The organism is Flavobacterium sp. CF108, from assembly GCF_900129795.1.
Classification (GTDB): domain Bacteria; phylum Bacteroidota; class Bacteroidia; order Flavobacteriales; family Flavobacteriaceae; genus Flavobacterium.
In genome coordinates this window covers 230,687-346,029 of record NZ_FQWW01000002.1, presented here as the reverse complement: position 1 = coordinate 346,029, position 115,343 = coordinate 230,687, and the positions used below count along the sequence as shown (strand labels likewise).

The window sequence follows — 115,343 nt, the reverse complement described above, 5'->3', positions numbered from 1 at the left end:
AATTTTAACTCTACATTTGTAGAGTGTTATCTATATTTGTAGAGTCAAAAATAAATATGAAAAATCTTCTCTTCTTGTTCTTTTGCGGACTAATGTTTTTGAGTTGTAAAAGCAAACCAATTAATCAGAAAATTGATAAGAAAAAAGAGGGTGTTTGGATAGATAATTATTCGCAAGACGGAACGAATTATAAATCGTATGAATACTATAAAAGTGATCAGCCGGTAAAAAAGTGGAAAACTTATATTAATGGAAAAGTTTACAAAACAGAGAAGTATAAAAATGGAATTTGTATTGTAAAAACTTACTACGAAAACGGAAAACTAGAATCAAAAGGGAAAACTAAACTAGAAACTAATTTAACTGAAACACATTGGTTTTATTTCGGAAAATGGAAATTCTATTCGGATAAAGGAAAGTTAAAAGGAATCAGAAACTATGAGAAAGGGGAATTGATTTCAGAACAAAATATAGAAAAAACTAACAACTTAGAACCTTAAAAAATGCAATTATCAAACTCAGAAGAACAATTAATGGAACATCTTTGGAAGCTTGAAAAAGCTTTTATGAAAGATTTACTCGAAGCGTATCCTGAACCAAAACCGGCAACAACTACTGTTGCAACGCTTTTGAAACGAATGATCGATAAGAAATTTGTTGCTTACAACGAATTTGGAAATTCGAGAGAATATTATCCGCTGGTAAAGAAAACGGCTTATTTCTCAAAACACGTAAACGGCTTAATAAGCAATTTTTTTAATAATTCGGCTTCACAATTTGCTTCTTTTTTTACGACAGAAACCAATTTATCGGCTTCGGAATTAGAAGATCTTAGAAAAATAATAGATTCAGAAATTCAAAAAAAGAAAAAATGATAGACTTTTTTATAAAATCGACGATTGCTTTAGGCGTTTTTCTGGTTTTTTATCATTTGATATTAGAGCGCGAGAAAATGCATCAGTTTAATAGGTTCTTTTTGATTTTTTCAATTGTAATTTCGTTAGTGATTCCATTTATTTCAATTGAAATTGTTAGAGAAATTCCACTGAATGTAAAGAATCAAATCAGTTTTGATCCGGCGACAATTACTAAATTTCAAAATGAAGAAAAAATCGATTATAAATTGATTTTCTTATGGAGTGCATATGGATTAGTTACGCTTTTATTAGCGGCTAGATTTGGTAGAAATGTTTGGGTAATTATGTCTAAATCCAAGAGTAATACAACAATAAACTTCAAGAATTCGAAATTGGTTCTGGTTGATGAAAAAATCCTTCCACATACTTTTTTAAATTACATTTTTGTTAATTCTGCGGATTACAAAAACCGAAAGATTGAGGAAGAATTGTATACGCACGAATTAGTTCATGTTACACAAAAACATACTGTTGATATTTTGTTTGTCGAGGTTTTAAAAACAATTTTCTGGTTTAATCCACTCTTTATATTTTATAAAAAAGCAATTCAGTTAAATCACGAATTTCTTGCCGATCAGCAAATAGTAGAAGAATATAATAATGTTCCATTTTATCAAAAACTACTTTTAGAAAAAGGAAATGGAAGCCCAGCAATTTCTCTTGCCAGTAATTTAAATTATTTAGTAACAAAAAAAAGATTAATTATGATGACAAAAAACACTTCAAAGAACAGGGCTTTTCTGAAAGAAATAGCTATTATTCCGATATTTACGATTTTAATAGTTTTTTTATGTTTTAAAACTGTTGCACAGGAACCGAAAATAGAAATGAAAACTGTTACTCATAATAACGCTCTTGAAACGAATCGTTTTAAAAAGACTGATGTTTTAAACAAAGAAAAAAGCGATGTGACTCCGAAAAATAAAAACCAGGAATTAATGACGGAGCAAAACCGAAAAATTTCGGAAGATGATTCTGTTGCAAAATCAGCCGATATAATTGTAAATTCAATTGGAGAAAAACCTGAATTTCCAGGCGGAATTACAGCATTTTATAAATTCATAGGGGCCAATTTCAAAACACCAGCTGAAGTAGCGGCAAATAAAATTGAAGGAAAAGCATATCTTGAATTTATGGTAGAAAAAGACGGTTCGCTTTCAGAATTTAAAATTTTAAAAGATTTAGGTTATGGAATAGGCGATGAGGTAATTCGCGTTTTAAAACTTTCACCAACATGGACACCCGGTACTGAAAAGGGGAAGCCAGTTCGTGTACTTTATAGTTTGCCTGTAACTATTGAAAATAATGAAGAACCAAAAAAATATAAGGTAATAAAAGCATCCTATCCGAGAATGGATTTTGCACCAACTATTTTTGGAAATTAAAAAGTATATAAAATCTTTTTTTTACAATCAAAAAAAATCCGCTTTCAGATTTTCTGAAAGCGGAAAAATAAACTAAAAAAAATTCTAAAAATAAAAAGTGAGATCTGGATTAAAATAAATCCGGATTGTATCCAAAATAAGGTACGCCTTGTTCGTTAAAAATAACGCCGTACTCTTCTAATTCCTTTAATATTGGTTCATAAACTTCTTTTTTTATCGGAAGCTGAACGCCTGGAGTTGTAATTTTTCCATTTAAAATAAGCAAAGTTGCCATTGCAACCGGAAGTCCAACTGTTTTTGCCATTGCGGTATATGTTTGATCGTCGCCAATACAAACCATTTTTGAATCGATTTGCTTTTTCTCTCCGTTTAGTTCATAACCAAATTTATGATACATCACGATCATATCTTTGTCTTCTGGTTCAAGAGCCCAGCTGTCGGTTAAGATTTTTTCTAAAATTTGAGCCGGAGTAGCATTTGGCAGGTTTACTTTTTTGTTTGGGTTGAATAAATCCAATTCTAAAAGTTTATCCCACATAATATCGTCCTGATCGATTTTAAGAATAAAACGGGTTTTAATTTCAACCGAATCTGTTGGATGATAAGGAAGAAATGAATTCATAAATTGACGATAACTCATGTTTTCAGAATCTTCGATAACATAACTGTCATCTGTCATCCCCAATTGTACAAACATATTCCATGCTTTGGAAAAACCAACTCTTCGAATTGTTCCTCTATATAAAGTCAGGACATCATCAAGTCCGTAAATTGATCTGTATTTTAGCGAATCGCGATTAGAGTAGGCTTCAAATTTTCCGTAACCTTCGACTTCAAGAAATTCTGTCCGGCGAAATAATGCGCTATACGGAATATATTTATAAGTGCCTTCCTGAATAAATTTAGCAGCTCCGCCTTGTCCGGCCAAAACCACATTTCTTGGTGCCCAGGTAAATTTATAATTCCATAAATTATTATCAGATTCGGGAGCGACTAAACCGCCGCAAAACGATTCAAACAAAAGAATATTACCGCCTTTTGATGTGATTTCGTCAATAACTTTCATGGCACTCATATGGTCGATTCCAGGATCAAGACCAATTTCGTTCATGAAAATCAGGTTATTCTTTTTGGCTTCTTCATCAAGAGCCTGCATAGCATCACTTATATAAGATGCTGTTACAAGATGTTTTTTAAACTGCAGACAGTCTTTTGCGATTTCGATATGCAAATGTGCCGGAAGCATTGAAATTACAATCGAAGCTTTTTCGATTGCAGCACGTCTTTCTTCTGTATTAAAAATATCTAAAGCAATTGGAGTTGCGTTTGGATGTTTTTGTGTTTTTTTCTCGGCTAAAGCCAAAGACAAATCGGCAACAACAAGATGCAGGTTTTCTGTTTCTGATTTTGCAAGTAAGTAACGAATCAGCGAAGATGCTGATCTGCCGGCTCCAATTATTAAAACGCTTCTCATAACTCTAATATTTAACACAAACATATTAAAATGTTATAAATATAACAAATATAATTTGAAAAATGATAATTATTTAATTCGTAAATCGAACAAAAAAGTCAATTTTAGAGCTGAAATATTTTAAAAACTAAAATGAATATTGAATAGGATGAAGTATTTTTGTTTCAAATTAAAAGTCTGGAAAATATGAAAAGAAGAATAGTTTTAACTGGAGCCTTTATAGGAATGTTAGCCATTATTTTTGGTGCTTTTGGAGCCCATTTACTAAAGAAATATCTGGGTGTCGATGAGTTAAACACTTTTGAAGTTGGTGTTCGTTACCAAATGTACCACGCTCTTTTTTTACTTTTCCTTTCAACCCGAAAAGACATCACTGAGAAAACCTTAAAAGCAATCTATAATTTAGTTGTTGCAGGTGTTGTTCTCTTTAGCGGATCTATTTATTTATTAGCTACTAAAAGTCTTACAGTTTTTGATTCTAAGATTATCGTATTCGCAACACCTTTGGGCGGATTCTTATTAATTATTGGCTGGGCGGTATTATTTCTTACTATTTTGAAGAAAAAATCATAAAATCCAGAAAAAAAAATTCTGTGTAAAAATTAATCTTTAATTTTGTCTCATAATTAACATATAACGTTACTTATGTGAATTTTTATTGCTTTTTATCTTCTTTGATAAAAAATATAACAATTTGCAAACTTGAGCTTTACGTTTAAGAATAAGTAAAATTATATTTTGTTGCACCAAAAAATAACATACAACACAACATTAAATTTATGGACAATAACACACTTTTCGCGCAATCGATTTCGTTAAAAGAATTAGGAATAGAAAATGCAACGGTTCGTTACCAGTTATCAGCAGATGAACTGCATGCCATAACTGTTCAGTCAGGACAAGGTGTTGAGGCCTCTACAGGTGCTTTGGCAATTAATACAGGTGAATTTACAGGACGTTCTCCACAAGATCGTTTTATTGTAAAAGACAGCATTACAGAAGATAAAGTATGGTGGGGAAATGTAAATATTCCTTTTTCACCAGAAGCTTTTGAGAAATTATATAATAAGGTAACCAAGTTTTTATCAGACAAAGAGGTTTTTGTTCGTGATGCTTACGTGTGTTCAGATCCAAATTATAGACTAAACGTTCGTGTTGTAACCGAAACAGCCTGGTCAAATTTGTTTTGCTACAATATGTTCTTAAGACCAGAAGAGTCTGAATTGGCAAACTTTACTCCAGAATGGACTGTAGTTTGTGCTCCAAGTTTTATGGCAGATCCTGCTGTAGACGGAACACGTCAGTCAAACTTCGCTATTCTTGATTTTACTAAAAAAGTAGCTTTAATTGGCGGAACGGGTTATACAGGAGAAATGAAAAAAGGAATTTTCTCTGCTTTAAACTTCATTTTACCGGTTTTTGAAAATACATTACCAATGCATTGCAGTGCCAATGTTGGTAAAAACGGAGATACAGCTATTTTCTTCGGATTATCCGGAACTGGAAAAACAACTTTATCTGCAGATCCGGAACGTAAATTAATTGGAGACGATGAACACGGATGGACTGGTGAAAATACTGTTTTCAACTTCGAAGGCGGATGTTACGCTAAAGTAATCAACTTAACAGAAGAAAATGAACCAGACATTTACAGAGCAATCAAAAAAGGTGCGCTTTTAGAAAATGTGGTTTTCAAAGCGGGAACTAAAGAAGTGGATTATGATGATGTTTCAATCACTCAAAACACTCGTGTAAGTTACCCAATAACACATATTGACAATATTCAGCCGGGTTCTATTGGTCATAACCCAAAAAACATATTTTTCCTTACAGCAGATTCTTTCGGAATTCTGCCTCCAATTTCAAGATTAACTCCTGGGCAGGCTGCTTACCATTTTATTTCGGGTTATACAGCAAAAGTGGCGGGAACAGAAGCTGGAGTTACAGAACCACAGCCTAATTTCTCTGCTTGTTTTGGAGCGCCTTTCATGCCTTTACATCCAACAAAATATGCTGAAATGTTAAGCAAAAAAATGAAAGATGCTGATGTAAAAGTTTGGTTAATCAACACAGGTTGGACTGGCGGTGCATACGGAACAGGAAGCCGTATGAAACTAAAATATACTCGCGCTATGATTACGGCTGCATTAAACGGTGAACTAGATAATGTAGAATACAAAAATCACGCAGTATTTGGAATTGCAAAACCACAATCTTGTCCTAACGTCCCAGAGGAAATTTTAAATCCTAGAAATACATGGGAAGACAAAGATTTATACGATAAAAAAGCGTTAGAATTAGCTCAGAAATTCAAAGCTAATTTTGCCAAATTTGAAGAATTTGCAAATGCTGAAATCTTAGCAGGCGCACCGATTACAGAATAAAAGGAATTATTTAATTCAAATTAAAAAAGCTGTTCAGTTATGAACAGCTTTTTTTTGTTTCTAGTTTTAAGTTTCAGGTTTCAGGTTTGTGGTTGAGCGAAACGATTGTCAGGCTGAGCGAAGTCGAAGCCCCCGCAAAGCACTTCGACTTCGCTCAGTGTGACACCGAATTTGAGTCTCGATAAAACCTGAAACTTGAAACCTGAAACAAAAAGAACTATTTCTTCTCTTCATCAATACGTTTCTGGATCAAATCCCACGCATAATAATGAAACGTCATTCCGTTGCTCATGGCTACGAAAAGTCCATTTTTGTATTTTGGACCTAAGTTTACGCTTGTAACATCAGCACCATCGCATTCAATTGTTGACGTTGGAACTTCTGCCAATAAAGTATGTTTGTTTGGATTTCCTTTTGCGCCTTCTCTGGCATAAACCATAAAAGAATTTGCCTGTTGGTTTGAAACTAAAATATATCCTGTAGAATCTGTTTTTTTGTAAATCGCAATTCCTTCATGATCTGCTTTAAAGTCTTTTTGACCAAAGAAAGCCAATTCTTTATTATCGTTTAAAGCAGGATCAGCTTTGTATTTTCTAATGCCGACTTGTTCATCGCAATAGTAAACAAAACCTAATTCGTTATCAACAGCAATAGCTTCAATTTCTTTTTTACCGCTGTAAGTTCCAAATTTACGAACCACTTTTGCAGCAGCAAATTTTCCATTTCCAGAAAGTTCATACTGCCATAAATAACTTCCTGTTGGACCCGTTTTTCTTCCCACAATAGCAAAAATCTTTTGATCACTTGGGCGTGTGTATAAAGAAACTCCCATAGGATCTCTTTCGGCATCACCTTCAAAAACAGGAATTCCGCCATTATCAATTGGTTCTAAATCAGGTAAACTGAAAATTCTAATTTTATTGGTTTCGCGTTCTGTTGTAACCGCAATATCTACTTTTTTTCCATCAATGATTAATCCGTAAGCGATATCAACATTATTTGGACGTTGTAAAACAATTGATTTTTTAAGGATTTTTCCATTTAAATCAAAAGCATACAAACCGCCGTCTGTATCTTTATCCGTTCCCACAATAATACTTTTTGTAGCATCGGTTGGGTTAATCCATATTGAAGGATCGTCTGTATCGTGAGGCAAAGCTTCGGTAACGGCTGTTGGTTTTACCGCATTTGGTTGAATTGATGCTAATTTATCATCTTTACAAGCTGTAAATGAAAGGCTTAAAAATAAAAAAGCAAGTATAGATTTGTTTTTCATTAGGTATTTATTTTTAAATGAAATTAGACAGAACGGTAAAGTCCTGTCTAATTTAAGAAATTTATAAATGGATTATTACAAGTCTAATTTCAATCCGAAATTATAACGGGCTTGGTAATATTCTACTTGTTTCGTATGCGTTTCAATTCCTTGGTAGTAACGCAATGGCTGATTCGTTAAGTTATTTGCTTCGGCAAAAAGACGAAGTTTTGGCGTAATCTTGAAAGCAGCATTGGCATCTAAGAAAAACTGTTTGTCATAATAACTGTCTTTATACGATTCTGAACCTAATTCATCTAAATAATCAGATGTAAAGTTGGTTGAGATTCTTGCAGAGAAACGTTTGTTTTCCCAAGATAATGATCCATTAAACATATGAGGAGTAGTTCCCGGAAGGCTGATATCCTTTCTTTCGTTTCCATCCTCATCGGCAATTCCTTTTGCTTTAGATTTTGTATAAGTATAGTTTAAATAAACAGCAAAACCTTTTAAGAATTTGCCCGGAAGGAAATCTAACTGACGTTGAAAAGCAACTTCAAATCCGTAAACATCAACTGTATCACCATTTCGTGATTGTAAAAATGACCAGTTTTCTCCAACCGGAATTGGGTTTGTCTGATTAGGAAAATCATTTGCAAATTTTACACTGTCGTATTCATTATCACTGTAATTGTAAATGAAATCATTTAATCTTTTGTAGAAAACACCTCCGGAAATCAAACCAACAGATTTGAAATAATTCTCGGCCATGAAATCATAATTGTATGAGTATGTTGCATCAAGATCCGGATTTCCGGCTGTAATTTCTTTATCAGAAGCGATATTATTTACATAAGGTGCTAATGCATAATAATTTGGTCTTGCTAAAGCGGTAGTTGCTGCAGCTCTTAAAACTAAATCTTTTGTAGCATTATATTGAAATGAAATGCTTGGCATTAAATTAGTATACGAGTTTGTCGTGTTGATTTTACTCTCTAATTCTTCTTCATCTAAAACTCTGTTTCCTGTATAATCAATATGAGTATTCTCTAAACGGAAACCTAAAACCATCGAAAGTTTATCGTTAAAATCCTGATCCCATCTTACATACGCTGCATAAATACTTTCTTTTGCATTATAGTTTACCGCTAAAAATTCTGAAGGATCTGATTCTTTATCAAATAAAGCTGGATTATTTAAATCAAGATTTCCTAAGAAATTTGCCGAAGCAAAAGTTCCCGGTATATATTTAGTTCCCGGATTGAAATTTTTCCCATCAAAAGTAGTTGTCGAAATTTCAGATAACAAATCCATTCCGTCATTAATTGGCTCATAAGTAAAGAAAGTATTGTTTCTTTCTTTTTCTTTCAAACGAAGTCTAAGACCCGTTCTCAATCTTCCTTTTTGAGCAGGAATAATAGTAAAAGGAAAACGGATATTAACTTTTGCGCCAAATTCGCTCTCACTTGTTTCGTCTGTATTTTCAGAAACCGAATCAAATTCAAATTGATCCAAAGCTTCACCAGTTGTTGTAACCAATGGGAATTTTAAATCAGAAAAATTTTCAGTCATTTCTAAACCTGTCTGACGATATTCGATATAACGCTCTCCCGGACGGTATTCTCTGGCTTTTGCATAGTTTGCAGACCAGTCTAAATCTAATTTTGAGTTGATTAAATGCTCTCCGCGAATAGAATAATTCTGAACTCTTTGATCTTCTAATCTTCTGCTTTTGTTACGGTTGTTGTCAATACCGCCTTTAGTTTCACGTTTTACACGACCTTCAAAACCTGTAATTTGTTCACCATTATAAATTGGTTCGATATCATCGTAAGTCGTTCTAAAACGGTTTTCTCTATCGTCTCTCCAGTTGTAAATTGCATTGGCAAAAATGGTGTTGTTTTCGTCAAATTTATAATCTAAAGCAACAGATCCGCTGCGGCGAATACGCTGTACATTATATTTTCTGATTTCTGAAGCTTGTAGATATTCATTTCCAAAATCATCTTTTACCCATTCGTTTTCTACGTTATCAGATCCATAATCAACATTGTTATAAGAACCGCTAAAAACAGCACCTAATTTATTATCGAAAAAACGATTTCCGTATACAAAACCTGCTGTATAACTTGCGTGTTCACGTATTGGTAAATAACCTCCCGCAAGAGTTGCAGAAATTCTTTCTCCATTTGGAGTTGCTCTTGTAATTAAGTTTACAGAACCTCCAATAGCATCAGCATCCATATCTGAAGTCAACGTTTTATTTACTTCAATAGTCGAAATCATATCCGATGGAATTAAGTCCATTTGTACGTTTCTGTTATCTCCTTCTGCAGAAGGAATTCTGTCACCATTTAAAGTAACCGAGTTTAAAGACGGAGCCAAACCTCTAATAATAATATTACGAGCCTCACCCTGATCATTTTGCATTGTAATACCCGGAACACGTTTTAAAGCGTCTCCAACGTTAGCATCTGGAAAACGTCCCATTTGATCAGATGAAATTACGTTTCCGATGTTTTTATTGTTTTTTTGCTGATTCAGTGCTTTTGCCTGACCTTTTAAGATATCTCCAACAACAACTTCACTCAACTCCGTTCCAGAAGTTTTAAGAGCAAAATCTAAAACATTGTTTTTACCTTGTTCAACAGTAATTTCATGAGTTATAGAAGTATATCCAATATATTTTACTTCAACTTTATAAGTTCCAACATTAATATTCAATAATTCAAAACGGCCGTTGTAGTCAGAAATCGTGTATTTGTTTTCTCCAACAATCTGGACCATCGCTCCCGGCAGCGGAAGTTTGTCGTCTGCATCCAGCACTTTTCCGGAAATTATCGCTTTTTGCGCATAACCCGAAACGGCTAAAAATAAGAACATTAATAATAAATTGATTTTTTTCATTGTGTGTTTAGTTTGATTCATTGCGAAACTATACTCTTTGTATTACTAAAACCCTTTAAAAAAATTAACATAGTGTTATGATTAGTCAGTTATTCCTTATTCTTATTAATGTTTATCTAACATTCAAGTCTCAAATAATTGATTTGCAGTTAAAAACAAATTGATATTTTGAACGTAATTAAAAATTTGGCGTTAAATTTGCCCTATCAATCACAATCAAAAATCATCAATCATGTTAAAACAATTTTTTATCCTTTGTTCCGGTGCCGACCGAGATTTATTAGAAGGATGTTCAGAAGGCGAACAAACCAAATATGTTGGTATTGGTGCCACCGTATTCTTTACCGCTGTAATGGCATTTTTAGCCAGTGCTTATGCACTTTTCACCGTTTTTGACTCTATTTATCCGGCTTTAATTTTTGGGTTTGTATGGAGTTTATTGATTTTTAATTTAGACCGATTTATCGTTTCTACAATTAAAAAGAGAGACCGTTTTATGGATGAATTCCTGCAAGCGACTCCGCGTATTCTTTTAGCGATTATTATTGCAATTGTAATTTCGAAACCTTTGGAAATTAAAATCTTCGAAAAAGAAATCAATACCGTTTTATTGAAAGAGAAAAACGAAATGGAATTGGCCAATAAAAAGCAAATTGGCACGTATTTCAAAACAGATTTAGATAAAAATAAGGCTGAAATTGCAGCTTTAAAAGCAGATATTGTAAAGAAAGAAAAAGAAGTAAACGCTCTTTATTCTACTTATATTACAGAAGCTGAAGGAACTGCCGGAACTAAGAAATTAGGAAAAGGCCCAGTTTATAAAGAAAAACGTGAAAAGCACGATGCGTCCTTAAAAGAATTTGAAACGCTGAAAAAGACAAACGAAGCTAAAATTGCCGAGAAAGAAAAAGCAGGCAAACAACTTCAAGCCGATTTAGATAAAAAAGTTTCGCAGACACAGCCTATTATTGAAGGTTTCGACGGATTAATGGCGCGTATAAATGCGTTAAATAAATTACCGTGGCTTCCGTCATTTTTTATAATGCTGTTGTTTCTGGCAATCGAAACGTCTCCAATTATAGCCAAATTATTAGCACCAAAAGGGGAATTCGATTTTAAACAAGAAGAAGCCGAAACAGCGATGAAAGCTACTTTGGAGCAGAATAAATACCAACGTGAATTATTAATGAAAACCAGTGCAGAAATGCATGATAGAGTATACGCTGATATCGCCGAAGATAAGGCTCTTTATGATTTGCAGCGAAAAAATGCAAAGGAGTTATTAGAACTACAATCGCATAACTTTTTAGATAAACAGAAAGCTACTTTATAAGTCGAAAGTTGGAAAGTCCAAAGTCGAAAGTCAAAGTACAGACTTAAAAAGATAAAGCCAGAAATAGAATTTTTCTATTTCTGGCTTTTTATTATTTAGGAGGAAAAGACTTTATGACTTTCGACTTTCCAACTTTAAGACTAATTCTACATATAGCTTAAAATCTCTTTTTTATAAGCATCATATTCTCCCTGCATGATTAAACCATTGTCAAGAAGTTTTTTGTAACTCTGTAATTTGTCAAAAAGTTCTTCTTTAGATAATTCGCTTAATTTACGATCTCCGGTTGCAGGCTGCGCTGGCTGAATTGGTTCAAAAGTTTCAGTATATATTGGCGCTGCTGGTAAAATTTCAGCAAAGTTTGTTACTTCTTCTGTTTCAACTTCTTCAACTTCTTCTGTTTCCTCTTCAAAAACAGGTTCAGCAACTTCCTGAACAGGCGTTCCTGCAGAAACTGGGTTTTTCAATAAATCCAATTGTTCTTTAGCGTAAGTATAAATTTTTCTAGCCTGAATTTTCGGAATATAATCAATAGAAACAGCTAAATCTGTTTTTGTGCCAAATGAAAATTCAGAACCTAAGATATTTTCTTTTACAAAAGTACTTGCAATATCATCCCAAGTATAATCTGTAAAATCCATTGAAAGACCTAAATTTTTAGGTTTACAGATAATGATACGTTTGTTTGTTAATACAATACTATCAGGAAAAACAGTAATTGCAGGCTTTTTTTGCACTGCGATGTATCCAACTTCTTCACCTTTCATCAATAAATCGTTGAGTTTTGAAGTGATTTTTTCAATCGCTTTTGGATCTTGTTCTTCGTTTAGGAATTTTTTAAATTGTTCTTTCATGGTTGTATAAGTTGTAACTAAGTTGCTAAGTTTTTTTTCTTACCGTGCAAATGTAATGCCTAATTTTCTAATTGCTCCGCCTGTTCGGTAAAAAAATTACCTCGGGTCAATAATTTCATTCTGAATTTTCTTTGTCAAACTTTTGAAAACCAATTCATACGAATGATCTATCAATTCTTTGACAAATTTATCCGGAAGATTTCCGTTTAATGCAACCGTATTCCAATGCACTTTACTCATATGAAATCCCGGTTTTATCTCGTCATATTCGGCTCTGAGTTCCTGCGCGTGGTCTGGATCACATTTTAAATTGACCGAAGCCTCATTTTTTTCCCATTGTGATAAGGAAGATAAAGCAAACATTTTACCGCCCACTTTAAATACCAAAGTATCTTCATCAAAAGGGAAATGTTCGCTCACACCTTTTTTTGAAAGACAATATTCGTAAAACGTTTCTAAATTCATATCATTTATTATTTACCAATTTCACCTAAATGTGTGTATTTAAAACCCTTTTCATATTTTAATCCGTAACCAAAAATACGATCCATTGCCGAATGTGAAAATAAAATAATTCCGGCTAACTGAATGCTTTCAATACTTAAATAATATCCTAAAGCATAAATTAAAAGTGCAATTCCTTTATGGTGAAAAAGGTTATAGAGAAATGCACCCGTTTTGTTGCCAAAAGCATATCCAATCATAGACAAATCTGGAGCTAGTATTAAAACCAAAAACCACCACCAGTCGTAATGTAAACGGTTAAAAAGAAATATTCCGAGAATAAATAAAGCCGTTTCTTCGAGTTTAATAATTGTGTTCATCATACTATTTTTTCCATCATTTTTTCAGGATGATTCAGTTTTGTAAACCCGAATTTCTCGTATAAAAAGTGAGCGTCGCTTGTCGCCAATCGCCAAATTTTGATATCTTTAAGCTGCCGTTCATTCATCATCGTTTCAATTAAAATCGACGAATATCCTTTTCCGCGATGTTCTTCCGTTATAAAAACATCCATTAAATAAGCAAAAACAACATAATCTGTAATCACTCGTGCAAAGCCAATTTGTTTGTCATTTAAATAGATTCCAAAGCAAATCGAAGCATCAATTGTAGTCTGTACTTCTTCAATAGTTCGTCCCGCCGCCCAATAAATATCTTTTAAAAAGTTTTGTATAAACGGAACGTCAAGTTTGGTTTTATCTGTTGAGACACTAATCATTTTAATTTTAGATTTTAGAGTTCAGATTTTAGATTTTTTTTGCCACGAATTTCACGAATTTTCACTAATTTCTTTTTTTATTTTGCCACAGATTAAAAAGATTTACACAGATTTAATCATTTTTAATCCTTTAATCTGTGGCAAAAAAAGCAGGATTAATTCGTGAAAATTTGTGAAATTCGTGGCAACCTTTAAATTTTATATAGTATTGGTTTGCTCGGGCTTGCGTCATTATCAAACGAAGCGATTTGAAGATTTAGTATATAATCTCCATCTTCAATTTCATCTGGAACATAAATCATTTCGGTAATTGTTGCATTTAATCGTGCATCAGCATTTAGATTGTGCGTGTCTTTTACATTCCAAAACGCTTTATGTGCTAATAATTTACCTTCGTCATGTTCTTTATCAACACTTGGTAAATCGATTAGTAAATGCTGAATTTCGCTTTCGCGGATGAAAACCGCAGCTTCTTCAGACAAATAAGGCGGATTTGTGTTCGAATATTTTCTTGATTTTTTATCTTTTTGATTTGGAAGCGTTCTGATAATTAAAGCCTCGTTTGTCACGCTGAGCGAAGTCGAAGCGCTTTGAGGTGTCACATTGAGCGAAGTCGAAATGCTTTCTTTCGTAATAATATAATCATCTCCAATTTTCTCTGGCTCAACCGTAATCAATTTAGCAAAAAAGAAAAACTGTTTAAGGGATTGATTAATACTATAAAAATCATTTGTAATATGTCCCAAACACTCAGTGTGCGTTCCATGCCCATGCGGATTAAAGAATATATTATTGAAATTTGTTGATGATTTTCCTTCAGAAACTTTACCAATCCAATCGCCAAAAACTACTGGTTCAATAACTGGTTTTTCGATGTACCAGGCAATTGGGTTTTCGTCTGTATTAGTTAATGGAATAGAGATATCAATAGGTTTTGATAAGTCGATTTCGAAGTTGTTGATTTTAGCTAGCACAAATTTGAGTTTTATGCCGCAAAGACGCTAAGTCACAAAGTTTAATTAATTTGCGTCTTTGTGCCTTCGAGGCTAATTTTATTCTTCCAAATTTAAATAAAACAGATCACTTGCAATTCCATCTGTTAAAAATTTTCCTTTTGGAGTTGGTTTTAGAATGTTATTTTCGATTGAAAGCAAATCGTCGTTTAAGAATTTTTGAGATTGTTTTTTCAGATAATTCAAATATTCCAAACCAAATTCATTTTCAATTCTTTCTAAAGAAACGCCCCAAATCGTTCGTAATCCTGTCATAATATATTCATTATAACGATCTGAAACAGTCAAAATTTCCGTTTCAATTGGGAGTTCATCGTTTTGAATTGATTTTAAATACAATGAATTATTAGCAATATTCCATCCTCTTTTTTCACCATCATAACTATGAGCTGAAGGTCCGATTCCGATATATTTTTTTCCCAGCCAATAAGCCGAATTGTTTTTGGAGAAATAATTTTCTTTCCCAAAATTGGATAATTCGTAATGAATAAAACCATTTTTTTGAAGCGTTTCAACCAAAATCATAAAATGATTCGAAGCCGCTTCGTCTTGAGGTTCAGCAATTTTTCCGGTTTGAATTAATTTGCTCAAAGCCGTTTTTGGTTCAACCGTTAAAGCATAACTAGAAATATGCGGAATACCAAAACTCAAAGCCGTTTCGATATTTTGTTTCCACATTTCATCGCTCATTCCCGGAATTCCGTAAATCAAGTCAAGCGAAATATTATCAAAATACTTTGTCGCTTCTTCCAAGCATTTTTTGGCTTCCGCCGAATTATGAGCGCGATTCATCATCTTCAAATCTTCTTCATAAAAAGACTGAATTCCAATACTTAATCTATTTATTGGACTTTTAGATAATTCTAAAATTCGTTCGGCAGATAGATCATCAGGATTTGCTTCCAATGTAATTTCCGGATTTTCTGAAACGGTATAATTTTTATAAACCTCTGAAATTAAAAAGTTGATTTCGTCATTTGATAATACAGAAGGTGTTCCGCCTCCAAAATAAATGGTTTCTATTTCGTTGTCACTTTCATTTTTGCGCATAGCAATTTCTTTGGCTAAAGCCAAAACCATTTCGTCTTTCTTTTTCATCGAAGTCGAAAAATGAAAGTCGCAATAATGGCAAGCCTGCTTGCAAAATGGAATATGGATGTAGATACCGCTCATTTTTTAGTGTTCAGTGTTCAGGTTTTTAGTGTACAGATTTTAGTATTCAGTGTTCAGGGCTAGTAATTAGTTTTCAAATACTGATCACTCTTTTCTGACTCCAAACTTTTCTGGGTTTAAAAGCATATAATTTAATAATTTACCTATTTCAATACTTTCGGATAAAAGTTCATTATAGGATTCGTTTGAAATATATTTACAAGCTAGAGCAAATTCAAGCCAAACTTGTGTTTCAGAATTTTCGCCATCAGAGTCAGTTAATTTACTGTAAAAATGTTTTGGGTAAATGCGTTTTCTGTAAGCTTCGGCAATAGTAACTGGAACACTTCTAGATGAACGTCTAATTTGATCTGTTAATGAATAAGTTTCCTCTTTTGGAAATTGCTTTGTAATATTAAATATCTTCATTGCTAAAGAAAAAGACTTTTTGTAAGCTATTAAATCTTGAAATCTCATTATGTTTTTTACTCAAAACGAAATTTATGTAAGAAAATTACGTAAAACATTCTTTATACTTAATAACTGAATACTAAAAACCTGTACACTGAATACCAAATCTGACCACTAAAAAACTGACTACTGATCACTATTTTCTAATCTTATCCTCATTTTGCTTTACAAAAGCATCCCAGCCAGTATAACTTTTTCCAGCCACAATTTTTCCTGAATTAAAGAAATGACAAACCGCAGCCGCCAAACCATCTGTTGAATCGAGGTTTTTGGGTAATTCTTTTAAGCCTAAAAGTTGCTGCAGCATTTTTGCAACCTGCTCTTTACTCGCATTTCCGTTGCCGGTAATTGCCATTTTTATTTTTTTTGGTTCGTATTCCGTAATTGGAATATCTCTTGAAAGTCCTGCGGCCATTGCAACGCCTTGTGCGCGGCCCAACTTCAACATCGATTGTACGTTTTTCCCAAAGAAAGGCGCTTCAATCGCAATTTCATCGGGATGATGCGTTTCAATTAATTCGATGGTTCTTTCAAAAATGATTTTCAGTTTTTGGTAATGATTATCGTATTTGGATAATTGCAATTCGTTTAACTGCAAAAATTCCATTTTTTTGTTGATGACCCTGATCAATCCAAAACCCATAATTGTGGTTCCGGGGTCAATACCTAATATGATGCGTTCTTTTGTCATTCTTTGTTGGGTTACACAAAGTCTCGCCAAGTTATCACAGAGATTCACAAAGATTTTGTTGTCTCCGTGTTTCTTTGTGATTTCTTCGTGAATCTTTGTGAAATAGCATTTTCGCAATACTTTTGCTTACTTTTGCGGCATGATTTCAATTCCTCACAAAGCTAAGCAATTCCTTGTTCTTCTAGTCAAACTTTTGATTGTAGGCGGCGCATTTTATTTTATTTACGATCAGCTCGCAAATAACGATAAACTCGACTGGCAGAAGTTTATTACTTTGTTTAAAAAAAATCAATCCGTTTTAGGTATTTCATTCATATTGCTTTTGAGTGTTTTGAATCGTTATTTTGAGATTTTAAAATGGCAGAATCTTGCCAAAGTAATTCATGAAATTTCAGGTTATGAAGCCACAAAGCAGGTTTTAGCTGCGTTAACCGCCGGAATTTTTACACCAAACGGAGTAGGAGAGTACGCCGGAAAAGCATTGTATTATCCAAAAAGTGAAGCAAAAAAAGTAGTTTTTCTGAACTTAATCTGCAACGGAATCCAGATGATTTTGACCGTTATTTTCGGAATATTTGGATTGATGTATTTCAATGCACAATACAATGTTATTACATCAAAAACGGTTGCCATTTTGTTTGGAGGATTTATTGTGATTTTGATTGTTTTGTTTTCTCTGAAAAAAATCAAGATCAAAGGTTATTCAATTGAAAAATTGATTCATAAAATCAATGAAATTCCGAAACCTATTCATCAAAAAAATATTCTTTTAGGGGTTTTACGATATTTAGTTTTCTCGCATCAATATTATTTTTTGTTTTTAGCTTTTGATGTCGATTTGCCTTATTTAACTTTAATGGCAGCAGTTACATCGGTATATTTTTTAGCTTCATCTTTGCCAACATTTCAGTTTTTAGACTTTGCAGTAAAAGGAAGCGTGGCCATTTATTTCTTCGGAATTCTGGGCGTAAACGAATGGATAGTAGTTTTTATAAGCACATTAATGTGGTTTTTAAACGTTGTTTTGCCAGTAGTTTTAGGAAGTTATTTTGTGCTGAATTTTAAAACTAAAAGCGCAGAATGATTTTCGGGTTATTCGAAATATTGACCATTTATATAATAAGTATCGGTTCGCTTATTCAAGGTTTTTTTAAAGTGAAAAACTATCAAAATAAAGGTTTAAGTCCAAAGACGAGTTTTACAATTATAGTTCCGTTTCGAAACGAAGCCGAGAATCTTCCTATTCTCTTAAATAGCTTCTCAAACTTAAATTATCCAACAGATTTATTTGAAGTAATTTTAGTTGATGATAGTTCTAAAGAGAAATTTCAAGTTTCAGGTTTCAGGTTTCAGGTTTCAGTAATTGACAATATTCGGGTATCAAATTCTCCAAAAAAAGATGCCATTACAACAGCGATGCAGCACGTAAAAACCAATTGGGTAATTACAACAGATGCCGATTGTATTGTTCCGGAAAACTGGCTTTTGACTTTTGATAATTATATTCAGGAAAATAAAGTTTTAATGCTTGCTGGTGCTGTTTCGTATGAATGTGAAAATTCATTTCTGCATCATTTTCAACAATTAGATTTAACCAGTTTACAAGGCGCAACAATTGGCAGTTTTGGTTTAGGAAAAGGTTTTATGTGCAACGGAGCAAATTTTGCCTACACAAAAACATTGTTTGAAAACTTAAATGGTTTTGATGGAAATGATAAGATTGCCAGCGGGGATGATGTTTTTTTACTGCAAAAAGCCATTGAAAAATTCCCAAATGAAGTTCATTATTTAAAATCTGAAGAAGCAATTGTAATAACAAAACCAACCGAAACTTGGAAATCTTTATTCTACCAAAGAGTTCGCTGGGCGGCAAAAACAAGTTCATACAAAAGCACATTTGGAAAGTTTTTAGGAATAATTGTTTTCTTCGAAAATTTGAGTTTTGTAATAGGTTTTCTTTTACTCCTTTTCGGGGTTTTTCCTTATCCGTTCTTTGTGTTATTTGCTTTTTTAAAGTTCACAACCGACTTTATTCTGCTCTATAAAACCAATAAATTTTTGACCAAAACCAGAATCAAAAGCCTTTTAATAAGTAGTTTGCTTTATCCTTTTTTTAGCTCAATTGTAGCTTTATACAGTTTATTTGGTTCTTACGAATGGAAAGACCGACGCTTTGTAAAATAGGTTAAACCATATAAGTTATATAAGAGATTAAAGTTAAAAACAAATACAAGTATGTTTTTGTTTTTTAAGTAAAATTCTACACCAAGTTTTAAATGAACTTAAATCACTTATATGGTGAAAAAAAAAGCTATTCTTTTGCCTTAATAATTACAGGCAGAGTAAACTGTGTTTTTACCGGAAGACCGCGTTTTATAGCCGGATTTACTTTAGGGAAATCAACTAAACGCGCATGCAGGATACTGTCAATTCTAATAGTGTCGTAAGCAACAGAATCTTTTTGAAATTCAGGCTCGAATTTCATTTTTGAGTTAGGAAAAACAGTCACTTTTACTTGTATAGTATCAAGATCAGGATATAGAATCGATAAACTATCAACCTTTAGTTTTTCCTGAATAAGCTGAGACATCACATCAAAAAAACACTTTTGACGCAGCTTTTTATCGTTGATTGTTTCACATTCAGCAACTGTTGGGTATTCGTCAACCTCTTTCCAATTTATAGATTTTAATTCCTTTTGCAGTAATTCTTTTTCAGAAGGAACCTTCTTCTCAAAATATTGACAAGAACTGAAAAATAGTAAAATAATAAAAATAGAAAAAAACTGCTTCAAGGCTTTGATGTTGAATTGGATAAATTGAACTGAAGTATAAAAATACGATTATTTTTTTTGAGAACCTTTGTATTCTAAATAATCTTCATACCTTTCTGAAAGCCAATGTTCTTTGTTTTGCGCAGCAACTTCCTTTTGGTCAGGATATAATTTTGCGAGACGGTCAGAAAAGGCTGCAATTTGAACCGTATAATTGTAAAATTCGGTTTTGGTTAAAAGAACATCCGGATCATTTTTTCGGGTAAAAAATTCAAAGAAAAGAGTATCAAATTCTTTCATAGAAAAGTTTAAGATCTTCTTCTTGTTGCTTTTATAAATACTGTCTTGCAGTAATTGATCGTCGATGGAAAGTTTTTTGGTTTGCGCGTATGTTGTATTGATTGAAAAAATCAAAGACAACAATAGAATAAATTGCAAATAAGGGCGCATTTTTAATTTTTATAAAAGTTTGTAAGGGCAAAATTACAAAAATATATGGATTTACTATTATTTACGTTAGGTTTTGTATGTATGATTGTGGGTATTTTAGGCAGTTTTTTACCTGTTTTACCCGGTCTTTCAAGCTGCTGGGTAGGCTTACTGCTGTTATATTTAACAAAAGCAGTCGAAAATAATTACTGGCTTTTAGGAATCACACTTGTACTCACTATAATCATTACAGTTTTAGATTATATAATTCCGGCGAAAGGCACCAAAAAATTTGGCGGAAGTTCCTACGGCGTATGGGGAACAAATATTGGGTTAATTGTTGGGATTCTTGCTCCAATACCTTTTGGGGTTATAATTGGGCCATTTGTTGGGGCGTTAGCTGGTGAATTAATTTACGACTCAACAAATCATAAACGTGCCATTAAAGCCGCAACAGGATCTCTTCTTGGTTTTCTCGCGTCGAGTTTTATAAATTTCTTATTCTGCATTATATACTTCGGAATTTTTCTACATACAACATGGGAATATCGAAACATATTGTTTTAATTATATAACAAATAGTTAGCTTTTTTCTTATTTTTTATTTTTTTTAAGAAAAATTTGAAATTTTTTAAGAAAATATTTCAGTTTGCTTTGATTACGAAAAGGTTATATTTACTGGTATTCAGCGTTTTTTCTGTTAAAGACCTAACAATCTAACGTGTAAATTCTCCACTTATTTTTTGGATATGTTAAAATATTTTATATTTTTATCCTGATAAACGATAAAAAGCCCCACTTTATCGATTATTTTGAATGAGTATAAATTATTATTTAATAAGTTATGAGTATGACCCCAAACCTACAAATTGAGCTTAGACGTTTTATTTCTTCTAACGTTGTTTCAAAACTAAACAAATTTTATTTTGAAAATGATGCACTCCTGATAAAGGGAATTGATGTTTCGATTGGTACAGTTTTAATGGGTCTCTACAATAAGGCTGAAGAATCAGGATTTTACAAAGAAATGGTTTCTTTAATTGAAGATAATTCCGGATTTTACCAGGAAGTCGATTTTACTTCAGGCAGAATTTTATCAGTCGACGACTGTTATCGTTTAGAAGGAAATGCACTCTTAAAAGAAATCTTCAACAATAAAAAAGGCAGAATTTCTGAAATGATTTCAAACGAAGTCGGCATCAAAAGTGAAACTGCCCGCGAAATACTTAACTTCTCTGCGCTACTTGTAGTCTCTTATCTTAAAAATAATATCCAATTACTTGACAGTTTAAAATTACTGTTAGAAGAACAAAAAAGAGACATCTTAAACAGCATTCAGCCAGGAATCAAAATCATCTTAGGATTTTCATGTTACGAGACTGTTGAAGATAAAAATCAAAACATCGGAAGATCAATCTTTACACTTTTCGGACATAACTTTTTTAGTTTCTGAATAAAAAAAATCCCATTTTACAAAGTAAAACAGGATTCAAATGTATTTGATGTTTAATTTGAAAGTTTAGTCTCTACGAATTTTTCAAATTAATAACTTCTTGATCTGTCAAAAAGCGCCAGTTTCCTCTAGGAAGGTTCTTCTTAGTTAAGCCAGCAAAAGCAACGCGGTCAATACGTAAAACATCATAGTTGAAGTGTTCAAAAATAGCACGAACCACTTTTACATTAGATGATTTTAGTTTAAGGCCAACTTCACTTTTTGCTTCTTTTTCAATATAGCTGACTTCTTCAACAAACACACGATGTCCATCAAGAACTAAGCCTTTGCTGATTTTTTCTAAATCCTCAAATTTCAAGTTCTTATCTAAAGAAACCTGATAAATTTTAGACGATTTCTGATTCGGTAACGTAAACTTACGAATCATATCAGTATCGTTAGTAAACAATAACAAACCAGTTGTATTTTTGTCCATTCTTCCCACTGCTGCAATTTTTGCATTGGTAGAACCGCGTACTAGTTCCAGAACGTTACGATATTCCTGACCTTCGTCAAGTGCAGTTGTAAAGTTTTTAGGCTTGTTTAGTAAGATATATTCTTTCTTTTCAGGAGTTAAAACAACGCCGTCAAAGTTTACAACATCATTCAATTTAACTAAATAACCCATTTCAGTAACCGGAACGCCATTTACTTTCACGTTTCCAGACTGAATATATATATCAGCATCACGACGAGAACAAACCCCAGAATTTGAGATATATTTGTTCAAACGAATTTCGTCAGAAGCCTTTTGTCTCTTTGCCGGCTGATTTTGTTTTCTAATTTTTTCAGCTGCTGCTTCCTGCGCTGCCTTAACTTCAGGTTTCACTTTTTTAGGCCCTTGCGCACGCTTAGCCATAGGAGGTTTTGGCTTGCTTGAGTTTGATCTTGAGCTATTTGGTCTCGATCCGCCTCTTTTATTATTGCCTTCCTTATTGTTCATAAATTCTGTAATTTGTGCAAAGATAGTTTTTTCCTGCTAATAAATCTTAAGTTCAATGTTCTTAGATTGATAGCTTTCAATTTTAAGATAATCTGAAGCATCACAATTGGCTTTTTTTAAACATGGTTTCCCGCTTTTCGTTACAATCTTTTATGGCGAACCCCGCCATAAAAGGATTTCCACTTCAATCGGGGCTAAAATTTAAACAATCGGCTTTTTTTAAACATTTAGTTATTTCACAAAGCTTCTCAAAGTCAAGCGCAGAGATTCACAAAGAGAAAATATACATGAAATAAAATAACCAGCGAAAACCCGTTGAACCCGTAAAATCAGCGGCCCAATCTAAAATCTAGAAATCAATTGACGACCATGCCACAAAACACTCGGATTAATCAAAACAATGCAAAAAACTCCCGAAACAATCAAAAATTTCAATACATTATGCAGTAACAAAAATTGCTCTTTAGAATTCGATCTCCATAAATAAATTAGAAAGAAAAGCAAAACTAGAAAACACACATAAAAGTAAATATCCATATAACCAACATCATAAATATTCACCAAAATATAAACAGGAATTATCGTTAAAAACGTCAAAACCGTAATAATTTGTTTTGAAACTTTTTCGTTATATGTAATTGGAATAGTATGATAATCATTGGCCAAATCCCCTTTCAAATTCTCCAAATCCTTTATCATTTCCCGAATCAAAAGCAATAAAAACAAAAACATGGCGTGTGCCGAAATTACTGCAAAATGACTTCTGTGATTCTCAATTTCTTCAAAAGAAATGGAATTGTAGAAATACAGTAAAATTGCAAAAAACGGAATTACAGCCATAAATGCGGCAGTCAAATTCCCTACAATTGGATATTTTTTTATTTTATGAGAGTAAAACCAAATCAGGAAAATATAAGCAGAAAAGAATAAAAAAGCGCGCCAGGAAACAATCGAAGCCATTAAAACCGCCAGGAAATTTAAACTGAAATAAACCGTCAATTTTGTTTTCTGACTCACCAATCGATCCAGCATAGATTTGTTAGGACGATTAATTAAATCTTTCTGACTATCGTAAAAATTATTGATAATATAACCTGAAGCAATCGTAATCGCCGAAGCAAATACAATCAAAAATAAATAAAAATCCAGCAAGATATCCAACGCTCTTTTTTCGGGAGCCAAAATAAAAATCGCTGATAAATATTGGGCTAGAACAATAATAGGAATATTGTAGCCGCGTACCACAGAAAACAAACTAACAATTTTCATTACTAAAAGTTTGTGCTGTCTGCTTAACATAAATTATTGTGGTGTTGGATTAGATTAAGGGAAGTTAAAGGATATTTTTGAAACCTGAAATTTAGAGTTTGTTTTTTAACAATTCTTTAGAGCCAAAACCTAATTTTCGAATGCAGGCCAAAGCTTCTTTTTGTGTCATGTCAATTTCTTTAATGTCTTTCTTTTCTACAAAACAAACAGAACCACTCCACGGATTTGGTGCATCCGGAATAAAAACAGTAAAGTTGTTTTCATTTATTTGTTCTATCAAAAAGGCAAATTGCCAGCCGGCATCTGTAGGAACTAAAATTACTTTTAAATCTTGTTTCGATTCAAGTCCCATAATATTTTCATTCATGTTTTTCATAAAAGAATATCCGGGAACAAAACTTAAAATTCCGTTTTCTAATTTATGAATCAGTTTTTTTGCGCCGGCAGTTCTGGCCAGTAAACCCGCTGTAAAACAAATAAGAATTAAGATTATGGTTCCAACAAGTTCCTGAATTGCAATTCCTAAAACGTGTACTCTCGGCAGGAAATTTACAAGTGGAAGTGTGACTTTTTGAATTATGCCATATCCTTTTTCAAGAATAATAAGCAATACAACTAAAGGTGCTAAAAACAGGATTCCTCCTAAAAAAGTTGCTTTAATTATTTTTAAAATGCTTTTCATAATAAATAACTTTTTAGGATGAATACTTATGAAAATCTACTCAAATAATTTCGGCTTTTAAGAATTAAAACTGGTAAACAACTTCTAATTTATAATCTTTTAAAGAGGCTTTTGCACGTTCCAGATCTTCAGTAAAGCCAAGTATATAGCCACCTCCGCCAGAACCACAAAGTTTTAAGTAATAATCGTTTGTGTCAATTCCATTTTGCCAGATTCCGTGAAATTGCTCCGGAATCATTGGTTTAAAATTGTTTAAAACAACTTTTGAAAGCTTTTTAGTGTTGGTAAACAAAGACTTCATGTCGCCATGTAAAAAGTTTTCTACACAAGCGTCAGTATATTTTACGAATTGATTTTTAAGCATAGTACGGAAACCTTTATCTTTTAGGTTTTCCATAAAAATATTAACCATTGGAGCCGTTTCTCCAACAATTCCAGAGTCTAATAAAAATACAGCACCTTTTCCGTCAAAACTCTGAGTCGGAATTCCGGTTGCTTCGATATTATCTTTAGAATTAATTAAAATCGGGATACTCAAATAACTGTTTAAAGGATCTAAACCAGAACTTTTTCCGTGGAAAAAACTCTCCATTTGAGAAAATATATTTTTTAACTGTAACAGTTTTTCACGAGTTAAGTTCTCTAAAACCGTGATTTTGTTAGTTGCATATTTGTCATAAATTGCCGCTACAAGTGCACCGCTGCTTCCAACACCGTATCCTTGCGGAATACTTGAATCAAAATACATTCCGGTTTCGACATCATTTTTAAGAGCTGCTAAATCGAAAGTAACCAATTCCGGTTGCTGTGTCTGCAAGACTTCAAGATAAGCTGCAAAACTTCTTAAGCTTTTGTTTGATGCAATTGCTTCTGCCGAAGGTTCTTCAGATTTCTTCAACGCACCGTTATAAAAATTATAAGGAATAGAAAGTCCTTTAGAGTCGCGGATGATTCCGTATTCTCCAAAGAGTAATATTTTTGAGTAAAATAAAGGTCCTTTCATGATTTATTTTATGTCTTTTTTTATTTTATTTGGGTCTTGTCTGGTGTCAAAAAAAGTAATTATTTCAACTCTTTTCGTATTGAATTTATAATATATCGTTGTTTGTTTTGATAAAATACATTTACGATATTTGTTATTTAATTCCGATTTAGGAAAAATCTCAGGTTCTATTTGTATTAGATAAATTACCTTGTCCAGATTTGATATAAATTTATCCTTTACTTTTTTTGACCATTTAATTTCTAGGTACTCAAATAATTCAAATAAACTTTTTCAGCATTTTTTGAAAAGATTATCGTTCTTTTCATTAACGAAATTTTTTCATCATTTCTTCATATTCAACAAATTCACCACGTTCAATCTGTCTTTCTCCTTCTTTAATTTCTTCTTTTTGTTCATCAGTTAAATCATCCCACCAATCTTTTTTCTTTTGGGTTAACATTTTTTTGACCGCCAAAATGATTGAAAGGTCATTTGTACCTTTCAGAATATCCATCACTTCACGTTTTTCTAATTGAATGCCCATAACCTAAAATTTAACTAAAGATACGGAAAATTATAATGCAATTGCGCCGTCTCCAATTTTGTCGCAAATATACTGACGATTCTGACAAAACACAACTAATTTGTCCTGAATAAATTGTAATACTTTTTCGCTAACGTTTTCGGGATAAAGTACATGCACATTTGCACCGGCATCAAGCGTAAAACAAACTGGAATCTGGGTTTCTTGTCTAAATTTCCAGATTGCATTTATGATTTCCAGCGTGTTTGGTTTCATCAAAATAAAATACGGCATCGATGTCATCATCATGGCGTGCAAAGTCAATGCTTCACTTTCAACAACTTTAATAAATTCATCTAAATTTCCGTTTTCGAAAATGGTAATTAATTTATCCAGATTTTCGTGTGCCTGAGCAAAACGTCTTTCGGCATAAGGATGATTGTGCATTAAATCGTGTCCAACTGTACTTGAAACTTGTTTTTCACCTTTATCAACTAATAAAATAGTGTCTTGATAATTCTTAAAATTCTCATGAATCGTGTACGGAAATTCAACTCCAAATAAATCAGTACTTCCTTCAATATTAGCCTGATTTCCCCAAACAACAACATTTCCTTTTACACTTCGGCAGGCACTTCCTGAACCTAAACGAGCTAAAAACGAAGCTTTTTGGTAAAAGTATTCATCTGTCATTTCCGGATTCAGCAATTTCTCCAAACACATAAAATTCATAGCCAAAGCAGCCATTCCAGAAGCCGAAGATGCAATTCCTGAACTATGCGGAAATGTATTTTGTGTATCAATTGTAAAATGATAGTCTTTTAAAAACGGCAGATAAACTTCAACTCGTTCTAAAAACTTCTGAATTTTTGGTTTGAAATCTTCTTTTGGTTTTCCTTCAAAAAGTAAATCAAAAGAAAAACCATCATTTGTCACATTGAGCGAAGTCGAAATGCTTTTCTTCGAAAACCCTAATTTCGTAATCGTTTTACAATTATTCAAAGTAAAACTTGCCGAAGGATTTGCCGGAATCTGATTGTCTTTTTTCCCCCAATATTTAACTAATGCAATATTGCTGGGAGCGCTCCACTCAAAGTTTCCGTTTTCGATTGTTGAAGTATATGGATTTGGAATAAAATCAGCTGCTGTAAACATGAAATATAAATTTTGGCAAAGATAGTTTTTTCACCATAATAGATAATTTTTTCACCATATAAGTTATGTAAGATATTATAAGCGGGCTTTACTAAAATGAACTCATATAACTTATATGGTTTAAATTTTCTTTTGACTATTTTTGAATACAAAATTTGATAAAATGAACAAGACAGTCAAGATCATAATAGCTTTAATTATTTGTTTAGCAGTAGGATATTCTGCAAGTGTGGTAACAAGACCGAGTGTAGAAAGCTGGTATCCAACAATTGCGAAGCCCATTTTTAATCCGCCGAATTGGATTTTTATGCCGGTTTGGACTACGCTTTATATTTTTATGGCAATTGCAGCTGCACTTGTTTGGGATAAAATAAAAGAACAAACCGAAAAGGTAAAAACGGCACTTCTTTTCTTTTTGATTCAATTAACGCTCAATGCGATTTGGTCTTATTTATTCTTCGGATTAAAAAATCCGCTTTTGGCATTAATTGAAATAATTCTTTTATGGCTGATGATTTACGAAACCTATTTAAAATTCACCAAAATCAATAAAATCTCAGGTTATTTATTGATTCCGTATTTAGCGTGGGTTGCATTTGCGACGGTTTTAAATGCTAGTATTTGGTGGTTGAATAAATAGAGTTTTGTTTCAGGGGTTCAAGGTTTCAATTTCTTAAATTCATCATTTTTGGCATACAAAAAATCCATTGTAGCCAAAACATTCGGATGCTCTAAAAGGGTTTTAGACTTTGGATCGGCATCACAAAATTCAAGGAAAAGTTCTTTTTGATCAGGATTAAGTTTTAAATTTTTAGTAAAAAAGTCCGGAGGACAATATGCCGTGGCATGTTTTTTAAAACGATCGTCTACTTCAAATTTTTCTTTTGGATGTGAGCCTTTTAAAGGAATATTCATTTTTGCAGCATATCTTATTCTGCCATCATTTACGCCAGTGTAACGAGAAAGATCGTTTGCAGTTTTGCGATTGTTTATATCATTTACTTTTTCGGCATCAAACTCTACTTTTTGAAATTTTATTGCTGTAATTACAACTTCATTAAGCTCTTCGGCTTTAATAATCATATTAACCACGAGATTATTATTCTTTAAATTTTCGGATGTAAGTTTCAACCGTGTAAAGAAATAATCTTTAGAAAAGAAAAGTAAACTGTCTTGTTCTTTTGCCAGTATAGAGAATTCTCCCAGCTCATTTGTTCTTGTACTAGTTTTAGATGTTTTATTTATAACTTCAACTTTATTAAGAGGAGCTTTGTTGGAGAGAACTTTTCCGTGAAGTAATTTTTCTGTTTGAGAAATAGAGAGCTGGTATGTGAAAAAAGAAATCGTGGTAAGTAATTTTACTTTCATCTAGTGGTATTTAGTTGAAAGTAAAATTATTAGAATTGTCTTAATGAAAACTTGTCAAATCTGTAAATTCTTGTTAATTTGTTTTGCGTAGTTTTCAGTCTCGGTCACAGTTTTCAGTAGAAGATTGTGACTGAAAACTTTTATAATATCTCGATTAATTCCGAAGCATTATTAATAACCACTTTTGCGCCACTAGATTTCAATTCATCTTCGGTTCTGTAACCCCAAGTAACCCCAACAGGAAACATATTGGCATTTACTGCGGTTTTCATATCAATATCTGAATCGCCTACAAAAAGAATTTCTTCTGGTTTTAAATTCCAGCTTTTGCTTATTTCAACAGCTTCAAACGGATTTGGTTTTTTGAGCGCTTCGGTACTTAAACCAATGGCAGTATCAAAATAATCAGGAAATATTTCTGATGCTATTTTTTTAGTCAGCTCATCGGCTTTATTGGAGAAAACTGCTAATTTGATATTCTGTGAAGTCAAATTATCTAATAATTCTAGAATTCCTTCGTACGGTTTTGTTTTTAGCGTGCAGATTTTTCGATATTCGTTAATCATACATTCAAAACAAATTTCAATTTGATCGTCTGAATTATTTGTTGCAGGAAGTGCTTTACTAACCAAATTTCGTAAACCGCTCCCAATAAAATATTGATAGGTATCGTATGTATGAGTTGGGTAATTTAGACCTTTAAGAACGATGTTCATCGCATCTGAAATATCGTGCAATGAATCTACTAACGTTCCGTCTAAATCAAAAATAATTCCTTTAAATTTCATTCTATTAAATATTATTGGCTAAAATAAACCCGCTTGTCCAGGCATTTTGAAAATTAAAACCTCCTGTAATAGCGTCGACATTTACAATTTCGCCAGCAAAATAAAGGTTTTGGTGTAATTTACTTTCCATGGTTTTGAAGTTGATTTCTTTTAAATCAATTCCTCCTGCGGTAACAAATTCTTCTTTAAAAGTACTTTTTCCGTTGACTTTAAATTCCGCTTTTGTCAGTTGCAGCGTTAAATTCTGTAGCTGAATTTTAGACAAATCTGCCCATTTGGTTTCTGCATCAATTCCCGAAGCCAAAACCAAACTTTCCCATAAACGGTTCGGAAAGTCAAAAGGAGATTTCTTAGAAACTGATTTTTTAGCATGTTCTTGTTTTAAGTCTTTTAGGATTTTTTCGGCATCTTCGGTATCAACATCATTTAACCAATTCACGAAAATCGTAAACTGATAATTTTTATCGTATAAAGTTCGCGCCCCCCAAGCCGAAAGTTTTAAAATCGCCGGACCGCTCATTCCCCAATGTGTGATTAACAAAGGCCCTGTCGATTCTAGTTTGGTGTCTTTTACATTTACGGTAACTTGTGCCGCAACACCTGGTAATTCTTTAATTCTGGAATCTTTAATGTTGAAAGTAAATAGGGAAGGAACGGGGCTCACAATTGCATGCCCGTGTTGTTGAAGCATTTCCCAGATTTTTGGGTTGCTTCCGGTTGCCATTACCAATTTTTCTGTAGCGAAATTGTCATTTTGTGTATCAATTTTCCAGTGATTTTCTTTTTTGAAAATCGACTGAACGCTTTGTCCCGTCAGTACTTTTATGCCTAATTTTTCGGTTGCTTTTAGGAAACAATCAATTATAGTTTGAGAGGAATTAGAAACGGGAAATATTCTACCGTCTTCTTCAATTTTTAATTCTACTCCATGTTTTTCGAACCATTCGATTGTATCTCCAGAACAAAATTGATGAAACGGGCCACGAAGTTCTTTTTCGCCTCGAGGATAAAATTTTACCAACTCATTTGGTTCAAAACATGCGTGTGTAACGTTGCAGCGTCCGCCGCCAGAAACGCGGACTTTAGAAAGGACTTCTTTTCCTCTTTCTAAAATGGCAATTTTTAATTTTGGATTTTTCTCTGCAATATTAATCGCAGTAAAAAAACCTGCAGCGCCTCCGCCAACGATGATTATGTCGAAATTTTTGATCATATTTTTTATTGTTTTGCCACGACCCGAGCGATAGCGAACTGGCGAAGCAATTCACGAATTGGCACTAATTTTTTTATTTGCCACAGATTAAACAGATTAAGAGGATTTTTTCTTTCGTCACGAATTTCACTAATTTCCACGAATTATTTTATGATGCTAAAATTTGTGTCAATTCGTGTAATTCGTGGCAAACAAATTTGTGGCTATATTTATATTTTGTCTGGATTATCAGAGATAATTCCATCAACTTTATAACTTTTTATTTTTTGAATATCTTCTTTAGTATTTACTGTCCAAGGGAAAACTAAGAATCCTTTTTTCTGAATTTGTTGAACATTTTCTTTATTCAATAAATTAAAATCAGGATTAATGGCTTTTGCTTTTATTTTTTCGGCGAAAGCCAGAGCGGTATCAAGATTTTCTTCTGTTAAAACACCAATTGCGATATTTGGATTTAGGTTTGATGTTTCCTCCAGCATATTCCAATCAAAACTTGAAATTATAAAATGATTGTAATTCCAGTTTTTCTCTGAAATATATTCTTCTATAAGAGGTACGACTTTACTGGGAGTTCCTAAACCTTTTAATTCGATATTGATGAGACATTTTTTGTCAATCAAATCAAAAACCTCGTTTAAAGTTGAGATTTGATATTTTCCGTCAATCAGAAACGATTTTAATTCTGCTAAAGTAAAATCATTTACAAAACCTTTTCCGTTAGTGGTTCTGTCTATCGTTTCGTCGTGAATTACGATAATATGTTCGTCAGCGCTAAGATGAACGTCAAGTTCAATTCCATCTGAATTTAGGGCTAAGGCTTTTTGAAAAGCTTGTAAAGTATTTTCAGGTTCGTATGCTTTTGCACCTCTGTGAGCTATTTTTAGCATTTTGCAGTGTTTTTTTCTAACCGCAAAGGTCGCAAAGTTTTACGCAAAGGCCGCAGGATTATAAAAAAAGTTAGCCACAGATTATGAGGATTAAAAAGGATTTTTTCTTTCGCCACGAATTTCACGAATTTGCACAAATTTAAAATGATAAATTAATTCGTGAAAATTCGTGAAATTCGTGGCAAACCAATCTGTGTTAATCTTAATAATCTGTGGCTAAAAAAACTTTGCGATTAAATTAATTCCAGTAAAACAATATCAAATTCACTATCAACAATTACTTTACCGTCAATTACTTCAACATTTTGTTCTGAATAAGTGTCTTTTAATTTAGTTCCGTTTGGGAAGATATCGCCAACAGGAAGTTCTTTTCTGCCTTTTGGTAAATCTACTCCCATAATTACTTTATCTGTAAAAGAGCCTTTGATTAAGGTTCTAGAAAAAGTATAAGGATTGGCATTAATTAATTGGTGAACGCCCGCTCCAACAGCTGGATGGTTTCTTCTAAACTGCCCTAATTTCTGCCAATGCAAAAGTGTTTTTTGAGTTTCAGGATTGTTTTGAATATCATCCCAATTCATATTTGAACGTAAAGTTGCATCGCCATTTGTACCTTCAATTACTAGAGAACGATTAGATTCGTCACCATAATAAACCTGAGACATTCCCGGAGAAAGTAATAATTTAGTTCCCGTCTCAATACCTTTTATTCGGTTAGCATCAAAAGGCTGTCCATCGTCGTGTGAAGACATATAATTTAAAACTGAATATCCTTTTAAGTCATTGTTCAAAGCATTCGAATATTTAGAAAATAAACCTTCATAATCGTTTTGAGCAGCATTCCATTTAAACTCAAAATTGATCATGCTGTTAAAGCCATTTTGGAAATAATTTACTTTTCGATCTCCAAAATCATAATCCTGACCGCCGCTGATTCCGTAACCGTAAACTTCGGCAATCGTATAAAACGGATTTTGATCTAAAACTTCAAGCGGATGATGTTTTTTCCAGGTTTCAAATGCGTAATCACATTGTGTTTTGAAATCGGCCCAAACGCCTTCTTCGGTATGTTTTACGGTATCGGCGCGATAACCGTCAATTCCGAATTCTGTGATATAATCAGTAAGCCATTTTATGATGTAATATTTCGGACTCCTTGGATATCCAGTTCTTTTGAAGAATTCGTCAAGTGAAGCAATTTCTTTTTCATAACGACCTTCTTTTTTCCATTTTTCAACTAAAAAAGGAGGTAGTTCTACATTTTGAGTACTTTCGGTTTTTACGTCTGGAAGATTTTCTACCAAAGTACACATCGTTGTATTTTCAAAAGATTTGTAATCGCAGACTACACCCGTTCTTACCCAGTCAGAAGGCCAAACAGGATCTTCGGGAGTTACGGGTCCGGTATGATTAATTACGCCATCAAGAATTATTCTGATGCCTTTTTCGTGTGCTTTTTTAACCAGTTTTGCTAAGTCTTCTTTGGTTCCGAAGTTTGGATCGAGAGCCGTCCAGTCTTTTGCCCAATAACCGTGAAAGCCATAACTTAATCCGGTTCCTTCGTCAACACCATCATGAATTTGTTCTACAATCGGCGTAAGCCAAATGGCATTTATTCCTAGTTTTTCAAAATATCCGGATTCGATTTTTTTGGTAATTCCGATGATGTCACCGCCTTCAAATCCGCGTAATTTTCCCGGAGTTTTAGTTCGATTGAAATTGATATCGTTTGAAGGATTTCCGTTGTAAAAACGATCTGTAAGTAAAAAATAAACATTTGCTCCTTCCCAAACGAAAGGTGTTTTCGAAGTATTTTCGTTATTCATTGTAACTGATTTTGAGCCAGAACAACTCAATGTTAAGTATACTAAAGATAAAAAAAGGAAAGTGTATTTTTTCATTTATTCTAAATTTAACTAAGATTTATAATAAAAGGTTCCGCCACGAATTTCACAAATTTTCACAAATCTAAATCTGATTATTAATTCGTGGAAATTTGTGAAATTCGTGGCAGAAAAACTTTGCGTAGACGCACTGCTGTGCGCCTCTACATGGATATACTTTGTGTTTGAAAAATTATTCCAATTCTAAAACCAAAGCTGATTTTGGTTCTAAAGTGATTTCAGAAGCTAAATCAAATGTTTTTCCTGTGATAACATCTTTTCCTGATTTAAAGTTTTTGATATTTTCTTTAAAACGATTTGTTTTTACAACCTGCTCTTTTGCATTGTTATTGAAAACTACCATTACAGTTTTTGAATCTGTATATCTGAAATATACATACGTATTATTTTCTGGAATGTAATGTGTCATTTTTCCGAAGTGAACCGCTTCGTTTGATTTTCTCCAGTTGAATAATTTTGAAGTAAAATCAAAGTATTTGGCCTGCTCAGTTGTTCTTCCTGTTGCGGTTAAAGCATTGTTTTTGTCGCCAGCCCATCCACCAGGAAAGTCCTGACGAATATCGGCATCGCCTTTGCCTTTATCGCCACCCATTCCAATTTCTGAACCATAATATAATTGTGGAATTCCACGAACGGTTGCCAACAAAGTCATCGCCAGTTTGTATTTTGGCAAATCATATTTGAACTTATCGTTCATACGGTCTGTATCATGATTTTCGGCGAAGACCAAAATGTTATTGGTGTTTGGATATAAAAAATCCATTGCAAAATTATTGTAGAATTTAATTAACCCGTTGTCCCAGCTTGGGTCATTTTCGTTGAAAGCAGAAGTAATCTGACTTTGAAGTGTAAAATCCATTACACTTGGTAAATTTGAATTGTAGTTTTCAATCGCACCAACTTTACTGTCTTTTTGCCAATAGGCTAAATTCGCCTGATTGTGCATCCAGATTTCACCCACAATATTAAAGTTTGGATATTCATTTGTAATTGATTTTGCCCAATTTGACATTGCAGTCGGGTCAGAATAATTATATGTATCAACTCTGAAACCGTCCAGATTAGCAAATTCTATCCACCAGATTGCATTTTGAGTTAAATATTTTGAAACTAGAGGATTTCTTAGATTCAAATCTGGCATTGAAGGCACGAACCAGCCGTCAACACAAACTTCCTGATCTATTTTAGAAGCGTGAATATCTGTAATTACTTCACGACGGTGATGCGTTTGTGTGAAAGTTTCGAACTGATTGAACCATGTTTTGGTCGGAATATCTTTCATCATCCAGTGAGTAATTCCCCAGTGATTCGTTACATAATCCATAACCAGTTTCATGTTTTTTTTGTGCATTTCTGCCGATAAACGAGCGTAATCATCATTAGTTCCATAACGTGGATCGATTTTGTAAACATCAGATTGTCCGTAAGTATGATACGAATGTTGTTTGTCGTTGTCTTCACATAAAGGAGTACTCCAAATTGTTGTAGCGCCAAGTGATGAAATATAATCTAAGTTTTTGATGATTCCTTCGATATCGCCGCCATGACGTCCGCTTGGATCCTGACGGTTTCCTTTTTCAGTTAAAACAGGATCGCTGTCATTTTTAGGATTTCCGTTAGCAAAACGATCCGGCATGATTAAGTAAATCATATCCGATGCATCGTAACTTTTTCTGTCTGCCGAATTTGCTCTTCTTTCTTTAAGTGAATATTTCTGCGTAAAAGCAACTTTATTTTTGTTTTTGAATGAGAAAACCAACTCAGAAGCTTTTAGGTTTTGCGTATCGATTGTTACGAAAAGATAGTTTGGATTTTCGGTTTTCTCTACATTTTTAATCATCACATTATTCGAAACCGAAGCTTCATATTGTGCAATGTTTTTTCCGTAGAACATAATCTGCAGTTCTGGATTTTTCATTCCTGCATACCAAAATGGCGGTTCTACTTTTTGGATTTGCGCTTTCGCGGAAGCGGAAAACAACAAAACCATTAGGACTAATCTAAAGATATGATGGTTTATTTTTAGGTTGTTCATAGTTTTTGTTTTTATTTTCGATTTCCTGCAAGGTTTTCAAAACCTTGTAGGTGTCAATTGAGTAGAAAGGGAAGTTGTAGAAGACCTACAAGGTTTTGAAAACCTTGCAGGAGATCTCTACGTCAGATTTTAAAAAAAAAGACAAGTAATTTTGGGGAAAATCACTTGTCTTTGAAAAAATTATTTGGTTTCAATAATGCTTATAGCATAACCTCCGCCAGGAGCAGATAACTGCGATAATTTTGATTTATTAGTTACAGCAATTTTCTTGATGGTGTAAGCTTGCGGATTTGTTTTGTAATGCGCATCTTTTGCATCAGCATAAATGGTTGCCGTGTATTTTTTACCTTTTTCAAGGAAGCTGAAATCGATGTTTGATGTACGAGGAGTTTCTCCGTTTACGTTTCCAATAAACCAGTTGTTTGTTCCTTTTGCTTTACGGGCAACAGTAATGAAATCTCCTGGCTCAGCCTCGATGTATTTACTTTCTGACCAGTCTACAGCCACATCTTTAATGAATTGAAACGCATCTGGAAAACGGTTGTAGTTCTCCGGAGTATCAGCAGCCATTTGTAACGGACTGTACATAGTTACGTATAAAGCTAATTGATTACAAATTGTACTGTTTACGTGCGAAGTATTTCCAGGATTCATCTTGCTGATATCCATTTCGAAGATTCCAGGCGTATAATCCATTGGACCTCCAATTAAACGTGTAAATGGTAAAACAGTAACGTGATTTGGTTTAGAACCTCCAAAAGCTTGGTATTCTGTTCCTCTTGCAGCTTCGTTTCCAATTAAGTTAGGATACGTTCTGCAAATTCCTGTTGGACGAACTGCTTCGTGAGCATTCACCATAATTTTATAATCAGCTGCTTTTTCAATTGCATATTGATAGTGATTTACAATCCATTGATCGTAATGGTTTTCACCGCGAGGTAAAATATCTCCAACATATCCGCTTTTTACAGCATCATATCCGTTGTCTTTCATGAATTTATAAGCTGCATCCATGTGACGCTCGTAATTACGAACTGAACCTGAAGTTTCATGGTGCATGATGATTTTTACACCTTTAGATTTTGCGTATTCGTGCAAACCTTTTACGTCAAAATCAGGATAAGGTGTTACGAAATCAAAAACATAATCTTTTGAATGTCCAAACCAGTCTTCCCAACCTTCGTTCCAACCTTCTACTAAAACGGCGTCGAAACCATTCGCAGCAGCAAAATCAATGTATTTTTTTACGTTAGCATTGTTTGCGCCGTGTGTTCCGCTTGGTTTTGCTTTTGAGAAATCAGAAACTCCTAATTGAACTGTTGGAAAATCATTTGTGTATGACCAAGAGCTTTTTCCTGTAATCATTTCCCACCAAACACCAACATATTTTACTGGTTTAATCCAAGAAGTATCATCAATTTTTGAAGGATCATTTAAGTTTAATGTCATTTTTGAAGCTAAGATTTCTCTGGCGTCATCGCTTACCATAATTGTTCTCCAAGGGGAGTGGCTTGGCGCTTGCATATAACCTTTATCGCCTTTTGCATCCGGAGTTAACCAAGAGGTAAAAGTCATGTTTTTATCATCTAAATTCAAGTGCATACAAGAATAGTTGATCAAAGCTGCTTCGTGTAAGTTGATGTAGATTCCGTCGTTTGTTTTTAACATCAAAGAAGTTTGAACTCCTGTTGGTGAAAATGATTTTTGAGAAACGTTTGCTGTATATGCTTTTTCAGATAAACCTCTAATTTCAGATAATTTCGATTTTGTATAATCGTATTCCTGAGTATCATAATCTCCCGGAATCCAGAAAGCGGTGTGATCTCCAGTCATGGCAAATTGAGATCTTTCTTCTTTAATTACGAAATAAGTAAGATTCTTTTGTGCCGGAAATTCATATCTAAATCCTAAACCATCTTCAAATAAACGGAAACGAATAATGATTTGTCTGTCTGTTCCTTTTTGGTTTAAAGTTACAGCCAATTCATTATAATGATTTCTGATGTTATCAACTTCTCCCCAAACCGGTTTCCAGGTTTCATCAAAAGTTGAAGTTTTGGTATCAACAACCGTAAAGTCATTCAATAAAGATTTTTTATCATCTTTAAGTTCAAGACCTAATTTACTGGTTTTGACAACTTCTTTGTTTTTGTATTTTAAATTGTACGTTGGAGTTCCGTCGTTTTGAAGAGAAAATTCCATTACGAACTTGCCTTCGGGTGATTTTAACTGCTGCGCCTTTGCAACGGTGCTAAACGCAAACAAAATTAAACTTGCGAAAAATAAGTTTTTCATGTTTTTTAGTTTTTAAGTGTGTTGTAATTTAATTTATTTGTACAAATTTACTTGCAATTACAGGATTTCCGTTAACTACAATTGTTAAATCTTGATCGCCGTCTACAGTAAATGTTGTTTCGTTATGATTTACAGCTACTTTTAAAATTTGGTTTCTGAAATTAATTTTAAATGTATAACCTTTCCATTCTTTTGGAATTTTTGGAGAAAAATGCAATTGATCATTTTTCACTCTCATTCCGCCAAAACCTTCTACAATACTCATCCATGTTCCGGCCATTGACGTAATGTGACAGCCTTCTTCAACTTCTTTGTTATAATCGTCAAGATCAAGACGAGAAGTTCTTAAGTAGAAAGTATACGCCATATCCATTTTGTCTAAAACCGCAGCCTGAATCGAGTGTACACAAGGCGAAAGTGAACTTTCATGAACGGTAAATGATTCATAAAATTCGAAATTTCGTTTTAATTCTTCTCTTGAAAAATGATCTTCGAAGAAATAGAAACATTGTAAAACATCGGCTTGTTTGATGTATGGTGAACGTAAAACGCGATCCCAAGACCATTTTTGGTTAATTGGGCGCTGCGAACGATCTAAATCTTTTACCGGAACTAAATCTTTGTCTAAGAAACCGTCTTGCTGCAAATAAACTCCTAACTCTTGAGAAGTTGGGAAATACATATCATTAGCCACTTTTTTCCATTCGTGAATTTCTTCAGAAGGCAGCTTTACTTTTTCTAAAACACGTTTGTGATCTGCCGGATATTCCAGTGCCACTTTATTTATTTGATCTGCCGCAAAATCAATACACCATTTTGCAATATAATTGGTGTAGAAATTATTGTTGATGTTATTTTCGTATTCGTTTGGTCCTGTAACTCCTAAGATTACATATTGATTTTTCTCTTTTGAGAAAGAAGCTCTTTGGTGCCAGAAACGCGCAATCCCAATTAAAACTTCTAAACCTTTTTCTGGAATATAAGAGTAATCACCCGTGTAACGGTAATAGTTGTAAATCGCAAAAGCAATCGCACCATTTCTGTGGATTTCTTCGTGTGTTATTTCCCATTCGTTGTGACATTCTTCACCGTTCATGGTAACCATTGGATATAATGCAGCGCCGTTTTTAAAACCTAAATTATTTTTAGCATTTTCAATCGCTTTGTCTAATTGGTTGTAACGATAAGTCAATAAATTTCTAGCAACTTGCTGATCTTTTGTTGCCATGTAAAACGGAATACAATACGCTTCAGTATCCCAATAAGTTGATCCGCCGTATTTTTCTCCAGTAAATCCTTTTGGCCCAATGTTTAAACGAGAATCTTTTCCTGAATATGTTTGGTTTAATTGGAAGATGTTGAAACGGATTCCCTGCTGTGCTTTTACATCGCCTTCGATTGTAATATCTGACATTTCCCAGATTTTTGCCCAGGCTTCAATTTGATTTTGAAGTAAAGCATCATATCCTGAATTTACTGCCGATTTTATTACTTTTTCGGCTGCAGCCAAAGTATTTTCGTGATTTAAAGAAACCGTATATCCTCCAATTTTTTGGATTGATGAGGTTTGTCCTTTTGCAATAATAGTTCCGTAAGTATACTGAATTTTATCTGTTGTTGAATCGATTGTAGATGGCGAAACATGAATATTTTCTCCATTTGCCAAAATCGTATTGTGCATGAAAGTCGTAACTTTAAAATGCGTTTTAAACGTTTGAGCGGTTACAAAAGCTTCGTTTGTTCCTTTTTTAACTTCAAGCGGTTCCCAGAATTTTTCTTCCCAGTTGGCATCTTCATTGGTTACACCTGCATCAACGTAAGGTTTATAAACGATTTTTGCATCTTTATTTAAAGGTGTAATGTCGTATTTAATGATTCCTGCTTCGTCTAAATCTAAGGAAAGAAAACGACGAACGTTAACGGCGATTTCGGTTCCGTTTTTTAGAGTTGCTTCAAAGGAACGATTGTACCATCCTTCTTTCATGTTCAATTCTCTGCGGAAGTTCCTAACTTCGGTACAATTATTCAAATCAAGATTTTCTTCGTTGATTTCTATGTCAATTCCTATCCAGTTTGGAGCATTAAGTACTTTGGCAAAATATTTCGGATACCCGTTTTTCCACCAGCCCACTTTTGTTTTGTCCGGATAATAAATTCCAGCGATATAACTTCCCTGAAAAGTTTCTGCTGAATATGTTTCTTCAAAATTGGCGCGTTGTCCCATAGCACCGTTCCCGATACTAAAAAGACTTTCAGACGATTTGACTCTTTCGGCATCAAATCCTTCTTCTATAATTGACCAATTGTCTGGTTTTATATAATCTTGGTTCATTTGTTTTTAAAGTGTTTTTCGTGATTGATTGATTTATGATTGATTATTTTGTGATTAATGATTCGATAAAGTTTTCATCCATTACAGTGAAATCTTTAAAAATGAAATCAGCCTCATGCAAAATTGTTTCCTCACCAATTCCCACACTTACCATTTCTGCAATATTTGCTGCCTGAATTCCGGCAACAGAATCTTCAAATACAATTGAATTTTTTGGATCAATGTTTAATAATTGAGCCGCTTTTAAGAAAACTTCAGGATCTGGTTTTGCATTGGTAACGTCATTTCCGTCCACAATAACATCGAAGTAAGAGATGATCCCTGTTTTTTCTAAAATTGGTCTTGCATTTTTACTGGCTGAGCCTAATGCAATTCCTTGGTTTTTATCTTTTAATAATTGCAGTGTTTTAAAAACACCAGGAAGAATCTCGTTTTCGTCCATGTCAACTAAATAAGATAAGTAATCTTCGTTTTTTTGAATTAACCATTTGTCTTTGTCTTCCTGAGAAGCCTCAACATTTCCTAATCCAAGTATAATATCCAACGAACGAACCCGGCTTACGCCTTTTAAAAGTTCGTTGTCTTCATGCGTAAAATTTATGTTTAGAGATTGTGCAATTTTTTGCCAGGCTAAAAAGTGGTATTTAGCGGTATCAACGATCACTCCATCAAGATCGAAGATGAATGCTTTTTTATTATTCATGAATTTCAATTTTAGTTCTGCTATTTACTCTAAGTGTAAGTAATCCGGCAAATATCATCGATACACCTCCAATTATTAAGGCGTAAATAGGTTCGTTGTGAAAGAATTGTTTAATTACAAATCCTAAGATTGTAGCGGCTACAATTTGTGGTATTACGACAAAAAAGTTGAAAACCCCCATGTAATAACCCATTTTTGCAGCTGGCAAAGCTCCGGAAAGCATAGCGTAAGGCATTGACAAAATACTTGCCCATGCAATACCAACTCCTAACATTGGCAGGATCAGCATTTGTTTATTACCAATAAAATAAATCGAAATTAAACCAATACCTCCAGCACATAAGGCTAATAAATGTGTTGCTCTAATGCCTACTTTTTTTGCAATAACTGGTAATAAGAAAGCTACGGCTGCAGCTACTCCGTTATAAACCGTAAATAAAACAGAAACCCAGTCAGCAGCATCATTGTATACTTTTGAAGTTGTATCGGTTGTATGAAAAAGATGTGTTGTAACAGCTTGAGTTGTATAAATCCACATGGAGAAAAGCGCAAACCAGGAGAAAAACTGAACCCAGGCTAATTTTTGCATTGTTTTAGGCATATTCAATAAATCGGTCATGATTATGGTAAACCCATTCTGAACTTTTTTAGTTCGTAACTGGGAAGCAATTACAAATAAAACACCCATAAAAATCAGCCCGATGAATAAAATATACAGCTCTTTTGCAAGGCTGTTTTCAAAAATTAAAAATGAAACTAATCCTCCAACAGCAGCAAATATTAATCCTAAAAACAATTGTTTTTGAATCGTAACACCTGATTCAGTTTCAGAATTAGATATATCTTCGGTGTTTTTTTTGCTGTTAGCTTCAAATGCTAAAAGTTCTTCAGGAGTATATTCGGTTGTTTTAAAAACAGTCCATAAAACAGAAAGAAGAAAAATAATTCCACCAATATAGAACGACCATTTTACTGTGTCCGGAATAATTCCTTTAGGAGCAACATTGTTTAAATCAGATAAATTTGCGAAAAGATAGGGTAAAATAGAACCTACAACAGCTCCGGTGCCAATAAAGAAACTCTGCATAACAAAACCCAATGCTCGTTGCTCGTCAGGTAAATTATCGCCTACAAAAGCGCGGAAAGGTTCCATTGAAACGTTTATCGAAGCATCCATTATCCATAAAGTTCCAGCCGCAATCCATAAAGTAGGAGAGTTTGGCATAACAAATAATGCGATTGAAGATAAAATGGCTCCAATTAAAAAATAAGGGCGACGTCTGCCTAAACGAGTCCAGGTTCTGTCACTGAAATAACCAATAACGGGCTGAATTATTAAACCTGAAACAGGCGCAGCAATCCATAAAATTGGGATGTCATCTATTTTAGCACCAAGGGTTTCAAAAATTCTTGAAGTATTTGCGTTTTGCAGTGCAAAACCAAACTGTATTCCTAAGAAACCGAAACTCATGTTCCAAATTTCCCAGAAACTTAATTTACGCTTTTCCATTATCGTAATTTGTGAAAAATTATACGATAAGCGCTTTGCTTATCAAAACTTACTGTTTTTTCGAAGTAAAAGTAAAAGCTTTGACGGCCGTAAAAGTATAAATTATTTTTAGATATATGCTAACAAAAAAGCCATAAATATTTTTTATGGCTTTAGAATGTGCTGATTTTAAGAATTTTAGTCAGTAGATTCTCTTTTTATTAAATGTGTTTCTATAACTTCTGTTGTGTAGTTTTCGTTTTCTTCTTCGTCATCATCGTGTTCGGCTTCGAGTCTTTCGATCAGCATTTTAGCTGCTTTATTTCCCATTTTTTCACCACTTTGGCTTACCGTCGTAATACTTGGAGTCGAATATTTTGAGATAATTCCGTCAGTAAAAGCAATTACGGCTAGATCTTCGGGAACTTTTAATCCCATTTTTGATGCAGTTTTAATAATTGTTACTGCAAAAAGTTCATTTACAGCAAAAACAGCATCAAAAGCTCTGTCGTGCAAAAGCTGACTGATGGTGATTTCACAAGTATCAACATCTTCAATTTTTATGATTAAATCTTCGTTGAAGGGAATTCCGTTGTCTAAAAGTGCTTTTTCATAACCATCTGTTCTTAGTTTTCCAACGCTTACATAATCAACAGTTGTTACTAAAGCGATCTTTTTTCTGCCATTATCGATTAAACTTTGAACCGCTTCATAAGCGGCTGCTTTATCATCAATAATCACTTTATCGCATAAAATATCATTGGTCACGCGGTCGAACATTACAACCGGCATTCCTTGATTGATAACTTCGGTAATGTGGTGAAAATCACCTTTAAACTGGGTTTCTTTAGAAAGAGACATGATAAAACCATCGATGCTTCCATTGGCTAACATTTCCATATTCAGGACTTCTTTATCAAAAGAATCATCAGATAAACAGATGACAACACTGTAGCCATTTTCGTTAGCAACCTGCTCAATTCCGTTGATTACGGTAGAGAAAAAATAATGTACAATTTCTGGAATGATAATACCAATACTTTTGGTTTTTCGATTTTTTAAACTAAGGGCAATATTGTTTGGTTTATAGTTGTAAAACTTTGCAAAAGCCTGCACTTTTAAGCGCGTTTCTTCTCCAATTTCAAGGCTGTTTCTGAGTGATTTTGAGACAGTTGAAATAGAGACATCAAGTTCCTTTGCAATCTGTTTTAAGGTTATTTTGCGTTTCATGGCGTGAATTGAAAAAAATCTAATTAATAATAAAGGTATCTGAAATTTTTATAATTGACAATTTTTGACTTAAAAGATTACAAAAAATAGAAAGTTTTCAACACTACCACGTTTTCGTAAACCAATTAAAAATGCCTCTCGTCGACCGTGTTAATAAATTCCTAATTTTGAAATTCGAAGTAAAATTAAAAACTTAACTAACAATCACAAACTCAAACTAATTTAAACAAAAAGTATGAAAACAATTTACAAAAAGTTGTTATTTTTATTCCTATTGTTGCCTTTTACAGTGTTAGCTCAAAACACTTTAAATGGAACTGTTGTTGATAAAGCAACAGGTCAGCCAATACCAGGAGTAAATGTAAATGTACAAGGTGCTCCAAGCGGTGCATCAACCGGATTTGATGGTAATTACCAGCTGTCGAATGTAAAAAATGGAAGCAAAATTGTAGTTTCGTTTATCGGCTACAAAACGCAAACGATTGATTACGCCGGACAAAAAACTCTAAATGTTTCTTTAGAAGAAGATACGAACCAACTTAAAGAAGTTGTAGTACAAGTAGGTTACGGAACTGTTAAGAAAAAAGACGCAACAGGTTCTGTATCTCAAATTTCTGCTAAAGAATTCAATAAAGGTATCAATGTAACTCCAGAAAGTTTAATTAGCGGCCGTATTTCGGGGGTTAATGTAACTGGAAGTGGAGCTCCTGGAGCAAAAGCAGATATCAGGATTCGTGGAGGATCTTCATTAAGTGCTTCAAATGACCCATTGATTATTTTAGATGGACTTCCTTTAAGTAACGCTGTCCCAAGTGGAGCTACAAGTATTTTATCAACTATTGATCCTAATGATATTGAATCGTTTACAGTATTAAAAGATGCTTCTGCGGCAGCAATTTATGGTTCAAGAGCAGCAAATGGTGTAATTGTAATTACAACTAAAAAAGGAACAAAAGGTGGAGTGAAAGTTAATTTTAGTTCACAAGTAGGTGTTAATACTGTTGCAAATAAAGTAGATGTTTTAAGTGCAGATCAATTTCGTGCTGTTGTTAATGCAAATGGGACACCACAACAAAAAGCATTGTTAGGAACAGCAAATACAGATTGGCAGGATGAAATCTTTAATACAGCACTTACAACAAACAACAATATCTCTGTAAGTGGCGCTTTATTTGATAAATTACCAGTTCGTTTATCTGTTGGAAATGTTGATAATCCTGGAATCCTAAGAAACACTTCTTTTGAAAGAACTACGACATCGATATCGTTAAATCCTGTTTTGTTTGATAATCACTTAAAAATTGACATTAGTGGAAATCTAGCATTCGCTAAAAATCAATTTCAAGATGAAGGTGGTGTTATTGGAAGTGCTCTTGCTTTTGATCCTACACAATCTGTTTATCAGGCTGGTTCTCGTTATGGAGGATATTTTGAATGGTTGGAAGCAAATGGGAATGTGCCTTTATTGCCAGCCAGAAATCCTGTAGCAAGATTAAATCAAGAAGATAAAAGAGCTACTTCAACAAGAAAATGGGGAAATATTAGATTAGACTATAAATTCCATTTCTTCGAAGATTTAAGAATCATTGCTGAAGCAGGTATTGATAAGTTTAATAGTAATGGATATAATGAGCAAAGTACACAAAGTATTTTAGGATACCAGCCAAATGCTTTCAGTAATGGAAACTGGGTGAATTTAGGAAACTACAATTCATATACAGATGATCTTCAAAATAAAAACTTGAATACTTACTTTAATTATACTAAGGATTTAGGAAAATTTAAAATTGACGCTACTGCAGGATATAACTATCAGTTATTTCAAAAAGAAAAGTATGAGTCTGGAGAAGTTAGACAACCAACTCCAAAAGAAGATGTTACCACAGATGCTGACGTTAACTTACAATCGTATTTTGGACGTTTGACTTTAAACTATGATAGTCGTTATTTATTGACATTAAACTACAGAAGAGACGGAACTTCTCGTTTTTCTGAAGATAACAGATGGGGTAATTTTGGAGGAGCTGCTTTTGCATGGAATGTTGCTGAAGAAGCATTCTTAAAAGATAATTCAACTCTTTCAAGTTTAAAATTAAGAGTAGGATATGGTACTACTGGACAACAAGACATTTCATCTGCATATGACTTTTTACCAAGAGTAACTTTAGGAACTATCAATTCTCAATATATTTTTGGAAACACAGTTTATGCAACAGCAAGACCAGAAGGATATAATAAAAATATCAAATGGGAAGAGTTAGCGGAAACAAACGTAGGTATCGATTTTGGATTTTTTAATGATAGAATTACAGGTACAGTAAACTACTTTGATAAAAAATCAAGTGATTTATTAGCAGATGTTTTAGTTCCTGATGGGGCAAATTTAAGAAACCAAGGATTTAGTAATATTGGTAGTCTTGAAACAAAAGGTGTTGAATTTAGTATTGCTTCTGATATCGTTAAAAATGATAACTTGACTTGGAATGTTGCTTTTAATACAACTTACATTCACCAGGAAATATCAGATTTAGGAACTACAGTACCTGGATTTACAGGATATATTATTGGAGATAATATTGCTGGAGGTTCTGGTAATAAAATTTTGATAAACTCAGTTGGGTATGCTCCAAATTCATTTTTTGTTTACGAACAATTATATGATGCTAACAAAAAACCTATTGAAGGAGCTTATGCTGATAGAAATGGGGATGGAAAAATTGATGATGGAGATCGTTATAAATATCATAAACCAGCACCAGATTATACTTTTGGATTGTTCTCTACTTTAAATTACAAAAAGTTTGATTTTGCAATGAACTGGAGAGCAAGTTTAGGAAACTATATCTATGATAACGTAAGTTCAGATAAAGGATATTTATTAGCTGGATTGAGAAGACAAACAGACTTAGGAAACATTAGTTCTGATTATAACAATACAGGATTTGTAACTAACAACAATTACTTATCAAACTATTTTGTAAAAGATGCTTCTTTTATAAAATTAGATAATGTTACTCTTGGATATACTTTTGATAAAACTTTATTAAAAGCTGCTTCTTTAAGATTTACTGCTGGAGTTCAGAATGTTTTTGTACTTACAAAATACGACGGTTTAGATCCAGAGAAATTTAATGGAATCGATAACAATGTTTATCCAAGAGCTCGAACTTTTATATTTGGCGTAAATGCTAATTTCTAAAAGTAACTGATAAATAAAATTTAAAAAATAAACAAAATGAAAATATCATTTAAATATATATCTTATTTCTTCCTATTTATTTTAGGATTAAATATGACGCTTATTTCGTGTACTGACGATTTAAACGTGACGCCAAAAGATGATGATGAATTTCTTTCTGAGACTTTTTACAAAGACCCAGCTTCATACAAACAGGTATTAGCAAAATTATATGCGGGATTGTATGTAGGAGGAAATGACGGAGATGGTTCACCAGATATTTCAGGTATTGGAGGAGATTTTAGCAGTTACTTACGTTTGCTTTTTGTAACGCAAGAGTTCCCTACTGATGAAGCAATTATTGCATGGGCTGATGGTAATTTACCTTCTTTAAATACACAAGGATGGTCACCGAATAATGAATTTTTGTACGGGACATTCTCAAGAGCATTTTATGAAATTAGTGTTGCAAATGAATTTTTGAGACAAACTACAGATGAGAAGTTAAGTGCAAGAGGTGTTGATGGTAATCTAAAAGCTGAAGTTGCTAAATTCAGAGCTGAGGCTCGTTTCTTGAGAGCTTTTTCATATTATAATTTAATGGATTTGTTCGGAAATGTGCCAATTACTACTGAAAATGATCCAGTTGGATTCTTCTACCCAGAACAAAGATCAAGAGCTGAAGTTTTTGCATTTATAGAATCAGAATTAAAAGATTTAGATAATAGCTTAGTTGCTTCTAAATCGAATGAATATGGAAGAGTAGATAAAACAGCTGCTAAATTTTTATTGGCGCAAATTTATTTAAATTCAAAAGTATATACAGGAACTGATAGAAATAATGAAGCAGCTACTGTATGTAAAGATATTATTGATAACTCAGGATATTCTTTTGCTAATATCCCATACAAAAATTTATTTTCTGCAGATAATAATAGAAATGGCGCTCAAAGTGAATTTATTTTTCCAGTTGTAAGTGATGGAAATGCTATTAGAGCTACAGGTGGTGGAATGAGTTTCATTCTTCATGCTTCTATCGGTGGAAGTATGGATGCAGCTGCTCAAGGAATGAATGGTGGTTGGGCAGGAATTAGAGTGCGTAAAGAGTTTGTTTCTCTTTTTCCAGATGCTACTGCAACAGGAGATAAAAGAGGTACTTTTTATACGAATGGCCAAAATTTAGACATTGCGAGAGTTGATATTTTTACAGATGGCTATGCATCTACTAAGTACACTAACGTAAATTCTGATGGTACTGCAGCGCAAAGAAATGATATTCCTGATACTGATTTTCCTATGTATAGATTATCTGATGTCTATTTAATGTATGCTGAGGCTAGTGTTAGAGGTGCAGCAGCAGGAAACATTGCAACGTCAGTAGGATATATTAATCAAATTAGAACTAGAGCGGGTGCAGGAACAATTGCAGCTTCAGATTTGACACTTGATTTTATCTTAAATGAAAGAGCAAGAGAGTTATTTTGGGAATGCCACAGAAGAACCGATTTGATTCGTTTTGGAAAATTTACAGGAGGATCTAAAATCTGGCAATGGAAAGGTGGAACTCAAGGAGGATCAGCTACAGATTCATTTAGAGATTTGATGCCTATTCCAACAAAAACAATTCAGGCAAACCCAACTTTAAAGCAAAATCCAGGATACTAACTAACCTTATAAAAAATAATAAAAATGAAAAATATATATAAAATTTTAATCGCATTTGTTGGTGTACTAGCGGTATCATGTAATGCTGACGATGTAGAAGACAGACCAGTAATCGAGGCAGCAACTGCTCCAGTATTATTAACTCCAAAATCAGATTTTAGTATTGTTCTTCAAAATGCAAATGCAGCAAATGAAGCAACGACTTTTGTATGGGATTATGCAGCATATAATGGAACGCAGACTATTGTAACTTATAGTCTAGAAATGGCAAAGGCAGGAACTAGTTTTGCAAGCCCTGTAGTAGTGGCTACAACAACTGATAAATTTAAAAGTTTTACAGTTGCAGATTTAAACTCAGCTTGTTTGAACGCTGGTTTTGCTCCTTTTGTAGCTTCTAATATTGATGTGCGTATTAAATCATCTGTCGGATCTGGCGGTTCTTTAGGTCAAGTTTCAAATTTTTATACTATCAATGTAACGCCATATCCAGCTTGGCCAAATTGGGGTATTATTGGTTCTGCAACTCCAGGAGGTTGGGATGCTGATACTAATTTAGACTATGATTTATCTACTAAAAAATATTCTTATGTTGGACCATTAGTAGTAGGTGAAATTAAATTTAGATTAGATGATGCATGGACAACTAATTATGGAGATGATGGTAATGATTTAACTTTAGATGCTGGAGGAGCTAATATTCCTATTCCAGTGGCAGGAAATTACACTATCGTTATCGATTTTACAGCTAAAACATATACTATCACAAAAAACTAGTATTTCGATAATCAAAAGGGCTATCTCCAGATAGCCCTTTTTTAATAATTAATTTAACCGAATTATTATGAAAAAAACTTTACTCTTATTTTTCCTTTTGTTGTCTGTGTTTTCATTTGCACAGCAGCAAACGGCGACTTATTCTGTTAGCCCCGCGGCTTTTGAAGAAACAACTTCTATAACTATTACAGTTAATGGAAACAGTATTAATGAGGCTACATGGGGCGTTACAGATAACTCACTTTACATGTGGGCATGGGCTTTTGATACAAACGACACTACACAAAAAGGCACCCCAAACAATGGTTCTTGGGAAGCTTCAAGCGATGCTAGCAAGTTTACTTATAATGCAGGTACAGATACTTATACAAAAACAATTGTTCCAACAACATATTACAACACTACCGGAATTGGAAAAATTGGTTTTTTAATTAAAGCTAAAAATGGAACAGGCGATAAAAAGTCTCAGGATATTTTAGTTGAAGTAGGATCTTTTCAGGTAAACCTAACTGCACCAATTGAAAATAGTTCAACAATTATTGCATCAGGTTCTAACTTTACTATTACAGCGACAAACACAAACGGAAACGCAAGCTATTCTTTAAAAGCAAACGGAGCTGTTATTAATACCAATACAAGTACTGCAAGTTACTCGTATTCTCACACTAATATTACAGGCAATCAAAGCTATGAATTAAGTGTAACTCAAGGAGCAGTTACAATAGTAAAAAAGTTTTCGGTTGTTGTAAACCCGAACACAGTTTCTCAAGCGATGCCAGCAGGTTTGGTTGACGGAATTAATTATAATAATGCAGATGCTACAAAAGCAACTTTGGTTTTAGATGCACCTTTAAAAGATTTTGTTTACGTAGCTGGAAGTTTCAATAACTGGCAGCCAACTTCGACGTATGCCATGAAAAAAGATCCAACTTCGGGTAAATTTTGGTTGGAGTTAACAGGTTTGGTTTCAGGTGTAAATAATACGTACCAATATTGGGTTGTAGATGCTACACCGCTTGCGAATTCACCTGCAATGGTAAAAACTGCCGATCCGTATTCTACTTTGGTTTTATCTCCGTATGATGATCCGGGAATTCCTGCAGCTTCTTACCCAAATATTCCTGCTTACCCAGCAGGACAGCAATTTGAAGTTACAGTTCTTAAAACAGGACAAACTCCTTATAATTGGCAGGTAACAAATTTTACAAAACCGGCAAAAGAAAAATTAGTAGTTTATGAAGTTTTAGTTCGTGATTTTGATGCAGCCAGAAATTATCAAAGTTTAATTGATAAAATAGATTATTTTAAAAATCTAAAAATAAATGCGATCGAATTAATGCCCGTAATGGAATTTGAAGGCAATGAAAGCTGGGGTTATAATACTTCATTTCACATGGCTTTAGATAAATTTTATGGATCATCGGATAAACTAAAAGAGTTGATTGATGTATTCCACCAAAACGGAATTGCAGTTATTCTTGACGTTGCGCTAAATCATGCTTTTGGAAGAAATCCAATGGTAAGAATGTGGATGAACGATCCTGATGGAGATGGTTTTGGGTCTCCAACGGCCGAAAATCCTTATTTCAATATGGTTGCAAAGCATACGTATAGTGTTGGAGAAGATTTTAATCATCAATCACTTAAAACACAGTATTATGTTAACCGTGTTATCAAACAATGGATTGAAGAGTATAAAATTGATGGTTTCCGTTGGGATTTAACAAAAGGATTTACACAGGCTTGTACAGCTTCAGATGAATCTTGTACCAATGGATATCAGCAGGATAGAGTTGATATTCTTAAGAAATATGCTGATTATTCATGGAGTTTAGATCCAACACATTATACCATTTTTGAGCATTTAGGAACTGATACTGAAGAGCAGCAATGGGCAAATTATAGAATTGCCGAAACGCCAAGTAAAGGAATTATGATGTGGGGAAAAATGACAGATCAATACAATGAATTGTCAATGGGATACACAAGTAATATTACAAGAATGTCAAGTGCAAGTCGTGGTTTTACAGCAAACCGTTTAATGGGTTATGCAGAAAGTCATGATGAAGAAAGACTGATGTATAAAAATATACAATACGGAGCCACAAATGGTTCATACAATGTAAAAACATTAAATACCGCTTTGTCAAGAATGTCTGCCATTGGAGCAGTTTCATTACTAGTTCCGGGACCAAAAATGATTTGGCATTTTGGAGAATTAGGATGGGAGAAATCTATTTTTACCTGTAATGACGGAACTGTAAATGATGCTTCAGGAACAATAGCTGGAGACTGTAAATTAGATACAAAACCACAGCCACAATGGGTAAACAATTGGCTAGGAGATTCAAATCGTAGTAAAATTTATAACGATTGGGCAAAAATGATTACGCTAAAAACGGTAGAGCCGGTATTTTTAGGAACTTCTACAATAACAAATGCGAATTCATCAACAGTAAATATCAAAATTACAAATGCAAGTTTAGCTTCAACTCAATTAAAAGATGTTGTGATTTTAGCCAATTTTGGTACATCTGCACAAAACGTTGCAACAGGTTTTCCATACACAGGAACTTGGTACAATTTAATGGATAATACAACAATAAATGTTACTGATGCAAATGCTGCAATAAATTTACCAGCAGGAGAATACAGAATTTATGGTAATAAAACTGCAAACCTTGCCATTGAAGATTTTGAAAAAGGAAATGTAGTGAGTTTATATCCAAATCCGGTTTCAAATTACTTTACCTTAAATACTGCTTTTACAAAGGTTCAGATTTATTCAATTTCCGGACAATTAGTAAAAAGTTTTGCTTCAAATGGTAATGCTGATTTTCAATTTGGCGTAAGCGAATTACAAACAGGATTGTATGTCGTAAAAGCTTCTGATGAAAATAACAAGGTTCAGGTAATGAAGTTTATCAAAAAATAAACGCTGAAAATATATCTCTAACAGATTGAAGATTTGGTTTGGTTAGTAATGAGAAAGGGCTGTTCTATTGAAAAATAGACAGCCCTTTTCTGGTTTAGTTGTTTATTGTTTTCGTTTATTTCTTTTTATCGTTGTATTCTCCAATCACGGCAAAATAACCAAAAGTCCCTAAGCCCAAAACAATAAGTGGCGTTAGAATAAAAAGAATAATGATTCCAAAAACTAAATCATCTTGCTGGTCTGATAATAATTTAGGTAAGCCAAATTCAAACACGCAAAAATAAGCGGCTGCAACTGCCAAAATAACCCATAAAACGCCTAAAGTTTGTTTGATTTTGTCCATGTTCATAAAATGTTAAAGATGATTAATTTTGTTTTTGTTGTCTATGTAAATCATTCCAATCACAAAGCAGATTGAAGCTATAATAATAGGATACCAAAGTCCGTCAAGATAAAAATCACTTTTTCCGGCCGCTTTTGCATGTGTTACAAAATAAGTAGAAATCGCCGGCAGCAAACCTCCAAAAATTCCATTCCCTACATGATAAGGAAGTGACATCGAAGTATACCTGATTTTAGTTGGAAACATTTCCACTAAAAATGCTGCAATTGGACCATAAACCATTGTAACAAATATAACCTGAATGAAAACTAAAAAAATTAATGTCCATTCATCGCCAGAATTGATATTAATAATAACACTACTTTGAGATTTCTTCTTATTAGCAAAATCTGTCTTCTTTTCAATATACGAAGTTCCGTCAGTATAGGTTTTTGAAACTGTGGTAATTACATCATTATTTTTTACTGTTTCAGTACTTTGTGTTGTTTTTTCTACGATTTCGGTTTTATAATTAACATCAGTCGTGTTGTACATCATCTTATATATAGGTCTGTAAAACAAAATAGCAAGCAGCATCCCAGACATCATAATATATTTTCGGCCCACTTTATCACTCAGCCATCCAAAAACAATAAAAAACGGAGTTCCTAATAATAATGCAATTCCCAGTAAACTGTCAACCTGAGAAGATTCTACATTCATAACCGTTTTCATAAAACTCATGGCATAGAACTGCCCGGTATACCAAACAACACCTTGTCCCATTGTGGCTCCAAATAAAGCCAGCAAAACAAATTTTAGATTATATCTATTACCAAAACTTTCCTTTAGCGGATTTGTACTTGTAGTTCCTTCCTTTTTTGCTTTTGCAAAAACAGGCGATTCATCCATATTTTTCCGAATCAAATAAGAAACACCAACCATAACAATAGAAACCCAAAAAGGAACGCGCCATCCCCAGGAATCAAAAGCTTCGCTTGAAAGTATATTTTTAGTAGCCAGAATTACCATTAAAGAAATAAACAACCCAATGGTTGCTGTGGTTTGAATCCACGAAGTCCAATATCCTTTTTGACCAACCGGAGCGTGTTCTGCAACATAAGTAGCCGCTCCGCCATATTCTCCTCCAAGGGCTAAACCTTGCAGCAAACGTAAAATCAAAACTAATAAAGGCGCAATAAAACCAATGGTTTCATAACTCGGAATACATCCTATTAAAAAAGTAGAACCTCCCATTAATAATAAAGTAGCCATGAAAGTATATTTTCGGCCAATAATATCGCCTAACCTTCCAAAGAACAAAGCTCCAAAAGGTCTAACAACAAATCCGGCAGCAAACGTGGCTAAAGTTGATAAAAACGCAGCGGTGGGATTATCACTAGGAAAAAATTTGGTTGAAATTACAACGGCTAAACTTCCAAAAATATAGAAATCATACCATTCAATCATTGTTCCCATAGAAGAGGCAGAAATTACTTTCCAAATGCCTTTAGTTGAAGTTTTACCCATAAAAAACGCTCTGTGTTTTTGATAATAAATGAAAAGCTAGTATACGATTTCACGAATATAATGGATATTTTTTTATTCAGTTGATACTTTTTTAACAAAATCACTTTAATTATTAACTTTCTGTTTTTTGGTAATCAAAAGTTTACAAAGAGAAGAGATGGAGAGTCTCTAACCGCAAAGCACACAAAGAAAAAACGCAAAGGTTCGCAAAGTTTAATAATAACTTTGCGAACCTTTGCGTAAATCCTAGCGCTCTTTGCGGTTAAATTTTAGGAAAATATTAAAAACAAAAAACCCGAATATTACTATTCGGGTTTTGGTGGTACCTCCAGGGATCGAACCAGGGACACATGGATTTTCAGTCCATTGCTCTACCATCTGAGCTAAGGTACCGTGTGGTGCTTATTGCGGGTGCAAAGATAGAATCATTTTTCGTTTATCCAAAACATTTTTTTAAAAAAATCAATTCGTATCTTCGCAAGGGTAAAAAAATAAATATGACTTTAGCGGTTGACGTTGGAAACACTCGAATTAAAGCAGCTGTCTTTGAGGGAAGTACTGTTCTTGAGAATTTTGTTTTTGAGAAAAATGAACTCGAAAAAAAAATTACAAAAATTTTAGAAAAATTTCAAAACTGCACTGATTTGGTTGTCGCATCAGTTGGAAATGTCGAAAAACAGTCTTTTTTAGCTTTCGAAAATCAGCTCAACATTCATTTTTTTACCCATGAAGATATTTTTCCCTTCACAAATAAATATGCAACGCCAAAAACTTTAGGAATAGACAGAATGATTTTGGCTGCCGGAGCAACTTTACAATTTCCCAAGCAAAATAGATTAGTAATTGATGCAGGAACTTGCATAACCTACGATTTTATCGACGAAAATGATAATTATCTTGGCGGAGCGATTTCTCCGGGACTTCGTTTACGCTACGAATCTTTGCACAATTTCACAGCCAGACTGCCTTTGTTGACTTTAGAAGCCCCTGATTCCTATATAGGAAATTCGACTGCACAAGCCATACATTCGGGAGTTGTCAATGGGTTCGTCTATGAGATTGACGGTTTTATCGATGAATATCGGTCGAACTTTTCAAATTTTATAATAATTTTAACGGGAGGTGATGCAGAATTTTTGGCTAAACGATTAAAAAATACCATATTTGCCAATTCAAATTTCCTTCTGGAAAGTTTGAACCAAACATTTCAATATAAAATCGACAATGATTAAAAAAATTATAATAAGCGCTTGTCTGCTTATCTCGTTCGTTTCATTTGCTCAGCAAGGTACTTCGTCGCCATATTCTTTCTACGGAATTGGAGATACAAGATTTAAAGGAACTCTTGAAAACAGAAGCATGGCAGGAGTTGCGGTTGAACAGGATAGTATTCACCTGAATATTGAAAATCCGGCAAGTTATGCCAGTCTGGGTCAAACTACTTTTTCAGTTGGAGGAACTTTTGGAACTAATACTATAAAAAGCAGCACAGAATCCTCAAAAGCACAAAGATCAACTTTCGATTATTTGGCATTAGGAATTCCTATGGGCAAATTTGGAGCAGGTTTCGGTCTGATTCCATTGTCATCCGTTGGTTATAAAATTACAGATTTTAACACTGGGCCAAATGAAATTAACAGCCAGCTTGAAGGGAAAGGTGGTGTTAATAGAGTATTCTTTGGTTTAGGATATAAAATTACACCAAAGTGGAATATTGGAGCAGATTTGCAGTACAATTTCGGTAAGATTACAACAACGACAATTGAGGCTATGAATGATGTGCAAAATGCAACCAGAGAAACTAATACATCTGAATTATCGGGTGTGAATTTTAATATTGGTACAATGTATCAAACTAAAATCACAAAAAAGTTAAACGTTTACACTAGTTTAAACTATACTTTTGGAAGTACATTAAATTCAGTGAGTACAAGAATAACTGAAGTTGATGGAGATCCGGATGCAGTAACTGAAGATCCGGTAGACACCAAATTAAAACTTCCAAATAAATTAACTTTCGGAGCAGGTATTGGAGAGGCAAGAAAATGGTTAGTAGGAACTACACTTGCTTTTCAGGGAACTGGACAGCTTGCCAATTATTACAACACAAGGTCAAATGTTAGATATGAAAAGTATACCAAATATGCAGTAGGAGGTTACTATATTCCAAACTATAGTTCATTTACAAATTACTTTAGCAGAATTACCTATAGAGCAGGTTTGAAATATGAAAAATTGGGTTTAATAGTAAACAATGAATCAATCAACGATGTTGGAATGTCATTAGGAGCAGGATTCCCAATAACAGGAACTTTTTCAAATGTAAATGTTGGAGTTGAATTTGGAAAAAGAGGAACAACTTCTGCTGGATTGGTTCAGGAAAATTATATGAACTTCAGTGTAGGCTTCTCGTTTAACGACAGATGGTTTGTGAAGAGTAAATTTAATTAAACCTAAACTTACATGGTTTTTTAACCTCGTCACAATTTATTACATTTGGCAGATGAATTTACCAAAGAGATATATTATAAACGTTGTCACAGTTTTTGCTGTGACTCTGTTTTTTGGATGCGAAAGTAATTTTAAAGACGTTCAAAAAATTAACTTCTCAGAGTTCGTACCAGGGAGTGATGCAGATACTGTAAATATTAAATATACAGATTCAGGAAGAATAACGGGCGTTTTGATAAGTCCAAAAATGCTGGATTATTCTAATCTTGACTTTCCTTTTACAGAATTTCCTAAAGGACTCGATGTTACTTTATATGATAAAAAACAAAAGCGTACTTTTATACGATCAAATTATGCCGTTTCATACAAAACGACTGGTATAATTGATTTGCAGGGAAAAGTTAAAATCACATCAGAAGAAGGTCAGGTTCTGGAAACAGAACAATTGTACTTTGACCAGAAAAATGAATGGTTTTATACCGAAAGAAAATTCAAGCTTACAGATGCAAAAGGAGTTTCTTACGGGCAGGGAATTGATTTTAGCAAAGATTTTAAAGTGATCAATTCACAGCGAATAAGCGGTGAAATTGAATCAAACGATGATAAATTATAAATTATGGGTTACTTAAAATACACACAATACGTTTACATAGCATTTGCAGTTTTCTTTATTTACGATGGTGTAACAAAGCTGAACGAAGGAAATGTAAATTATCCGTTAAGCTTTCTAATTGCCGGAATGGCGGTTTTTATGTTTTTCTTTAGAAGAAGGTTTACCAAGAGATTTGATGATCGTAATAAAAAACAGTAAAAATGGAGATTAGTATTATAATATTATGTTTAATACTATCAGCTTTTTTTTCAGGAATGGAAATAGCTTTTATTTCCTCAAACAAAATTTATCTTGAAATTGAAAAAAAACAAGATAATTTTCTGTCTCAAATTTTAACTAAACTTACCCAAAATCCTTCAAAATTTATTGCGTCAATGCTTATTGGAAACAATGCAGCACTCGTAGTTTATGGGTTTTATATGGGAGATGTTGTGCTTCACTGGATAATTGGTTTTGGATTTCAATTCTCTTATTTAACAACAATTCTGGTTCAGACTTTAATTTCAACGTTTATAGTTTTAATAACAGCTGAATTTTTTCCGAAGGTATTTTTTCAAATTTATGCCAATTCATTAATTAAGGCTTTTGCAGTTCCGGCGTATCTTTTCTACCGACTCTTTTATTATATCTCAACGTTTTTTATCTGGATTTCAGATTTTGTTTTGAAAAAATTTTTCAAGACAGAAGGCGATCAGGTACAATTGTATTTCAGCAAAATAGAACTTGGAAATTATATTACAGAACAAATGAATTCTGTTGAAGATGATGATGAAGTAGATTCAGAAATACAGATTTTTCAGAATGCATTAGAGTTTTCGGGCGTAAAAGCGCGCGATATTATGACGCCGCGTACAGAGATTGTTTCAATAGATTTATTTGAGACCGTTTCAGATCTAAAAGAACTTTTTATTGAAACCGGATATTCTAAGATCGTTGTAAGTCAAAACTCTCTTGACGATATTGTGGGATATGTGCATTCATTTGATTTGTTTAAAAAGCCAAAAACTATAAAATCGGTTTTAATGACCGTTGAATTTGTACCGCAAACCATTTTAATTAAAGATGCTTTAGATCTTTTAATTAAAAAGAGGAAAAATGTTGCTGTAGTTTTAGATGAATACGGAGGAACTTCGGGAATTATAACCATAGAAGATATAGTGGAAGAGCTTTTTGGAGAAATCGAAGACGAACACGATTTAGACGAAGAATTGATCGAACAGGAATTAGGAGAAGGTAAGTATTTGTTTTCGACACGATTAGATGTGGAGTATTTAAACGAAACCTATAAATTGATGATTCCAGAGGAAGATTCTTACGGGACATTAGGAGGATTTATTGTAAATTCGACCAAAGAAATTCCGCAAAAGGGCGAAAAGATTGTAATTAACAGGTATCATTTCGTTATAGAACAGGCGTCAAACAACAAAATTGAATTGGTCAGATTGACAATAAAAGAGTGAATTTTTAAAGAATTAAAAAAAATTGTGCAAAATAAAACGCTAGTTGTATTGTTATTAACTAGATAATTGTATTTTCGCAAACTGAATATAAAATTAACGATAATTAAAATGGCAGTTTTAGCAAAAATTAGACAGCGTTCAGCTCTATTGATAGGTGTTATTGCACTTGCATTATTTGCATTTATAATACAAGATTTATTTACTAGAGGAACATTTGGTCAAAGTTCAAAAGATGTAGGAAGCATCGATGGAAAAGATATTTCATTTGAAGACTTTAGAGTTAAAGTTAGTAATCTTGAAAAAAGTGGTCAAGGAATTACTTCCACTGAAGCTGCAAACAGAGTTTGGGATCAAGAAGTTTCAATCGCATTATTATCAACTCAGTTTGATAAATTAGGATTGAGAGTTGGTGAAAAACACTTAATTGAAGTTTTAAAAGCAGATCCTAACATTGGAAAAGCTCCTATGTTTTTAAACGCAGCAGGAATGTTTGATGTTACAAAATTCAAAGACTATATCAAAACAAATCCTGAAGCAGCTCAATTTATTACTGCAAAAGAAAAAGATGCTGAATTAAACGCAAAATTTCAAATTTACAATACTTTAATAAAATCTGGACTTTATACAACTGCTAGTGAAGGAAAGCTGAAGTATGAAATGGAAGCTAACAAAGTAAACTTTGCTTATGCCGGAGCTTTATATTCTTCTATTAAAGATAGTGAAGTAAAAATTTCTGATTCAGATATCGTAGATTATATGAAGAAAAACGAGAAAAAATTCAAAGCAGAAGATACTCGTGAAATTCAATACGTTTTAGTTGAAGACAAACCTTCGAAAGAAGATGAAGCTGAAATTAAAGCTAAAATAACTTCTTTATTAAACGGTAGAGTAGAATACAACGCAAAAACAGGTAAAAACGATACATTACCAGGTTTTAAAAGCGCAACAAACATTGGGGAATTTGTAAACGCAAATTCTGATGTTCCTTACGATTCTACATATATTGCTAAAAATGCTTTACCAGCAGTAGATGCTGATAAATTATTCAGCTTACCTGCCGGATCAATTTATGGTCCTTATGTATACGGAAAATATTATGCTATTTCTAAATCTTTAGGGTTTAAAGCTGGGGTTAATGCAAAAGCAAGTCAAATTGTAATTGGTTACGAAGGTTCTCAAACCCAAAATCCAAAAGAAAAAAGAACTAAAGAAGAAGCAAAAGCTAAAGCAGAAGAAATTTTAGCTCAAGCTCAATCTAATCCGGATAATTTCATGATGCTTGCTTTTACAAGTTCTGATGATGCATCTGCACAACAAGGAGGTGATGTTGGTTACTTTAGTCAAAATCAATTGCCGCCAGCATTAAAACCATTTAGTGATTTTGTATTCAGTAATGGAATTGGAAAAGTTGGTTTAGTAGAAACTCCGCTAGGTTTCCACATTATCAAAATTACTGACAAACAAGACGGAATTCGTTTAGCTACAATCGCTCAAAAAATTGAGCCTTCTGAAGCTACTTCTGATAAAGTATTTACATTAGCTACTAAATTCGAAATGGAAGCTGCAGACAAAGATTTTGCTGCTACTGCTAAAGAATTAGGTTTAAAAGTTGCTGCTCCAATATCTGCAAGAGCTATGGATGAGCAATTTGGACCATTAGGAAACCAAAGAAACATTGTAAGATGGGCATTTGATAAAGAAACTAATACAGGAGATGTAAAACGTTTTGAAATCGCTAACGTTGGACACGTAATTGCTCAATACAAAAGCGAAAACAAATCAGGTTTAGTTTCTGTTACAATGGCAAGACCTTACGTTGAGCCAATCTTGAAAAACAAGAAAAAAGCTGAAATTTTAAAAGCTAAATTGACAGGTTCAACTATCGAAGCTATTGCAAAAAGCGCTGGTGTAGCAGTACAACAAGCAACAAACGTAACTCTTGAAAATCCGGTTTTACCTGGTGGAGTTGGACAAGAGCCAAAAGTAGTAGGAAATGCATTTGCATTAGCTGCTAACAAAATCTCTGCTCCAATTGAAGGAAATACTGGAGTTTATGTAGTGAAAAACATTAGCACAGTAAAAGCTCCTGCAATTGCAAATCATGCTGAATATGTTGCTAAAGTAAAAGCTCAAAGCGCATCAGACGCAAGCAGAATTTTACCAGCGTTGAAAAACAATGCTAAAATTGAAGACAACAGATTACAATTCAACTACTAGTTTAGTAAAATAAATTATATAGAAAACCCGAAACATTCAATCGAATGTTTCGGGTTTCTTTTTTGAATATTTTTCATAACTATTTTGTAGTAAATACTTTATATGTTTTTCTTAACTATATGGGAATAATCGAAATATAATTCAAAAAATTTGTGATATTCAAAATATTACAGTTAATTTGTCGGAATTTTGGTTATAAGGAGGTATGTTTTATTTGCCGAATTGTAAATAAAAACTGAAAGAGAATGATAAACAAATACTTTAAAAATTGGGGCGTTTAATGTTTATGTTTAATCTACTGAGAAGAAAACCTAAAGTTTATTCTAAAATTGAGAATCATATTTTTGGAATAATTACGGAACTTCTAAAAGTGAGCAGTACTGACATCAATGTTGATGAATTAGGAGGTAAGTATTATTTAAGCAATGAAGAACAGCATTTTAAAGTTACTATATTAAGTAACGACTATGTGATCAGGCTTACTAATACTCGCGATTCTGTGGCTGAAAAGTACGATAAGGTTTTTGTAGAAGATGTTTTAAAAGCTGTAAAAGAAGAAAAACATCGCAGAATGGAATTGGTTTATGATTCTATCACGAATAGTATAGAAAAAATGGCCGAACGTCTGCACAATACACTTATCGAATCGAACGAACAGGAAAACGAAAAAGTTCGGCGTCTGGAAGCAGAGCACGTTAGTGATCAGAAAGTAAATTTTTAATTTAGTTCTTTGATCAAATAATTACTCTTGTAAAATCATTTCATCATACGTTAGTATTGTGTCATAGCCTTTTGATGCAAAATAATTTCTTGGATTTTCTTTAGAAATTACCATTACAAAATCGCCGCCCCAAGCACCAAGACTCTTAACCGTACCACTAAAATCAGGAAAAGCGATTTCTTTGATCGTTTTTATTTCCATGATATTACTTAAATGAATTTCATGTTTTTCGACTGCATGTGCAAACTCTTTTAGAGATTTAGCATTTAAAATGGCATGTGTTATTTTATTGTTTTCAAGAACACTTTTTGCTAAATTTTGCTGTTTGTGCTTGTTGTAAGCATGTATTGCAGTTTTGCTGTTTTGTTTTTTATTAAGATAAACAAAGAAAATGTTTGTTGTAAAGTCCGGATTGAAAATAACCGGCTCAACAAAATTATTTTCAATTCTATATAAAATAGGAGTGTTGTTTTGCGCGCAGGCAATATCATAACCACTTCCTCCAAAACTGTTTCTAAGCAACGTAAAAGCATTAATATTCGTCCACTGGGCAATATTGTTAATTAGAGTAGATGATGTCCCTAATCCCCAGTTTCTTGGAAAAGTAAGATTCGTTGTTACCTTATATCCTTTTGACTTTTGAATAAATTCGGGATTTAAAACGTATGCTTCGTGAAGTATATTAATTAAGGTGGTTTTTACAGTTTCAATTTCAGAAACAATATTATTTATGACTTCTTCAAATGAAATCGTAGTTTCAAACCAAAGCTTATTATCGTAATCGTAACTTTTCCATTCTATTATTTGGTCTTCGCCATCTTCAACAACTAAATTTTGACCAAATTTTGTTGGCAATGCAAAGGCATCTGCGCCATCTAAAACTAAATATTCTCCAGAGATGAATAGTTTTCCGTTACTATAAAAGGTTGTTTTCATGCTTCGATTTTAAAACAAATTCCAATATTTTAAATTCCAAATTCCAAAGATAATTGGAATTTGGAATTTTACTTAAAGGCTGTAATTTTTGGAATTTTTATTTATTTTGTATTCTTAAACTTTCAATAAATTCTACTACAGCGCTGTGTGAAACTGTGTTTTTCTTAAAATGCGCTTTAATTAAATGACGCTCTTCGTCTGTAGCTTCAAATTGATTGATGATATTATTTAGGTGCATTTTCATGTGTCCTTCCTGAATTCCGGTTGTAGTTAAAGAACGGAGTGCAGCAAAATTTTGTGCTAAACCGGCAACCGCAGTTATTTCCATTAATTCTCTTGCAGAAGGCTTTTCAAGTATTTCTAAACATAATTTTACCAGAGGATGTAAGGAAGTTAATCCGCCTACTGTTCCTAAAGCCAATGGAATTTCAAGCCAGAAAGTAAAAATTCCGTTTTCGATTTTGGCATGAGATAAACTTGCATATTGTCCGTTTTTTGAAGCATAAGCATGAACTCCGGCCTCTACGGCTCTAAAATCATTTCCTGTTGCTAAAACTACGGCATCAATACCATTCATGATACCTTTATTGTGCGTTACAGCTCTAAAAGGTTCTACTTCGGCAATTTGAACTGCCTGAACAAAACGTTCTGCAAATTCCTGCGGATTTGTAATATGTTTTTCGGCTAATTCTTCAATAGGGCAGGAAACCTCAGCTCTTACAAGACAATTCGGAACATAATTAGACAAAATACTCATAATTACAGTCAGCGTATCTTCTTCAGAAAATAAATCAGAATTTTGAAATTCTTCTTTTAAAGTTGTAGCAAACTGCTCTAAACACGAATTAATAAAATTCGCTCCCATGCTGTCTTTAGTTTCAAAAGCGGCATGAAGCTGATAGTAATTTTCCAGTAAATTTCGTTTATCCTTTAAGTGGATATCTAAAATTCCGCCGCCGCGTTCCTGCATATTTTTAGTAATGCTTTGCGTTTCAGAAAAGAATTTAGATTTTATTTGCTCAAAAAAGGATTGCAGTTTTTCGGCATCACCATTAAAAGTAAAATGAACCTGGCCAATTTTTTCAGTGTCAATTATTGTGGCTTTAAAACCTCCGCGTGTAGCCCAGAATTTTGCGGCTTTTGATGCTGCTGCAACCACAGAACTTTCTTCGATTGCCATGGGGATTGTTTTGTACTTTCCGTTGATTAAAAAATTGGGAGCAACCCCAAGCGGGATATATAAATTAGTTATTGTATTCTCAATAAATTCATCATGAAGCTGTTGGAGCTTTTCATCTGAATTCCAGTAATTTCTTATAATACTTAAGGCTTCATCAGGAGCCGAAAAATATTCGTTGGCAATCCAGTTAATTTTTTCTTTTTTGGATAATTTCGAAAATCCTGCAACAGCGTTGTTCATTCTCAATATATTAAATAATAATGTTGCTGCAAAGATACTATTTTAAGAGTTTTGATTGTAATCTATTTCAAACATGGAAGTACGCAATCGTTATTTTTTTTAACATTTAACACTTAAAATGTGTATTATGTTTATTTTTTTCACTAAAATTGGACTCTTTTTATATTTAAAATAATTCTAATGAATACAAGTAAAATTACTGTAGTACTTTTATTTATAGTTGCATCGGTTTTTGGGCAGCAAAAAATAACGGTCGAAAATATTTATGGTGGTGCATTTCGGGCAAAAGGAATGGACGAATTGCAATCTTTAAAAAATACAAATCAATATACGGTTCTAAATGTTGATCAGGCAAGCCGGACAATGCAGATTGATTTATATGATTTTGCAACACTAAAAAAAGTATCGAACCTTATTGATACTAAAAACCACAAAGAACTTCAGGACGGAATTGACAGCTATACCTTCGATGCTTCAGAAAAAAAGATTTTAATTGCCTGTAATTCAAATCAAATCTTCCGTCACTCTTTTACAGCAGATTATTTTTTATACGATATCGCTTCAAAATCTCTAACAAAACTGGTTGATTTTCAAATTCAGGAGCCAACTTTTTCTCCAGATGGAACTAAGATTGCTTATGCTAGAGAAAACAATTTATATGTTTATGATGTAGCTTCAAAAAAATCAACAGCTGTTACTACTGACGGAAAGAAAAATGCAGTCATTAATGGTATTACGGACTGGGTTTACGAAGAAGAATTTGCTTTTGTTCGCGCATTCGACTGGAGTAAAGACAGTAAAAAATTAGCTTATATTCGTTTTGACGAAAGCCAGGTTCCTGAGTTTTCAATGTCAATCTTCAAAAAAGATTTATATCCAACAATCGAAACGTTTAAATATCCTAAAGCCGGAGAAAAAAATTCTGTAGTTTCATTACACATTTATGATGCAGCAGGAAATGCTTCTAAAAAAGTAGATTTAGGAAATTATAATGATTTCTACATTGCAAGAATGCAGTGGACAAACGATAACAATACATTGTCTGCACAGGTTTTAAACCGTCACCAGGATAATCTTGATTTATTATTTATTGACGGAACTACAGCTGCTGCAAAAGTGGTTTTGAATGAAAAAGACAAAGCTTACGTAGATGTTACAGATAATTTGACTTTCTTAAAAGATAACAGTTTTATCTGGACAAGTGAAAAAGACGGTTTCAACCATATTTATGTTTATGATAAAACCGGAAAACTTAAAAATCAGGTTACAAAAGGAAACTGGGAAGTGGTATCTTACTACGGTTTCGACGAAAAAACAAAAACTATTTTCTACCAATCTACAGAGAATGGTTCTATCAACAGAGATATTTACAGAATTGGTTTAGACGGAAAAAACAAAACCCGTTTAACTACAAAAGTTGGAACAAGCGCGGCAACTTTCAGCCCGAATTTCCAATATTTTATTACAACATTCTCAAGTAATTTAGTGCCTACAACGTATACTTTAAACGAGGCAAAAACAGGAAAAGAAATTCAGGTTATCGAAAACAATCAGGATCTTGCTGATAAATTAAAAGCGTATAACCTTCCTGCAAAAGAATTTTTCGTTTTAAAAACAGCAAAAGGAAACGAATTAAACGCATGGATTTTAAAACCAAAAGATTTTGATCCATCTAAAAAATATCCTGTTTTCATGTACCAATATTCTGGCCCGGGATCACAGCAGGTAAACAACGACTGGAACAACAGCGATGATTATTGGTTTTTATCTCTTACGCAGCAAGGTTACATTGTAGCTTGTGTTGACGGAAGAGGAACTGGTTTTAAAGGTGCTGATTTCAAAAAAGTAACGCAAAAAGAATTAGGGAAATACGAAGTTGAAGATCAAATTGATGCTGCAAAAGTAATTGGTGCGTATCCTTATGTTGATGCTTCAAGAATTGGAATTTTCGGATGGAGTTATGGAGGTTTTATGTCTTCTAACTGTATTTTTCAAGGAAATGATGTATTTAAAATGGCAATTGCTGTTGCACCGGTTACAAACTGGAGATTTTATGACAGTGTTTACACAGAAAGATACATGCAGACACCTGAGGAAAATGCAAGCGGATACGATCAAAACTCTCCTATAAACCATGTTGATAAATTAAAAGGTAAGTTTTTATTGATTCACGGTTCTGGTGATGACAACGTTCATGTGCAAAATTCAATGCAAATGATGGAAGCATTAATTCAGGCTAATAAGCAATTTGAATCTCAAATATATCCAGATAAAAACCACGGTATTTATGGCGGAAAAACGAGAATTCAGCTTTACAATAAGATGACTAATTTCATCAAAGAAAATTTATAATTTAAAAAATATTAACCTTAAATATAGTGAATAATATGGGAGAAACTCAAGTAAAAACTGCGCATCCAAAAGGACTTTGGGTATTGTTTGGGACGGAGATGTGGGAGAGATTCAATTTTTATGGAATGCGAGCTTTATTAACTTTATTTCTTGTGAATTCATTATTAATGAAGGAAGAAGAAGCGTCTTTAATTTATGGGGGTTTCCTTGGACTTTGTTACTTAACTCCAATGTTAGGAGGTTTTATTGCCGATCGTTATTTCGGAAACAGAAATTGTATCTTATTAGGCGGACTATTAATGGCAATTGGCCAGTTGCTTTTATTTACTAGCGGAAGCGTTTTTGAAGGGAATGTACCTTTTGCAAAAACGATTATGTATTGTGGATTAGGGGCTATTGTTTTTGGTAACGGATTTTTCAAACCAAACATTTCTAGTATGGTGGGAAGTTTGTATCCAAAACAGGAAAAAACTAAACTGGATACGGCTTTTACAATTTTCTATATGGGAATTAATATTGGTGCTTTCTTAGGCCAGTCTATTTGTCCTTTGTTAGGAGACGTAAAAGATGCTGGAGGATTTAGAGATGTCCATGCATTTAAATGGGGATTTTTAGCTGCTGCTATTGCAATGCTTTTGGGTACAATTTTATTTTACTTCTTAAAAAATAAATATGTAGTTTCTCCGGAAGGAAGACCATTAGGAGGATTGCCTTCTAAAAATGTAGCAGAAGATTTTGAAGAAGGGGAAGCACAAAAAGCTAATTTTTCTACTAAATCATTAATAATTGCTGGTATTGCATTTATCGCTTTAGGTTTCTTTTTCCATTATGTTGTAGGTCAAAATTTAATTTACACTTTGATTTATTCAAGTGGAATTGCTTTGGCAGGATTGATTATTTCGGATTCGTCATTGACTAAAATTGAACGAGACAGAATTATTGTTATTTATATCGTTTCGTTTTTTATTATTTTCTTCTGGGCTGCATTTGAACAGGCAGGATCTTCATTAACTTTTATTGCCGACAATCAAACAGATAGACATTTCTTTGGTTATCTAATGCCTCCGTCAATGGTTCAGATTTTTAACGGATTGTTTGTTGTAGCACTTGCAGTTCCTTTTAGTGTATTATGGGATTATTTAAGAGCTAGAGAAAAAGAACCCATTTCTCCTGTAAAATTAGCAGTTGGATTGGTTGTTATTACAATAAGCTTTTTCATGATTGCAAACCAGGTTGCTGGACTTGGAACTTCTGGATTGTTATTAGTTAAATGGCTTATCTTATTGTATTTCCTAAATACTTGTGCAGAGTTGTGTTTGTCTCCAATTGGATTGTCATTGGTAGGTAAATTATCTCCAAAACGTTTTGCTTCATTATTGTTTGGGGTCTTCTTTTTGTCGAATGCATCTGGTTATGCATTAGGAGGGACTTTAGGTTCAATTTTGCCTCCAACAGGAGATAAATATATAGCTGCTAAAAAGGTAAATATAGATTTACAGTCATTATTAGACAATAAAACTGTAGCAAATGGAGAAGAATTATTTGCTTTAGCAAAACTTCAAATTGCAAAAGTTGACAAGGAAAAAGCAAAAGAACTTAATTTAGATATAGAAAAGAAAATAGAGACTTTAGCGGAAATAAAAAACCAAAAGGATTTTGCTAAAAGAAACAAAACAGAATATGTAAATAAATTCGTAGCAAAAGATACTACATTTACCGTACAGGAATTAAATCTTATTAAAGATAAACAAGTTATAACTGTTTCCTATCCAAATTTTGCTGGATTTGTTATTCACAACCTATATGAGTTCTTTATGGTATTTGTTGTTCTTACAGGTATCGCGGCAATTGTATTATTTGCTTTGACTCCATTGTTGAAAAAAATGATGCACGGAGTAAGATAGTATGGAACATAAAATCACTTTAGAGGAAATTCAAAATTTTAAAGGCAAGTACCCAAAACAATTGTGGTACTTGTTTTTAGTTGAAATGTGGGAGCGTTTTTGTTTTTACGGAATGAGAGGAGTTTTATCATTTTTCATGGTAGACCAATTAGGTCTGTTGGATGGACAGGCAAGTCTTCAATATGGTGCTGTGCAGGCTTTTGTTTATGCTTTTACTTTTATTGGAGGTATTTTTGCAGATAAAATTTTAGGATTTAAAAAATCACTTCTTTTTGGAGGAATCGTAATGATTTTGGGGAATTTGCTGATTGCAGCTTCTCCGCATGATTTCTTTTATTACGGAATAACACTTTCTATTATCGGAACAGGTTTTTTTAAGCCAAACGTTTCTTCAATGGTTGGTGAATTATACCATGAAAATGATGGACGTCGTGACGCAGGTTACGGGTTGTTTTACGCGGGAATTAATATTGGCGGAATGCTTGGTGGTGCAATTCCTATTTATTTAGGAAAAAATTATTCTTGGAGTTTATGTTTCCTTTCTGCAGCTATTGTTATGGTTATTGGTGTTGTAACTTTCCTTTTGACTAAAAAACATCTTGCTCCAATTGGAAATTCTCCGTTAGAAAAACAGACGCCTAAAAAACGTAGTCTTTACGAAATCTCAGTTTATGCAGGTTCTATATTGGTAATTCCACTTGTTTATATAATGGTTATAAATTCTGATTATACAGAGTATTTTATGTATACTATGGGAATAGTTGCATTAGGATATTTTGCATATGAGTTGATAATGTTAAAGGATGGAAAGCAACAGCGTAAACTTTTAGCAGCGTTTGTATTTATTTTTGGATACTTCATGTTTATGGCAATTTCAGAACAATCTGGAGGGTCTTTGTCTTTATTTGCAAAAGATAACTTATCTAACAAAATGTTGTTTTTTCATATTGATCCAAACGTGGTAAACAATAGTATAAATTCACTTTATGTTATTATTTTTAGCCCGTTGGTAGGTCTGCTGTGGATATATATGTCTAAGCGAAAAGTTGAACCAAATACCGTTATTAAATTTGGTTTGTCATTTATTTTGCTGGCGGCAGGATTCTTTATTTTTTACTGTGCCCGATTTTTTCTAGCTGCAGACGGGTTAAGTTCCCTTGACGTATTTGCTTTAGGATATCTTTTATATACTCTTGGAGAATTATGTATTGGCCCAATCGGAATGTCGGTAATCACAAAATTATCGCCTAAACGTTTGTTTGGAATGATGATGGGATTATGGTTCCTTTCAAGTGCATTTGGACAATTTGCTGCTGGAAAATTAGGAGCTGAAATGTCTGATGCAAATACAGGTACAACATTAATGTCTAAGCTTATTGCTTATACAGATGGATATTATCAACTTGCATTGTATTCGCTTATTGCGGGTATTGCATTAATTGTTTTGACTCCGTTAATTAGAAGGTTAATGCAAGAAGTAAAATAAATAGATTTTTCAATTCATTTTTTATTTAAATTTGCATAAAATAATACGTTATGAAAAGAATATTACTAATAGCCTTTTTTATAGTTGGAGCATTTGCAACTCAGGCTCAGGAACTAAAATGGTATACTGATGTTAAAGAAGCAATCACGGTAAGTAATAAGGAGCAAAAACCTATGTTGATGTTCTTTACAGGAAGTGATTGGTGCGGATGGTGTATTCGTTTGCAAAACGAAGTTTTAAAAACTCCGGAATTTAAAAAATGGGCTGTTGATAATGTTGTTTTAGTAGAATTGGATTACCCAAGAAGCGTTCCGCAGACTCCAGAGCTTAAAAACCAAAATAATGAGTTACAGCAGGCTTTTGGAATCCAGGGATTTCCTACCGTGTATTTTACAAGTGCACAAACTAAAGATGGAAAAGTTAATTTTACAGGTCTTGGTAAAACAGGATATGTTGCCGGAGGCCCATCGGCTTGGTTAACAGTTGCAGAAGGAATTGTTCATCCTAAAAAGTCTTAAAGAATTTAATTTTTAAATCAAGATTATATATAAAACTCCTTACAGTAATGTAAGGAGTTTTTTTGTTTAGTAGGAAAAGATTTTCATTTGTTAAGGCTGAATTATTATTTCAATATTTATTTATAAATAAAAAAATATATAATGTAATTTTTGGCACAATATAATTTGGATAATTAAAATATTATGTTAATTTCGTTATGCTATACTAACCAAAACCAATATGATTATGACTAAAAAATTACTTATCCTACTGTTTTTTTTAGGTTCATTTTTCTTGCATGCACAAACTCTTGCGTGGCGAACAAATATGACTGATGCGATCGCAATTAGTAATGAAGAAAGAAAACCCATGTTAATTTTATTCACTGCCTCAGGTGTACCAGAAAATCTTCAGAACGAAGTATTTAAAACCCCAGACTTTGCAGTTTGGTCGCGTGATAATGTAATTCTTGTAAAATTAGATTTATCAGATTCTACAGCTTCAGATGGAGATAAAGAACAAAACATTAAATTAAAAAATGCTTTTGGAGTTGATGATTTACCGCAAGTATGCTATGCAATGGCTTCGATAAGAAAAAATAAAACAACTTTTAGCGCTCTTGGTAAAATTGCATACAAACCGGGAGGTGCAAAAGCATGGATTGCAGAATCAAATAATATTCTGCATCCGAGTGAGTAATAATTTAAATTAAGTTTCTTAGTTTAATTTGTAGAATCCCTTTTCAACTTAGTTGAAAAGGGATATTTTTTTTAAACAAGTTAAAATGTAGATTATACATTTAATATTTTAAGGCCGTAAATTTTCCGTTTTTTTCAAATAAATAATTCTTATATAATTAAATTCATTTTAATGCATTTTTTTTGGAACTATTTGTTTTAATGAAGATTGTTGGCAGTAGGTTTTGTGTTAATTTAGTTTTATTAACCAAGCCCAAAACCTATAAATTATGACCCGAAAACTACTTATCCTGCTATTTTTTTTAGTGACATTCTTAGCTAAATCTCAAAGTTTAGAATGGAAAACCGATATGGTTGATGCAATTACCTTAAGTAATGAGGAAAGAAAACCGTTGTTGATCTTATTTACTGCTGCTAATGTCCCGGAAAACCTGCAAAACGAGGTGTTTAAAACATTAGATTTTGAAAAATGGTCGCGCAAGAATGTTATTTTAGTAAAGCTAGACTTGTCTGATGCAGCAATATCAAGTGAAGTCAAAGAACAAAACATTAAATTAAAAAATGCCTTTGGTGTTGCAGAACTACCTGAGGTTTGTTACGCGAAAGGTTCAACTGGAAATGGTAAAACTGCTTTTAATTTATTAGGCAGACTCCCGTATAATTCAAATGGAGTGAAAGCTTTTATTTCAGACTCAAATTTGATTTTAAATCCAGAATAAAAAAGATTAGTTTAACCTATAAAATCCCTTTTCGGCAGTGGCATGAAAAGGGATATTTTTTTTCTCGCAGCTCAATTTCCACATTTTTTGAATTGCATACGCATTTGTTCCATCTGCAATAATAATTTTGGGATGTAATTCGGTTAAAACTCTATCTATATTTATTTTGGGAGACTGTGTCAAAATCACAATATCAGGATGGCTTTTATTTTCATAAACTCCCGTGCTGTCAATTATGGAGATTTTCTTTCCATTAAAAAATAAGACATTCTCAATTCGCTGGGATTTGTTTAAAACACTAAAATTGCCCACTAAATAAGAATTGAAAGCATTGTTTATTGAGCTTTTGTTTCCAGTTGTATCGCTCGTAAAAAGTGTAATATTATTGCCGAATCTTTTTGAGATTAAAGTGTTCTTTTTGATATTATAAACAATCAACTCCTTTTGATCTGCTGTTTCTTTTTTAGTATAAATGAAAGAAAGCTGTAATAAAATTACTGATACAAATACAACAATAAGTTTGCTGTAACTAGGTTTCTTTGAGCAGATTATTGCACTGATTATTACGAAGTAAAGTGTAACCAAATAATAAAAATTAAAACTGATATCCTGAATAACAAAAGATTCAAAAGATGCGACATAATGGATCATTTGGTTTAAAATGAAAATGCTTTTTTCGAAAATGTAAACCAAAATTTCGGGTGGACTTTTAAAGATTGCAAAAATCATAACGATTATTCCGGCAATCATGATGAAAGATAAAACGGGAAGAATTATAATATTGGTAACAAAGAATAATCCCGGAAATTGATGAAAATAATAAAGACATAAAGGTAAAGTTCCAATTTGTGCAGCAAATGAGACCGTTAAAGAATCCCAGATATAAATTGCGATTTTGTTTTTGGGCGACCAGATTTTCTTTAATATCGGCTGAAGCCAAACTATAAAATATAATGCTAAATAGCTTAATTGAAAACCAACATCAAATAAGAAATAAGGTTCGAAAAGCAATATCAATAAAATGGAAACTAAAAGCGTATGATAAATATTTCCGCTTCGGCGAAGATGATTTCCAATAGCTACAAAAGAAAACATTACAACCGAACGCAAAACTGATGGAGATAAACCCGATATAACGGCAAAACCAGCCAGCGAAATTAAAATAGAAAATAGTTTAATTGCCGAGCCTTTTCGAGTATTAGGAATTGGCTTTAAAACAAACATGATAAAAAGCATTATAAAGCCAACGTGCAGTCCCGAAACCGAAAGAACATGCGTCGCTCCAGAATATTGATAATCTTTTATAATATCGGCTGAAATTTCCTGCTGCTGTCCCAAAATTAGGGCCAGCGCCACATTCATTTCATCTTTACTAAAATGAGCGCTTTCAAGATTTTTTAAAATAGTGGCATGGAGTCGGCCAGAGTAATACCATATATCTTTTTTGATGGTTTGGCTGATTTTGATTTCTGATTTTTTGCAATAAACCTGTGCGTAAATCTGTTTGTCGGCTAAGTATTTAGCATAGTTAAATTGATTTGGGTTTTTACTCGATGATGTTTTTTGTAAAGCGGTTTTAACTTTAATTATATTCCCAATTATCAATGGGTTTTGAGTACTGTCTTTTTGAATATTGACAATAATTTTCCCTGAATAAGTTTTATTTTCAATCGTATTTACAAGCCCGATATAACGATCGTTGTAATCGTTGCTTTTGAGTTTTTCACGTAACGTAAAAGTTATAAATTGGGATTTTTCAAAAGCTGTTTGAGAATGTGTGTAATTCGATTTATCAAGAGTATCAGTATGAATAAGCAAAACGCAGATTCCTGTGCAGAACGAAATAAGAGCACTACTGATTCCGAAGAATAGGTTCGTCTTTTTGTTTTTCTTCGAAAGGAAAAAACTAAAACAAAATAAGACAGAACAAATTCCAAGAGCAATGAATGAAATTTGAATCGAAGGCAGACAATAATAAGAAACTAAAATGCCAAAAAGAAAGCTAATTGTAATTTTAGCTAAAGGAAAATCTAATACTTTCATGGCTTAAAAGTATTAAAAATTTGTAAGAAAATAAATATATTTTATTTATTCAATTACACGGTTTACTTGTTCGAATGAATTTTTATAATAAGCTTCTTTTGTAGAAGAAATGATTACACCTTTTGAAGTAGAAGAATGTATAAATTTAATTTCATCTGAATTTACTTCGGTAATAAGACCAACATGATTGATCTGCTTACTTTTATTCGTTTTAAAGAAAATCAAATCTCCTTTTTTGGCGTCATTCAGCGGAATTACTTTTCCAATTTTTGCTTGTTCAAAAGAACTTCTCGGCAATTTTATATTTTCAGATTCGAAAGTGTTGTAAACCAAGCCAGAACAGTCAAAACCACTTTTTGTAGTTCCGCCTGCTTTGTATTTAACGCCAATATTATCTGTTGCAGTTTCAATTAAATTTTTCACAATAGATCTGTTTTCTTTTTTCGGTTCGTTTTTGCTTACAGCAGTCGAAGTCGATTTACAAGAAACCAACACGATTGATAAAAGAAGAAAAACGAGTATTTTTTTCAAAACAGAAATGTTTAAGATTTTAAATCGGCAACAATAAGTTTAGCTGTTTTTTTGCTTGCGCCAACTCCGCCTAGTTTTTGCTCTAAAATATCATAGTTTTTTAGCAGCTTTTCACGGTGAGAAGGTTCCAGTAATTTGTTCAATTCTTCTTTGATTCGTTTTGTGTTACATTCACTTTGAATCAGTTCCGTTACAACTTCCTGATCCATAATTAAATTAACAAGCGAAATATATTTTAAAGTAATAATTCGTTTTGCAATTTGATATGAAATGGCACTTCCTTTATAACAAACGACTTCGGGAACTTTAAAAAGAGCCGTTTCTAAAGTTGCTGTTCCAGAGGTAACCAATGCCGCAGTCGAAGAACGCAATAAATCATAAGTTTTATTCGAAACAAATGCAATGTTTTTGTTTTTAATAAACTGCTGGTAAAATTCATAATCCTGACTTGGCGCACCCGCAATAACAAATTCATAATCCTGAAAATCATCAACAACACTCAGCATAACACTCAGCATTTTTGTAATTTCCTGTTTACGGCTTCCCGGTAAAACGGCAATAATTGGTTTTTCTCCCAATTTATACTCTTCTCTAAAAGCAGTTTCATTAAAAGCAGGCTGATTTTGAATAGCATCAATTAAAGGATGTCCAACAAAATCTACAGGAAAATGATGTTTGTCTTCGTAAAAACTTTTTTCAAAAGGCAAAATCACAAACATTCTGTCAACGTCTTGTTTAATAGCGTTGATTCGGTTTTCTTTCCAAGCCCAAATTTGCGGAGAAATATAATAATGTGTTTTGTAATTCAGTTCTTTAGCCCATTTTGCAATACGCATATTAAAGCCCGGGTAATCAATAAAAATTAAAACATCCGGTTTAAATTCAGAGATATCTTTTTTGCAGAATTTGATGTTATTTAAAATAGTTTTTAAGTTAAAAACCACTTCAACAAAACCCATAAAAGCCAATTCGCGATAATGTTTTACCAATGTTCCGCCGGCTTTTTGCATTAAATCACCGCCCCAAAATCTGATGTCAGCCTGAGGATCTTCCTCATATAATGCTTTCATTAAATTAGAACCGTGTAAATCTCCAGAAGCTTCGCCAGCTATTATGTAATATTTCATATCAACGAATTTTTATTGCAGCACAAAGATAGGATTTAAATAATTATGGTCGAAATTGCTAAAACAATCACGGCTAAAATCACGCCTCTGGCCATCATTTCTTTGTTTCTTTTTAAGAGAATTAAAAAAACAGGAAGATCTAAAACAGCTCCAATTGTAATCACTTTTCCTAAATATCCCATTTCTCTAATAGTTTGAATTCCAGCTGGAAGATCAAATTTTGTAAAAAATTTGATAAACAAATAACTTCCAAGAAGAGAAGTAAAAATTCCAACAATAAATCCGATTACGAGTTCTTTTTTATCCATTTAATTTCCAAGTATTAAGTTGCTGCATTGTATGATGTGCGGTTAAGTCAAACTGAACAGGAACTACTGAAATATATCCGTTTTCAAGTGCCCATTCATCAGTATCTTCGCCATTGTCTTCATTGGTAAATTTGCCCGTTAACCAGTAATAATCTTTCCCAAAAGGAGTTTGTCTTTTGTCAAATTTTTGGGCATAATAAGCTTTCGCCTGACGGCAGATTTTTATTCCTTTGATTTCTTTTTCACTCAATTTCGGAAAGTTAACATTTAAAACCACTCCGGTCGGAAGTTTATTTTTTAATGTTTCCAGAGCAATTTTTTTCACGAATGCTTTAGCGGGTTCAAAATCGGCATTCCAGTCAAAGTCTAAAAGAGAAAAACCAATTGCCTGAATTCCTTCAATTCCGGCTTCGACAGCGGCGCTCATTGTTCCCGAATAAATCACATTTATAGAAGAATTTGATCCGTGATTAATTCCCGAAACACACAAGTCCGGTTTTCGTTTTAAAATTTCATTAACGGCCAGTTTTACACAGTCTACAGGTGTTCCGGAACAGCTGTATTCTGTAATGGAATCTCCATCTTTAGAAATTTTATCCAGAAATAAAGTATTGTTTATCGTAATTGCGTGTCCCATTGCGCTTTGAGGCTTGTCTGGGGCGACCACAACGACATCGCCTATAGTTTCCATAACGCTTATTAAAGCTCTGATTCCGGGAGCCAGAATTCCGTCATCATTCGTAACTAATATTAAAGGTTTTTCGTCTTTCATGCTGTGTTTTCCATTTTTGATTTATCAAAATAAAAGCTTGTTAGGGCAAATGTAGTAACAGATTTTGGTAGAATACTAACAAATAAATAAAAATTGTAAACTAAATTCCAGAAGGCTTTTAAGCATCAAACATTTTTATATCTTTAACAAAAAATTATACTGATCTTGGCATGTTGGCATAGTTTTTACCGTAACTTAGATTAAAAAATTTGATGAATGCTATTATTAAGTTTATGAAAAGAAATTATAAAATACTTATAGCCGTATTATGCTTGTCTTTAACCCTGTTTGCTTTTAAAATAAATGCTGACAAGAATGATGATCCGGATCCAAATAAAGACAAGACATTATTAGAATTACTGGCTTTTGTTATTGAAAAAGGACACTACAGTCCAGCTGAAATAAATGACGAATTTTCGAAAGGTATTTTTAAAGATTATATCGAAGCATTAGATCCTTCGAAGCGATTTTTCCTGCAGTCTGATATTGATGAATTTAAACAATATGAGTTAATGCTGGACGATCAGTTTTTGAATAAAGATTTGACATTTTTCAACTTGACTTATACAAGGCTGATGAAGAGAATGGAAGAAAGCAAAAAGCGTTACAAAACGATTTTAGCTCAGCCATTTAACTACACAACAGATGAGACTTTTAATGCAGATTATGAGAAACTTCCGTATGCAAAAAACTTAACGGAAATCAATGAAAGATGGAGAAAACAAATTAAATTATCTACACTTTCATCTCTTGTAACAAAACAAAAAATTGAAGAAGAGAAAAAGAAAAAAGATCCTTCTTATCAGGAAAAATCTTTTGATGCTTTAGAAAAAGACACTCGCGAAAGTTCATTAAAATCTTTAGATGATAATTTTAGTGTAATTAAAGATTTGAATAAAGATTACTGGTTTTCAGTGTATTTGAATTCAATCATGGCTCGTTTTGACCCTCATACAAGTTATTTTGCTCCAGAAGAAAAAGATCGTTTTGATGTAAACATCAGCGGAAAATTAGAAGGAATTGGTGCAAGATTGACGAAGAAAAATGATTTCACTCAAATTGATGAGTTAATTTCTGGAGGACCAGCATGGAAAGGAAAACAACTTGAGGCGGGAGATTTAATCTTAAAAGTAGCTCAAGGAAACGATGAACCTGTTGATGTGGTTGGAATGCGTCTTGATGATGTTGTGAAAAAAATCAAAGGTCATAAAGGAACTGAAGTTAAACTTACCGTTAAAAAAGTAGACGGAAGTATTAAAGTAATTTCAATTATCAGAGATGTTGTTGAAATTGAAGAAACGTACGCAAAATCAAGTATTGTTGAGAAAAACGGATTGAAATACGGCGTTATTTATCTGCCTAAATTTTATATCGATTTTGAAAACAAAGACGGTCGCGATGCCGGAAAAGATATTGCTCTTGAAGTTGAAAGACTGAAAAAAGAAAACATAAACGGTATTGTTCTTGATGTTCGTGATGACGGTGGAGGATCTCTTTCTACAGTGGTTGATATTGCTGGTTTATTTATTGAAGAAGGACCAATTGTTCAGGTAAAATCTGCTGGTAAAAAGAAAGAGGTTTTATACGATAAAGATAAAAAAATAGAGTGGGACGGACCATTAGTAATTATGGTGAACAGTTTCTCTGCTTCGGCTTCTGAGATTTTAGCAGCGGCAATTCAGGATTACAAACGTGGCGTTATCATTGGTAGTAAACAAACTTACGGTAAAGGGACTGTACAAAATGTACTTGATTTGAACCAATTTGTTCGTAATGCAAATTATGGAGATTTAGGTGCTTTGAAAATTACAGGCCAAAAATTCTATAGAATTAACGGAGGTTCAACTCAGTTAGAAGGTGTTCATAGTGACGTGGTTATGCCAGATCGTTATGCTTACTTAAAAATGGGAGAACGCGATATTGATAATGCAATGCCATGGGATAAAATTGACCCGGCAGATTACAGCATTTGGACATCTAATGAAAACTTTACGAAAGCAATCGAGAAAAGTAAAAACAGAATTTTACAAAATCCTCAATTTAAATTAATTGAAGATAATGCAAAATGGATCGATGTTAAGAATAAAGAAAATATATACAGCTTGAACATTAACAGTTTTAAACAAACTCAGGAACAAGTTGAAAATGAAGGAAAAAAATACAAACCAATTTCTGATTATAAAAACAGTTTAGTGTTTAGATCATTGCCTTATGAAGAGGTTGAAATGAACAACGACGCTACATTGAAAGAAAAAAGAGAAGCTTGGCATCAAGCATTATCTAAAGATGTTTATGTTGAAGAAGCATTAAATGTTTTAGATGACTTACAATCTAAATCTTTAGTAAAAAATGGCGTTTCTCCTAAAATGAAAAAAGATAAATTGGTAAAATCTTAAAGATTTTAAATGTTTAATTTGTTATTAAAAAACGCTTCTTAAAGTAATTTATGAAGCGTTTTTTAGTTTAAAAGAAAAAGTAATATTTATGAAAAGTATTTTAGTTTGCGGATTGATTGGTTTAGCATTACTTTCCTGTAAAAAGGAAAACGAAACTGTTGTTGAAACAGAAATAGCAAAAACAGAAAATTCATTTGTTTCTGATCAAAGTAATACAGGTTCTTTATATTCAGTTGCTTATCAGCCAACTTCAACTACAAATCAAATTGTAGCACATAAATATTATACACTTTCTTATAATGAAAAGTTTGAGCAGGCAGAATGGGTGGCTTATGAATTGAAGAAAGAATATTTAAAAAATGGAAATTACAAACGTCCGTATTTTATTGAAGATCCAAAAGTAACAACAGGTTCTGCAGATTGGAGAAATTATAAAAAATCAGGTTATGATAAAGGACATCTTTGTCCTGCGGGCGATATGGAATTTAGCAAAGACGCTTATGATGATACTTTTTATACTTCGAATATTTCACCGCAAAGACATGAATTTAATAGCGGAATCTGGAACAGAATAGAGCAGAAAACACGTTATTGGGCTGGAAAATACAATGATATTTATGTAGTTACTGGTGGAATCCTGAAAGATTCAGATAAAAAAATAGGAACAGAGAAAGTTTCTGTTCCTAAATATTTTTATAAAATTGTTTTAGCCAAATCAGGAAAGGAACATAAAGCAATCGCTTTTTTGGTTCCGAATGAAGACAGCGATAAACCAATTTATGATTTCGTTGTTCCTATTGAAACTCTGGAAAAAATGACTGGAATTGATTTCTTCCCGAATTTAAAAAACTTAAAAAGCAGTAAGGACTTTTAAATCTGCAATTGTTTCGGTTGGGTTTTCTGCTTTAAAAACAAAGCTTCCGGCAACTAAAACATCGGCTCCGGCTTCTACTAATTGTTTTGCATTTATGTTGGTTACACCGCCGTCAATTTCGATAAGAGTTGATGCGTTTTTGCGTGTAATTAAAGCTTTTAGTTTTTTTACTTTATCGTAAGTGTTTTCAATAAACGACTGTCCGCCAAAACCCGGATTCACACTCATGATACAAACTAAATCAATATCATTAATAACATCTTCTAACAAGTCAATATTAGTATGCGGATTAATAGCAACTCCAGCTTTCATTCCTTCGGCTTTAATAGCTTGTAATGTTCTGTGTAAATGTGTACAAGCTTCATAATGTACCGTTAAACCATTAGCGCCTAAATCAGCGAAGGTTTTAATATAACGATCCGGATCAATAATCATTAAATGTACATCAATATATTTTTTGACATGTTTAGAAATGGCTTCTAAAACAGGCATCCCAAAAGAAATATTCGGAACAAAAACTCCATCCATAATATCAATATGAAACCAATCGGCCTGGCTGATATTAATCATTTCGATATCACGCTGCAGGTTCGCAAAATCGGCAGCAAGAACTGAAGGAGCAATAAGAGTATTTTTCATTGTGTAGTGATGTGTTTTTTTACAAAGATAAAATTTTTTAACCGTAATCCCGACAGCTATCGGGAGCAAGGTTTTATGCAAAGTTTTTATAAGTTTAAGATGTTTATGTTTTGCTAGATTTATTTTTAATATAGTAAGATTTTGGTATTATTTTAATTAAAATAATAAGAAAGAAATATAGTAAATCTAAAAAAGGAAATAAATAATTCGTATGGGTTTTTTTGTAAATTGCGGCAAATAATCCTACTTGATGAAAATAACTCTACTTTCAATTATTACCTTTTTTTTATCTGCAAATATGCTCTTTAGCCAAAAGGCATTAGACCCTACAGCAGAAGATATTCAATTAGCAAAATCACTTAGAGAAAAATATTCTAAAGATGATGTCGCCGTTTTAGAAAGCAAGGAAAACATTACGTTTGAACTTAATAAAAGCGATGCTAAAGTTGTGGTTAAAAATTCTGTTAGAGAAGTTTTAATGAACATTAATCACAGAGCTGATATTAATAAATATGAGTTTTATGACAGCGAATCTTCGATTGAAAGTTTTATTCTGAAATACAGAAATCAAAAAAATACCGGTTTTGAGGTAAAAGATCAGTTTTACAAAGACAACGATTTGTTCTACAATGATGCCCGCGTAAAGTATATGGACGTGGATTTTCCGGTTCAGGGGTATAGCTATATTTATGAGCTTGAAAAAAAATATAATGATGTTAAGTATTTTACTTCTTTGTATTTTAATGATGAGTTTCCGGTTATTAAAAAAGAAATTACTGTTACGGTTCCGGACTGGTTAAATTTAGAATTAAAGGAATTTAATTTTGAAGGAAATACTATTTCTAAAACTAAAACGCGCGACGACAGAAATGGTACTACAATTTATACTTATATAATGGAAAATGTCGATGCTTTTTATAAAGAGAAAAAAGCACCGGGAAGAAGTTATATCTATCCGCATGTTCTGGTTATTGCCAAATCATTTAAACATAGAGACAAAGAGACGATGCTTTTTAATTCGACAGCAGATCTATATAAATGGTATAAATCATTGGTAGATTCTATGAAAGATGACACAAGTCTGCTTGCTGCTAAAGTTAAAGAGTTGACGTCTTCGGCAAAAACAGATGAAGAAAAAATCAAGAATATTTATTACTGGGTTCAGGATAATATTAGATATATAGCCTTTGAAGACGGAATTGCCGGTTTTAAACCAGATGAAGCGCAAAACGTTTTTGAAAAAAGATATGGAGATTGTAAAGGAATGGCAAACCTGAGCAAACAAATGCTAAAATTGGCAGGATTTGATGCCAGACTTACCTGGATTGGCACCAAACATATTTTGTATGATTATACGACACCTTCTCTGGCGGTTGATAACCATATGATCTGTACACTGTTTTATAAAGGTAAGACCTATTTTATAGATGGTACAGAGAAGTATAATTCTTTTGGGGAAGATGCTGAAAGAATTCAAAATAAAGAAGTAATGATTGAAGATGGAGATAAATTTATCATTAAGAAAGTTCCAGCTTCGGGAAGTGAATTAAATAAAGAAATTTATAACGCCAAGTTAATTGTTGACAATGATAAATTGAGCGGAAGCTGTTCTAAAACCTATTCAGGCGAAAGCAAAACGGAGTTTTTAAATATTTTTAATTCTTTTGAAAATAATAAAAAAGGCGAAACTTTAGAAAAATACCTTTCTGCAAATGATAAAAATATTACGGCCAAAAACATTAAAACCTCAGATCTAAAAAACAGAGATTTAAAACTTTCTTTAAATTATGATATTGATGTTCAAAATAAGGTTTCAAAGTTTGATAATGATATTTTTATAGATTTAGCCTACATGGATGAATATAAAAATTTTGAGTTTAAAGACAGAAAAACAAATTACGAACTTAATTATAAAACAAATTATGAATCGAATGTAGTTTTGGCGATTCCTGACGGATATAAACTGAGTAAATTACCTGAAAACCTAAATGTAAATGAAGAAGATTTCAGTGTTCTGATTTCTTTTAAACAAGTTGGTAAAGAGATTGTTTACAAAAAGCAATTTGTGTTTAAAAATGCCGTGGTTAAAAAAGCCGATATGGTAAAATGGAATGACTTCAATAAAAACCTTAAAACAATTTATAACCAACAAATAATTTTTACCAAATCATAAAACAGTATGAATAAAACATTACTCATTTTCTTTATTACAATTTGTTTCTCTTCTTATTCGCAGGATAAAACCGAAGTAAAAGATTTCTTTTGGGGAAAATCAGACACTTTTAAAACGGTAACCAAAACTCCAGACAAATGGAAGAATGAGTCGGCAGTTATTATTTATAAATACGAACATTATGACTATCATAATTCTGGTGTAAAAGTAGTGCTTACAAGTGCTTACAGACAAAGAATAAAGCTTCAGGATGAGAATTCGGTTAAAGAATTTTCGGAATTCTCATTTAAAAATAAGTTTTATTCATCAAAAGGATACAGTTATAAACAAGGAACAACATTTTTAGGAGTTAAAATTGTTAAGCCAGACGGAAAAGAAATAGAGGTTGATGTAGATAAAGATGCAAAGGCGGTTGACGACCAGAAAAAAATAGCTATAAATGGCCTCGAAATAGGAGATATTATAGATTATTATTACTATTCGTATGAACCATTTGCTAGTCAAATTCAGAATTTTGATCCTGTCGAAACTACATTAGGAGATATATATCCTATTATGAACAGGAAAATGAAATTTTTAGTTGAAGAAGATTTTTATGTTGATTTTAATACCTATCACGGTGCGCCTGAGTTAAAAGAAGTTGCTTCTGGAGAAAAACGTACTAAGGCATACGAATTAACGGCTCATAATATTGAAAAAGAGGAGTTTCCAAGATGGTTTTATCCGTTAGTCGAACTGCCTTGTTATAAATTTCAGGTCTTTTTTGCAAAAAAATCAGGTGATGCTAAACCGTATTATTCCCAAATATTTTTACCTAAACAGAATGAGGCTTTTAAAAAAACAGTCAATAAGGATGATATTTTTGATAATTATGAAAAGGAATTCCGTGCAGTTTTTGATTTAGGAGAAACACTAAAGTTTTTAAAAGGAAAAACTTTTGAAAGTGAGGAAGAAAAAATAAAAGCAGTTTACTTATTTGCCAGACATCAGTATTACACGCAATATATTGAATCGGCAGTAATTAAAGAAGCTGATATTTTTAATTCGTATGCGATGTACAAGAATCCTGATTTCTTTTCAAACGAATGGTCTTTCATATACTATTTTATGGCTTATATGAAAGAGTTTAAAATCGATTATAATATTGTATTGGCGACAGCCAGAAATAATGGTTCTTTGGATGAATTGCTCATTAAAAAAAACCTGACTCCGTTATTACGAATCAATACACCAACTCCGTTATATCTTGAATACTGTAACCCTTTTACCACGCCGGGAACAATTGATTATAATCTTGAAAACACAAAAGGTTACATAATGGATTTTGTGAGCAACAGGACTATTGCAAATGTAAAGGAAGTGGATTTGCCATCGACTACAGTTAAAGATAATATTACAAAGGTAGTAACGAATGTTTCTATGGATGCTGATTTATCTAGTTTGAATGTTAAAAGAGCTTCAGAGTTTTATGGACATTTTAAAAGCGATGAACAAAAGGATAAATTGAAGTTTTATGATTATGTAGACGAAGATTATCAAAAGTATGGAACGGAAAGAGTTATAGATAAAGTAGGAAGTAAAAGCAAGCGCGAACAATATAACAAAGAGTTTGATGCTTTGAAAAACAAACTAAAAGATATACAAAAAGAAAACGAGAAAAAATCTCTTTCGGGAGAGTTTGATTTTGAGATTGAAAATCCAACAATTAAAATTACAAATACCGGAAGATATGGCGATAATTCTCCAGTTTCGTATGAGGAAGAATTTGTTATAAAGAATAATTTTATCAAAAAAGCAGGTGAAAATTATATTGTTGAAATTGGAAAAATACTGACTAATCAGCTTGAAATTGATAAAAAAGAAGCTGACCGAAAAAACAATGTATATATGCCATTTCCGAGGGCTTTTGAAAATGAAATTATATTTGAAATTCCTGCAGGATATAAAATTTCAGGAATTGAAAAATTAAATAAAAAGGTTCAAAATTCAACTGGAGAATTTGTTAGTACAGCTGCTTTAAAAGATAATAAGTTGATAATTAAAACAGTAAAGAAATATAATAATTACTACGAACCTAATGCAAATTGGAATAAAATAGTAGACTTTTTAGAAGCTGCTTACCAATTTACTCAGGAAAAAGTCTTGCTTAAAAAATAATAGAATTAACTTTTAGAGTCTTAAAAGTATTTGATGTTGTAAATAAAAAACTCCGGTAATCAGCCGGAGTTTCAATCATCAATCAAAAAACGAACAGTCAATCAAACTGTTGTTTACGGTAAAAATTCCAATTTTTAAATATCCAAATTCCAATTAAGGTTGGAATTTGGAATTTAAAGATATTGAAATTTATATTGTTTTATCCTAAATAAGTTTTAAGAATTTTACTTCTTGAAGTGTGTTTTAATCTACGGATTGCTTTTTCTTTAATCTGACGAACACGCTCACGAGTTAGGTCGAAAGTTTCTCCAATTTCTTCTAAAGTCATTGGGTGTTGATCGCCAAGACCAAAATACAAACGTACAACATCTGCCTCTCTTGGAGTCAATGTTTCTAACGAACGCTCAATTTCAGTACGTAATGATTCGTGAATTAATTCTCTGTCTGGGTTTGGAGATTCTCCAGAACGTAAAACGTCATAAAGGTTAGAATCTTCACCTTCAACAAGAGGTGCATCCATTGATAAGTGACGACCAGAGTTTTTCATAGACTCTTTTACGTCATTTACTGTCATGTCAAGTTCTTTTGCAATTTCTTCAGCAGAAGGCGGACGCTCATTAGACTGCTCTAATAACGCATACATTTTGTTGATTTTATTGATAGAACCAATTTTGTTTAATGGTAAACGAACAATACGTGATTGTTCTGCAAGAGCCTGAAGGATCGATTGACGAATCCACCATACGGCATAAGAAATGAATTTGAATCCACGAGTTTCATCAAAACGCTGTGCGGCTTTAATAAGACCCAAGTTTCCTTCATTAATTAAATCAGGAAGAGTTAATCCTTGATTTTGATATTGTTTAGCAACCGATACAACGAAACGTAGGTTGGCTTTTGTTAATTTTTCTAAAGCTCTTTGATCACCAGCCTTTATTCTTTGTGCTAATTCTACCTCTTCATCAGCGGTAATTAGGTCAACTTTTCCGATTTCTTGTAGATATTTATCTAACGATGCAGTTTCACGATTGGTTACCTGCTTGGTGATTTTAAGTTGTCTCATGTTATTTGTCTCCTCAATTTTTAAGTGTACAGATTGTTATACGTATGAAGTTTCAAAAAAGTTACAAATTGTATCAAAAATAATTTGTTTTTTTTAAAAAATAAAAAACCTGCCTAGGAATAGACAGGTTTTCAATATGTTATGATATTTCTTTACAAATAAAAAATTAAATTAATTTGCTGTTGCATTTTGAACTTCTATATTTTCTTTTACAGAAACCGGAATTCCGCTTTTAGTAAAACCTTCAAGTCTTATTTCAAAAGTACCGGAAAGGTCAGAAGTATAAAATGAAGTTTCAGAATCTTTGTTTAACTGAACATCAGGATTCCAGAACAATTGATTTCTAAAATCAGGAATTCTTTGATTGTCAGCAATATTTTCATAGTTTACCTTATTATATATTTTTTTAGGCTGCGGTCTTAAAACAACTGGTTTTACAATTGAAGATCCTGTTTGAGTACTTTTAAAATCTTTATCAAAAGTTGTAAAACTAATTAAGCCATTAAATGATTTTGATCCAACATAATAACGGCCTACAATAAGTTCAATTTTATAAACGTTTTTCATATTGTAGTTTACAAGATCATTTTGGTTTTCTAAATATAATCCGTCAACCAGAACAAGTGCTGATTCTGGAAGCTGAGGAAAAATACTTGGATCATTTACGTGCAGATACAATTTATCCTCTTTTTGTTTAGAGTAGACTTCAACAACAACTTCTGTAATGGTTTCTTTTAAAGTTTTAAAACGAGTAAAATCATCTAAAATGTATTCTTTAGGAAGAGGATAATAAAAAGCATCTAAACTTGGAGTTTTTTCAATATTGTCAACTTTTTTATGAAAATAAGCATTTTCTACCTGACTTGAAATTGATCTTTCCAAAAGGCTTTCTTTAAATGTATACGATAGTTTAGCATCTTTTTCGAATGATATTTTGCTGTAATCAATCTCTGGAGCATTGTTTACTGCAAGATCATAATTGTTTGCTTTTTCATCAATAAGCTGAATAACGATATTAGAAGTGTAAAATGTTTTATCTACATTAAAAATAAAGTTTCCTTTGCTGTCTGTTTTTACAACTTTAAAAGCAAATGATTTTCCCGGAATTGATAATCCAATTGAAAGGTTTTCGATTTTATCGGTTTTGTTTTTTGCTGTAATTTTTCCTGAAATAATTTCACCTCTCAATTCTGGCAAAATAATTTTATCCTGATTTTGTAAATCTAATACAACTGGATAAGAAGTATTCGATGCAAATTTTACAGCCGAAATTTGATTTTGAGCTGGGATGTTATCCAATTTTCGAACAGAAAGAGAATAAACTCCATCTACAAAATTATTGTTTGATGACTGAATTTTTAGGTCAACCAATTCACGATTTGTAAATGTTTTTTTGTTTAGCTTAAGTACAACATTTTCATTTTTTAAATCATTAGATGTATTTGACCCGCTGGCTAAAAGATTTTCAGCTGTTGTTTTTTCATCTGTTTTGTATGGATTAACGATGTTTATATTCAATTGAAACAATTCAGAAACTGGTTTGTTTAACATCCAGTTTGTGTAGCCAATTAATTTATAACTCCCTGTTTTTAAAGTTGTCGGAATGAAGTAATCGCCTTGTCCGTTTGCGTTTTCAAGCGAAACTTTTGTTTTAAATACTGACTTTTTAGTATTATCTAAAAGTTCTACGTAGGCAACTTTACTAATGTCGCTTGGTGTTTTGTCTGTTGCTTTTAAACAATAGACTTTATATAACAAAGTTTCGCCAGAAACAAATGTTGTTGCATTTGCGTGAATGAAAACAGTTTCATCTACAGCAATCGTTTGCTGCGCTTTACTTAATTGCGTATTAATTAATACAAACAATAAAATTATATGTTTTAGTCTATCCAAAATGAAGGTTTTACGTTAGATGAAAATGATGTGCAGTCTCCGCATACAGCGTCTACTAATTTATAATTTATGCCGCTGTTTCCTATATAGGTCATGAGTTCTCTATTAATATTATAGATCATGGTTTCTCCCTCGCAGTCTTCTCCGCCAAAACAAAATTTAAAAGGAACGTCGTCGCAGGTATTAAAATAGGGTATAGGTTTGTTTGGGAAAAAATCACTGTAATTAAAAAATATTCTTTTTTCTGAATAAGAAGCTACATCAAAAAAGCCAATGACTTTAGTGCTCGAATCATTAATACATTTTATGTTTCCTGAGATTAAACCCGGTTGTTTTGGAGATAAAATGCTCGATGAACTAGCGATATCTCTTAATGTTTTATGAAAGGTATAAGCTTCTAAATTTTCTACATATTGTTTTACTAATATGCTGTATCTATGACCTATTATGTAATTACTTTCTTCAATAAAACGGATTGGCAGGTTTACACGATCTTCCGTTTTATCGTTGGTATTTACTAAAATAATATCTGTTGAGTTTTTACTAGAATAACAAATTCTTGTATTAGGATCATTATTAATTAAGTCAACAGTTTGTGTACCGGTTGCAATAATTTTTAAAGATGTCCATCTTGGGGCAACGATTTTGTATGTTTCGTCATATTCATATCTGTAATATTTTGAAGTTTTTGCAGGATCAAAAGTATTTACATTTATCTGAACTCCAGTTTCATTATCCTTATTTGTTGCAAGCGAAGGAACAACACTTTCAATAGGATTTACTGTCGTTAAAGTTTGCGGAGTAGATTGATAAATTTTACCATCCTTAGTTGTGATTTCCAGTGTATATTTTCGATCAGGAACTGCCTGAAATGCAACCTGAGATTTATAAGTTCCGGAATTTTCAACAAATAGATATTCATTGTTTTGATCGTCTTTAACGCTAACTTTTGCACCAGTTTCAGTTTGAACACCTTCATCTTCAAATTTTGAAGTTTTGGTGATTTTTATTTCCTGATTTTTAAGTTCATTAGTCAAAGTGGCTTCAACAACAATTATTTCTTCGTAAGTGTTTGTTAAAAGCGGATATGTTTCTGTACATCCGTTAAAAACGATTGCAAGAAGTGATAAAAGGATTGTATTTTTTATTTTATGAATTTTCATTGCTTGAATATATTCTTTTTAATCTGATTTTGATTTGTTATTAAGAAATCATCTTTTTTAGTTATCTACCCAAAATGCAGGTTTTACGTTAGATGCAATTGTCGTGCAGTCTCCGCATGGAGGGTCAACCCAATATGTTAAATGGCTGACGTTGCCATTTCCTGAAAAATAGCGTATTTTCCCTAGAGACAGATCATCTGCATAATGACAACAGTGTGTGCAAGGATCAGGATTGAAAGGATCTTCGGCATAACAAAATTGTGTGCAGTCTATATAATAAGGAGGTGGAAATTTACCCGGAAATAAATCTTCATAGTTAAAATAAATACGTTCAGCAGATACTGAACAAACATCAAAATATCCTGATATTCTACTGTCGTTATTAATTGATCTTAAATTACCTAATAAAAGGCCAGGCTGAGTGGGAGAAACGATAGTACCTCCAGAGGCGGCTGTTTTTTTTAATGTATTGTAATAATTATATGCAGCCTGACTTTCTACATATTGTTTAACCAAAATGCTGTATCGGTGTGTAATAATATAATCTTGGTCACTAATAAATCGAGTTAAATAATCTACACGATCTTCTTTTAGATTGTTTGTGCTTAGTAACAATATTTCCACATTTTTTTTAGAACCATAGCAAGTCTGGGTGTCTGATGAATTTGGTGAAAAGACCGGAATTCCGCTTGGATCCCACTCAATTTTTATTGGCTTCCATTTTGGCGCAATAACTTTGTAGGTTTCCTCATATTCAAATCTGTAATAGATTGATTTGCCGGTAGGGTCAAAGCTGTTTACACGAATACCAACACCATTTTTATCATCCTTTTGTTCAATCGCTGCCACTACACTTTGCATAGGCGTTATAGTTGTAAGGGTTTCTGGCGATGATTCAAAAGATCTGCCGTCTTTGGTGTTAATGTGCAATTGATATTTAGTATTAGGAACAGCCTGAAATTCTATATTTGAAACATATTTGTCAGAATCTTCACTAAAATTATATTGATTGCCAGCATCATCTGTAATAAAGACTTCTGCTCCATTTTCTGAAAGATAACCTTCATCTTCAAACTTTGCAGATTTGGTAAGTTTTATTTCCTGTTTTTTAAGCTCGTTCGTTATGTTGGCTTCAACTATAAGTACATCTTCAAATCTGTTGGTGATTAACGGATATGTTTCGGTGCATCCATTAAGAATGAAAGTCAGAAAAATTAAAATTACAATATTGTAAAATTTATAATTTTTCATTTCTTAGAATTTAAAATTATAAGTAATACTCGGTACCGGAATTGAGAAAATAGAAGTTTTATATCCTTTTACTTTTCCGTTTTGATCTGTCACAAAATAAATAGAATACGGATTATTTCTTCCTAATACATTATAGATAGAAATGTTCCAGAAACTATGCGCTAACTTTTTAATTTTATGATTTCCTTCGATATTAATACCAATGTCTAAACGAATATAATCTGGTATTCTATAAGCATTTCTGTCGCTATATAATGTATATTGGGAATTTCCATATTGAAATGTTCCAATTGGGTATGTTATTGGTCTTCCTGTTTGATATAAGAAATTCGAAGATAAACTATAACGTTTTGTAAATTTATAATTTAAAATCGCACTTAAGTCATGCGGCTTATCAAAATTTGCCGGGAAAAAGTTACCGTTATTTACAATTTCTGAACTAAACTGACTGTCAAGTTTGATAAATGTACGTGAATAAGTGTAACCAATCCATCCGTTTAATCTTCCGGTTGTTTTCTTTAATAATAATTCAACTCCGTACGCTTTTCCTTCACCTTGTAATAATTCAGTCTCAACATTTTGATTTAGCAGAAGCTGCGCTCCAACTTTATAATCCAAAATGTTTTTAGATTTTTTATAATATCCTTCTAAGCTAACTTCATATTCTTCATCTTTTAACGTTTTAAAAAGACCTAAAGAAACTTGCTGTGCAGTTTGGGGTTTTACGTTAGAATCAGATAATTTCCATGTATCTGTTGGAGATTGTGTAACGTTGCTTGATAAAAGATGAATGTATTGACGTGTAACATCATAACCCGCTTTAATAGAAAAATCTTCGGTAATAAAATAACGTGCAGCCAAACGAGGCTCAAGTCCGCCATAAGTTTTTATGACTTCATTTTTTTTGTAATGTACTGTTCCAGTTACAGTCTCATCGCTTAAAGGCAGGCCGGCTTGATAAGTATTTACATTTGCTTCTCCTAAAGAGGCATAAAACGAATATCTTAAACCTAAATCAATTAATAGTTTATCACTAAATTTATAACTGTCGGCTAAATAAACAGCAGATTCCAATGCTCTTTCTTTTTCAATATCGGTAGAAATTAAAGTGGCATCAGGATTTGTTGGATGCTGATAACCTGGCGAAATATTGTATAATTTACTTGCAACACCATACGATAAAGTATGTTTTGGATTAAGCTGATAGTTGAATTTTAACTGCAATTGAGATTCATTTACTTTATATCCAAAATCAAATGCATTAATGTCATTTGAATCGTAGTCAATATTAAATTTATACTCGCTGTTTGTAAAGATTAAAGCGCCTTTGCTTTTTTTGTTAAAAGTATGGTCCCATTTTAAAGAAGCAAGTCTGTTGCTGTATTTATAAATCGAATCTGAACTTAAACTAAATTTATCATGGCTGTAATATACCGTTGCTTCAAGATTATTATTGCTGTTGATTGCGTTGTTGTATTTAATAATTCCATCATAAAATCCGGCCTGACTGTTTTTTAAATTTTCATCGTCAAGAGATTTTAAAATCCAGTCTGAATAAGTAGCACGGCCTCCAAAAATAATACTTGATTTGTTTTTTTGAATTGGCAGACTAAGCGTAAGATTTGATGTTATAGGTCCAATGGCACCTTCACCTGAGAATTTTTCTGGATTTCCATTTTTTGTAGTAATATCAAATACAGAGGATAATCTTCCTCCAAAATCTGCCGGAATACTTCCTTTATAAATATCTGCTTTCTTTGCTGTATAAGGATTTATAGCAGAGAAAAAACCTAAAAAGTGCTGCGGATTATATAAAACGGCATTATCTAAAAGAATAAGGTTTTGATCGTCTTTTCCACCTCTTACGTTAAATCCTGCAGATCCTTCGCCGGTAGTTTTAATACCCGGAAATGTTGTAGCGACTTTTAAAATGTCTCTTTCACCAAGAATTAAAGGAACATTTTTAATCCCTTCGATATCAATCGAAACTAAACCAGAAACGGTAGTTTCGGTTGTTTTTTGTCCTTTCTTTTTAATAACAACTTCATCTAACTGATTAGATCTTTCATTAATACCAATATCAAATTTTCCGTCATCATAAACCATTAAAGTTCTCACAACTTCTTTGTGGCTTAATGATTTTACTTCAATAACATTTATTCCTCGCGGAAGCTGTAACGTATAATTTCCATCAAGATCACTAGATGTGTTGATGTTTTTTCCTCTTACTTTAATGTAAATGTTTTGTTCTGCTTTTCCTGTTTCTTCATTTCTGATAGTACCAGTAACAGTATAATTTCTTTTAACAGAATCTTTATTTTCTTTTCCGATGAAAACGATCGAAGCTTTTTTAGTTACGCTGTAGCTGTTTAAAGAATCATATTGCTGATAAAATACTGGATTATCTGATTGATCATTTCCATTATTTTGATTCGTTTCGACTGGAGCATCAGAAAAATAATTAGAAGGCAGAGTATCGTGAATTGTACTGTTAAGCGTTAGAATTACTTTGTTTTTGAGAACAATATAATTCAAATCGGTTTTGCTTAAAATTGAATTAAGTACAGCATCAATTGCTGCATCAGTATAAACTCCGGAAATCAATTCTTTATTTGAATTAACCCATGTTGGATCAAAGTAAAATTTGTACGATGTTGCTGTTTCAATGCGTTTTATTGCATTTTCAAGAGTTTCATCTTTAAATGTAATTGATAATTTCTCATTAGAATTTTGCGCAATAGACAATTGAAATGAGAATAAAATAACAAAGGAGAGTAAAATTTTTTTCATTTGTCTTATTTGGTTTGAATTGAAAGAGAATTAGAAATGTATTTCATCAAATTTTTCATAAATTGATTTAAATCAGATTTTTTTAACTCTCTATTCAGTAAATAAAACCCATTGATTTGTTTTTTTTGTTCTGGGAATAGTTTGATAATATCATTCTTCCCTTTTATGATATAAATATTGTTTTTTAGATCAATAAAAAAAGAATTGTTTTCTTTGAAAGTATAGAATACGCCGGTTTCTAATACTGTTTTTTGAAGGTCTTTATGATGTTTGATGTAAAATGTAAAATCTGGTGCAATTTTAATTTCTTCATAATAGCCAAGTGTAAATTCTGGAACTGTTACAATTTTTCTGTCTATTTTGACAAAATTTTTATCCAGTATAGAAAAAGATTCAACTTTGTTTTGAATAAGATTTATTCCAATATTTTCAGATTCTCCATATTGATTTAGAACTAAAATATCTCTGTAAATGTCATATTTGAGCTTTACTTCATAATATTTTTGCCCCTCACAAGTGATTTTTCCAAGCTCATATTTGTTTATTAAATACAAATGACTGTCTCCAATTGTTCGATACGGATTAGTGTGTGGCGTTCCGTTATTAAGATCAAGATTGTCTTTTCCAACAGTTTTGTCAAACCAATTGTAAATATTTACATCGTTATTTGTTTGGCTATGAATAACATAAATGTTTAACAATAATCCAAATAACACATGGAAAACGATTTTTTTTTGATAATTTTTCAAAGGATTCTGTGGTTTTTAGTGATTTGTTTTGGGGGGTTTCCAAATTTATTAAAAAAAGGTTATAAACAAAACGTATATCTGTTAAATTGTGATAATTTCTTATTTTATTAATAGCAAAAACCCTAAATCATAATAACGATTTAGGGTTTTTAACGAATAATTTGATTGAGTTAGAATTGCGTATTTAAGTTTCAATCGTAGAAATCATCTGTGTTATCAAGGATTTCGTCAAATATTTTTTTTAATGATCTTATATAAATTGGGAACGCAATGACCAGTAAGATATATTCTAATCTTAAAACGGTAACATCATCTAAAATTTTATATAAGCAAGGAATAATTATTGCCAAGGAAACAACAACCCCAACCCATGGATTGTTTTTTATTTTTTTTATTATTGGCAAAAGTTTCATTTCAGGTTGTCTCGTTAATGCTATCTTCATCTATCTCTATTTTCATTTAGGTGGGATAAAAGTAATTTTGATCTCGATCTATAAGTCTGAAAATGTCACGAAACGCTTTTTCTCTGTCATGAACGCCATGAATTGCTTGTTATGTAGGAATATTTTCTTTTAAATAAGCATAAAAAAATCCTCTATTAAGAGGATTAGTTTTTGAATTTTAGATCTTTACTAAGATAAAATATTCATCTTTTTTATAAAATCTTTGTAAGTGTCGCTCAAATTTATTTTATGATTTCCTTTTAAAATGATAAGATTATCTGCCAGAATAATTTCTTCTATTTTATCAGTATTTACAATTGTATTGCGATGTGTTTTTATGAATTTATTTTTGTCTAATAAATCACTGATTTTAGTCAATGAAATTAGAATTACAAATTTTTCTTTCTCAGTTATAATATTGCAGTAACGTTCTTCAACTTCAATGTAAAGAATATCTTCAAGTGACACTTTTTTTAAAGAATTTTTCTTTTTAATAAATAGAGAATCATTACTGATAACTGTATTTTGTTCTTCGCTAAAAAAGACATTTGTTTGTTCATAAAATTTCTCTACAGCCATTTCTAAGGCATACAAAATTTCAAGCTCATTAAATGGTTTTATTAAAAAACTAAAAGGCCTTGTGAGCTTTGCTCTTTCAAAAACCTGGCGATCCTGAGAGCTTGTTAAAAATACAAATGGTTTAGACGCATGCGGAATTATATTGATAGATTCTGCAAAAGTTATTCCGTCTGGTTTTCCATCCAAAAAAACATCAATTATAATTATATCAACAGGCTTTTCATAAAAAAGTTTTAGTGCATCTGTATAATTTGCAGCTACTCCGGCAACATTATAGTTGTTCTTCTCTAATACTTTTACAAGTTCATCACTCTGCTCTAAAGCATCTTCTATAATTAAAACATTAATATTATCCATTTCATTTAGTTTTTGGGAATGTTAATATCATTTTAGTCCCTTTATTGAGTTCGCTTTCTATATCAAATGTTCCGGAATTTTTCTTTACCATTTGCTTACATAATTGTAAACCCAAACCGGTTCCTATAATTTCTGAATTACCTTTTTTAGCTAATAATTCACCTTCATAAAGCAATTCTTTAATAGTGTTTTCATTCATTCCAATTCCGGTATCCTGAATTATGACCTGACAAAAATCAGAATCTATTTCATTTGCCGAAAATGTAATTTGTCCATTCTTATTAGAAAATTTAATAGCATTGTCTAGTAAATTTCTAAATACAATTTTTAGAGAATCAAGATCAACAAACAGAAATATATTTTTTGAAACCGAATTTTCGAAGGTTATTGATTTGTCTAACAATAAGGGCTTATAATTATATTCGATTTGTTGTATTACGGAGTATAAATGAATTGATTCTTTATTAAAATACAATTGTTTAGTCTGCAGTAATGCCCAGTGTAATAAATTATCTAATAAGCTGTAAGTACCGTTTGCAATACTGCTGTTCTGAATAATTAAATGATTTAATTCGTCATAATTTTTAGTTTCAAGCGTGGCAGATAATTTAGAATTACTGTTTTTTAGAGCGTTTACAGATGAGCGTAAATCATGGCTTACAATCGAAAACAATTGATCTTTTGTTGCATTAAGTTCATCAAGTTTGTTTTTTTGGCGTAAAATGGTTTTGCCATTTTTTACTTTTTGTGCGTATAAATAAACTCCGCCGGTTAAAATTAATAATAAACCAATAGAAGAAAAAAACAAGGTGTTACGCTGTGTATTTTTCAATTTATTTTCTACTTTAAGAACTTTAATTTCTTTTTGTTTCTGTGCTACGGCGAACTTTTTTTCAAAATCTGCAACTGCCCAAATTTTATTTTGATTGCTAAGAGAATCTTTCCATTGCTCACATTCCTTTCTGTATTCTAGAGCTTTTTTGTAGTTTTTTCTATTTTCTTCGACAGCAGCCATATTTTGCGCTGCATTTTTTTTTGTTTCAAAGTGATTTACAAATTTTGACATTGCATAGGCTTTTTCAAAATATGGAATAGCCTGATCATCTTTGTATTGCATATAGTACAAATTCGCTATATTAGTATACAACCCAATAAGGGAAAGTAAATCTTCTTCCTTTTCTTTTAATTTTAGGCTTTTAAAAAAGAAACTTTCAGAAATTTTAAAACTGTTAAGATGTAAATAACAAATGCCCAGATTCTCATAGATTATACTTGTTTTATAATCTTTATTATTAGGGATAGGTGTTTTTTCTGCCTCATTAAAATAGTAGATTGCTTTTTTAAAATCTTTTAATTCCAAACAAATCTGTCCCAGGTTTTTATTTACAAAAGGGTAAAGTTTAAAACTTCGAGATATTAAAAGCATTTCTTTCTGAGCCTGCTTAAAAAGTCTTTTTTCTCTAAAACTGTATCCTCTAAAAAAATGGCAATAATTAGCGGTCTCTTTATTTTTTGTGATAGATAATGCGCGTATAGAATATGTTAAGGTAGAATCCCAATCCTTTTTTGTAAAAAATGATTTAGCTTTTTCAAAATCGATTTCTTTTTTGAATCCATTGGTCTTCTCCTCAATTATTCTATTTAATGTATTAGCAGTTGGTTTTACTTGACAAAAAAACAAGGAGGGAAGGCACAGGAAAACTATATTGATAAAAAATTTAATTTTTAACATATTGTAAATTAGGAATTGAAATTACAGAAAAGCAACATCGCTTAATTATTTCAATTAAGCGATGTGAATATTAATTTCTAGTTGCCTACTTGTGTTGTAGTACCTCTTGATGTTTCAGGATCAATATTTCTTAAATATGACATTACAGTAGTAATGTTTTCAACACTTTCAGAAGTATAATCTATTTCAACATACCATACATCATAAGTATTCGGTGTTTCTTCATCCCAGTCGTAATCAAAATAAACTTCGACAGTATTAACATGTTCTGTTAATGTTCCAACTACAGGGTTTTGCGAATCTTTTGAGTTAATGTATACAGTAGCACAGATTTTTAATGTTTTTACTCCATTATTGTTGTAAATTTTTGCCGAAGCTAAAGGAGGAACAGGAAAAGTAATGTTCACTGTGTCTGTAAAAGTAAAATCTACTGTGTTAATTCTTGTGATTTGAATGACATTAAAGTCCATAATAAGGTTTTTAGGGTTAATAGTTTTATTTTTGGTGGGTTAAAGATATTTTATTTCTTTAAGAAAATATAAGCATTGTCGTGTTTTTTTTGTTAAATTATTTGTTTATTACCGTTCATCGATAATAAATATTATAATTTGCTTTACAAAATAAAAAAATCAGCTGAAAGAAATGAATTGGTTTATTGTAGAAATGGCTTATTATTTTAGAAAAGTAAATCAACCTGCGAATTAATTTTTTCGAGATAATAATCTATTTTTCGAATGGCGCGATTAAAGAAAAGGTTTTGTTCTTTAATTCCAGATTGGCCTAAAGCTATTGAGTTAGTAATTTGCTGTTTAAAAAACTGATGTACATTTTTACAGCTGTCTTCATTATCTGTAATAAAATAACCCAAAAGTGTGTAAGGCACAAACATAGTTAGTTTTTCTTCTGTTTCTATGAGCATGTTATTATTCAACAATATGAGTTCATTATAATAAAGAGCAAAGTTGTTATTAGCATTATTGCATTTTGCCTGTATTAAACTTATAATTCTTTTTAAGTCTTTACAAAGTGCATTCGCGTTTTTTAAATTTAATAAGCCAGCTTCATAAAAATAAAGAATCTGCTGTAAGCTGCTATTTATAGTGGTGTCATTCCAAATTTCATTTACCGTTGTACTTTCATATGCTTTTTTTAAAGTCTGCATATATTCAGTAAAAGATTCTTCAATAACAAAGTTTTCAAAAGACACTTTTTTCTGATTAGTATTTAAAAGATTCAGCCAGACAAAAGCTTTAAATTTTGACAAAATCGTTCCGTCCATAAAATAGAACAACGGAATATCTTTTGCCGAATAATAAAGTTTTGTTTTGGGATTTTTTGTAAGTATTTCAACCTGCTGCGCCGATGCTTTAAAATACTGAAGCATATCTTTTAAGGATTCAATTTCGATTGTTTTTTCTACAATGACTTTTTCCTTTTGTGAAAATAAATTATCCAACGAAATATTAAAATGATTAGCCAGTTTGATGGTTTCGTCAATAGAAAATTTACTCTTTTGAGATATCCTTCGATGCGACGCATCATAACTGATTTCCAGAATAGAAGCAATCTCATCTATTAAAGAATTTGATTTAGAAATTTTACTTCTAATGGCTTTTAAAAACGATTCCTGATGTTTCATAATTTGCGATAATCACAAATATAACGAAATATATTATTGTTTTGCGCAAATTGATATGTGATAAATGCAATAGGTTTGTCCTGTAATTTTAAAAGAAATAGTATGAAAATTATAAATCAAGTTATGAGCGCCAATTCTTTTGGTCGTTTTCACAGAGTACAGTTTGTAGGTCTTTTCTTGTTTACCGGCTTTTGTTTTGGACAAGATGGTTCGTCAAAAGTCAAGGATACCTTAGTCAGTAATATTTCGGAAAATCCTTCTGTAGAATTTGATGGAAAAGATATTGACCTGCATTATTTCAGATGGAAATCTAATAATAACTTAAGAAATGACAGTATAAAGATTTTTAGTCTGTCTCCAATATCAAGAAGAGTTAATAAAGTAAATGGTTTTGCTCTGGGAGTAGGCCATTATGAGAATGAAAAAATTAAACTCCAAACAATTAATGGATTAAACGTTGAAGCGAGTCCTCTGTCAGTCGCTTTATTTACAATTTCAATTAATGTTCCGTTTGAGTCTTTTTTGGTTGGAATTAATGACAATGTTATTAGTAACGTCGCTTTTTTTGATGATCAAACCAGTACTTATATTAAGATAAACGGTTTAAATATTAGTTCGGGAGGATTTATGGGCGGTGCAGAATTAAGAGGTATAAATATTTCTATAATTTCTGGAATGAATAAAATGAACGGATTCTCTGTTGGAGGAATATTGAATACAAAGAGCTTTTCTGGTGTGAGTATTTCGGGTTTAGCAAATATATCTGATTCGGGAAATGGAATTCAAATTGGGCCATCAAACGTTTCCAGACGACATAACGGAATTCAAATAGGATTGTTTAATAATTCTAAAGAATTGCGAGGAATGCAATTTGGTCTTTGGAACACAAATGGAAAACGTAAACTTCCTTTTTTTAACTGGCAGTTTAAGAAATAAAAAATAAAACAAATGAAAAATATACCAATCTCGCTTATCACTTTCAGGCTTTTATTAGGGCCAATTTTAATAATGCTAACGTATAATTATGGAACTGAAATTAGAAAAGAACTTGTTGTTTTAATCTTTTTGGGATTATTGTCTGATATTTTTGACGGCATTATTGCCCGCCGGTTAGGAACTTCTTCAGAAAAACTTCGAAGAATGGACAGTCAGACAGATTTAGTTTTTTGGTTGTGCGTTGCTTGGTGTTCGTGGATATTAAATCCCGAAATAATAATAGAAAATGCACTGCCTATTGCCTTGATTTTTATAATGGAAGCATTGACTTATGTTTTCAGCTTTATGAAATTTGGTAAAGAAACCTGTACACATGCATTTCTTTCTAAATTATGGGGAATAACGTTATTGCTTGCTTTTGTTGGAATGATAGGTTTTGGATATTCTGGAATTACTTTTTCTTTAGCAATTATTTTTGGAATTGTTGGTCATATAGATGTTTTGCTTATCATCTTAATTCTTCCAAAATGGACATTTGATGTTCCTAGCTGTTATCATGCCTATTTGATTCGTAACAAAATTCCTTTCAAAAAGAATAAGCTTTTTAATTAAACTTAAAAACCCCAATTCAACTAAATGAATTGGGGTTTTCTATGAATAAACCTTTAGTAAACTAAGATCTGATTACTCTTTTTTGTCCTCACGTGGAGGTCTTGGAACAAGTGCTTTTTTAGACACTTTTTCTTTTTTAGTTTTAGGGTCAACTCCTAAGTATTTCACTTGGAAAACATCTCCCATTTTAACTACATCGGCAACGTTTTCAGTACGTTCCCAAGCAAGTTCAGATACGTGAAGTAATACCTCGTTTCCTGGTGCAGCAGTATATTCTACAACAGCTCCAAAATCAAGCATTTTGATTACTTTAACTTCGTATGCTTCTCCTAATTGTGGTTTGAAAGTGATAGAAGCAATTTTTGCTAATACCGCTTCAATTCCAGCAGGATCTGTACCTAAGATTTCGATAACACCTTGCTCATCAACTTCGTTGATTACAATAGTTGTTCCAGTAGCTTTTTGTAATTCCTGAATTACTTTTCCACCAGGTCCAATTAATGCTCCAATAAAGTTTCCAGGAATAGTTCTGGTAATGATTTTTGGTGCATGAGCTTTTACGTCAGCTCTTGGAGCAGCGATAGTCTCAGTTAATTTTCCTAAAATGTGTAAACGTCCTTCACGTGCCTGCCCTAAAGCCTGCTCCATAATGTCATAACGTAAACCATCAATTTTGATGTCCATTTGACAAGCTGTGATACCATCAGCAGTTCCAGTTACTTTAAAGTCCATATCTCCTAAGTGATCTTCATCACCTAAAATATCAGACAATACAGCAAATTTCTCTCCATCAGTAATCAATCCCATAGCAATTCCAGAAACTGGTTTTACCATTTGAACTCCAGCATCCATTAAAGCCATTGTTCCAGCACAAACTGTCGCCATAGAAGAAGAACCGTTAGATTCTAAAACCTCAGAAACAACACGAATTGTATAAGGACAATCAGCAGGGATCATATTTTTTAAAGCTCTTTGAGCTAAGTTACCGTGACCAACTTCTCTTCTTGAAGTTCCTCTTAGTGGTTTTGCTTCACCAGTTGAGAAAGGAGGGAAGTTATAGTGTAAGTAGAATTTCTCTTCACCTTGTTCAGATGGAGAATCGATTTGGTTTGCTTCTCTAGATGTTCCTAAAGTTACAGTTGCCAAAGCCTGAGTTTCTCCACGAGTAAATAAAGATGAACCGTGAACTCTTGGTAAATAATCAGTTTCGCACCAAATAGGTCTGATGTCTGTAGTTTTTCTGCCATCTAAACGAACACCTAATTCTAATACTACATTACGAACAGCTTCTTTGTTTGTTTTGTAGAAATATTTAGAAACTAAATCACCGTCAGCTGCTAATTCTTCTTCAGTAAATAAAGCTTTAACTTCTTCTTTTACTTCAGCAAATGCAGCACCTCTTTCGTGTTTAGCCGAACCAACTTTTGCAATAGCATAAATTTTATCGTATGCAGCAGCTTTTACTTTTTTATAGATTTCTTCGTTTTCTTTCTCACCTTCGTAAGTACGAATTTCTTTTTTACCAAAAGCAGCTTGTAAACGTAATTGTGCCTGGATTTGAACTTTAATAGCTTCGTGAGCAAATTTAATTGCTTCAACCATTTCAGCTTCTGAAATTTCTTTCATCTCACCTTCAACCATTGCAACAGAATCCATAGAAGCTCCAATCATCATATCGATGTCAGATTTTTCTAAGTCTACTCTGCTTGGGTTGATCACAAATTTCCCGTCGATACGTGCAACACGTACTTCAGAAATTAAGTTGTAAAATGGAATATCTGAAACAGCTAATGCTGCAGATGCAGCTAAACCAGCTAAAGCGTCTGGCATAACTTCTTCGTCATGAGACATTAACTGAATCATAACTTGTGTTTCAGCATGGTAATCGTCTGGGAAAAGCGGACGTAAAACACGGTCAACTAATCTCATTGTTAATACTTCGCTGTCGCTTGGACGTGCTTCTCTTTTGAAGAAACCTCCCGGGAAACGACCTGCTGCTGCGAATTTTTCGCGGTAATCTACCGTTAACGGTAAAAAATCAACGCCTGGGTTTGATGTGCGAGCTGAAACTGCTGTTGCAAGAATCATTGTGTCGCCCATTCTTACTACTACAGAACCATCAGCTTGTTTTGCTAAACGTCCTGTCTCGATTGTGATGCTTCTGCCATCACCTAAATCGATCTTTTCTACAAATAATTGTGGAATCATAAATTTTTCCTTATTGGTTATACAATGGGTTTTAGTTGTGTTGTAGTTGTTGTGTGTAGTTGTTGTTTCTAAAACCCAATGAAAAACCAAACTTTTTTTTATAAAATGCTTGTAATGTAAAAACAAAAAGAGGCACTCTCGCACCTCTTTTCTATATTGATTATTTTCTGATATTCAATACTTTGATAATCTCACGATATCTGTTGATCTCTTTCTTTTTCAAGTAATCTAACAAAGCTCTTCTTTTACCTACTAATAGTACAAGAGAACGCTCAGTGTTGTAATCGTGACGATTTTTTTTCAAGTGTTCAGTTAAGTGAGAAATTCTGTAAGTGAACAATGCAATTTGACCTTCTGCGCTTCCAGTGTTTGTTGCACCACCGTGTTGTGCGAAAATCTCTTCTTTCTTTTCTTTAGTTAAATACATTCCAATATTATTTAATGATTTTTATGTATGTCATACATCCTTTGTAAGACGGGTGCAAAATTACATCTTTTTTCCGAAAAAATAAATTTAAACTTTGAAAATTTTAATAATTAGTCAATTTCAGGTAAAAATAATTCTTTTTTAATGTTTTAGGGATTCACTTTTTGTTTAAAAGTGCTAATTTGTCGGAGCTATCGTCAACGGTAATGAATAAAGAACTTTTACGGGAATACCTCTTCTTATGCCTGGACTCCATTTTTTCGCGCCTTTAATTACACTAATTGCATTTTCGTCTAATCCGTAGCCCAATCCCTTTAATATTTTTGGTTCAACCAGATTTCCTTCTTCATCTACAGTGAAAGTTAAATATATCTTTCCAAAAACCTTATTTCTTGCTTCAACTGGTATAACCATAGATCTTCCAACATACGTGTAAAAAGAATTTATACCTTTTTTTGGACTTGGAGGCTGGTCTCTGATGGTATAAGGGTGCTCAATGTTTAAAGAATCCAAGCTAATTCCTGAAACTAATTTGCCATTTTCATAAGTTTCTGTAAAACTTGATTTCTTTTCCAAATACTTTCCTTTCCAAATCCCATCAGGCAACCCATCTTTTATCTTTCCGCTTTCTTCGGAATATTCATTTGCATATGTATAATCTCCATTGCCGTAGGTTACGATTTGTTCTTTTTGAGGATTCCAGAAATTGTTGAGCTTGCACTCAACTTCTCCTTTTTTATTTTCGAAATATTCAATTTCTGATTTGATATTTCCGTTTTCGTACCAATTGAATTCTTTTCCTGTTTTTTTGAGCTTTGCAAAAGTTACAGTCGACTTTTTGTTGCCATTTTCATAATACGACATAAATGGCCCATCTAGTCTAATGACATCTTTGTCTAAAGTTGTTCCTATACATTTAATTGCTTTAGATTTGTAATATTCTTTATAATTATACGATTTCTTATCAGTATAATAATCTTCAATAATCCTAATATATTTATAGTCTACTGCTGAACTTTCCACATAAGAAGAGTCCAGAAATATTACTCTACTTTCTGAAAGAAGTGATTGAGAAAAAAGTTGGTTAGAAATAAAAAGAAAAAATAATACGCGTAAAATAGCTTTCATGTTAGGTTTATTAATGAAAAATCTAAAGTAGTATTTTTAATACAAATAAACAAGAATTCAGCGTTTGCTAATTAAAGTGATCTTTGTTTTTAATTGCTATTTTAATTTCAAGACTTTTTTACCTGTTTGTTTCTCATTTAAGGAGGAGTAAGAAAGTTTTACATTGTTTTCGTCTATACTTGTTCCTGAAATTAAAACTCCCTGATCGTAATTATCTGTAAATGAAATTTTACGTAAAGCATCGTTTCCAACCCAAACACCTTGTTTTAAACCGTTTTTAATGATTCCTTTTTGGGTCACAAACTTATCGGTTTCTTCATATTCTCCATTCCCATCAACTACAGTTTGGTTTTTATTTTCATCCCAAAAATTAAGAATTAAAGTTTGAGCTGTTTTGGTTTTAGGATTCCACGAATTCTGTTTCTCCCATTTTTTGCTTTGGTTTTCATACCAATTAATCTCTTTGCCTACTTTATGATCGTCAGAATAATTTACAACAGATTCTTTTGATCCATTTTTAAAATAACAAATAAACTCGCCATCCTTTTTTAAAATGTCTCTGTCTAAAGTACAGCCCGTCATTTTTTTTCTGCCGTTTTTGTAAAAATCAGTAACGACATACCGTACACTTTTTTGAGAATAATTCGTAATTACTCTTGTGTAAGTGTAATTTTCAGGTGTAGTTTCACGATTTAACGAGTCAAGAAAAATCTTTTTCGAGACCATGTTAATCTGCCCAAATAGATTGACTGAACTTATAAGAAGAAATATGATGAATACATTTTTTTTCATTCAGATCTATTTTTTATACATTAAAAATAGCTCTTCTAGAATAACTTAGCAACTTCTTGGTTAACAAACTCCAAAAATCTTTCGTCAGCTTCTGTAAAAGGATCAATTACGTGGCTGTCAATATCAATTTGACCAATGTTTATTCCATTTACAAAAAGAGGAACAACGATTTCTGATTTTACAGTTAAACTGCAGGCAATATAATTATCTTGTGCTTTTACATCTGGCACAACAAAATTTGCATTGCTTTCAGCAACTTGTCCGCAAATTCCTTTACCAAAAGGAATAACAGTATGATCTGTTTCAGCACCTACATACGGGCCTAAATGAAGTGTTTTGTTTTCGTGATTTGCAAAATAAAAACCAACCCAGTTGTAATATTCTACATTTTCGTTTAATAATTGGCAGACAGCTAATAGTTTTTCATCTCTAACTTTATTATTATCAGATACTATAGCACTTATTTTTGGTTGTAATTCTTGAAATGTCATGATTTGAAAATTTTATACAAAAGTATTTAAAGCTGAACTCAAAAAATACATAAATTTGAAAAAAAAATCTGTTGAAAAAATATCTAGCCCAATTCAAGCCGTTTTTAATTTTTATAGGTACTTTTTTTGCAGCTTACATTGCATTAACGCTATTATATAAATTTTATTTGAACAGTTTTAAAGCAGATGAAGTCGACGGAATTACAAATTTAGTTGGCCGTAATGTCGAGCAGCTGCTTCACGCCTTTAATTTTGATGTAAAAATTCAAAAAAGCTTTTCCAGTTCCTGGTTAGAAGTTCTGTATAACAATCATTACATTGTTCGAATTATTGAAGGCTGCAATGCTATAAGTGTTATTATCTTGTTTATTGCTTTCGTGCTTGCTTTTTCTGGGAAATTTAAAGTTACCTTATATTATATCCTGTTCGGAATCGTGTTTATTTATCTTTTAAATATTGCCCGAATCGCTTTATTGACCATTTTGTTATTTCATTTTCCCGAAAAAAATCATCTTTTGCACGGTGTTCTTTTTCCGTTAATTATTTACGGAACTGTTTTTATTTTATGGATTATTTGGGTTAATAAATTTTCGAAGTATGCTAAATAAAATAAGAGAAGAAAAAACGAAAGTTTTCATTTCAATACTTGTTATTTGCTGTTTCGGGTTGATAAGAGCTTTTGAAAGTTCCCTGTTTTATGATCCCTTCTTAGAATATTTTGAATCTGATTTTAATAATATAAAATTACCAGAAGTCGATTCGTTAAAACTTTTTCTGAATCTTTTACTTCGGTTTGTTTTAAACACGGCGTTATCTCTTATTCTAATTTATACCCTTTTTAGGGATAAAGGAATTTTAATCTTTAGTTCCTTTTTATACGCATTTTTTTCAGTTGTTCTTTTCGGGATGTTTTTTATAATTGTCGAATATTTTCCGGAGAAAAGCTGGCTGTTGTTTTATGTTCGAAGATTTATCATTCAGCCTATATTTGTGCTTTTGTTTATTCCTGCATTTTACTATCAGCTTCAAAATTTAAAAAAATAACATTTCATTTAAATTTTATCTGAGTCTTTTTAAATACTTTTGCAGTATGAGAAAAAAGTGCACAGTTTTATTTTTAGCGTTCCTATTGTTGGTTTCCAACATTGGGTTTGCTTTTGATGTGCATTACTGCGGAGGAAAAATTGCTTCCGTTTCTTTAAATACTTCGGCTTCTGCATCACCAGAGAAAAAATGCTGTGGTGAAAAAGAAAAAAAATCATCTTGCTGCAAGGACAAAGTTGTAAAATTTGAAAAAAAATCAAGCGATGCAACTTTTAAGGTTTTCTTTTTCCAGCTTGCATTTCCGGCTGTAATTCAGGAATACAAACCAATTGCATTTTTGTCAATTCCAAACTTCAAAAACAATCAGGTTATTTCGTATTATTCTGATGCGAATGCGCCCCCCTTATTCAAATTATACAATCAATACATTTTTTATTCCTGATTTTAATGTTTAGAATCAAGCCTTCTTTCTATGGCTTGCAATGAATGTTTTAGTGTTTCTTATTCTACAGAAACCTAAAAGCAGAATTTCTAAATAACATTAAAATCTTTTTTTATGCCAAAAAATATCATGCTTTTTGCGATGTTTTTACTTTCGGTTTCTATGTTTTCACAAGAAAATTTAGAGGAAGTAAAAGTCAAAAAAAAGCAAAAAGGAATTACAAAATCCTATACCGTAACCGCAAATACATCTTTAATTACGAGTAAAGAACTCTTAAAAGCAGCATGTTGTAATCTTGCCGAAAGTTTTGAGACAAATCCGTCTATTGATGTCAATTTTTCTGATGCTTTAACAGGAACGAAACAAATCAAAATGCTGGGTTTAACAAGTCCGTATTTAATGATTACCGAAGAAAATATTCCTTCGGTTCGCGGAGCGTCGCAAGCCTATGGTTTGTCTTTTACACCCGGAACCTGGATCGAAAGTGTTCAAATTACCAAAGGCGCCGGAAGCGTTATTAATGGTTACGAAAGTATTTCGGGACAAATAAATACCGAACTCTTAAAACCATTAAGTGATATTCCGTTTTTCCTGAATGCCTACGGTTCAACCGATTCAAGATTTGAATTGAATACACATTTTAATAAAAAGTTATCTGATAAATGGGCGACAAGTCTATTTGTTCATGGAAATGCTCGTGTTGCTAAAAACGATATGAATGATGACGGATTTTTAGATAATCCCTTAGGAAAACAAATCAATGTTTTAAACCGATATCAATATTATGATCCCGAAAGTGGTTTAGTGAGTTTTATCAATTTCAGATATATGAATGATAAAAAGCAGACTGGAGAAGTTGATTTTGATAAAGACCGCGATCGCGGAACTACAAATCATTGGGGTTCAGAAATTAATACAGAACGTTTTGATGTGTCTACAAAAATTGGATATGTTTTTAAAGATATGCCTTATCAAAGCATCGGTTTTCAAAATGCTTTCAACAGCCATAAACAAGATTCATATTTTGGTTTAAATCAATATGATATTAAGCAGAATAGTTTTTATTCGAATTTAATTTTCAATTCGATTATCAATAATACGAAGCATAAATTTACTACTGGTTTAAATTTTTCATACGATCAATATCAGGAGTTTGTAAATGTTACAGATTACAGCCGAATCGATAATTCGGTTGGGGCATTTTTTGAATATACGTATGATAATACAGATGACTTCAGTATAATTTTAGGAGGAAGAGTTGACAATCATAACCGTTTAGGATTATTTGCTACGCCAAGACTTCATGTTAGATACAATCCATGGAAAAATGGAGTAATTCGTTTTTCTGCAGGAAGAGGAAAACGTTCCGCTAATATCTTTGCCGAGAATCAGCAGCTTTTCGCCAGTTCCAGAACCTTTTCAATTTTAGATAACAACGGAAAAATTTATGGTTTAAATCCGGAAATTGCATGGAATTACGGAGTTAGCTTTTCGCAGAAATTTAAACTTTTCGGTAAAAATGCCGATGCGGGATTCGATATCTACAGAACCGATTTTCAAAATCAGGCCGTTGTAGATTTAATGCAGAGTCCGCAAGAAGTTTTGTTTTATAATTTAAAAGGAAGTTCTTTTGCCAATAGTATTCAGGTAGAATTTAATTACGAGTTAATTCATAACTTAAATTTAAGAACAGCTTATAAATACTATGACATTCAAACCGATTATTTAAGAGGAACTTTTCAGCGTCCGCTTCAGGCAAAACATCGTTTTCTAGGGAATTTAGAATACGAAACAACTTTGAATAATGACAAACAATGGAAGTTTGATTATACTTTTAATTGGTCTGGAAAACAACAGCTTCCGTACACAGCGTCAAATCCTGCTGAAGATCAGTTTCCTGATTTCTCGCCTTCGTATGCTGTTATGAATGCTCAGGTTACAAGGGTTTTCTCGCCAGTTTTTGAGGTTTATATTGGAGGAGAAAATATTGGAAATTACAAACAACAAAAAGCGATTTTAGGAGCAAATGATCCTTTTGGACCAAATTTTGATGCTTCTGTTGCTTATGCACCAATTTTTGGGCAGATGTATTACGCCGGATTACGATTTAAAATAAAATAAATATATCAATATCAATAATAAATTTATAACACTAAATAATAGACAATGAAAAATTTGATTTTAATAGCAATGATAACTTTTTTAGGATTTTCGGCTCAGGCTCAAACTAAAAAAAATAAAAATTTAAAATATACTGTCGAAGTTAACGGAAACTGCGAACAATGTAAAAAACGTATTGAAAAAGCTGCATTTGGAGTTCCGGGTGTAAAAACTGCTTCTTGGGATATTAGCACACATCAGCTTACTGTGATTTTAAACGAAGAAAAATCTTCCCCACAGGATTTGAATGCTGCAATTGCAAAAGTGGGGCATGATACTAAAGAAGTAAAAGCCACCGATGCCGATTATGAAAATCTTCATTCTTGCTGTAAGTATGAGAGAGAAAAATAATTTTAAAAGCCCGAGTTAATCTTCGGGCTTTTTTATATAGTTAATTTATCTTTAAAATATGGCTTTTAATTGTGGTTAAGGTAAATAATTGTTAATTTCACAAACTTATAAGTATAACCAAATTCGTTTTATGAATAATTTTGAGTGGACCCAGTTACTAAACCCTGAATTCTATATAACTTTAAGTATCGGAGGTTTTGAGATTGGGTTGTTTATTGTTCTGTTTATTGTTTTTGCCGAAACAGGACTTTTTGCAGGTTTCTTTCTTCCAGGAGATAGTTTGCTTTTTCTAGCTGGAATTTATAGCCGAGACTTAATTCAAAATGTTGTTTATATTCCTGGAGATTTTATCAATGTATTTTTACTTTCTACTGCCGTAGCAATTATGGGAGTTTTTGGAAATATGACTGGTTATTGGTTTGGAGCAAAAAGCGGTTATTATTTATTTAAAAAAGAAGATACATTTTGGTTTAAGAAAAAATACCTTTTGCAATCAAAAGATTTCTTTGAAAAATACGGTGGAAAAGCAATTATTTACGCACGTTTCCTTCCAATATTCAGAACTTTCGCGCCAATTATTGCCGGAATAGTTTCTATGGATAAAAAGAAATTCATGTTCTATAACATTTTAAGTTCTTTCTTGTGGTCATTCATTTTGATCTTTGCCGGACATTATTTGTACGGTGTATTTCTAAAACAAGGGATTGATTTAAAAGAACATATTGAATACATTATCATTATAATTGTTCTGATATCTACATTCCCGGTTTTACTTAAACTTTTAAAGAAAAGGCCAACTGAAAAAATATAATTTCAACAGAAAATAAAAAAGTCCGAAGCTTAAAAACTTCGGACTTTTTTATTTTCTGATTATTTAGATATGATTCGATTTAAATATCATCGGTTGAATAATATTATTGCATTTTAAATATAGCTCACGGTTTCAACCGTGGGACGCAATATATGTAATTGTGATTTGTATTCAATCCATTCGTTTCCCACGGTTGAAACCGTGGGCTATGTTTACAGAATGAAATTTCAGTTGCTACAGCTTTTGATTAAAATTGTTTGCTATCTGGTGCAGAAGAAAACTTCTAAAAATTAAATTGTAATAGAATTCACAATTCACAATTCACAATTATTAAATCCTACCATTCATTAACCTTATTAGCATCCATTTTTAAGAAGATGAACAATAAGATAGTGAATCCCCAAAGTCCCGAACCACCATAAGAAAAGAAGGGCAGAGGAACCCCAATTGTTGGGAAAACACCAATAACCATGGCAATATTTACAAAGAAGTGTATAAATAAAATTCCGGCGACGCAATAACCATAAACCCGGCTGAATTTAGTCTTTTGCCTTTCTGCCAAATAAATTACTCTCAGGAATAAACCCGTAAAAAGTAAAATCACAACTAGAGAACCCGTAAATCCCCATTCTTCACCAACAGTTGTAAAAATGTAATCGGTATGCTGTTCAGGAACGAATCCTCCTTTGGTTTGCGTTCCTTCTAAAAAGCCTTTTCCAAACCATCCTCCGGATCCAATAGCAATTTCAGATTGATTAGTATTATAACCAATACCTTTCATGTCAACGCTTTTTCCTAAAAGAATATTAAAACGATCTCTATGGTGCTGTTTAAATACATTGTCGAATACATAATCAACAGAAAGAACAAATCCAGAGATAAGCGCCAATAAAATAGCACTTAAAAGAAGATTTCTATCAACAGCTCTTCCCTTAAAATGTATAATGATCAGAACACCCAGTGCTATTAAAATAACAACATAAGGTTCTAGAATAAGTGTTAATACAAATAACAGAATGGTGATGAAACCAGTCCAAACGTACCAAGACGGCAATCCTTCTCTAAATAAAACCAAAATAAAAACGCTGTAAATTAAAGCGCTTCCCGGATCGGGCTGTGGTAAAATAAGTAATACCGGCAGAAATACAATTGCTAAAGCCTGAAACTGCCTGTTTGTTTCTTTAAGGTTAATTTGTGTATCACTTAAATATTTGGCTAATGCCAATGATGTAGCAGCTTTTGCAAACTCTGACGGCTGAAGCGTAAAACTTCCTATAGCATACCAGCATCGCTGACCGGCAATTGTTTTTCCAAAGAGAAACAATCCGGCCAAAGACAATAATGCCACACCAAAAATAATACTAGCGTATTTTTCGTAAAATTTTCCATCAACAAAAAGCACAACAAAAATTAGTGGAATTGTACATCCAATAAAAATTAATTGTTTTTGATACGTCCCATCGGTTGATAATAATGAGGAGGAATAAATATTCAGCCACCCCAATGTTACCAGCGCAATGTAGATAAAGACACTTATCCAGTCAATGTTATTTTTTACACTTTGATTTTTCATTTGAAATAATCTTAATTTTCTTTAGTAGTGTCTATTGTTGTTTTTTTAATTTCTGTTTTTGGAGCAGTTACCGTTTTAGGAACTACAATCTTAGCTTTTAAAACAGAATCTTTTGGTGTCGATTCGATTGCGCTTGCTTCGTTCATTCCGCCTAATTTAGCATATTCCGCGGCTAAACTTTTGTTTAAAACACGAACCTCCAAATCAGTTCTTGTGATTTTCTTTCTTAAATATTTTTCAATCATTAAACTGGCAATCGGCCCCGCAACAGTTGCTCCAAAACCTCCATTTTCAATCATAACTGCAATTGCAATTTTCGGATTGTCTTTTGGTGCAAAAGCCACAAATATAGAGTGATCTTTAAGCTTTTCTCTTTTGCCGTTTATTTTGGCATAATTCTCAGCTGTTCCTGTTTTTCCGCAAATATCAATTCCGTTTACTCTAAGAGCGTAAGCAGTACCTTTGTTGTAAACATCAAATAACCCGCTAATAACTGGTGGGAAATATTTTTGATCAATAGTTGTCGTATGCCTTTCTGTAAATTTAGGATCAATTTTCTTGCCCTCAATTTTTTTAATGATGTGAGGCGTATAATAATATCCCTGATTCGCAACTGTTGCCATCATATTTGCTAACTGAATAGGGGTCATTAAAACCTCTCCCTGACCAATAGCGTTTGATACAATGGTTGAGCTTCGCCAGCCGCCGTTAGGATAAATTCTTTTATATGTTTTTGATGTTGGAATATTACCTTTTTTACCCGTTGGTAAATCATATCCCATAAATTGTCCTAAACCAAAACTTTTTACGTGACTGCTCCAAACATCAACAGCTTTGCCCGGATCTGAGTATTTGTTAATCGTTAACATATAAGCCTGTCCAAAGTAAGTGTTGCAGGAATTGTAAATTCCATTATGCAATTGATGAGGTCCAAAACCGTGGCATTTCATAAAACGACCACCTCCATAACTAAATCCATGATAACACATAAAAGTAGTCTGCTCGTTGATAACACCTTCTTGAAGCGCCACTAAACCGGTTAGAATTTTAAACGGAGAACCCGGAGGATACTCTGCTAAAAGGCCGCGGTCATATAAAGGTTTTGCGATAGAATCATGATATAACAGCGTGTAGTTTTTAGATCTTTGTCTTCCAACCAAAATACCTGGATCATAAGAAGGAGCAGTAACTAGTGCTAATATTTCACCAGATTTTGGTTCAATAGCAACAATTCCGCCTCGTTTATTAATCATTAATTCTTCACCGTACTTTTGAAGTTCAGCATCAATACTTAAATTGATGTCTTCTCCGGCAACGGCAATAGTGTCGTATTTTCCTTCTTTGTAGGCACCAATTTCTCGGTTATATTTATCCTTTTGAATATATTTTACACCTTTAATTCCGCGCAAAATATCTTCGTAACTTTCTTCTACACCCTGTTTTCCAATTAAATCACCACTGTTGTAATATGGATTCTTTTTAATTAAGTTCTCGTTTACCTGAGTAATGAAACCAAAAATGTTAGCGCCATAATCTACTTCGTAGTCACGAAGAGAACGCTTTTGAAAATAGAAACCTTCATACTTTCTGATTTTCTCCTGAAAGGCAGCAAATTCGGTTTTATTTAACTGAGATAAAAATACAGATGGAAGCCTTGGGCTGTAAACTCTGGCCTTTGCAATTCTTTTTTCGTAATCTTCTCGTGTAATGTTTAAAAGTGCACAGAATTCATTCACATTAAGGTTTTCTTTGATATCTCTTGGGATTACCATGATATCATATGAAGCCTGATTGGCAACTAATAACTTACCATTTCTGTCATAAATATAGCCGCGTTCCGGATAGTCATAGACTTTCTTAATCGCATTATTTTCTGATTTCAATTTGAATGAATCATCAACAATTTGCAGATAAAATATCCGAATCACTAGCAAAGATGCTGCAATAATAATTAAAGAGGGCAGCAGAACTTTTCTCATCGTTTATTGGGCTTAATAATATAAATTATTATAATTGAAGTGATTATTGTAAAAATAGAACTAAATAGTGTTCGTAGTAAAATGTCGAATATGAACTTAAACTGAAAAGCTTCTAATGTAAATAGTACAATATGATGTAATAAAACAGAAACTAATATAAATGAAAACCGTTCTGGTGTTAAAGATTCATTCAGTTTAATAGTTTGATATTCGTAACTTAATCCGAACGAAAACTTAAAAATATACGGTCGATAGTAAGCAAGAATCACACAAGCTGTAGCGTGAATTCCACCAGAATTACAAAACATATCCATTACTAATCCTAATAAAAAGCTGGAAATAATTAATCCCGCTCTGTTACTGTTTACCGGATATAAAATAATGTACAGGATATATGGAAAAGGACTTATGTATCCTAGAAAATTCATGTTGTTAAAAATAACAATCTGAATTGCCAGCAACATAATAAATCGAAAAATATTTACTAACAAAGCGCTACTCATTTTTTTCCTTGCTTTTGTTTTCTAGATTAATAAGTTCTTCTCTGTCCTTACTCTTGATAATGTATACGTGACCTAAGTTTGTCATATCGTTAAAAAGTTTAACTCTTATAACATAAAAACTTGAATTGTCTTTTTTGTATATATTTTCTACAGTACCAATATTGATTCCTTCCGGAAAAATTACAGATTGTCCTCCGGTAACAATAGTATCTCCTTTTCTTACTGAGGCTAATCTAGGAACATCTTCCAGTTGTACAAATCCAGTACTTTTTCCGTCCCAGGTTAAAGAACCAAAGTGATTTGTCTTTTTTAGTTTAGCATTTATCTGTGATTTCATATTCAAAATGCTCACTACAGTTGAGTAATTTGTTGAAGTGTTGTCGATAACTCCAATAATTCCTAAGCTGTTAATAACACCCATATCTTGTTTAACTCCTTCTTTATTTCCGGAGTTAAGTGTAATGAAGTTTTCGTGTGTGCTGTAAGAGTTGTGAATTACTTTTGAAACGATAATATCTGCAGGTTTTACTCCTTTAATGCTATCTGGTAATGGTGCTTTTGTTGTGTCTTCTTTATTGAATAAAAGACTTTTTAACCTTGCGTTTTCAAGTACAAGTTCGTCGTTTTCGGTTCTTAAATTCAAATATTCGTTTACATGATTGATTCTTTCATAAACACCTCCGCTCAAAAAATTTGCGGAACTGATTACTCTGCTTCTGTGGTACGAATGCGATTGAATTGTGAGAGTCAACGAAATACCTAAAAGCAGCAAAAACAGCAATCGATTACTGTTTCTTATAATGAAATTAAAAATTTGCTGCATTTCGTGTCTGGTTATTTTGTTTCAGGATATGCTTTAAGGTTTCAAATTTTATTAAGGTCAAATATTAGAAATTTGACCCTAATAAAAGTATATTGATTGTTATTTTTGAATCTTATTTGATTAAGATACTTTTAAATTTTGCGATGTTTTTAAGCGCCATTCCTGTACCGCGAACAACTGCTCTTAACGGATCTTCGGCAATGTAAACTGGTAAATCTGTTTTTTGAGAAATACGTTTGTCAAGACCTCTTAACATAGATCCTCCACCAGCTAAATAAATACCAGTATTGTAAATATCGGCAGCTAACTCAGGAGGAGTTTGAGATAATGTTTCCATTACTGCATCCTCAATACGCTGAATAGATTTATCTAATGCTTTTGCAATTTCACGGTAAGAAACATCAACTTGTTTTGGTTTCCCTGTAAGTAAGTCTCTACCCTGAACTGACATATCTTCTGGCGGTCCGTCTAAATCTTCGATAGCCGCTCCAATTTGAATTTTAATTTTTTCAGCAGTACTTTCTCCTACGAAAAGGTTATGCTGTGTACGCATGTAATAAACAATATCATTTGTGAAAACGTCCCCTGCAATTTTTACAGATTTGTCGCAAACAATTCCGCCTAATGCGATAACGGCAATTTCTGTTGTACCACCCCCAATATCAACAATCATGTTTCCTTTTGGCTGCATGATATCGATACCAATACCAATTGCGGCTGCCATTGGCTCGTGAATCAAATAAACTTCTTTTCCGTTTACTCTTTCACAAGATTCTTTTACCGCTCTCATCTCCACCTCCGTAATACCAGAAGGAATACAAACTACCATGCGTAATGCAGGAGTAAACATTCTCTTTTTTAATGCAGGAATACTTTTAATGAACATGTTGATCATTTTTTCCGAAGCATCAAAATCGGCAATTACACCATCTTTTAAAGGCCTTATGGTCTT

At 32.6% G+C, this 115,343-nt stretch carries 101 protein-coding genes and 1 tRNA gene (1 of these 102 cut by a window edge); 40 read left to right on the top strand and 62 right to left on the bottom strand.

Going from position 1 to position 115,343, the window contains the following annotated elements; all coding sequences use genetic code 11:
* Positions 1-56: 56 nt before the first annotated feature.
* The 3 genes from BUE10_RS06795 to BUE10_RS06785 are packed head-to-tail and all read left to right on the top strand — an operon-like array spanning position 57 to position 2,302.
* Complete coding sequence (locus BUE10_RS06795; RefSeq protein WP_073483566.1) at positions 57-500, top strand: toxin-antitoxin system YwqK family antitoxin; 444 nt, start codon at positions 57-59, stop codon at positions 498-500.
* A 3-nt stretch (positions 501-503) separates the two neighbouring features.
* Positions 504-875, top strand: a complete 372-nt coding sequence (locus BUE10_RS06790; protein WP_073483564.1) for a BlaI/MecI/CopY family transcriptional regulator — start codon at positions 504-506, stop codon at positions 873-875.
* Positions 872-2,302 (top strand): energy transducer TonB, encoded by a 1,431-nt coding sequence (locus BUE10_RS06785; protein ID WP_073483562.1) that lies wholly within the window; start codon positions 872-874, stop codon positions 2,300-2,302. The genes BUE10_RS06790 and BUE10_RS06785 overlap by 4 nt, the downstream gene beginning before the upstream one ends.
* 109 nt (positions 2,303-2,411) lie before the next feature.
* On the opposite strand, the gene BUE10_RS06780 is transcribed toward BUE10_RS06785, so the two are convergent.
* Complete coding sequence (locus BUE10_RS06780; protein WP_073484185.1) at positions 2,412-3,776, bottom strand: saccharopine dehydrogenase family protein; 1,365 nt, start codon at positions 3,774-3,776, stop codon at positions 2,412-2,414.
* 186 nt (positions 3,777-3,962) lie between these two features.
* On the opposite strand from BUE10_RS06780, the gene BUE10_RS06775 reads away from it, so the two are divergent.
* Both BUE10_RS06775 and pckA read left to right on the top strand, forming a co-directional pair.
* A complete protein-coding gene (locus BUE10_RS06775) occupies positions 3,963-4,349 on the top strand; it encodes a DUF423 domain-containing protein (RefSeq protein WP_073483560.1) in 387 nt (128 codons plus the stop codon).
* 206 nt (positions 4,350-4,555) lie between these two features.
* Positions 4,556-6,160: a phosphoenolpyruvate carboxykinase (ATP) gene (gene pckA, locus BUE10_RS06770; RefSeq protein ID WP_073483558.1), complete on the top strand. Its 1,605-nt coding sequence runs from the start codon at positions 4,556-4,558 to the stop codon at positions 6,158-6,160.
* Positions 6,161-6,377: 217 nt separating this feature from the next.
* Here pckA and BUE10_RS06765 read toward each other — a convergent pair whose 3' ends face one another.
* Positions 6,378-7,436, bottom strand: coding sequence for a phytase (locus BUE10_RS06765; RefSeq protein WP_073483556.1), 1,059 nt, complete (start codon positions 7,434-7,436; stop codon positions 6,378-6,380).
* Positions 7,437-7,511: 75 nt separating this feature from the next.
* Positions 7,512-10,322, bottom strand: a complete 2,811-nt coding sequence (locus BUE10_RS06760; protein WP_073483554.1) for a TonB-dependent receptor — start codon at positions 10,320-10,322, stop codon at positions 7,512-7,514.
* Between the two features lie 232 nt (positions 10,323-10,554).
* On the opposite strand from BUE10_RS06760, the gene BUE10_RS06755 reads away from it, so the two are divergent.
* Positions 10,555-11,655: a DUF4407 domain-containing protein gene (locus tag BUE10_RS06755; RefSeq protein ID WP_073483552.1), complete on the top strand. Its 1,101-nt coding sequence runs from the start codon at positions 10,555-10,557 to the stop codon at positions 11,653-11,655.
* A 146-nt stretch (positions 11,656-11,801) separates the two neighbouring features.
* On the opposite strand, the gene BUE10_RS06750 is transcribed toward BUE10_RS06755, so the two are convergent.
* The 8 genes from BUE10_RS06750 to ruvC form a co-directional block, all read right to left on the bottom strand.
* Complete coding sequence (locus tag BUE10_RS06750) at positions 11,802-12,509, bottom strand: PH domain-containing protein (protein ID WP_073483550.1); 708 nt, start codon at positions 12,507-12,509, stop codon at positions 11,802-11,804.
* Positions 12,510-12,605: 96 nt separating this feature from the next.
* A complete protein-coding gene (locus tag BUE10_RS06745; protein ID WP_073483548.1) occupies positions 12,606-12,974 on the bottom strand; it encodes an MmcQ/YjbR family DNA-binding protein in 369 nt (122 codons plus the stop codon).
* Between the two features lie 8 nt (positions 12,975-12,982).
* Entirely contained in the window at positions 12,983-13,333 is a 351-nt protein-coding gene (locus BUE10_RS06740) for a DUF4260 domain-containing protein (protein WP_073483546.1), read from the bottom strand.
* Complete coding sequence (locus BUE10_RS06735; protein ID WP_073483544.1) at positions 13,333-13,731, bottom strand: GNAT family N-acetyltransferase; 399 nt, start codon at positions 13,729-13,731, stop codon at positions 13,333-13,335. Before BUE10_RS06735 ends, BUE10_RS06740 begins: the two co-directional genes overlap by 1 nt.
* A gap of 191 nt (positions 13,732-13,922) precedes the next feature.
* Entirely contained in the window at positions 13,923-14,705 is a 783-nt protein-coding gene (locus BUE10_RS06725; protein WP_073483540.1) for a cyclase family protein, read from the bottom strand.
* A 78-nt stretch (positions 14,706-14,783) separates the two neighbouring features.
* On the bottom strand, positions 14,784-15,917 hold the full coding sequence (hemW, locus tag BUE10_RS06720) for a radical SAM family heme chaperone HemW (RefSeq protein WP_073483538.1): 1,134 nt from the start codon (positions 15,915-15,917) through the stop codon (positions 14,784-14,786).
* An 84-nt stretch (positions 15,918-16,001) separates the two neighbouring features.
* Complete coding sequence (locus BUE10_RS06715) at positions 16,002-16,373, bottom strand: four helix bundle protein (RefSeq protein ID WP_073483536.1); 372 nt, start codon at positions 16,371-16,373, stop codon at positions 16,002-16,004.
* Positions 16,374-16,503: 130 nt separating this feature from the next.
* On the bottom strand, positions 16,504-17,058 hold the full coding sequence (gene ruvC, locus BUE10_RS06710; RefSeq protein ID WP_053469969.1) for a crossover junction endodeoxyribonuclease RuvC: 555 nt from the start codon (positions 17,056-17,058) through the stop codon (positions 16,504-16,506).
* A 139-nt stretch (positions 17,059-17,197) separates the two neighbouring features.
* Here ruvC and BUE10_RS06705 point away from each other — a divergent pair, with 139 nt between their 5' ends.
* Positions 17,198-18,142, top strand: coding sequence for a lysylphosphatidylglycerol synthase transmembrane domain-containing protein (locus BUE10_RS06705; RefSeq protein ID WP_073483534.1), 945 nt, complete (start codon positions 17,198-17,200; stop codon positions 18,140-18,142).
* Entirely contained in the window at positions 18,139-19,242 is a 1,104-nt protein-coding gene (locus tag BUE10_RS06700; protein ID WP_073483531.1) for a glycosyltransferase family 2 protein, read from the top strand. Before BUE10_RS06705 ends, BUE10_RS06700 begins: the two co-directional genes overlap by 4 nt.
* Before the next feature lie 127 nt (positions 19,243-19,369).
* Here BUE10_RS06700 and BUE10_RS06695 read toward each other — a convergent pair whose 3' ends face one another.
* Both BUE10_RS06695 and BUE10_RS06690 read right to left on the bottom strand, forming a co-directional pair.
* Positions 19,370-19,852 carry a hypothetical protein gene (locus BUE10_RS06695; RefSeq protein WP_073483529.1) on the bottom strand — a complete coding sequence of 161 codons (483 nt, stop codon included), beginning with the start codon at positions 19,850-19,852 and terminating at the stop codon, positions 19,370-19,372.
* A gap of 48 nt (positions 19,853-19,900) precedes the next feature.
* A complete protein-coding gene (locus BUE10_RS06690) occupies positions 19,901-20,281 on the bottom strand; it encodes a hypothetical protein (protein ID WP_073483527.1) in 381 nt (126 codons plus the stop codon).
* Positions 20,282-20,326: 45 nt separating this feature from the next.
* Here BUE10_RS06690 and BUE10_RS06685 point away from each other — a divergent pair, with 45 nt between their 5' ends.
* Together BUE10_RS06685 and BUE10_RS06680 are read left to right on the top strand one after the other, a co-directional pair.
* Positions 20,327-20,827: a DUF456 domain-containing protein gene (locus BUE10_RS06685; protein ID WP_073483525.1), complete on the top strand. Its 501-nt coding sequence runs from the start codon at positions 20,327-20,329 to the stop codon at positions 20,825-20,827.
* Between the two features lie 283 nt (positions 20,828-21,110).
* The gene (locus tag BUE10_RS06680; protein ID WP_073483524.1) at positions 21,111-21,713 is read left to right on the top strand and encodes a DUF937 domain-containing protein; all 603 of its coding nucleotides are present in this window, start codon (positions 21,111-21,113) and stop codon (positions 21,711-21,713) included.
* Between the two features lie 73 nt (positions 21,714-21,786).
* On the opposite strand, the gene BUE10_RS06675 is transcribed toward BUE10_RS06680, so the two are convergent.
* The 6 genes from BUE10_RS06675 to BUE10_RS06645 all read right to left on the bottom strand — a co-directional run bounded on the left by BUE10_RS06675 (position 21,787) and on the right by BUE10_RS06645 (position 27,309).
* On the bottom strand, positions 21,787-22,695 hold the full coding sequence (locus BUE10_RS06675; RefSeq protein WP_056207529.1) for a pseudouridine synthase: 909 nt from the start codon (positions 22,693-22,695) through the stop codon (positions 21,787-21,789).
* Positions 22,696-23,037: 342 nt separating this feature from the next.
* Complete coding sequence (locus tag BUE10_RS06670; protein ID WP_073483522.1) at positions 23,038-23,994, bottom strand: geranylgeranylglycerol-phosphate geranylgeranyltransferase; 957 nt, start codon at positions 23,992-23,994, stop codon at positions 23,038-23,040.
* Between the two features lie 61 nt (positions 23,995-24,055).
* Positions 24,056-24,646: a DUF502 domain-containing protein gene (locus BUE10_RS06665; RefSeq protein ID WP_073483520.1), complete on the bottom strand. Its 591-nt coding sequence runs from the start codon at positions 24,644-24,646 to the stop codon at positions 24,056-24,058.
* 64 nt (positions 24,647-24,710) lie between these two features.
* A complete protein-coding gene (locus BUE10_RS06660; RefSeq protein ID WP_073483518.1) occupies positions 24,711-25,649 on the bottom strand; it encodes a mevalonate kinase family protein in 939 nt (312 codons plus the stop codon).
* 307 nt (positions 25,650-25,956) lie between these two features.
* Entirely contained in the window at positions 25,957-26,175 is a 219-nt protein-coding gene (locus tag BUE10_RS06650; RefSeq protein ID WP_073483516.1) for a hypothetical protein, read from the bottom strand.
* 30 nt (positions 26,176-26,205) lie between these two features.
* Positions 26,206-27,309 carry a diphosphomevalonate decarboxylase gene (locus BUE10_RS06645; RefSeq protein ID WP_073483514.1) on the bottom strand — a complete coding sequence of 368 codons (1,104 nt, stop codon included), beginning with the start codon at positions 27,307-27,309 and terminating at the stop codon, positions 26,206-26,208.
* A 163-nt stretch (positions 27,310-27,472) separates the two neighbouring features.
* Here BUE10_RS06645 and BUE10_RS06640 point away from each other — a divergent pair, with 163 nt between their 5' ends.
* Positions 27,473-27,949 carry a TspO/MBR family protein gene (locus BUE10_RS06640; RefSeq protein WP_073483512.1) on the top strand — a complete coding sequence of 159 codons (477 nt, stop codon included), beginning with the start codon at positions 27,473-27,475 and terminating at the stop codon, positions 27,947-27,949.
* Positions 27,950-27,966: 17 nt separating this feature from the next.
* Here the strand turns inward: BUE10_RS06640 and BUE10_RS06635 are convergent, their stop codons facing one another.
* The 11 genes from BUE10_RS06635 to BUE10_RS06585 all read right to left on the bottom strand — a co-directional run bounded on the left by BUE10_RS06635 (position 27,967) and on the right by BUE10_RS06585 (position 43,553).
* Positions 27,967-28,677 (bottom strand): hypothetical protein, encoded by a 711-nt coding sequence (locus BUE10_RS06635; protein WP_073483510.1) that lies wholly within the window; start codon positions 28,675-28,677, stop codon positions 27,967-27,969.
* 140 nt (positions 28,678-28,817) lie between these two features.
* A complete protein-coding gene (locus tag BUE10_RS06630) occupies positions 28,818-29,465 on the bottom strand; it encodes an HAD family hydrolase (protein WP_073483508.1) in 648 nt (215 codons plus the stop codon).
* A gap of 4 nt (positions 29,466-29,469) precedes the next feature.
* Complete coding sequence (locus BUE10_RS06625) at positions 29,470-30,678, bottom strand: BaiN/RdsA family NAD(P)/FAD-dependent oxidoreductase (RefSeq protein WP_073483506.1); 1,209 nt, start codon at positions 30,676-30,678, stop codon at positions 29,470-29,472.
* 209 nt (positions 30,679-30,887) lie between these two features.
* Positions 30,888-31,565 carry a glycerophosphodiester phosphodiesterase gene (locus tag BUE10_RS06620; protein WP_073483505.1) on the bottom strand — a complete coding sequence of 226 codons (678 nt, stop codon included), beginning with the start codon at positions 31,563-31,565 and terminating at the stop codon, positions 30,888-30,890.
* Positions 31,566-31,798: 233 nt separating this feature from the next.
* Positions 31,799-33,466, bottom strand: a complete 1,668-nt coding sequence (locus BUE10_RS06615) for an alpha-amylase family glycosyl hydrolase (protein WP_073483503.1) — start codon at positions 33,464-33,466, stop codon at positions 31,799-31,801.
* Positions 33,467-33,641: 175 nt separating this feature from the next.
* Complete coding sequence (locus BUE10_RS06610) at positions 33,642-35,504, bottom strand: glycoside hydrolase family 13 protein (protein WP_073483501.1); 1,863 nt, start codon at positions 35,502-35,504, stop codon at positions 33,642-33,644.
* A 180-nt stretch (positions 35,505-35,684) separates the two neighbouring features.
* Complete coding sequence (locus BUE10_RS06605; RefSeq protein WP_073483499.1) at positions 35,685-37,799, bottom strand: glycoside hydrolase family 97 protein; 2,115 nt, start codon at positions 37,797-37,799, stop codon at positions 35,685-35,687.
* 28 nt (positions 37,800-37,827) lie between these two features.
* Positions 37,828-40,131, bottom strand: coding sequence for a glycoside hydrolase family 65 protein (locus BUE10_RS06600; protein WP_073483497.1), 2,304 nt, complete (start codon positions 40,129-40,131; stop codon positions 37,828-37,830).
* Between the two features lie 43 nt (positions 40,132-40,174).
* Positions 40,175-40,834 (bottom strand): beta-phosphoglucomutase, encoded by a 660-nt coding sequence (gene pgmB, locus BUE10_RS06595; RefSeq protein WP_073483495.1) that lies wholly within the window; start codon positions 40,832-40,834, stop codon positions 40,175-40,177.
* The gene (locus BUE10_RS06590) at positions 40,827-42,344 is read right to left on the bottom strand and encodes an MFS transporter (RefSeq protein WP_073483493.1); all 1,518 of its coding nucleotides are present in this window, start codon (positions 42,342-42,344) and stop codon (positions 40,827-40,829) included. Before BUE10_RS06590 ends, pgmB begins: the two co-directional genes overlap by 8 nt.
* A 177-nt stretch (positions 42,345-42,521) precedes the next feature.
* Positions 42,522-43,553, bottom strand: a complete 1,032-nt coding sequence (locus BUE10_RS06585) for a LacI family DNA-binding transcriptional regulator (protein ID WP_053469995.1) — start codon at positions 43,551-43,553, stop codon at positions 42,522-42,524.
* A 235-nt stretch (positions 43,554-43,788) separates the two neighbouring features.
* Between BUE10_RS06585 and BUE10_RS06580 the strand changes: the two genes are divergently transcribed.
* The 4 genes from BUE10_RS06580 to BUE10_RS06565 all read left to right on the top strand — a co-directional run bounded on the left by BUE10_RS06580 (position 43,789) and on the right by BUE10_RS06565 (position 52,105).
* A complete protein-coding gene (locus BUE10_RS06580) occupies positions 43,789-46,752 on the top strand; it encodes a SusC/RagA family TonB-linked outer membrane protein (RefSeq protein ID WP_073483491.1) in 2,964 nt (987 codons plus the stop codon).
* 36 nt (positions 46,753-46,788) lie between these two features.
* Positions 46,789-48,396, top strand: a complete 1,608-nt coding sequence (locus BUE10_RS06575; RefSeq protein ID WP_073483490.1) for a RagB/SusD family nutrient uptake outer membrane protein — start codon at positions 46,789-46,791, stop codon at positions 48,394-48,396.
* Between the two features lie 24 nt (positions 48,397-48,420).
* On the top strand, positions 48,421-49,170 hold the full coding sequence (locus BUE10_RS06570) for a SusE domain-containing protein (protein WP_073483488.1): 750 nt from the start codon (positions 48,421-48,423) through the stop codon (positions 49,168-49,170).
* Between the two features lie 67 nt (positions 49,171-49,237).
* Positions 49,238-52,105, top strand: a complete 2,868-nt coding sequence (locus BUE10_RS06565) for an alpha-amylase family glycosyl hydrolase (protein WP_073483486.1) — start codon at positions 49,238-49,240, stop codon at positions 52,103-52,105.
* Between the two features lie 115 nt (positions 52,106-52,220).
* Here the strand turns inward: BUE10_RS06565 and BUE10_RS06560 are convergent, their stop codons facing one another.
* From BUE10_RS06560 to BUE10_RS06550, 3 genes are all read right to left on the bottom strand, one after another.
* Positions 52,221-52,448 carry a DUF6814 family protein gene (locus tag BUE10_RS06560; protein WP_053470000.1) on the bottom strand — a complete coding sequence of 76 codons (228 nt, stop codon included), beginning with the start codon at positions 52,446-52,448 and terminating at the stop codon, positions 52,221-52,223.
* A 12-nt stretch (positions 52,449-52,460) separates the two neighbouring features.
* Entirely contained in the window at positions 52,461-53,957 is a 1,497-nt protein-coding gene (locus BUE10_RS06555; RefSeq protein WP_073483484.1) for an MFS transporter, read from the bottom strand.
* A gap of 317 nt (positions 53,958-54,274) precedes the next feature.
* Positions 54,275-54,350 (bottom strand) — tRNA-Phe (locus BUE10_RS06550).
* Between the two features lie 104 nt (positions 54,351-54,454).
* Between BUE10_RS06550 and BUE10_RS06545 the strand changes: the two genes are divergently transcribed.
* The 7 genes from BUE10_RS06545 (at position 54,455) to BUE10_RS06515 (ending at position 61,419) form a co-directional block, all read left to right on the top strand.
* Positions 54,455-55,189 (top strand): type III pantothenate kinase, encoded by a 735-nt coding sequence (locus BUE10_RS06545; RefSeq protein WP_073484182.1) that lies wholly within the window; start codon positions 54,455-54,457, stop codon positions 55,187-55,189.
* The gene (locus BUE10_RS06540; RefSeq protein ID WP_073483482.1) at positions 55,182-56,408 is read left to right on the top strand and encodes a hypothetical protein; all 1,227 of its coding nucleotides are present in this window, start codon (positions 55,182-55,184) and stop codon (positions 56,406-56,408) included. Before BUE10_RS06545 ends, BUE10_RS06540 begins: the two co-directional genes overlap by 8 nt.
* A gap of 52 nt (positions 56,409-56,460) precedes the next feature.
* On the top strand, positions 56,461-57,021 hold the full coding sequence (gene lptC / locus BUE10_RS06535; RefSeq protein ID WP_073483481.1) for an LPS export ABC transporter periplasmic protein LptC: 561 nt from the start codon (positions 56,461-56,463) through the stop codon (positions 57,019-57,021).
* Between the two features lie 3 nt (positions 57,022-57,024).
* Positions 57,025-57,219 carry a hypothetical protein gene (locus BUE10_RS06530; RefSeq protein WP_073483479.1) on the top strand — a complete coding sequence of 65 codons (195 nt, stop codon included), beginning with the start codon at positions 57,025-57,027 and terminating at the stop codon, positions 57,217-57,219.
* 2 nt (positions 57,220-57,221) lie between these two features.
* The gene (locus tag BUE10_RS06525; RefSeq protein WP_073483477.1) at positions 57,222-58,481 is read left to right on the top strand and encodes a hemolysin family protein; all 1,260 of its coding nucleotides are present in this window, start codon (positions 57,222-57,224) and stop codon (positions 58,479-58,481) included.
* Between the two features lie 108 nt (positions 58,482-58,589).
* Positions 58,590-60,698 carry a peptidylprolyl isomerase gene (locus BUE10_RS06520; RefSeq protein ID WP_073483475.1) on the top strand — a complete coding sequence of 703 codons (2,109 nt, stop codon included), beginning with the start codon at positions 58,590-58,592 and terminating at the stop codon, positions 60,696-60,698.
* A 286-nt stretch (positions 60,699-60,984) separates the two neighbouring features.
* A complete protein-coding gene (locus BUE10_RS06515; RefSeq protein WP_053470008.1) occupies positions 60,985-61,419 on the top strand; it encodes a hypothetical protein in 435 nt (144 codons plus the stop codon).
* A gap of 21 nt (positions 61,420-61,440) precedes the next feature.
* Here the strand turns inward: BUE10_RS06515 and BUE10_RS06510 are convergent, their stop codons facing one another.
* Together BUE10_RS06510 and BUE10_RS06505 are read right to left on the bottom strand one after the other, a co-directional pair.
* Positions 61,441-62,355: a GYDIA family GHMP kinase gene (locus BUE10_RS06510; protein WP_073483473.1), complete on the bottom strand. Its 915-nt coding sequence runs from the start codon at positions 62,353-62,355 to the stop codon at positions 61,441-61,443.
* 97 nt (positions 62,356-62,452) lie between these two features.
* Entirely contained in the window at positions 62,453-63,775 is a 1,323-nt protein-coding gene (locus BUE10_RS06505) for a hydroxymethylglutaryl-CoA reductase, degradative (protein WP_073483471.1), read from the bottom strand.
* Between the two features lie 180 nt (positions 63,776-63,955).
* Here BUE10_RS06505 and BUE10_RS06500 point away from each other — a divergent pair, with 180 nt between their 5' ends.
* The 6 genes from BUE10_RS06500 to BUE10_RS06475 all read left to right on the top strand — a co-directional run bounded on the left by BUE10_RS06500 (position 63,956) and on the right by BUE10_RS06475 (position 71,432).
* Positions 63,956-66,127, top strand: a complete 2,172-nt coding sequence (locus tag BUE10_RS06500; protein WP_073483469.1) for a S9 family peptidase — start codon at positions 63,956-63,958, stop codon at positions 66,125-66,127.
* 35 nt (positions 66,128-66,162) lie between these two features.
* Entirely contained in the window at positions 66,163-68,031 is a 1,869-nt protein-coding gene (locus BUE10_RS06495) for a peptide MFS transporter (protein WP_073483467.1), read from the top strand.
* A gap of 1 nt (position 68,032) precedes the next feature.
* Positions 68,033-69,517 carry a peptide MFS transporter gene (locus BUE10_RS06490; RefSeq protein ID WP_073483465.1) on the top strand — a complete coding sequence of 495 codons (1,485 nt, stop codon included), beginning with the start codon at positions 68,033-68,035 and terminating at the stop codon, positions 69,515-69,517.
* A 50-nt stretch (positions 69,518-69,567) separates the two neighbouring features.
* Entirely contained in the window at positions 69,568-70,035 is a 468-nt protein-coding gene (locus tag BUE10_RS06485; protein ID WP_073483463.1) for a thioredoxin family protein, read from the top strand.
* Positions 70,036-70,261: 226 nt separating this feature from the next.
* Positions 70,262-70,714 carry a thioredoxin domain-containing protein gene (locus BUE10_RS06480; protein WP_073484179.1) on the top strand — a complete coding sequence of 151 codons (453 nt, stop codon included), beginning with the start codon at positions 70,262-70,264 and terminating at the stop codon, positions 70,712-70,714.
* Between the two features lie 268 nt (positions 70,715-70,982).
* Complete coding sequence (locus BUE10_RS06475; protein ID WP_073483461.1) at positions 70,983-71,432, top strand: hypothetical protein; 450 nt, start codon at positions 70,983-70,985, stop codon at positions 71,430-71,432.
* Positions 71,433-71,438: 6 nt separating this feature from the next.
* On the opposite strand, the gene BUE10_RS06470 is transcribed toward BUE10_RS06475, so the two are convergent.
* From BUE10_RS06470 to surE, 5 genes are read right to left on the bottom strand one after another with little or no spacing between them, the layout of a single operon-like run.
* Entirely contained in the window at positions 71,439-73,475 is a 2,037-nt protein-coding gene (locus BUE10_RS06470; protein WP_073483459.1) for a ComEC/Rec2 family competence protein, read from the bottom strand.
* Between the two features lie 45 nt (positions 73,476-73,520).
* Positions 73,521-74,006, bottom strand: coding sequence for a C40 family peptidase (locus tag BUE10_RS06465; RefSeq protein ID WP_073483457.1), 486 nt, complete (start codon positions 74,004-74,006; stop codon positions 73,521-73,523).
* A gap of 11 nt (positions 74,007-74,017) precedes the next feature.
* Entirely contained in the window at positions 74,018-75,133 is a 1,116-nt protein-coding gene (gene lpxB, locus BUE10_RS06460; protein WP_073483455.1) for a lipid-A-disaccharide synthase, read from the bottom strand.
* 35 nt (positions 75,134-75,168) lie between these two features.
* Positions 75,169-75,441 carry a hypothetical protein gene (locus BUE10_RS06455; RefSeq protein ID WP_056207642.1) on the bottom strand — a complete coding sequence of 91 codons (273 nt, stop codon included), beginning with the start codon at positions 75,439-75,441 and terminating at the stop codon, positions 75,169-75,171.
* The gene (gene surE / locus BUE10_RS06450) at positions 75,434-76,213 is read right to left on the bottom strand and encodes a 5'/3'-nucleotidase SurE (protein ID WP_073483453.1); all 780 of its coding nucleotides are present in this window, start codon (positions 76,211-76,213) and stop codon (positions 75,434-75,436) included. Before surE ends, BUE10_RS06455 begins: the two co-directional genes overlap by 8 nt.
* A 212-nt stretch (positions 76,214-76,425) precedes the next feature.
* Here surE and BUE10_RS06445 point away from each other — a divergent pair, with 212 nt between their 5' ends.
* Both BUE10_RS06445 and BUE10_RS06440 read left to right on the top strand, forming a co-directional pair.
* Positions 76,426-78,609 carry a carboxy terminal-processing peptidase gene (locus BUE10_RS06445; protein ID WP_073483451.1) on the top strand — a complete coding sequence of 728 codons (2,184 nt, stop codon included), beginning with the start codon at positions 76,426-76,428 and terminating at the stop codon, positions 78,607-78,609.
* A gap of 88 nt (positions 78,610-78,697) precedes the next feature.
* Positions 78,698-79,483 carry a DNA/RNA non-specific endonuclease gene (locus tag BUE10_RS06440; protein WP_073483449.1) on the top strand — a complete coding sequence of 262 codons (786 nt, stop codon included), beginning with the start codon at positions 78,698-78,700 and terminating at the stop codon, positions 79,481-79,483.
* On the opposite strand, the gene rpe is transcribed toward BUE10_RS06440, so the two are convergent.
* Positions 79,460-80,122, bottom strand: a complete 663-nt coding sequence (gene rpe / locus BUE10_RS06435) for a ribulose-phosphate 3-epimerase (RefSeq protein ID WP_073483447.1) — start codon at positions 80,120-80,122, stop codon at positions 79,460-79,462. The two genes, BUE10_RS06440 and rpe, sit on opposite strands and share 24 nt — an antisense overlap.
* Before the next feature lie 250 nt (positions 80,123-80,372).
* Here rpe and BUE10_RS06430 point away from each other — a divergent pair, with 250 nt between their 5' ends.
* Both BUE10_RS06430 and BUE10_RS06425 read left to right on the top strand, forming a co-directional pair.
* Complete coding sequence (locus tag BUE10_RS06430) at positions 80,373-82,295, top strand: transglutaminase domain-containing protein (RefSeq protein WP_073483445.1); 1,923 nt, start codon at positions 80,373-80,375, stop codon at positions 82,293-82,295.
* A 6-nt stretch (positions 82,296-82,301) separates the two neighbouring features.
* Positions 82,302-84,452, top strand: a complete 2,151-nt coding sequence (locus tag BUE10_RS06425) for a DUF3857 domain-containing protein (RefSeq protein ID WP_073483443.1) — start codon at positions 82,302-82,304, stop codon at positions 84,450-84,452.
* 199 nt (positions 84,453-84,651) lie between these two features.
* Here BUE10_RS06425 and BUE10_RS06420 read toward each other — a convergent pair whose 3' ends face one another.
* From BUE10_RS06420 to BUE10_RS06370, 11 genes are all read right to left on the bottom strand, one after another.
* Positions 84,652-85,515, bottom strand: coding sequence for a sigma-70 family RNA polymerase sigma factor (locus tag BUE10_RS06420; RefSeq protein ID WP_007804760.1), 864 nt, complete (start codon positions 85,513-85,515; stop codon positions 84,652-84,654).
* A gap of 171 nt (positions 85,516-85,686) precedes the next feature.
* Positions 85,687-87,381 carry a hypothetical protein gene (locus BUE10_RS06415; RefSeq protein ID WP_234984720.1) on the bottom strand — a complete coding sequence of 565 codons (1,695 nt, stop codon included), beginning with the start codon at positions 87,379-87,381 and terminating at the stop codon, positions 85,687-85,689.
* 14 nt (positions 87,382-87,395) lie between these two features.
* Positions 87,396-88,571, bottom strand: a complete 1,176-nt coding sequence (locus tag BUE10_RS06410) for a DUF4249 domain-containing protein (protein WP_073483439.1) — start codon at positions 88,569-88,571, stop codon at positions 87,396-87,398.
* A 57-nt stretch (positions 88,572-88,628) separates the two neighbouring features.
* Positions 88,629-89,822, bottom strand: a complete 1,194-nt coding sequence (locus BUE10_RS06405; protein WP_073483437.1) for a DUF4249 domain-containing protein — start codon at positions 89,820-89,822, stop codon at positions 88,629-88,631.
* A 3-nt stretch (positions 89,823-89,825) separates the two neighbouring features.
* A complete protein-coding gene (locus BUE10_RS06400) occupies positions 89,826-92,612 on the bottom strand; it encodes a TonB-dependent receptor (RefSeq protein ID WP_073483435.1) in 2,787 nt (928 codons plus the stop codon).
* A gap of 5 nt (positions 92,613-92,617) precedes the next feature.
* Positions 92,618-93,361: a hypothetical protein gene (locus BUE10_RS06395; RefSeq protein WP_073483433.1), complete on the bottom strand. Its 744-nt coding sequence runs from the start codon at positions 93,359-93,361 to the stop codon at positions 92,618-92,620.
* A gap of 191 nt (positions 93,362-93,552) precedes the next feature.
* A complete protein-coding gene (locus BUE10_RS06390) occupies positions 93,553-93,804 on the bottom strand; it encodes a hypothetical protein (RefSeq protein WP_073483431.1) in 252 nt (83 codons plus the stop codon).
* A 189-nt stretch (positions 93,805-93,993) separates the two neighbouring features.
* Complete coding sequence (locus tag BUE10_RS06385) at positions 93,994-94,740, bottom strand: LytR/AlgR family response regulator transcription factor (RefSeq protein ID WP_073483429.1); 747 nt, start codon at positions 94,738-94,740, stop codon at positions 93,994-93,996.
* A gap of 1 nt (position 94,741) precedes the next feature.
* Complete coding sequence (locus BUE10_RS06380) at positions 94,742-96,166, bottom strand: tetratricopeptide repeat-containing sensor histidine kinase (protein WP_234984719.1); 1,425 nt, start codon at positions 96,164-96,166, stop codon at positions 94,742-94,744.
* A 383-nt stretch (positions 96,167-96,549) separates the two neighbouring features.
* A complete protein-coding gene (locus BUE10_RS06375) occupies positions 96,550-96,942 on the bottom strand; it encodes a hypothetical protein (protein ID WP_073483425.1) in 393 nt (130 codons plus the stop codon).
* 206 nt (positions 96,943-97,148) lie between these two features.
* On the bottom strand, positions 97,149-98,111 hold the full coding sequence (locus BUE10_RS06370) for a hypothetical protein (RefSeq protein WP_073483423.1): 963 nt from the start codon (positions 98,109-98,111) through the stop codon (positions 97,149-97,151).
* A 102-nt stretch (positions 98,112-98,213) separates the two neighbouring features.
* Between BUE10_RS06370 and BUE10_RS06365 the strand changes: the two genes are divergently transcribed.
* Positions 98,214-99,047, top strand: a complete 834-nt coding sequence (locus BUE10_RS06365; RefSeq protein WP_073483421.1) for an LA_2272 family surface repeat-containing protein — start codon at positions 98,214-98,216, stop codon at positions 99,045-99,047.
* A 12-nt stretch (positions 99,048-99,059) separates the two neighbouring features.
* Entirely contained in the window at positions 99,060-99,659 is a 600-nt protein-coding gene (locus tag BUE10_RS06360; protein WP_073483419.1) for a CDP-alcohol phosphatidyltransferase family protein, read from the top strand.
* 72 nt (positions 99,660-99,731) lie between these two features.
* On the opposite strand, the gene BUE10_RS06355 is transcribed toward BUE10_RS06360, so the two are convergent.
* The 5 genes from BUE10_RS06355 to BUE10_RS06335 form a co-directional block, all read right to left on the bottom strand.
* Positions 99,732-101,867 (bottom strand): polyribonucleotide nucleotidyltransferase, encoded by a 2,136-nt coding sequence (locus BUE10_RS06355; RefSeq protein WP_073484175.1) that lies wholly within the window; start codon positions 101,865-101,867, stop codon positions 99,732-99,734.
* 160 nt (positions 101,868-102,027) lie between these two features.
* On the bottom strand, positions 102,028-102,294 hold the full coding sequence (gene rpsO / locus BUE10_RS06350; protein ID WP_007804772.1) for a 30S ribosomal protein S15: 267 nt from the start codon (positions 102,292-102,294) through the stop codon (positions 102,028-102,030).
* A 177-nt stretch (positions 102,295-102,471) separates the two neighbouring features.
* The gene (locus BUE10_RS06345) at positions 102,472-103,422 is read right to left on the bottom strand and encodes an energy transducer TonB (RefSeq protein WP_073483417.1); all 951 of its coding nucleotides are present in this window, start codon (positions 103,420-103,422) and stop codon (positions 102,472-102,474) included.
* A 96-nt stretch (positions 103,423-103,518) separates the two neighbouring features.
* Entirely contained in the window at positions 103,519-104,214 is a 696-nt protein-coding gene (locus BUE10_RS06340) for a toxin-antitoxin system YwqK family antitoxin (RefSeq protein ID WP_073483415.1), read from the bottom strand.
* Between the two features lie 35 nt (positions 104,215-104,249).
* Complete coding sequence (locus tag BUE10_RS06335) at positions 104,250-104,705, bottom strand: GAF domain-containing protein (protein WP_053470045.1); 456 nt, start codon at positions 104,703-104,705, stop codon at positions 104,250-104,252.
* A gap of 71 nt (positions 104,706-104,776) precedes the next feature.
* Here BUE10_RS06335 and xrtF point away from each other — a divergent pair, with 71 nt between their 5' ends.
* The 6 genes from xrtF to BUE10_RS06305 all read left to right on the top strand — a co-directional run bounded on the left by xrtF (position 104,777) and on the right by BUE10_RS06305 (position 109,513).
* Positions 104,777-105,313, top strand: coding sequence for an exosortase family protein XrtF (gene xrtF, locus BUE10_RS06330; protein ID WP_073483413.1), 537 nt, complete (start codon positions 104,777-104,779; stop codon positions 105,311-105,313).
* Complete coding sequence (locus BUE10_RS06325; protein ID WP_073483411.1) at positions 105,303-105,749, top strand: exosortase F system-associated membrane protein; 447 nt, start codon at positions 105,303-105,305, stop codon at positions 105,747-105,749. The genes xrtF and BUE10_RS06325 overlap by 11 nt, the downstream gene beginning before the upstream one ends.
* A gap of 46 nt (positions 105,750-105,795) precedes the next feature.
* Entirely contained in the window at positions 105,796-106,191 is a 396-nt protein-coding gene (locus BUE10_RS06320; RefSeq protein WP_073483410.1) for an HYC_CC_PP family protein, read from the top strand.
* A 114-nt stretch (positions 106,192-106,305) separates the two neighbouring features.
* A complete protein-coding gene (locus BUE10_RS06315) occupies positions 106,306-108,312 on the top strand; it encodes a TonB-dependent receptor plug domain-containing protein (RefSeq protein ID WP_073483408.1) in 2,007 nt (668 codons plus the stop codon).
* Between the two features lie 45 nt (positions 108,313-108,357).
* Positions 108,358-108,702 carry a heavy-metal-associated domain-containing protein gene (locus BUE10_RS06310; protein ID WP_073483406.1) on the top strand — a complete coding sequence of 115 codons (345 nt, stop codon included), beginning with the start codon at positions 108,358-108,360 and terminating at the stop codon, positions 108,700-108,702.
* Positions 108,703-108,832: 130 nt separating this feature from the next.
* Positions 108,833-109,513 (top strand): DedA family protein, encoded by a 681-nt coding sequence (locus BUE10_RS06305; RefSeq protein WP_073483403.1) that lies wholly within the window; start codon positions 108,833-108,835, stop codon positions 109,511-109,513.
* Positions 109,514-109,850: 337 nt separating this feature from the next.
* On the opposite strand, the gene rodA is transcribed toward BUE10_RS06305, so the two are convergent.
* From rodA to BUE10_RS06280, 5 genes are all read right to left on the bottom strand, one after another.
* Positions 109,851-111,086 carry a rod shape-determining protein RodA gene (gene rodA, locus BUE10_RS06300; RefSeq protein WP_073483401.1) on the bottom strand — a complete coding sequence of 412 codons (1,236 nt, stop codon included), beginning with the start codon at positions 111,084-111,086 and terminating at the stop codon, positions 109,851-109,853.
* An 11-nt stretch (positions 111,087-111,097) separates the two neighbouring features.
* Complete coding sequence (gene mrdA, locus BUE10_RS06295; protein ID WP_073483399.1) at positions 111,098-113,065, bottom strand: penicillin-binding protein 2; 1,968 nt, start codon at positions 113,063-113,065, stop codon at positions 111,098-111,100.
* Positions 113,062-113,568 carry a rod shape-determining protein MreD gene (locus BUE10_RS06290; protein ID WP_073483397.1) on the bottom strand — a complete coding sequence of 169 codons (507 nt, stop codon included), beginning with the start codon at positions 113,566-113,568 and terminating at the stop codon, positions 113,062-113,064. The genes mrdA and BUE10_RS06290 overlap by 4 nt, the downstream gene beginning before the upstream one ends.
* Positions 113,561-114,391, bottom strand: a complete 831-nt coding sequence (gene mreC, locus BUE10_RS06285; protein WP_073483395.1) for a rod shape-determining protein MreC — start codon at positions 114,389-114,391, stop codon at positions 113,561-113,563. The genes BUE10_RS06290 and mreC overlap by 8 nt, the downstream gene beginning before the upstream one ends.
* Positions 114,392-114,503: 112 nt before the next feature.
* Positions 114,504-115,343 carry the 3' portion of a rod shape-determining protein gene (locus BUE10_RS06280; RefSeq protein ID WP_007804822.1) on the bottom strand. The gene runs 189 nt beyond the window's last position, so only the last 840 of its 1,029 coding nucleotides appear in the window; the start codon falls outside the window, past its right edge — the gene reads right to left on this strand; it ends in the stop codon at positions 114,504-114,506.

What these genes read in the sequence shown, in the direction of transcription:
- BUE10_RS06645 (WP_073483514.1), bottom strand. Translation starts at nt 27,309, where the DNA reads ATGTTTACAGCAGCTGATTTTATTCCAAATCCATATACTTCAACAATC.
- BUE10_RS06520 (WP_073483475.1), top strand. Translation starts at nt 58,590, where the DNA reads ATGGCAGTTTTAGCAAAAATTAGACAGCGTTCAGCTCTATTGATAGGT.
- BUE10_RS06660 (WP_073483518.1), bottom strand. Translation starts at nt 25,649, where the DNA reads ATGAAAGGACCTTTATTTTACTCAAAAATATTACTCTTTGGAGAATAC.
- BUE10_RS06600 (WP_073483497.1), bottom strand. Translation starts at nt 40,131, where the DNA reads ATGAACCAAGATTATATAAAACCAGACAATTGGTCAATTATAGAAGAA.
- BUE10_RS06305 (WP_073483403.1), top strand. Translation starts at nt 108,833, where the DNA reads ATGAATAATTTTGAGTGGACCCAGTTACTAAACCCTGAATTCTATATA.
- BUE10_RS06625 (WP_073483506.1), bottom strand. Translation starts at nt 30,678, where the DNA reads ATGATCAAAAATTTCGACATAATCATCGTTGGCGGAGGCGCTGCAGGT.
- BUE10_RS06505 (WP_073483471.1), bottom strand. Translation starts at nt 63,775, where the DNA reads ATGAACAACGCTGTTGCAGGATTTTCGAAATTATCCAAAAAAGAAAAA.
- BUE10_RS06735 (WP_073483544.1), bottom strand. Translation starts at nt 13,731, where the DNA reads ATGATTAGTGTCTCAACAGATAAAACCAAACTTGACGTTCCGTTTATA.
- BUE10_RS06540 (WP_073483482.1), top strand. Translation starts at nt 55,182, where the DNA reads ATGATTAAAAAAATTATAATAAGCGCTTGTCTGCTTATCTCGTTCGTT.
- BUE10_RS06670 (WP_073483522.1), bottom strand. Translation starts at nt 23,994, where the DNA reads ATGTTAAGCAGACAGCACAAACTTTTAGTAATGAAAATTGTTAGTTTG.
- BUE10_RS06335 (WP_053470045.1), bottom strand. Translation starts at nt 104,705, where the DNA reads ATGACATTTCAAGAATTACAACCAAAAATAAGTGCTATAGTATCTGAT.
- BUE10_RS06290 (WP_073483397.1), bottom strand. Translation starts at nt 113,568, where the DNA reads ATGAGTAGCGCTTTGTTAGTAAATATTTTTCGATTTATTATGTTGCTG.
- BUE10_RS06530 (WP_073483479.1), top strand. Translation starts at nt 57,025, where the DNA reads ATGGGTTACTTAAAATACACACAATACGTTTACATAGCATTTGCAGTT.
- rpe (WP_073483447.1), bottom strand. Translation starts at nt 80,122, where the DNA reads ATGAAAAATACTCTTATTGCTCCTTCAGTTCTTGCTGCCGATTTTGCG.
- BUE10_RS06580 (WP_073483491.1), top strand. Translation starts at nt 43,789, where the DNA reads ATGAAAACAATTTACAAAAAGTTGTTATTTTTATTCCTATTGTTGCCT.
- BUE10_RS06390 (WP_073483431.1), bottom strand. Translation starts at nt 93,804, where the DNA reads ATGAAGATAGCATTAACGAGACAACCTGAAATGAAACTTTTGCCAATA.
- BUE10_RS06385 (WP_073483429.1), bottom strand. Translation starts at nt 94,740, where the DNA reads ATGGATAATATTAATGTTTTAATTATAGAAGATGCTTTAGAGCAGAGT.
- BUE10_RS06590 (WP_073483493.1), bottom strand. Translation starts at nt 42,344, where the DNA reads ATGGAAAAGCGTAAATTAAGTTTCTGGGAAATTTGGAACATGAGTTTC.
- BUE10_RS06690 (WP_073483527.1), bottom strand. Translation starts at nt 20,281, where the DNA reads ATGCGCCCTTATTTGCAATTTATTCTATTGTTGTCTTTGATTTTTTCA.
- BUE10_RS06495 (WP_073483467.1), top strand. Translation starts at nt 66,163, where the DNA reads ATGGGAGAAACTCAAGTAAAAACTGCGCATCCAAAAGGACTTTGGGTA.
- BUE10_RS06485 (WP_073483463.1), top strand. Translation starts at nt 69,568, where the DNA reads ATGAAAAGAATATTACTAATAGCCTTTTTTATAGTTGGAGCATTTGCA.
- BUE10_RS06445 (WP_073483451.1), top strand. Translation starts at nt 76,426, where the DNA reads ATGAATGCTATTATTAAGTTTATGAAAAGAAATTATAAAATACTTATA.
- pckA (WP_073483558.1), top strand. Translation starts at nt 4,556, where the DNA reads ATGGACAATAACACACTTTTCGCGCAATCGATTTCGTTAAAAGAATTA.
- BUE10_RS06370 (WP_073483423.1), bottom strand. Translation starts at nt 98,111, where the DNA reads ATGAAACATCAGGAATCGTTTTTAAAAGCCATTAGAAGTAAAATTTCT.
- BUE10_RS06340 (WP_073483415.1), bottom strand. Translation starts at nt 104,214, where the DNA reads ATGAAAAAAAATGTATTCATCATATTTCTTCTTATAAGTTCAGTCAAT.
- hemW (WP_073483538.1), bottom strand. Translation starts at nt 15,917, where the DNA reads ATGAGCGGTATCTACATCCATATTCCATTTTGCAAGCAGGCTTGCCAT.
- BUE10_RS06650 (WP_073483516.1), bottom strand. Translation starts at nt 26,175, where the DNA reads ATGGGCATTCAATTAGAAAAACGTGAAGTGATGGATATTCTGAAAGGT.
- BUE10_RS06410 (WP_073483439.1), bottom strand. Translation starts at nt 88,571, where the DNA reads ATGAAAATTCATAAAATAAAAAATACAATCCTTTTATCACTTCTTGCA.
- BUE10_RS06685 (WP_073483525.1), top strand. Translation starts at nt 20,327, where the DNA reads ATGGATTTACTATTATTTACGTTAGGTTTTGTATGTATGATTGTGGGT.
- BUE10_RS06400 (WP_073483435.1), bottom strand. Translation starts at nt 92,612, where the DNA reads ATGAAAAAAATTTTACTCTCCTTTGTTATTTTATTCTCATTTCAATTG.
- BUE10_RS06795 (WP_073483566.1), top strand. Translation starts at nt 57, where the DNA reads ATGAAAAATCTTCTCTTCTTGTTCTTTTGCGGACTAATGTTTTTGAGT.
- BUE10_RS06635 (WP_073483510.1), bottom strand. Translation starts at nt 28,677, where the DNA reads ATGAAAGTAAAATTACTTACCACGATTTCTTTTTTCACATACCAGCTC.
- BUE10_RS06325 (WP_073483411.1), top strand. Translation starts at nt 105,303, where the DNA reads ATGCTAAATAAAATAAGAGAAGAAAAAACGAAAGTTTTCATTTCAATA.
- BUE10_RS06765 (WP_073483556.1), bottom strand. Translation starts at nt 7,436, where the DNA reads ATGAAAAACAAATCTATACTTGCTTTTTTATTTTTAAGCCTTTCATTT.
- BUE10_RS06785 (WP_073483562.1), top strand. Translation starts at nt 872, where the DNA reads ATGATAGACTTTTTTATAAAATCGACGATTGCTTTAGGCGTTTTTCTG.
- BUE10_RS06610 (WP_073483501.1), bottom strand. Translation starts at nt 35,504, where the DNA reads ATGAACAACCTAAAAATAAACCATCATATCTTTAGATTAGTCCTAATG.
- BUE10_RS06780 (WP_073484185.1), bottom strand. Translation starts at nt 3,776, where the DNA reads ATGAGAAGCGTTTTAATAATTGGAGCCGGCAGATCAGCATCTTCGCTG.
- BUE10_RS06705 (WP_073483534.1), top strand. Translation starts at nt 17,198, where the DNA reads ATGATTTCAATTCCTCACAAAGCTAAGCAATTCCTTGTTCTTCTAGTC.
- BUE10_RS06715 (WP_073483536.1), bottom strand. Translation starts at nt 16,373, where the DNA reads ATGAGATTTCAAGATTTAATAGCTTACAAAAAGTCTTTTTCTTTAGCA.
- BUE10_RS06585 (WP_053469995.1), bottom strand. Translation starts at nt 43,553, where the DNA reads ATGAAACGCAAAATAACCTTAAAACAGATTGCAAAGGAACTTGATGTC.
- BUE10_RS06345 (WP_073483417.1), bottom strand. Translation starts at nt 103,422, where the DNA reads ATGAAAGCTATTTTACGCGTATTATTTTTTCTTTTTATTTCTAACCAA.
- BUE10_RS06775 (WP_073483560.1), top strand. Translation starts at nt 3,963, where the DNA reads ATGAAAAGAAGAATAGTTTTAACTGGAGCCTTTATAGGAATGTTAGCC.
- ruvC (WP_053469969.1), bottom strand. Translation starts at nt 17,058, where the DNA reads ATGACAAAAGAACGCATCATATTAGGTATTGACCCCGGAACCACAATT.
- BUE10_RS06525 (WP_073483477.1), top strand. Translation starts at nt 57,222, where the DNA reads ATGGAGATTAGTATTATAATATTATGTTTAATACTATCAGCTTTTTTT.
- BUE10_RS06500 (WP_073483469.1), top strand. Translation starts at nt 63,956, where the DNA reads ATGAATACAAGTAAAATTACTGTAGTACTTTTATTTATAGTTGCATCG.
- BUE10_RS06490 (WP_073483465.1), top strand. Translation starts at nt 68,033, where the DNA reads ATGGAACATAAAATCACTTTAGAGGAAATTCAAAATTTTAAAGGCAAG.
- BUE10_RS06555 (WP_073483484.1), bottom strand. Translation starts at nt 53,957, where the DNA reads ATGGGTAAAACTTCAACTAAAGGCATTTGGAAAGTAATTTCTGCCTCT.
- BUE10_RS06455 (WP_056207642.1), bottom strand. Translation starts at nt 75,441, where the DNA reads ATGGATAAAAAAGAACTCGTAATCGGATTTATTGTTGGAATTTTTACT.
- rodA (WP_073483401.1), bottom strand. Translation starts at nt 111,086, where the DNA reads ATGAAAAATCAAAGTGTAAAAAATAACATTGACTGGATAAGTGTCTTT.
- BUE10_RS06365 (WP_073483421.1), top strand. Translation starts at nt 98,214, where the DNA reads ATGAAAATTATAAATCAAGTTATGAGCGCCAATTCTTTTGGTCGTTTT.
- BUE10_RS06675 (WP_056207529.1), bottom strand. Translation starts at nt 22,695, where the DNA reads ATGAACAATAAGGAAGGCAATAATAAAAGAGGCGGATCGAGACCAAAT.
- BUE10_RS06565 (WP_073483486.1), top strand. Translation starts at nt 49,238, where the DNA reads ATGAAAAAAACTTTACTCTTATTTTTCCTTTTGTTGTCTGTGTTTTCA.
- BUE10_RS06355 (WP_073484175.1), bottom strand. Translation starts at nt 101,867, where the DNA reads ATGATTCCACAATTATTTGTAGAAAAGATCGATTTAGGTGATGGCAGA.
- mreC (WP_073483395.1), bottom strand. Translation starts at nt 114,391, where the DNA reads ATGCAGCAAATTTTTAATTTCATTATAAGAAACAGTAATCGATTGCTG.
- BUE10_RS06605 (WP_073483499.1), bottom strand. Translation starts at nt 37,799, where the DNA reads ATGAAAAACTTATTTTTCGCAAGTTTAATTTTGTTTGCGTTTAGCACC.
- BUE10_RS06665 (WP_073483520.1), bottom strand. Translation starts at nt 24,646, where the DNA reads ATGAAAAGCATTTTAAAAATAATTAAAGCAACTTTTTTAGGAGGAATC.
- BUE10_RS06745 (WP_073483548.1), bottom strand. Translation starts at nt 12,974, where the DNA reads ATGAATTTAGAAACGTTTTACGAATATTGTCTTTCAAAAAAAGGTGTG.
- BUE10_RS06740 (WP_073483546.1), bottom strand. Translation starts at nt 13,333, where the DNA reads ATGAACACAATTATTAAACTCGAAGAAACGGCTTTATTTATTCTCGGA.
- BUE10_RS06440 (WP_073483449.1), top strand. Translation starts at nt 78,698, where the DNA reads ATGAAAAGTATTTTAGTTTGCGGATTGATTGGTTTAGCATTACTTTCC.
- BUE10_RS06380 (WP_234984719.1), bottom strand. Translation starts at nt 96,166, where the DNA reads ATGCTTTTAATATCTCGAAGTTTTAAACTTTACCCTTTTGTAAATAAA.
- BUE10_RS06615 (WP_073483503.1), bottom strand. Translation starts at nt 33,466, where the DNA reads ATGAAAAAATACACTTTCCTTTTTTTATCTTTAGTATACTTAACATTG.
- BUE10_RS06315 (WP_073483408.1), top strand. Translation starts at nt 106,306, where the DNA reads ATGCCAAAAAATATCATGCTTTTTGCGATGTTTTTACTTTCGGTTTCT.
- lptC (WP_073483481.1), top strand. Translation starts at nt 56,461, where the DNA reads ATGAATTTACCAAAGAGATATATTATAAACGTTGTCACAGTTTTTGCT.
- BUE10_RS06560 (WP_053470000.1), bottom strand. Translation starts at nt 52,448, where the DNA reads ATGGACAAAATCAAACAAACTTTAGGCGTTTTATGGGTTATTTTGGCA.
- BUE10_RS06760 (WP_073483554.1), bottom strand. Translation starts at nt 10,322, where the DNA reads ATGAAAAAAATCAATTTATTATTAATGTTCTTATTTTTAGCCGTTTCG.
- BUE10_RS06430 (WP_073483445.1), top strand. Translation starts at nt 80,373, where the DNA reads ATGAAAATAACTCTACTTTCAATTATTACCTTTTTTTTATCTGCAAAT.
- pgmB (WP_073483495.1), bottom strand. Translation starts at nt 40,834, where the DNA reads ATGAATAATAAAAAAGCATTCATCTTCGATCTTGATGGAGTGATCGTT.
- BUE10_RS06515 (WP_053470008.1), top strand. Translation starts at nt 60,985, where the DNA reads ATGTTTAATCTACTGAGAAGAAAACCTAAAGTTTATTCTAAAATTGAG.
- BUE10_RS06680 (WP_073483524.1), top strand. Translation starts at nt 21,111, where the DNA reads ATGACCCCAAACCTACAAATTGAGCTTAGACGTTTTATTTCTTCTAAC.
- BUE10_RS06310 (WP_073483406.1), top strand. Translation starts at nt 108,358, where the DNA reads ATGAAAAATTTGATTTTAATAGCAATGATAACTTTTTTAGGATTTTCG.
- rpsO (WP_007804772.1), bottom strand. Translation starts at nt 102,294, where the DNA reads ATGTATTTAACTAAAGAAAAGAAAGAAGAGATTTTCGCACAACACGGT.
- BUE10_RS06700 (WP_073483531.1), top strand. Translation starts at nt 18,139, where the DNA reads ATGATTTTCGGGTTATTCGAAATATTGACCATTTATATAATAAGTATC.
- BUE10_RS06470 (WP_073483459.1), bottom strand. Translation starts at nt 73,475, where the DNA reads ATGAAAGTATTAGATTTTCCTTTAGCTAAAATTACAATTAGCTTTCTT.
- BUE10_RS06375 (WP_073483425.1), bottom strand. Translation starts at nt 96,942, where the DNA reads ATGGACTTTAATGTCATTCAAATCACAAGAATTAACACAGTAGATTTT.
- mrdA (WP_073483399.1), bottom strand. Translation starts at nt 113,065, where the DNA reads ATGAGAAAAGTTCTGCTGCCCTCTTTAATTATTATTGCAGCATCTTTG.
- BUE10_RS06630 (WP_073483508.1), bottom strand. Translation starts at nt 29,465, where the DNA reads ATGAAATTTAAAGGAATTATTTTTGATTTAGACGGAACGTTAGTAGAT.
- BUE10_RS06425 (WP_073483443.1), top strand. Translation starts at nt 82,302, where the DNA reads ATGAATAAAACATTACTCATTTTCTTTATTACAATTTGTTTCTCTTCT.
- BUE10_RS06360 (WP_073483419.1), top strand. Translation starts at nt 99,060, where the DNA reads ATGAAAAATATACCAATCTCGCTTATCACTTTCAGGCTTTTATTAGGG.
- BUE10_RS06640 (WP_073483512.1), top strand. Translation starts at nt 27,473, where the DNA reads ATGAACAAGACAGTCAAGATCATAATAGCTTTAATTATTTGTTTAGCA.
- BUE10_RS06570 (WP_073483488.1), top strand. Translation starts at nt 48,421, where the DNA reads ATGAAAAATATATATAAAATTTTAATCGCATTTGTTGGTGTACTAGCG.
- lpxB (WP_073483455.1), bottom strand. Translation starts at nt 75,133, where the DNA reads ATGAAATATTACATAATAGCTGGCGAAGCTTCTGGAGATTTACACGGT.
- BUE10_RS06755 (WP_073483552.1), top strand. Translation starts at nt 10,555, where the DNA reads ATGTTAAAACAATTTTTTATCCTTTGTTCCGGTGCCGACCGAGATTTA.
- BUE10_RS06545 (WP_073484182.1), top strand. Translation starts at nt 54,455, where the DNA reads ATGACTTTAGCGGTTGACGTTGGAAACACTCGAATTAAAGCAGCTGTC.
- BUE10_RS06475 (WP_073483461.1), top strand. Translation starts at nt 70,983, where the DNA reads ATGACCCGAAAACTACTTATCCTGCTATTTTTTTTAGTGACATTCTTA.
- BUE10_RS06575 (WP_073483490.1), top strand. Translation starts at nt 46,789, where the DNA reads ATGAAAATATCATTTAAATATATATCTTATTTCTTCCTATTTATTTTA.
- BUE10_RS06320 (WP_073483410.1), top strand. Translation starts at nt 105,796, where the DNA reads ATGAGAAAAAAGTGCACAGTTTTATTTTTAGCGTTCCTATTGTTGGTT.
- BUE10_RS06790 (WP_073483564.1), top strand. Translation starts at nt 504, where the DNA reads ATGCAATTATCAAACTCAGAAGAACAATTAATGGAACATCTTTGGAAG.
- BUE10_RS06420 (WP_007804760.1), bottom strand. Translation starts at nt 85,515, where the DNA reads ATGAGACAACTTAAAATCACCAAGCAGGTAACCAATCGTGAAACTGCA.
- BUE10_RS06480 (WP_073484179.1), top strand. Translation starts at nt 70,262, where the DNA reads ATGACTAAAAAATTACTTATCCTACTGTTTTTTTTAGGTTCATTTTTC.
- BUE10_RS06405 (WP_073483437.1), bottom strand. Translation starts at nt 89,822, where the DNA reads ATGAAAAATTATAAATTTTACAATATTGTAATTTTAATTTTTCTGACT.
- surE (WP_073483453.1), bottom strand. Translation starts at nt 76,213, where the DNA reads ATGAAAGACGAAAAACCTTTAATATTAGTTACGAATGATGACGGAATT.
- BUE10_RS06510 (WP_073483473.1), bottom strand. Translation starts at nt 62,355, where the DNA reads ATGAAAACAACCTTTTATAGTAACGGAAAACTATTCATCTCTGGAGAA.
- BUE10_RS06750 (WP_073483550.1), bottom strand. Translation starts at nt 12,509, where the DNA reads ATGAAAGAACAATTTAAAAAATTCCTAAACGAAGAACAAGATCCAAAA.
- BUE10_RS06620 (WP_073483505.1), bottom strand. Translation starts at nt 31,565, where the DNA reads ATGCTAAAAATAGCTCACAGAGGTGCAAAAGCATACGAACCTGAAAAT.